Annotated in this window: 82 protein-coding genes, 1 rRNA gene and 1 pseudogene (1 of these 84 cut by a window edge); 54 read left to right on the top strand and 30 right to left on the bottom strand. The window is 69.3% G+C overall.

Annotation, left to right across the window (positions count from 1 at the left end; translation table 11 throughout):
- Positions 1-1,101: the 5' portion of a phosphotransferase gene (locus AB4Z14_RS03425; RefSeq protein WP_442273941.1), read on the bottom strand. Its footprint begins 42 nt before the window's first position; only the first 1,101 of its 1,143 coding nucleotides appear in the window; its start codon is at positions 1,099-1,101; its stop codon lies beyond the left edge, outside the window.
- A gap of 54 nt (positions 1,102-1,155) precedes the next feature.
- Here AB4Z14_RS03425 and AB4Z14_RS03430 point away from each other — a divergent pair, with 54 nt between their 5' ends.
- The 6 genes from AB4Z14_RS03430 (at position 1,156) to AB4Z14_RS03455 (ending at position 6,502) form a co-directional block, all read left to right on the top strand.
- The gene (locus tag AB4Z14_RS03430) at positions 1,156-1,632 is read left to right on the top strand and encodes a MarR family winged helix-turn-helix transcriptional regulator (RefSeq protein ID WP_442273942.1); all 477 of its coding nucleotides are present in this window, start codon (positions 1,156-1,158) and stop codon (positions 1,630-1,632) included.
- Between the two features lie 60 nt (positions 1,633-1,692).
- A complete protein-coding gene (locus tag AB4Z14_RS03435) occupies positions 1,693-2,952 on the top strand; it encodes an NAD(P)/FAD-dependent oxidoreductase (RefSeq protein WP_442273943.1) in 1,260 nt (419 codons plus the stop codon).
- Positions 2,953-3,128: 176 nt separating this feature from the next.
- Entirely contained in the window at positions 3,129-4,331 is a 1,203-nt protein-coding gene (locus AB4Z14_RS03440; protein WP_442273944.1) for a glycosyltransferase family 4 protein, read from the top strand.
- Between the two features lie 43 nt (positions 4,332-4,374).
- Positions 4,375-5,229 (top strand): bifunctional methylenetetrahydrofolate dehydrogenase/methenyltetrahydrofolate cyclohydrolase, encoded by an 855-nt coding sequence (locus AB4Z14_RS03445; RefSeq protein WP_056778412.1) that lies wholly within the window; start codon positions 4,375-4,377, stop codon positions 5,227-5,229.
- A 9-nt stretch (positions 5,230-5,238) separates the two neighbouring features.
- Positions 5,239-5,559, top strand: coding sequence for a DUF3017 domain-containing protein (locus AB4Z14_RS03450; RefSeq protein WP_442273945.1), 321 nt, complete (start codon positions 5,239-5,241; stop codon positions 5,557-5,559).
- A gap of 10 nt (positions 5,560-5,569) precedes the next feature.
- A complete protein-coding gene (locus AB4Z14_RS03455; protein ID WP_442273946.1) occupies positions 5,570-6,502 on the top strand; it encodes a glycosyltransferase in 933 nt (310 codons plus the stop codon).
- Between the two features lie 74 nt (positions 6,503-6,576).
- On the opposite strand, the gene AB4Z14_RS03460 is transcribed toward AB4Z14_RS03455, so the two are convergent.
- From AB4Z14_RS03460 to AB4Z14_RS03475, 4 genes and pseudogenes are all read right to left on the bottom strand, one after another.
- The gene (locus AB4Z14_RS03460; RefSeq protein ID WP_442273947.1) at positions 6,577-7,566 is read right to left on the bottom strand and encodes a malate dehydrogenase; all 990 of its coding nucleotides are present in this window, start codon (positions 7,564-7,566) and stop codon (positions 6,577-6,579) included.
- 178 nt (positions 7,567-7,744) lie between these two features.
- Positions 7,745-8,769 (bottom strand): annotated as a pseudogene (locus AB4Z14_RS03465) (rhamnan synthesis F family protein).
- A 41-nt stretch (positions 8,770-8,810) separates the two neighbouring features.
- Positions 8,811-9,653, bottom strand: coding sequence for a hypothetical protein (locus tag AB4Z14_RS03470; protein WP_442273948.1), 843 nt, complete (start codon positions 9,651-9,653; stop codon positions 8,811-8,813).
- On the bottom strand, positions 9,650-10,300 hold the full coding sequence (locus AB4Z14_RS03475; protein WP_442273949.1) for a SatD family protein: 651 nt from the start codon (positions 10,298-10,300) through the stop codon (positions 9,650-9,652). Before AB4Z14_RS03475 ends, AB4Z14_RS03470 begins: the two co-directional genes overlap by 4 nt.
- Positions 10,301-10,419: 119 nt before the next feature.
- Here AB4Z14_RS03475 and AB4Z14_RS03480 point away from each other — a divergent pair, with 119 nt between their 5' ends.
- Both AB4Z14_RS03480 and AB4Z14_RS03485 read left to right on the top strand, forming a co-directional pair.
- The gene (locus tag AB4Z14_RS03480) at positions 10,420-12,000 is read left to right on the top strand and encodes a DUF1800 domain-containing protein (protein WP_442273950.1); all 1,581 of its coding nucleotides are present in this window, start codon (positions 10,420-10,422) and stop codon (positions 11,998-12,000) included.
- Between the two features lie 133 nt (positions 12,001-12,133).
- Positions 12,134-13,315, top strand: a complete 1,182-nt coding sequence (locus AB4Z14_RS03485; RefSeq protein WP_442273951.1) for a DUF1501 domain-containing protein — start codon at positions 12,134-12,136, stop codon at positions 13,313-13,315.
- An 8-nt stretch (positions 13,316-13,323) separates the two neighbouring features.
- On the opposite strand, the gene aqpZ is transcribed toward AB4Z14_RS03485, so the two are convergent.
- Positions 13,324-14,136 (bottom strand): aquaporin Z, encoded by an 813-nt coding sequence (gene aqpZ / locus AB4Z14_RS03490; protein ID WP_442273952.1) that lies wholly within the window; start codon positions 14,134-14,136, stop codon positions 13,324-13,326.
- 559 nt (positions 14,137-14,695) lie between these two features.
- Here aqpZ and AB4Z14_RS03495 point away from each other — a divergent pair.
- The 9 genes from AB4Z14_RS03495 to AB4Z14_RS03535 all read left to right on the top strand — a co-directional run bounded on the left by AB4Z14_RS03495 (position 14,696) and on the right by AB4Z14_RS03535 (position 26,222).
- Positions 14,696-16,123 carry a sugar transferase gene (locus AB4Z14_RS03495; RefSeq protein ID WP_442273953.1) on the top strand — a complete coding sequence of 476 codons (1,428 nt, stop codon included), beginning with the start codon at positions 14,696-14,698 and terminating at the stop codon, positions 16,121-16,123.
- A gap of 729 nt (positions 16,124-16,852) precedes the next feature.
- A complete protein-coding gene (locus AB4Z14_RS03500) occupies positions 16,853-17,743 on the top strand; it encodes an HAD family hydrolase (RefSeq protein WP_442274022.1) in 891 nt (296 codons plus the stop codon).
- Positions 17,743-18,729: a glycosyltransferase gene (locus tag AB4Z14_RS03505; RefSeq protein ID WP_442273954.1), complete on the top strand. Its 987-nt coding sequence runs from the start codon at positions 17,743-17,745 to the stop codon at positions 18,727-18,729. Before AB4Z14_RS03500 ends, AB4Z14_RS03505 begins: the two co-directional genes overlap by 1 nt.
- Positions 18,730-19,049: 320 nt before the next feature.
- Positions 19,050-20,612, top strand: coding sequence for a glycosyltransferase (locus AB4Z14_RS03510; protein WP_442273955.1), 1,563 nt, complete (start codon positions 19,050-19,052; stop codon positions 20,610-20,612).
- 45 nt (positions 20,613-20,657) lie between these two features.
- On the top strand, positions 20,658-21,710 hold the full coding sequence (locus AB4Z14_RS03515; protein WP_442273956.1) for a hypothetical protein: 1,053 nt from the start codon (positions 20,658-20,660) through the stop codon (positions 21,708-21,710).
- Positions 21,697-22,644, top strand: coding sequence for a glycosyltransferase (locus tag AB4Z14_RS03520; protein WP_442273957.1), 948 nt, complete (start codon positions 21,697-21,699; stop codon positions 22,642-22,644). The genes AB4Z14_RS03515 and AB4Z14_RS03520 overlap by 14 nt, the downstream gene beginning before the upstream one ends.
- A gap of 220 nt (positions 22,645-22,864) precedes the next feature.
- Positions 22,865-23,707 carry a glycosyltransferase family 4 protein gene (locus AB4Z14_RS03525; protein ID WP_442273958.1) on the top strand — a complete coding sequence of 281 codons (843 nt, stop codon included), beginning with the start codon at positions 22,865-22,867 and terminating at the stop codon, positions 23,705-23,707.
- Between the two features lie 890 nt (positions 23,708-24,597).
- Complete coding sequence (locus AB4Z14_RS03530; RefSeq protein ID WP_442273959.1) at positions 24,598-24,912, top strand: hypothetical protein; 315 nt, start codon at positions 24,598-24,600, stop codon at positions 24,910-24,912.
- A complete protein-coding gene (locus AB4Z14_RS03535; RefSeq protein ID WP_442273960.1) occupies positions 24,885-26,222 on the top strand; it encodes an O-antigen ligase family protein in 1,338 nt (445 codons plus the stop codon). Before AB4Z14_RS03530 ends, AB4Z14_RS03535 begins: the two co-directional genes overlap by 28 nt.
- 1,137 nt (positions 26,223-27,359) lie before the next feature.
- Here the strand turns inward: AB4Z14_RS03535 and rfbD are convergent.
- Together rfbD and rfbB are read right to left on the bottom strand one after the other, a co-directional pair.
- Positions 27,360-28,223 (bottom strand): dTDP-4-dehydrorhamnose reductase, encoded by an 864-nt coding sequence (gene rfbD, locus AB4Z14_RS03540; RefSeq protein ID WP_442273961.1) that lies wholly within the window; start codon positions 28,221-28,223, stop codon positions 27,360-27,362.
- On the bottom strand, positions 28,220-29,233 hold the full coding sequence (gene rfbB / locus AB4Z14_RS03545) for a dTDP-glucose 4,6-dehydratase (RefSeq protein ID WP_442273962.1): 1,014 nt from the start codon (positions 29,231-29,233) through the stop codon (positions 28,220-28,222). Before rfbB ends, rfbD begins: the two co-directional genes overlap by 4 nt.
- 74 nt (positions 29,234-29,307) lie before the next feature.
- On the opposite strand from rfbB, the gene AB4Z14_RS03550 reads away from it, so the two are divergent.
- A complete protein-coding gene (locus AB4Z14_RS03550) occupies positions 29,308-30,651 on the top strand; it encodes a UDP-glucose dehydrogenase family protein (protein ID WP_442273963.1) in 1,344 nt (447 codons plus the stop codon).
- A gap of 122 nt (positions 30,652-30,773) precedes the next feature.
- Positions 30,774-31,379 (top strand): arsenate reductase/protein-tyrosine-phosphatase family protein, encoded by a 606-nt coding sequence (locus tag AB4Z14_RS03555; protein WP_442273964.1) that lies wholly within the window; start codon positions 30,774-30,776, stop codon positions 31,377-31,379.
- A gap of 79 nt (positions 31,380-31,458) precedes the next feature.
- On the opposite strand, the gene AB4Z14_RS03560 is transcribed toward AB4Z14_RS03555, so the two are convergent.
- A complete protein-coding gene (locus AB4Z14_RS03560) occupies positions 31,459-33,054 on the bottom strand; it encodes a polysaccharide biosynthesis tyrosine autokinase (RefSeq protein WP_442273965.1) in 1,596 nt (531 codons plus the stop codon).
- 147 nt (positions 33,055-33,201) lie between these two features.
- Here AB4Z14_RS03560 and AB4Z14_RS03565 point away from each other — a divergent pair, with 147 nt between their 5' ends.
- The 5 genes from AB4Z14_RS03565 (at position 33,202) to AB4Z14_RS03585 (ending at position 37,317) form a co-directional block, all read left to right on the top strand.
- On the top strand, positions 33,202-34,125 hold the full coding sequence (locus tag AB4Z14_RS03565) for a hypothetical protein (RefSeq protein ID WP_442273966.1): 924 nt from the start codon (positions 33,202-33,204) through the stop codon (positions 34,123-34,125).
- A 46-nt stretch (positions 34,126-34,171) separates the two neighbouring features.
- Positions 34,172-35,050 carry a glucose-1-phosphate thymidylyltransferase RfbA gene (gene rfbA / locus AB4Z14_RS03570; RefSeq protein WP_056778482.1) on the top strand — a complete coding sequence of 293 codons (879 nt, stop codon included), beginning with the start codon at positions 34,172-34,174 and terminating at the stop codon, positions 35,048-35,050.
- A gap of 13 nt (positions 35,051-35,063) precedes the next feature.
- Complete coding sequence (locus AB4Z14_RS03575) at positions 35,064-35,669, top strand: dTDP-4-dehydrorhamnose 3,5-epimerase family protein (protein WP_442273967.1); 606 nt, start codon at positions 35,064-35,066, stop codon at positions 35,667-35,669.
- Entirely contained in the window at positions 35,666-36,259 is a 594-nt protein-coding gene (locus tag AB4Z14_RS03580) for an arsenate reductase/protein-tyrosine-phosphatase family protein (protein WP_442273968.1), read from the top strand. The genes AB4Z14_RS03575 and AB4Z14_RS03580 overlap by 4 nt, the downstream gene beginning before the upstream one ends.
- A gap of 107 nt (positions 36,260-36,366) precedes the next feature.
- Positions 36,367-37,317 carry a hypothetical protein gene (locus AB4Z14_RS03585; protein WP_442273969.1) on the top strand — a complete coding sequence of 317 codons (951 nt, stop codon included), beginning with the start codon at positions 36,367-36,369 and terminating at the stop codon, positions 37,315-37,317.
- A 30-nt stretch (positions 37,318-37,347) separates the two neighbouring features.
- On the opposite strand, the gene AB4Z14_RS03590 is transcribed toward AB4Z14_RS03585, so the two are convergent.
- Positions 37,348-38,451 carry an LCP family protein gene (locus AB4Z14_RS03590; protein ID WP_442273970.1) on the bottom strand — a complete coding sequence of 368 codons (1,104 nt, stop codon included), beginning with the start codon at positions 38,449-38,451 and terminating at the stop codon, positions 37,348-37,350.
- 53 nt (positions 38,452-38,504) lie between these two features.
- Between AB4Z14_RS03590 and AB4Z14_RS03595 the strand changes: the two genes are divergently transcribed.
- Positions 38,505-39,098 carry a hypothetical protein gene (locus AB4Z14_RS03595; protein ID WP_442273971.1) on the top strand — a complete coding sequence of 198 codons (594 nt, stop codon included), beginning with the start codon at positions 38,505-38,507 and terminating at the stop codon, positions 39,096-39,098.
- Here AB4Z14_RS03595 and AB4Z14_RS03600 read toward each other — a convergent pair.
- From AB4Z14_RS03600 to AB4Z14_RS03610, 3 genes are all read right to left on the bottom strand, one after another.
- Positions 39,091-40,224, bottom strand: coding sequence for a glycosyltransferase (locus AB4Z14_RS03600; protein WP_442273972.1), 1,134 nt, complete (start codon positions 40,222-40,224; stop codon positions 39,091-39,093). The genes AB4Z14_RS03595 and AB4Z14_RS03600 overlap by 8 nt on opposite strands.
- Positions 40,221-41,405, bottom strand: coding sequence for a glycosyltransferase family 4 protein (locus tag AB4Z14_RS03605; protein WP_442273973.1), 1,185 nt, complete (start codon positions 41,403-41,405; stop codon positions 40,221-40,223). Before AB4Z14_RS03605 ends, AB4Z14_RS03600 begins: the two co-directional genes overlap by 4 nt.
- A gap of 86 nt (positions 41,406-41,491) precedes the next feature.
- Positions 41,492-42,592, bottom strand: coding sequence for a glycosyltransferase family 4 protein (locus AB4Z14_RS03610; RefSeq protein WP_442273974.1), 1,101 nt, complete (start codon positions 42,590-42,592; stop codon positions 41,492-41,494).
- Between the two features lie 181 nt (positions 42,593-42,773).
- On the opposite strand from AB4Z14_RS03610, the gene AB4Z14_RS03615 reads away from it, so the two are divergent.
- A complete protein-coding gene (locus tag AB4Z14_RS03615) occupies positions 42,774-43,835 on the top strand; it encodes a glycosyltransferase family 4 protein (RefSeq protein WP_442273975.1) in 1,062 nt (353 codons plus the stop codon).
- 1 nt (position 43,836) lies between these two features.
- On the opposite strand, the gene AB4Z14_RS03620 is transcribed toward AB4Z14_RS03615, so the two are convergent.
- On the bottom strand, positions 43,837-44,484 hold the full coding sequence (locus AB4Z14_RS03620) for a phosphatase PAP2 family protein (protein WP_442273976.1): 648 nt from the start codon (positions 44,482-44,484) through the stop codon (positions 43,837-43,839).
- 68 nt (positions 44,485-44,552) lie between these two features.
- Between AB4Z14_RS03620 and AB4Z14_RS03625 the strand changes: the two genes are divergently transcribed.
- Together AB4Z14_RS03625 and AB4Z14_RS03630 are read left to right on the top strand one after the other, a co-directional pair.
- Positions 44,553-45,446 (top strand): nucleotidyltransferase family protein, encoded by an 894-nt coding sequence (locus AB4Z14_RS03625; RefSeq protein ID WP_442273977.1) that lies wholly within the window; start codon positions 44,553-44,555, stop codon positions 45,444-45,446.
- Complete coding sequence (locus AB4Z14_RS03630) at positions 45,443-45,742, top strand: hypothetical protein (protein WP_442273978.1); 300 nt, start codon at positions 45,443-45,445, stop codon at positions 45,740-45,742. The genes AB4Z14_RS03625 and AB4Z14_RS03630 overlap by 4 nt, the downstream gene beginning before the upstream one ends.
- Positions 45,743-45,776: 34 nt before the next feature.
- On the opposite strand, the gene AB4Z14_RS03635 is transcribed toward AB4Z14_RS03630, so the two are convergent.
- Positions 45,777-47,129, bottom strand: coding sequence for a polysaccharide biosynthesis tyrosine autokinase (locus AB4Z14_RS03635; RefSeq protein WP_442273979.1), 1,353 nt, complete (start codon positions 47,127-47,129; stop codon positions 45,777-45,779).
- 182 nt (positions 47,130-47,311) lie between these two features.
- Between AB4Z14_RS03635 and AB4Z14_RS03640 the strand changes: the two genes are divergently transcribed.
- From AB4Z14_RS03640 to AB4Z14_RS03675, 8 genes are all read left to right on the top strand, one after another.
- A complete protein-coding gene (locus tag AB4Z14_RS03640; protein WP_442273980.1) occupies positions 47,312-49,315 on the top strand; it encodes a glycosyltransferase in 2,004 nt (667 codons plus the stop codon).
- Positions 49,312-50,682, top strand: coding sequence for an O-antigen ligase family protein (locus AB4Z14_RS03645; protein ID WP_442273981.1), 1,371 nt, complete (start codon positions 49,312-49,314; stop codon positions 50,680-50,682). The genes AB4Z14_RS03640 and AB4Z14_RS03645 overlap by 4 nt, the downstream gene beginning before the upstream one ends.
- A complete protein-coding gene (locus tag AB4Z14_RS03650; protein WP_442273982.1) occupies positions 50,679-51,821 on the top strand; it encodes a glycosyltransferase family 4 protein in 1,143 nt (380 codons plus the stop codon). The genes AB4Z14_RS03645 and AB4Z14_RS03650 overlap by 4 nt, the downstream gene beginning before the upstream one ends.
- Complete coding sequence (locus tag AB4Z14_RS03655) at positions 51,818-52,837, top strand: glycosyltransferase family 4 protein (protein WP_442273983.1); 1,020 nt, start codon at positions 51,818-51,820, stop codon at positions 52,835-52,837. The genes AB4Z14_RS03650 and AB4Z14_RS03655 overlap by 4 nt, the downstream gene beginning before the upstream one ends.
- The gene (locus AB4Z14_RS03660) at positions 52,837-53,964 is read left to right on the top strand and encodes a glycosyltransferase (protein WP_442273984.1); all 1,128 of its coding nucleotides are present in this window, start codon (positions 52,837-52,839) and stop codon (positions 53,962-53,964) included. The genes AB4Z14_RS03655 and AB4Z14_RS03660 overlap by 1 nt, the downstream gene beginning before the upstream one ends.
- An 11-nt stretch (positions 53,965-53,975) precedes the next feature.
- Positions 53,976-54,773 (top strand): hypothetical protein, encoded by a 798-nt coding sequence (locus AB4Z14_RS03665; protein WP_442273985.1) that lies wholly within the window; start codon positions 53,976-53,978, stop codon positions 54,771-54,773.
- The gene (locus AB4Z14_RS03670) at positions 54,770-55,048 is read left to right on the top strand and encodes a PqqD family protein (RefSeq protein WP_442273986.1); all 279 of its coding nucleotides are present in this window, start codon (positions 54,770-54,772) and stop codon (positions 55,046-55,048) included. The genes AB4Z14_RS03665 and AB4Z14_RS03670 overlap by 4 nt, the downstream gene beginning before the upstream one ends.
- Before the next feature lie 134 nt (positions 55,049-55,182).
- Positions 55,183-56,226, top strand: a complete 1,044-nt coding sequence (locus AB4Z14_RS03675) for a TlpA family protein disulfide reductase (RefSeq protein WP_442273987.1) — start codon at positions 55,183-55,185, stop codon at positions 56,224-56,226.
- 3 nt (positions 56,227-56,229) lie between these two features.
- On the opposite strand, the gene AB4Z14_RS03680 is transcribed toward AB4Z14_RS03675, so the two are convergent.
- Positions 56,230-56,709, bottom strand: coding sequence for a hypothetical protein (locus AB4Z14_RS03680; protein ID WP_442273988.1), 480 nt, complete (start codon positions 56,707-56,709; stop codon positions 56,230-56,232).
- A 322-nt stretch (positions 56,710-57,031) separates the two neighbouring features.
- Between AB4Z14_RS03680 and trpS the strand changes: the two genes are divergently transcribed.
- The 7 genes from trpS to AB4Z14_RS03715 all read left to right on the top strand — a co-directional run bounded on the left by trpS (position 57,032) and on the right by AB4Z14_RS03715 (position 64,389).
- Positions 57,032-58,087, top strand: a complete 1,056-nt coding sequence (gene trpS, locus AB4Z14_RS03685; protein ID WP_442273989.1) for a tryptophan--tRNA ligase — start codon at positions 57,032-57,034, stop codon at positions 58,085-58,087.
- Positions 58,088-58,389: 302 nt separating this feature from the next.
- Complete coding sequence (locus AB4Z14_RS03690; RefSeq protein WP_442273990.1) at positions 58,390-59,604, top strand: ABC transporter ATP-binding protein; 1,215 nt, start codon at positions 58,390-58,392, stop codon at positions 59,602-59,604.
- Entirely contained in the window at positions 59,601-60,419 is an 819-nt protein-coding gene (locus tag AB4Z14_RS03695) for an ABC transporter permease (RefSeq protein WP_442273991.1), read from the top strand. Before AB4Z14_RS03690 ends, AB4Z14_RS03695 begins: the two co-directional genes overlap by 4 nt.
- Before the next feature lie 127 nt (positions 60,420-60,546).
- Complete coding sequence (locus AB4Z14_RS03700) at positions 60,547-61,077, top strand: 2'-5' RNA ligase family protein (protein WP_056778550.1); 531 nt, start codon at positions 60,547-60,549, stop codon at positions 61,075-61,077.
- Between the two features lie 24 nt (positions 61,078-61,101).
- Entirely contained in the window at positions 61,102-62,196 is a 1,095-nt protein-coding gene (locus AB4Z14_RS03705; RefSeq protein WP_442273992.1) for a YihY/virulence factor BrkB family protein, read from the top strand.
- Between the two features lie 74 nt (positions 62,197-62,270).
- Positions 62,271-63,434 carry a glycosyltransferase family 4 protein gene (locus AB4Z14_RS03710; protein ID WP_442273993.1) on the top strand — a complete coding sequence of 388 codons (1,164 nt, stop codon included), beginning with the start codon at positions 62,271-62,273 and terminating at the stop codon, positions 63,432-63,434.
- Positions 63,427-64,389, top strand: coding sequence for a glycosyltransferase family 2 protein (locus AB4Z14_RS03715; RefSeq protein WP_442273994.1), 963 nt, complete (start codon positions 63,427-63,429; stop codon positions 64,387-64,389). Before AB4Z14_RS03710 ends, AB4Z14_RS03715 begins: the two co-directional genes overlap by 8 nt.
- Positions 64,390-64,461: 72 nt before the next feature.
- On the opposite strand, the gene AB4Z14_RS03720 is transcribed toward AB4Z14_RS03715, so the two are convergent.
- The 7 genes from AB4Z14_RS03720 to AB4Z14_RS03750 form a co-directional block, all read right to left on the bottom strand.
- The gene (locus AB4Z14_RS03720) at positions 64,462-66,003 is read right to left on the bottom strand and encodes a D-alanyl-D-alanine carboxypeptidase family protein (protein ID WP_442273995.1); all 1,542 of its coding nucleotides are present in this window, start codon (positions 66,001-66,003) and stop codon (positions 64,462-64,464) included.
- Between the two features lie 74 nt (positions 66,004-66,077).
- Positions 66,078-66,821 carry a succinate dehydrogenase/fumarate reductase iron-sulfur subunit gene (locus tag AB4Z14_RS03725; protein ID WP_056778567.1) on the bottom strand — a complete coding sequence of 248 codons (744 nt, stop codon included), beginning with the start codon at positions 66,819-66,821 and terminating at the stop codon, positions 66,078-66,080.
- Positions 66,818-68,785: a fumarate reductase/succinate dehydrogenase flavoprotein subunit gene (locus tag AB4Z14_RS03730; RefSeq protein WP_442274023.1), complete on the bottom strand. Its 1,968-nt coding sequence runs from the start codon at positions 68,783-68,785 to the stop codon at positions 66,818-66,820. Before AB4Z14_RS03730 ends, AB4Z14_RS03725 begins: the two co-directional genes overlap by 4 nt.
- 36 nt (positions 68,786-68,821) lie before the next feature.
- Positions 68,822-69,475, bottom strand: coding sequence for a succinate dehydrogenase cytochrome b subunit (locus AB4Z14_RS03735; RefSeq protein ID WP_200958672.1), 654 nt, complete (start codon positions 69,473-69,475; stop codon positions 68,822-68,824).
- Between the two features lie 185 nt (positions 69,476-69,660).
- Complete coding sequence (locus AB4Z14_RS03740) at positions 69,661-70,416, bottom strand: succinate dehydrogenase/fumarate reductase iron-sulfur subunit (protein WP_442273996.1); 756 nt, start codon at positions 70,414-70,416, stop codon at positions 69,661-69,663.
- A complete protein-coding gene (locus AB4Z14_RS03745; RefSeq protein ID WP_442273997.1) occupies positions 70,413-72,335 on the bottom strand; it encodes a fumarate reductase/succinate dehydrogenase flavoprotein subunit in 1,923 nt (640 codons plus the stop codon). The genes AB4Z14_RS03740 and AB4Z14_RS03745 overlap by 4 nt, the downstream gene beginning before the upstream one ends.
- Positions 72,335-73,180: a hypothetical protein gene (locus AB4Z14_RS03750; protein WP_442273998.1), complete on the bottom strand. Its 846-nt coding sequence runs from the start codon at positions 73,178-73,180 to the stop codon at positions 72,335-72,337. Before AB4Z14_RS03750 ends, AB4Z14_RS03745 begins: the two co-directional genes overlap by 1 nt.
- Before the next feature lie 117 nt (positions 73,181-73,297).
- Between AB4Z14_RS03750 and AB4Z14_RS03755 the strand changes: the two genes are divergently transcribed.
- Positions 73,298-74,266 carry an SDR family NAD(P)-dependent oxidoreductase gene (locus tag AB4Z14_RS03755; RefSeq protein ID WP_442273999.1) on the top strand — a complete coding sequence of 323 codons (969 nt, stop codon included), beginning with the start codon at positions 73,298-73,300 and terminating at the stop codon, positions 74,264-74,266.
- Positions 74,267-74,405: 139 nt separating this feature from the next.
- On the opposite strand, the gene AB4Z14_RS03760 is transcribed toward AB4Z14_RS03755, so the two are convergent.
- The 3 genes from AB4Z14_RS03760 to AB4Z14_RS03770 form a co-directional block, all read right to left on the bottom strand.
- Complete coding sequence (locus AB4Z14_RS03760; protein ID WP_442274000.1) at positions 74,406-75,494, bottom strand: mannose-1-phosphate guanylyltransferase; 1,089 nt, start codon at positions 75,492-75,494, stop codon at positions 74,406-74,408.
- Between the two features lie 111 nt (positions 75,495-75,605).
- On the bottom strand, positions 75,606-77,234 hold the full coding sequence (locus AB4Z14_RS03765; RefSeq protein WP_442274001.1) for an ABC transporter permease: 1,629 nt from the start codon (positions 77,232-77,234) through the stop codon (positions 75,606-75,608).
- Complete coding sequence (locus AB4Z14_RS03770) at positions 77,231-78,136, bottom strand: ATP-binding cassette domain-containing protein (protein WP_442274002.1); 906 nt, start codon at positions 78,134-78,136, stop codon at positions 77,231-77,233. The genes AB4Z14_RS03765 and AB4Z14_RS03770 overlap by 4 nt, the downstream gene beginning before the upstream one ends.
- 83 nt (positions 78,137-78,219) lie before the next feature.
- On the opposite strand from AB4Z14_RS03770, the gene AB4Z14_RS03775 reads away from it, so the two are divergent.
- Positions 78,220-78,738, top strand: a complete 519-nt coding sequence (locus AB4Z14_RS03775; protein WP_442274003.1) for a GbsR/MarR family transcriptional regulator — start codon at positions 78,220-78,222, stop codon at positions 78,736-78,738.
- A 194-nt stretch (positions 78,739-78,932) separates the two neighbouring features.
- A complete protein-coding gene (locus tag AB4Z14_RS03780; protein WP_442274004.1) occupies positions 78,933-80,525 on the top strand; it encodes an acyl-CoA mutase large subunit family protein in 1,593 nt (530 codons plus the stop codon).
- A gap of 112 nt (positions 80,526-80,637) precedes the next feature.
- On the opposite strand, the gene AB4Z14_RS03785 is transcribed toward AB4Z14_RS03780, so the two are convergent.
- The 4 genes from AB4Z14_RS03785 to AB4Z14_RS03800 form a co-directional block, all read right to left on the bottom strand.
- Positions 80,638-81,558, bottom strand: a complete 921-nt coding sequence (locus AB4Z14_RS03785; protein WP_442274005.1) for an endonuclease domain-containing protein — start codon at positions 81,556-81,558, stop codon at positions 80,638-80,640.
- A 159-nt stretch (positions 81,559-81,717) separates the two neighbouring features.
- Positions 81,718-82,599: a carbohydrate kinase family protein gene (locus AB4Z14_RS03790; protein ID WP_442274006.1), complete on the bottom strand. Its 882-nt coding sequence runs from the start codon at positions 82,597-82,599 to the stop codon at positions 81,718-81,720.
- Positions 82,596-83,546, bottom strand: coding sequence for a pseudouridine-5'-phosphate glycosidase (locus tag AB4Z14_RS03795; protein ID WP_442274007.1), 951 nt, complete (start codon positions 83,544-83,546; stop codon positions 82,596-82,598). Before AB4Z14_RS03795 ends, AB4Z14_RS03790 begins: the two co-directional genes overlap by 4 nt.
- Before the next feature lie 10 nt (positions 83,547-83,556).
- Positions 83,557-84,273 (bottom strand): (2Fe-2S)-binding protein, encoded by a 717-nt coding sequence (locus tag AB4Z14_RS03800; protein WP_442274008.1) that lies wholly within the window; start codon positions 84,271-84,273, stop codon positions 83,557-83,559.
- An 82-nt stretch (positions 84,274-84,355) separates the two neighbouring features.
- Between AB4Z14_RS03800 and AB4Z14_RS03805 the strand changes: the two genes are divergently transcribed.
- From AB4Z14_RS03805 to AB4Z14_RS03840, 8 genes are all read left to right on the top strand, one after another.
- Entirely contained in the window at positions 84,356-85,615 is a 1,260-nt protein-coding gene (locus tag AB4Z14_RS03805; protein WP_056778610.1) for an amidohydrolase, read from the top strand.
- Between the two features lie 112 nt (positions 85,616-85,727).
- Entirely contained in the window at positions 85,728-86,798 is a 1,071-nt protein-coding gene (locus tag AB4Z14_RS03810; protein ID WP_056778613.1) for a BMP family lipoprotein, read from the top strand.
- A gap of 103 nt (positions 86,799-86,901) precedes the next feature.
- A complete protein-coding gene (locus AB4Z14_RS03815) occupies positions 86,902-88,545 on the top strand; it encodes an ABC transporter ATP-binding protein (RefSeq protein WP_442274009.1) in 1,644 nt (547 codons plus the stop codon).
- Positions 88,542-89,660 carry an ABC transporter permease gene (locus AB4Z14_RS03820; RefSeq protein WP_442274010.1) on the top strand — a complete coding sequence of 373 codons (1,119 nt, stop codon included), beginning with the start codon at positions 88,542-88,544 and terminating at the stop codon, positions 89,658-89,660. Before AB4Z14_RS03815 ends, AB4Z14_RS03820 begins: the two co-directional genes overlap by 4 nt.
- Positions 89,657-90,925: an ABC transporter permease gene (locus tag AB4Z14_RS03825; RefSeq protein WP_056778621.1), complete on the top strand. Its 1,269-nt coding sequence runs from the start codon at positions 89,657-89,659 to the stop codon at positions 90,923-90,925. Before AB4Z14_RS03820 ends, AB4Z14_RS03825 begins: the two co-directional genes overlap by 4 nt.
- An 80-nt stretch (positions 90,926-91,005) precedes the next feature.
- Entirely contained in the window at positions 91,006-91,359 is a 354-nt protein-coding gene (locus AB4Z14_RS03830) for a cytidine deaminase (protein ID WP_235508742.1), read from the top strand.
- A gap of 56 nt (positions 91,360-91,415) precedes the next feature.
- On the top strand, positions 91,416-92,705 hold the full coding sequence (locus AB4Z14_RS03835) for a thymidine phosphorylase (protein ID WP_442274011.1): 1,290 nt from the start codon (positions 91,416-91,418) through the stop codon (positions 92,703-92,705).
- Between the two features lie 597 nt (positions 92,706-93,302).
- Positions 93,303-93,426: ribosomal RNA gene (locus AB4Z14_RS03840) — 16S ribosomal RNA — on the top strand; the annotation flags it as partial.

Below are 93,426 nucleotides of genomic sequence, written 5' to 3' on the forward strand. Positions count from 1 at the left end.
CGTGAGGTCGAGCATGGCCCGGGTCAGGACCACCCGCTCGCGCACCGTCCGACGCAGCGAGTCCGAGTCCGGGCCGCGCAGCTCGACGGTCGGCAGCGCCGTGAAGAGCGAGCGCGCGAAGAGTGACCCGAGGTAGCCGAAGCGCACGTCCTCCGGGTCGGCGGCGTAGCCCTCGTCAGCCAGGCCACCCAGGTAGGCGTCGAAGATCGCGGCGTCGATGCGCGCGATGTCGGACGCCGGGGTCAGCCCCGCATGCATGGGTCCGACGAGCAGCTGGCCGAGGTCGAAGCCGACGGCGAGCGGCGAGCCGAAGCCCCAGTCGATGACCACGAGGTCGTCCTCGCCGTTGCAGATGAGGATGTTCTGGATGCTCGCGTCACCGTGGGCATAGGTCTGGGGGAGGGCCTCGAGCTCGGCGAGGACGTCCAGGACCGGCGGGAGGAGCTCCCGCAGCTCGTCACGCAGACCTGGGTCCCCCTGGTCACGGAGGGCCTCGGTGAGAGCGGGCCGCGACCAGAGGTCGTCGTCGGCGAGGTCGGTGCCGGCCCCGATCAGCACCCGGCCCTCGACGAGGTAGCGCAGCGCCGCACCGTCGGGGAGCCGGCACGTCTCCGGGAGACGGTCGTTGACGGGTGCGCCCGACCGGCGACGCGCGGCTAGCCGCCCGAGGAGCCTTGCCGCACGGGCGAGCTCGTCGATCGTCCACGGGCCGCGGCGCTCGTCGACGAACTCCCACCAGAGCCCGATGTGGTCATCGTCGAAGACCTCGTGATGGTGCAGGGTGGGCATCCGCATGCCGGGTGGCAGCACCTCGTCGATCCCCGACAGCGTCATGTCGAGCTCGAAGCGCCACGGGAAGAAGTCGACGAACGAGTCGCGGAGGGGCCCCTCGGGCACGTGGACGAGACCGGGCCAGAGGCGCGGGTGTCGCAGCAGCTTGACGAACCACACCGCTTCGCCGCCGTCCGGACCCGCGGCCGAGGCGTGCCACAGCCCCGCCGTCGCGGGCGAGCCCCAGTCGTAGTCGATCGGCGAGAGGGTGACGGCGTCGACGGGGACGCGGGCGAGTCGTGCCGTGACACCGGTGATGTCGACTGCCATGCGTCCCCCTCAGAAAGTAAAGCGTCTTGACCATTTCGAGGATAGGGTCGGATCATGGCGCGAGGCAAGAGCGTAGGTATGCCGTCCGCACCCGCGGGTGCGGACGACGACCTCCCGGACCACCTCTTCCGCTGGTCGGATGCCCTGGGGCGCAGGCTGTCCCGGGAGATGCGGGCCATCGCGCCCCCGGACCTCGAGGCGATCGGGGGTCGCCGGGCGCGGCTGCTCCAGATCATCCCGGCCGACGGCATGCGGGTCACCGACCTCGCATCCCGCGCCGGCGTCACGAAGCAGGCCATCGGTCAGCTCGTCGACACCCTCGAGGAGCTGGGCCTCGTGCAGAGCAGCCCGAGCGAGTCGGACCGCCGCGTGCGCTGGGTGGCCCGGACCCTCGCCGGGGATGCCGTCGTCGACCAGACCCTCGCGCTCATCGCGGAGGCCGAGGACCGGCTCCGCGCCGAGGTCGGTCGGGCCCGCTACGACGCGATGCTCGTCACCATGCGGGAGCTGGGCCGCGACGTCACCTGGTGAAACGAGCGAACCGAGGGCGTGGGTCTCGACGCCCACGGGCGCGCGTGTGAAGGTGTGGACATGACCACTGACACGACCGGACAGCAGGGGCGCACGGCATACGTCATCGTCGGCGGAGGGCTCGCCGCGGCGAAGGCCATCGAGGGGATCCGCGAGAGCGACACGGACGGTGCCATCGTCCTCGTGACGGAGGAGGACCGGCTGCCCTACGAGCGGCCGCCGCTGTCCAAGGCCGTGCTCAAGGGCGAGGACGAGATGGAGACGGCCTTCACCCACGACCGCGACTGGTACGCCGAGCAGGGGGTCGAGCTGCGACTCGGCAGACCCGCCACGTCCCTCGACGCCGAGCAGCACGTGCTGACGCTCGCCGACGGCGACGCGCTCTCCTACGAGCGGCTGCTCATCGCGACGGGATCGTCGGCACGCGCGCTCGACGTGCCCGGCGCGGACCTCGACGGCGTGCTCTACCTCCGTGAGATGCAGGAGTCCGAGGCGCTCAAGGCGCGCTTGACCGACGGGGCCCGCATCGTCATCGTGGGCGCCGGGTGGATCGGCCTCGAGGTCGCCGCGGCGGCCCGCGACGCCGGCTGCAGCGTCACCGTCATCGAGCCCCAGGCCGCACCCCTCCTCGGCGTCATGGGTGAGCAGGTCGGGGGCTGGTTCGCGCAGCTGCACCGGGGGCACGGGGTCGAGTTCCGGTTCGGCGACGGCGTCGAGCGCATCGAGGGCGAGACCGCGGTGACGGGCGTCGTCACGACGTCCGGCGACACCCTCCCGGCCGATGCCGTCGTCGTCGGCGTCGGCATCACGCCCAACACCGGGCTCGCGGAGGGCGCCGGCATCGACACCGCCAACGGCATCACGACCGACGAGGCGCTGCGCACGTCGGCCGAGGGCGTGTGGGCGGCCGGTGACGTCGCGAGCTGGCGTTCCACGGCGCTCGACACGAACGTCCGCGTCGAGCACTGGGCCAACGCCCACGACGGCGGGCTCGCGGCGGGTCGCTCGATGGCGGGCCAGGACGTCACCTACGACCCGATCCCGTTCTTCTTCTCCGACCAGTACGACATCGGCCTCGAGTACGCCGGCTACGTCCCGCGTGGGTCCGACGCCGAGGTGCTGCTGCGCGGCGAGCCGTCGAGCAACGAGTTCATGGCGTTCTGGGTCGTGCCCGAGGGCGACGGCGTGCGCGTGCTCGCCGGCATGCACGTCAACGTCTGGGACACCATCGACGACGTACAGCGGCTCGTCCGCGACCGCACCGTCGTCGACCGGGACCGGCTCACCGATGCCGACGTCCCCCTCGCCGACCTGACCTGACCTGGCCTGACCTGGTCTCACCCAGCTGAGCCGCCGTCCCGGCCCCGACGTCGCCGACGTCGGGGCCGGTCCTGTTATGTCCGTTGTGCTCACGTGCGGCTCGTGCGTCTCGTAGGCTCTGACCGTGGCGCCGTGCCACGCGTTCTCGGGGCCCGCGCGAAGCAGGAGTGAGGACGATGGACCCCTCGAGGCAGCACGAGCACGCGTCCTCCGCGACGGTGCCGCTCGTCAGCCCATTGGCCCAGCTCGCCTACGTCTTCTCGGAGTACTCGACGGCGACGGGCAACGCCATGTCGACGAAGATCAACGCGCAGGCGCGCGCCCACGAGTCCCTCGGCGGCTGCACCTACGTCGTCGTCAGCGACCGTCGTCGGCACGACTACGACGACGGCACGCTCGTGCGCTACGCGTCGGCGCGCTCGACCCGGCGCGAGTGGTTCACCGACCTCGAGCGACGCGTCGATGCCGTATGCGGTGTCACCGTCGGGCGCCGACCGCTCGTCGCGCGGTTCCACCGGGAGGCGCTCGACGCCGTCCCCGCCGACGCGGAGGCTCTCGTCGTCTACAACTACGCCGGCGCCGTGACCGACCGGCTCGTCCGCCGGTTCGGCGGCAAGGTGGTGCTCCACCTCGGCAACGACGTCTTCCGCTCGTGGCGTGCCTCGGAGATCCGACGGGTCATCGCACGCACCCACGTCACCGTGGCCGTCAGCGACCACCTCGTCGCGACCATCGTCGACCGGATCGGCCACCGACCCGAGAACCTGCACGTCCTGCGCAACGGCGTCGACTCCGAGACCTTCCGGCCCGTCCCGCGCGTCCCCGGTGCGCCGGTGACGATCTTGTCCGTCGGCAACGTCATGCCGCACAAGGGGGTCCACCACCTCATCGCCGCAGCGGAGGTGTTGGCCAGGCGCACCCGCGACTTCCGGGTCCACGTCGTCGGCTCGGCCGGCCTCCGTCCTGCCGACGGCATCTCCGCCTACGAGCTCGAGCTGCGGCGCGCTGCCGCGCCGCTCGGCGAACTCGTGCGGTTCACCCCGTTCGTCGACCGGCGCGCGCTACCCGCCGTCTACGGTGCGGCCGACGTCTTCGCGATGCCCGTCGAGTGGCAGGAGCCGGCCGGTCAGGTGGTCACCGAGGCGATGGCCTCGGGGCTGCCGGTGGTCTCGGCCCGCAGCGGCGGCATACCGGAGTACCTCGGCCCCGACGGCGTCTACGTCGACCCGCGCGACACCGTGCACTTCGCCGACGCGCTCCACGCGCTCGTCACGTGCCCGACCGAGCGGGTCAGCCGCGGCCAGGCCCTGCGCACACGGGCCGAGTCCATGACGTGGGACCGCAACGTCGCCGAGCTGATGCGCCTGCTGGCCGACTGAGCCGCGAGCACGCCGCGCGGGCAGGGGTGGCAGGATGTCCACCGTGACGGCACAGATCCTCGACGGCAAGGCCACCCTCAAGGCGATCAAGGTCGAGCTGACCCAGCGGGTCGCTCGCCTCCGCGAGCAGGGGGTCGTGCCCGGCCTCGGCACGGTGCTCGTCGGCGACGACCCGGGCAGCCACTGGTACGTCAACGCCAAGCACAAGGACTGCGCCGAGATCGGCATCACGAGCCTGCGCCGTGACCTTCCGGCCACCGCCAGCCAGGCCGAGGTCGAGGCCGTCATCGACGAGCTCAACGCCGACCCCACGTGCACCGGCTTCCTCGTCCAGCAGCCGACCGGCCTCGACGAGATGGCGCTGCTCTCGCGGGTCGACCCGAGCAAGGACGTCGACGGCCTGCACCCGATGAACCTCGGCTGGCTCGCGCTCGGCAAGCCGGCCCCGCTGCCGTGCACGCCGATGGGCTGCATCGAGCTGCTCCGCCGTCACGACGTGCCGATCGCCGGCGCCAAGGTCGTCGTCATCGGGCGCGGTCTCACCGTGGGCCGCCCGCTCGGCCTCATCCTCACCCGCAAGAGCGAGAACGCCACCGTGACGCTCTGCCACACGGGCACCAAGGACCTCGCCGCCGAGGTGCGGCAGGCTGACATCGTCATCGCCGCGGCCGGCGTGCCGGGCATCGTCACCAAGGCCATGGTCAAGCCCGGAGCCGCGGTGCTCGACGTCGGCGTGAGTCGCGTCGACGGCAAGATCGCCGGCGACGTCGCCCTCGACGTCGCCGAGGTCGCCGGGTGGGTCAGCCCCAACCCGGGCGGCGTCGGCCCGATGACCCGGGCACTGCTGCTCACCAACATCGTCGAGGCGGCCGAGTCCTCGGTCGCGTCCGGCGCCTGAGCGGCCCCGATGCAGTGGCGGGGTAGTGGCTTCGTCGTCCTCGGCTGGTGGTACCTCGTCGCCGGCCTGGCCGCCGTCGGTGTCCTCGTCATCGCCTTCCTCGACGTCCGGTGGGGCGGACGCATCATGGCCGGGGCGTTCTTCCTCGGCGCGCTGATCCGGCTCGTGGCCCGACCCTCGCGCAAGGCGGGGGGGCTCACCGTCCGCTCCCGCACCCTCGACGTCGTCATCCTGCTGACGCTGGGCATCGGGGTGCTCATCGCGTCGGCCACCGTCAACGTCCGTGCCGACGTGCCCGCCCGCACCTCCGTCGGCCGCACCGCGCGCTGACCGGGCGACCGTGCCGAGCCCTGCGCCCCCGGCGTTCGAGCACTACCTCCTGACCCGCTTCAGCGCGGTCTTCTCGGCCGACGTCCCGGCGCAGGAGGAGTGGCTGCGCTACCGCCTCGGCTTCTTCGTCGACGCCTGCTGGTCCTCGGTGCGCAGCCAGCAGGGCGCGGACTTCACCTGGCTCGTCCTCTTCGACGACCGCTGCAGCGACGACTTCCGCGCCGATGTCGAGGCTCTCGCCGAGGGCACGTTCACCCCGGTCTGGAGCCACGAGCGGTGGACGCCGTCGATCTTCGGCCGCGCCATCGCCGAGCGCAGCCCGGCGGACAGCGCTTCGCCGTGGCTGCTGACGACCCGGCTCGACAGCGACGACGCTATCGCGCGCGACTTCATGGCGGCCGCGCAACACGAGTTCGCGCCGACCGAGGGCCTCTTCGTCGACTTCCCGCGCGGCATCCAGGTCGACCGGAGCGGCGCCACCTACCTCTACGACCAGCTCTCGAGCCCGTTCCTCACGCTCGTCGAGCGCCGCCGCGCCGAGACGACGCCGCGCACCGTGTATGCCGCCCGCCACGCCCGCGCACGCGAGTGGGGTCCTCTCCGGGAGGTGAGTGCGCCGCCGATGTGGGTGCAGGTCATCCACGGCACCAACCTGCTCAACATGACGGTCGGTGCCCGGATCTCACCCCGCGTCGTCAACGAGCGATTCGACCTCGAGCTCGTCTACGAACGGGACGTGCCGACGTGGGACCTATGGCGCCAGAAGGCAGTCCACCGGGTCCGGCTCGTTCGCCTGTGGGTGCGGCACCCCAGCGAGCTGACGAAGCTCGTCGAGGCGAAGTACTGGCGGGTGCGCGGCACGCACGTGCGGCCGCAGGGCATGTCGCCCTCGCTGACCGAGGCGGTCAAGGCGAGGGCCGGCCGGCTGGGCTGGCGTCGCTGACCCGGACACACGGCATACGCGAAGGGCGCCGCCCACCTCGTGGTGGACGGCGCCCTTCGACGTGAGCGGTCGGCTCAGATGAGGCCGAGACCCTTGACGGCGTCGCGCTCCTCGGCGAGCTCGGCGACCGAAGCGTCGATCTTGCCGCGCGAGAAGTCGTCGATGTCGAGGCCCTGGACGATGCTCCACGCGCCGTCCTTGACGGTGACGGGGAAGGAGGAGATGAGTCCCTCCTGCACGCCGTAGGAGCCGTCGGAGCGCACGGCCATCGAGACCCAGTCACCGTCGGGCGTGCCCTGCACCCACGTGCGGGCGTGGTCGATGGTCGCGGAGGCAGCCGATGCGGCCGAGCTGGCGCCGCGCGCCTCGATGATCGCCGCGCCGCGCTTGGCGACGGTCGGGATGAACGTGCCGGCCAGCCAGTCCTGGTCACCGACGGCCTCGGCGGCGTTGCGGCCACCGACCTCGGCGTGGAACAGGTCGGGGTACTGCGTCGCGGAGTGGTTGCCCCAGATCGTCATCTTCTTGATCTCGGTGACCGGCACGCCGAGCTTGGCCGCGAGCTGGCTGATCGCGCGGTTGTGGTCGAGGCGCGTCAGGGCCGAGAAGCGCTCGGTCGGGATGTCGGGGGCGTTGCTCATGGCGATGAGCGCGTTGGTGTTGGCCGGGTTGCCGGTCACCGTGATGCGGATGTCGTCGGCCGCGACCTCGTTGAGGGCCTTGCCCTGCGGGGCGAAGATGCCGCCGTTGGCCTCGAGGAGGTCACCGCGCTCCATGCCCGGGCCGCGGGGGCGCGCGCCGACGAGGAGGGCGTGGTTGACGCCGTCGAAGACCTTCGTCGCGTCGTCGCCGATCTGGACGCCGGCGAGGGTCGGGAAGGCGCAGTCGTCGAGCTCCATGACGACACCCTCGAGCGCCTTGAGCGCGGGGGTGATCTCGAGCAGGCGCAGCTCCACCGGGGTGTCGGGCCCGAGCAGGGCACCGCTCGCGATGCGGAACAGGAGGCTGTAGCCGATCTGGCCGGCGGCGCCGGTGACGGCGACCTTGACGGGGGTAGTGCTCACAGGTAGGCCCTTCACATCGGTGTGGCGCTGGACGTTCCGACGCTATCAGTGGCCACGTGCTCGCCCGGACGGGCGCCCGTGCTCAGCGCGCGCCCGCCGCATGCGAACGCAACGGTCGTGACGACCATCACGCCAGCCCGGTGAGTGCTCCCCACGGCTCACCCGGGGGCGTATGCCGTCACGCCGGGTCGGTGCCCGCTGCGCGGTCGCGGTTGCGGCGGGCCTTCGCTGCCTTGTCGGCTTCCTCCGTCTTGGCCGCCTGAGTCGCGTCGCGGTACCACTGGGGCAGCGGGTCGGCGCGGACCGCTCGGGGCGCAATCACGGTGCCGTCGCAGTCGTACTGTCGGCGACCCAGCAGCTCGGGCAGCACGGTCATCGCGCGCTCGAGGGCGTGGGCAAGCGTGCCGTCCTTCGGGGTCGGCTCGCGAACGAAGCCGAGGGTGTCCGGGCGCAGCAGCGGACGGATCGCGTCGAGGCGGGTCCAGAACATCGTCCCGGCGAAGAAGCCGAGCTCCCTCGGGTCGTCGAGCCGGGACAACGCCTCGGGCGTCACCGCGGGCTCGACGAGGCGGCGGACGGTGTCGGCGTTGCCGGCCCAGTAGGTGGAGAGGGCGAAGTAGCTGCCGCGAGGGCCGATGACCCCGGTGTCGGGGCGGTGCAGCACCTCGACGAGCTCAGCCAGGACCGCCGGGTCGGTGGGGACGAGCTGCTCGATCATCTGGTCGCGCCAGACGTCGCCGGCGCCGAAGTGCGCGACTTCTTGGCGTGGACCTTGAGGGCTGAGACGTAGCCGCGGTCGGCAAGGTGCTCGGCCACCACGAGGAAGGGCAGGACGTCGCGGCCCCGGTTGGGCACGGTGACGCACCGTGTGCCCGGCAGGGCCATCTCGATGTCGCCGGCGAGGTGGGCGTGCTGTCGGGGGAGCGTGACGTAGAGGTCGACTCCCGCGGCGGCGAGGCGTTCGAGTGACGGCACGAGGGCGGGCCACACCTCGGCGTAGTAGAGGTGCAGGACGGCGGCCGTGTCGCCGGTCCGGGGTCGGCCCCGAGGGCCGAGGCGGTCGAGGCGGCCGAGGCGGTCGAGGCGACGACGGGCGGCGCGCACCGCCAGCACGTCCCGCAGGTCGGTGCGCTGCCCGCGGAGGCGAGCGCGCACCGGACGGAGGCGTCGACGGATCCGACGGGCGAGCGTGGGGCGGGGCATGTCTCTCCTGCGCAGGCGTGGTGGGAGGGCGGCGGGACGGCTCAGACGGTGAGCGCGAGCGACCCGAGGGCGATGATCCAGCTGACGAAGCTGCCGACGAGGAAGTACTCGGTGACGTCGTCGATGCCGGCGGGGCCGCCCGGGTAGGAGCCCGTCCCGGTGGGGTCGCCGCTCGCCGAGCGGGCGGCCGCCTGGATCTCGGGGAAACGGAGCAGTCCCTTGGCGGCGATGACGAGACCGGCGGCGCCGAACTCCCCGGCCACGCCGAGGCCGAGGATGACGAGCCGCTCCATGGGCCCAAGCAGGCGCCCGCCCTTGAGGCGGTCGGCGGGCTGGGCGCTGGTCGGGGGAGCAGCACGCCCCGTGAGGGAGGCGGCGGCCGCGGCGGCTGCGTTGGCGTTGGTGACGTCGGACGGGCGCAGGGCCCCGATGGTGAGCAGGACGAGGCGCACGATGACGTTGGCCGTCGCGACGTTGAAGAGGACGAGCCCGGCGAGGAGCAGGACCCGTCCGACAGGGAGCGGATCGGTGCCCGGGAGGTCGGCCCAGCCGAGCCACGTCGCGAGCGCGCCGCCCGCCGGCGACGCTGCCCCGGAGAAGGCGAGGAGACCGACGACGAGGGCCGCGAAGACGGCCAGCGGCGCGAGGGCGCCGCGACCCGTCATCTGGGTGCGACGCGACAGCTCGGCCCATCCGGCCCCGGCGACGGCGGCGAGGGCGAGGGCGAGCAGGTCGGCCCAACCGTGCATCCCGGCCACGAGGGCGAGGCCGAGGATGACGACCGGGGCGGCCACGTGCCCGACGGCCCGGCCGGGTCGCCATGACGTCGACCGGACGATGTCGCCGACGCCGATGCCGGCGAGGACGATCGACAGCCACGTCACGGCAGGTCGCCGAGCGTCGTCATCGCCTCGAGCGCGACCCCGATGCCGTCACGGCGCACGCGCTGCGAGACCGCGGACGGGCTGATGCCGACCCGGTCGGCGACGTCGTGCTGCGCGTGGCCGTGCATGAGTCCTCCGAGGATCTCGCGTGAGGTGGTCGACATGGAGCCAACCATGAAGTCCAGACAGTCGAGCGCAGCCCGCACCGCTGCGACGGTGGCCGGAGCCTCGTCGGGGGCGACGTAGGCCGTCCGGGACGTGCGCGTCTGCGCGCGTTGCGCCCGGTCCTCCGCCACGGTGATGGCCTCGCGGGCGGCCCAGTAGGCGGGCCCGTCGTGGATGCCGCGCACCGGGTCGAGGGTCGTGACGGCGCCGCGGCCGAGGCCGAAGCGGACGTCCGCCCGGGGGAAGAGCTCGGTGCGGACGACGAAGCTGGCCCGCAGCGCCGCGCCCAGGGTGGGATAGACGCCCTGGAACTCGTCACCGACGGTGATGACGGCTGGGTCGTCGATCGGCACCTCGGCGTTGGCCCGGGCGACGGCGGCCTCGAAGGCGTCGTGCAGGGCTTGGCGCTCGCGGTGGGTGCGGGACTCGACGATGTCGCCGATGAGTGCCACCGGTGAAGGTTCGACCTTCAGATCTGCCATGTGAAGATCATATCTTCATATTCAGGAAATAGAGCCTTGACCTTCACAAGGTCCTCTTCAATGACCGGAATGTCCGATAACGCAGTCAACGGCTGATCTGATATGTACCGTCCTGCAGCATGACCGTTCACTTCCCCCAGTCGCCCTCGGGCGCAGCGCCGGCACGGCGACGCGTGCTCTCCGGGCTCGGAGGCGGAGCCGCCCTCGCCATGGCGACCGCGACCGCCGCGTCGGCGGCCTCACCAACGGTGGCTCCCAGCGCGATGGTCGCGGCCACTACCACGACCGACCCGGTCCTGCATCTTTTGCGCCGCGCCACGTTTGGCCCGACACCTGCGCTGGTCGCCGAGGTCCGCACGACGGGCACGACGGCATGGCTCGACGCACAGCTCGCGCCGCTCACCAAGGTCCCCGACACCGCTATGGACGGCATCCTCAAGCGCTGGCCGCGACTGGGCTGGAAGACGTGGGAGGTGCGCGAGCGCCTATCTGTCGCTGACCGGGCCTTGGTCATGTATGACCTGCTCGAATCCCACCTTGCCAGAGCGCTCTTCTCGCGTCGCCAGCTTCTCGAGACCGCTATCGATTTCTGGACCAATCACCTCGTCATCCCGGTTCCCAGTGATGAGGTCTGGGATAATGCACATCTCTTCCAACGTGACGTCATCCGTAGGTATGCGCTGGGCAAGTACTCTGACATGCTCAATGCGGCGGCCCGGAGTCCAGCATTGCTTAAGGTTCTGGATAATGCCGACAGCGCAAAGAGGATGCCGAACGAGAACTACGGCCGGGAGCTGCTTGAACTGCATACCGTCGGGATCGGCAACTACACGGAGGCGGACGTCAAGATGTCCGCTCTCGCCTTAACAGGCCTCAGTGTTGACGCCGAGCAAGGTCTCTACTACTACAAGCCAGCGCGCCGGTATGTCGGTAAGGTTCAAGTCCTCGGATGGTCCCATGCGAATGCGTCCTCGGAGGGTGGAGAAGCGGTTGCGACCTCTTATCTCAACTACCTGGCCACCCATCCGGCCACGGCCAACCGGATCGCGACCAAGCTGGCCATCCGCTACGTGTCGGACGCGCCGCCCGCCACCCTGGTGACCAAGCTCGCGCAGGCCTACCTCGCCAACGGCACCGCCATCGCGCCGGTCCTCCGTGTCCTCTTCCTCTCTCCGGAGTTCGCTGCCTCGATCGGTCAGAAGCTGAGGACTCCTTACGAGGACGCGCTCGCCAGCATCCGCATCATGGAGCTCACGCCGGAGCCCGTTCCGGCCCCCGGGCAGAGCGAGCTCCGGAGCCTCCTGTGGCTGACCGGCACCTTCGGGCAGGCACCGATGGGCTGGCCGGCGCCGAACGGCTACCCGGACGTAGCAGCCGCCTGGGGTGGCGCCTCGGGAATGGTCAACCGCTGGAGCTTCCATCTCGGGCTGGCCGGCAACTGGTCTTTGTTGAAGACGATGTCGCGACCTGACCTGGCCACGTGGGTCCCTTCGCCGCTCCCGACGACGTATGCCGCCCTCATCGACGCGCTCGCTGCGAAGCTGCTCATCACGCTGACCACCGCTCAACGCGATGCCCTCTGCCGTTTCGTCGACCACGCGCCCACCGACGTGCTCAAGGCCGGTGTGGCCGCGGTGACCTGGCGGCTGCCGTATCTCGTGGCGCTCCTGCTCGACTCTCCGAACTTCGCAACCCGTTGAGGACCCCATGACAACGTCGTTCATCCCAGCCGCGGGGACCAGCATGCCGGAGTGCAGTTGCCCCCAAGGGCGGGCCTCAGCGTCAGCGCTGTCGCGGCGCACCCTCCTCGCGGGCGCCGGGGCTCTCGGAGCCGTGGTCGGCGTCGCTGGCCCGAGCGCAGCAACACAGCTCGCCTTGGCGGCCGACTCGTACACGGGTGACACCGTCGTAGTTCTGAGCCTGCGCGGTGGCTTCGACGGCCTGTCTGCGGTTGCGCCGATCGGTGACCCCGCGTACTTCGCCGCCAGGCCGTCGATCGCGATCCCAGCGTCGCGTGCCATCAATCTCGATGCGATGTTCGGCCTTCACCCGGCGCTTGCTCCGCTCAAGCCGATCTGGGACTCAGGCGGGCTCGCAGCCGTGCATGCCGTCGGTCAGCTGAACCCGACACGTTCGCACTTCGAGGCGATGGCCACCATGGAGAACGCTGCGCCCGGCTCGACCATCCGCACCGGCTGGCTCGATCGGATGATCGGCCTCACCGGCTCTGTGGCCACGGTCGCCTCGACGGCGGTCGGTGCCGCGACGACGCCACCATCGATGATCGGACCCAGCCCGGAACTGGCGGTTCGTTCCGTCGACAGCTTCGTGCTTTCCGGTGCCGGCACGCCCGCCGAGGAGGCCCGCTGGGCCACGGCCATCAATGCCTTGTATGCCGGTGCGCCGCAGGCGTTGGCAGCCCCCGCGAAGGCGGCCATGGAGGCTGTGTCCACCATGTCCGGCCTCAAGGCGGCGGGCTACGTGCCTGCTAAGGGTGCGGCCTACCCCAAGGGGGCCGTCGGCGATGCCTTGCGTGACCTGGCACGGCTCATCAAGGCAGGGGTCGGGCTGCGCGCGGCCACGATCGACGTCGGCAACTGGGACATGCACACGGGGCTCGGCGCCAGCGACTCTGGCTGGATGTTCCGGCAGCTGACTGAACTCGGCCTAGCGCTCGCTGCCTTCAACCAGGACCTCGGGCCCAAGATGTCCGACGTTACGCTGGTGACGCTGAGCGAGTTCGGGCGCAGGGTCGCCGAGAACGCCTCTGGCGGCCTGGACCACGGGCACGGCAACGTCTCCCTCGTTCTCGGTGGAGGCGTCCGAGGCGGCAAGGTCTACGGTCGCTGGCCGGGGCTGGCGCCGGCCAACCTCGTCGATGGCGACCTCGCCGGAACGACCGACTACCGCACCGTGCTTGCGGAAGTCCTCGAGCAGCGCGCCAAGCTGTCGTCCACCACAGTGTTTCCGGGCCTCGCGAGCGGGCGGCTGGGTATGTTCGCCGCCAAGGTCTGATTCTCAGCTCAGTCGTCGAGGATGGGGCGTCCCTGTTCGTCGACGGCGGCGTTGGAGATGGTGTCGGTCGAACCGCTGATTTCGAGGTGCTCTCGCTGTTCGCCGGTGATCCAGGCGTAGGTCGTGCCGGCGATGAGGCCACCGATGATAGGCGCCACCCAGAACGCCCACAGCTGTCCCACGGCGCCGTTGCCGTTGAAGAAGGCGACCGCAGTGGAGCGGGCCGGGTTGATCGAGGCGTTGCTGATCGGGATCGCGACGAGGTGGGCGATCAGCAAGCCGAAGCCGATCGCGAGCGGGGCAAAGCCCTTGGGCGCATCGTCCTTGGTGGCGCCGAGGATTATGTAGACGAAGTAGGCCGTGACAAGGGCCTCGACAACGAGCACGCCACCGAGCCCGAAACCGCCGGGTGAGTGCGTGCCATAGCCGTTCGCAGCGAGGTTTCCGGTCGTCGGCAGGCCCTTCGAGGAGACGAGCCCAGCGAGCGCTCCACCGGCGAGCAGACCCCCGACGAGTTGTGCTCCGACGTAGGCCGGCACCTCGCGCCATTCGAAACGCTTGGCGACGGCGATGCCGATGGTCACCGCAGGGTTGAAGTGTGCCCCGGAGACGTGCCCGACGGCATACGCCATCGTCGCCACGGCGAGCCCGAAGGCGATCGCGACGCCGAGGTGCCCGATGCCGAGCTGGACCGGCTGCCCGTCGAGGGCCTGCACCGCGAACTTGCCGTTGAAGATCGCGGATCCGCAGCCGATGAACACCAACCAGAACGTCCCGAGGGCCTCAACCGCCAGTCGCGAGCTCAACTTGGGGGTGTACATCGGGCTCCTCACCAAGACGTCGACGCCTGCCGTCGGAGACTCCGGCGGTGGTCGCAGCGTAGTCGAAGGGCCCTGCGACTACGGCGGTCTGCGGGGCGCGCTCCTTTCCAGGACGTGTTGTGGGTAGAGGCGCGTGTCGCCTTGCTGAGTGCCGACCCACAGCGCGGCAAGCCTCGCTGCCTGAACGGCCATGGGCCCTGGAGGTCAGTCACCGGCGCTTTGGCGGAATGACGAGTTGGCGCCATCGACGGGGCCGGGCTAGCGGGCTGCGCCTCCCAGTCTCGATCACCGAGCATCGCCGCTGCGCCATTCTGCCCGATTCGTCCCATTTTCCGGACCATTTCTAACCCGCAGGGCCGGTCTGCGGAGAGGATCCCGGCATGTCGGAGATGCGGCAACACGGGCTTAAAGTATCTATGGGAGACTTGACCCGGATACCCCCAATCGCACAGTTCAGAGGCGTGCTGCCGCGCAGGTCAGGGTGGGTTTGCGCTGTGCTCCGAGGGACGGGGTCAGACGACAGGGAGCCAGGGGAATGACTCAGTTGAGCAGCCGCACCGTGGATCACACGACGCTTCTTCTGCCCGGTACGCGCCATCGATGGGCCACGCAGGAGCGGATCAAGCTCACCCTCTCGGACCTCGCGACAGCCTTTACCACCGCCGCGGTAGCACAGGTCGTCAGCCTGCCAGACGTGGGCATGGACGTAGCCGCGAGCCCGGCGACGTCCATGGTTGCTCCGTCGTACTGGCTGCTCAGCGCCATCATTGCCCTCGCATGGACCCTGGTGCTCGGCCTGAATGGCTCGCGGGACAAGCGTGTTTTGGGGTCTGGTGCTGAGGAATATCGTCGAATTTTCTCTGGCCTCGTGTGGATGCTTGGGGGATTGGGTTTCACCGCCTACTTCCTGCAGTATGCAGTGAGTCGCAACTACGTCGTGATCGCGCTACCGCTTGCAGCCATGGCGTTGTTGTCGAGCCGCTGGTTCTGGCGTAATCGACTCTTGGCCATGCGCGCTAAGGGAGCTTCTACGTCTCGGGTGCTCACCGTTGAGGCGGTCGATGACGTCGGTGGCGTGGCCGCCCACATTGGCGGGTCACCAAGGGCCGGCCTGCGTGTCGTCGGCCAGGTTTCAGTCCAGGACAAGGACACCCTGGCGGAGGACGTGGTCCGCCTTGCCCGCCAACTCGACATTGACGCAGTGGTGGTCTCTGCGTCTGCTCATCTTTCTCCTGCACATCTGAGCCAGCTCATGTGGGCGCTAGAGTCTGTTGGCGCTGACCTGATTCTGGCGCCGTCGCTGAGCGGAATTGCTGGCCCGCGTGTTCACACGAGACCCCTTGCGGGGCTGCCTCTGCTGTATGTGGAAGGGCCCCGCTACGCAGGCGCTATGCGAACGGTCAAGGATGTCTTCGACAAGCTCATCGCCTCTTGCGCGCTTATTGCTTTGGCCCCGGTCTTCGCCGTGATTGCTCTCGCAGTCAAGGTCACCAGCCCAGGGCCGGTTTTCTTCCGCCAGATCCGCGTGGGCCTGAATGGGCAAGAGTTCGAGATCTGGAAGTTTCGCTCGATGACTGACGGCGCGGACGCTCATCTAATCCAGATGGCCGAAGAGAACGGCTTTTTGCCACCACTGGTCAAGATCAAGAACGACATGCGGGTTACCTCGATTGGGCAGTTCCTACGCACGTGGTCCTTGGACGAGCTTCCCCAGTTGCTCAATGTGCTTCAAGGCACCATGAGTCTGGTCGGGCCGCGCCCCCAGCGCCCGCAGGAGGTCAGTACGTACACGGCGATGCACGCGCGCCGCCTGAAGACCAAGCCAGGGATGACTGGCCTTTGGCAGGTTAGTGGGCGCAACGATATCGAGTGGGATGAAGCTGTGCGCATGGACCTGTACTATGTCGAGAATTGGTCCTTGTCGCTCGACTTGGTCCTGATTTGGCGAACGGTCTTCACCGTCCTGCAAGGCAAGGGTGCGTATTGAGTAGACCCTGACTTAGGACCATGACACGCCGAGCAGTACTCGGCGGTCGCTGCTCTCGGGCGAATTCGCCCGGTCGACACGTGATCGAGATAGTTTGCTGCACTACAAGCCCATCCTGACCATCACCCCTTCGCGCCTCCGCGTACTTGGGAAACGCCTCCTGCAAGAGATGTCTGCGGCCGGATTTGCACCGGAGGTCGCGGTTGCCATCGCTCGCGGCGGCGTGTGGGTGGCGGACGAGATCCCGTTTGATCCCTCAGTACGTCGCTACCAGTGCAACCAGCAAAGACCGGGCACGGCAAGAAAGCAAGGAGAGCGACGCGGGCGTGCGCTGCGTCGGATGCCCCTTGGTGCGCTTAACACTCTGAGGAGGCTCGAGGACCTGCTCGGTGAACGGAGAAGTCTCTCAGTTGCGGAGCCGTCACCAGAGCTCACAGCCCAGCTGAAGGAGATCGCTGCGGACATCCGGGTCAAGCGCTTGCGGAAGGTGGTTGTGATCGACGACGCCGTGGATAGCGGTAAGACGATGCAGTGTGTTCTGCGAATCTTGACTGCCGAACTGGGGGACGACGTCTCTATCATGACTGCCGCTCTCGTCGCGACGCGACCCCCGCGGCGCAGCCTTCTAGAACCGGATTTTGCACTATATAGAGACGTCTTGCTCAGATTTCCTTGGTCCACCGATTATGTGGGCGCCAAGCCGTGAGTGTCCTACGGCAGATATTGATAGTGGATCTTGACGGAACCCTGATCCTAGATAACTCGTTTCACGCATTCCTGCGCTCCGGGTGGAGATTCGGCGGGATGACTATGCGACGCGCAATGCTGCGGGAGTCCGTGAGACGCGCGGCGGGCATGTCCAATAGGGTTGAGATGAAGCGCCAGCTCTTGAGGGCCTTTGGCAAACTCCCCGAGCCCCGCCGGCGACTGATTGTCGAGGCCACTGTGGAGATGGTCGCTCCTGTCATTTCCGGCCCCGTGATGAAGTTGATCGCTGAGTGGACGCTGACTTCCCGCCCAGTGGTCTTGGCCACTGCCGCACCGCATGTTTATGCATCTGTTCTCGCAGAACGCGTGGGCATATCCGAATGTGTGGGCACGCTGTTGCCCGCGGAGGGTGAGTACTGCGAGTTGATGGGAGAAAACAAGCGGCGCGCGCTGGAAGAATGGCTGGTCTCAAAGCGCCTGGATAGATCAGGAGCGAGATTGGTGGTTGCGTCTGACAGTGTCGATGATCTCCCAGTGATGAGATTAGCGGACGAAGTTTACATACAGTCGTCGAAGGCCGTCCTTCACGAGATCGACAGTCAGTTGCCTGCTCACGTGAGGAGGCAGCACATCGATACCGACAGCCCGCAGCCAGAGGGCGGCATCTGGCTGTGGTTCGACGACAAACCGCTGGGCCCGTTGAGCAGCTACGAGGTGCATATTGTCCTGAGCAAGCACAGATACTGTCTGCTGTACGAAGGGGCATCGCGCTGGTCGAGGATCGCCCCTGGTGGGAGCTTGGGCAGAGCCGTCCGTCGCGTTGAGTGCCCGTCGCCGCCGCCCACCGCTCAGAGAGTTCTTCTCCTGGTAAAGAGACGCGTAGTTCGAGACAAGCTGGGGATCTTCCATTGATGAAAAAGAACGTGCTCGTGGTTGGAGAGCTCCGGGACGCGCCAACCGAGGGCGCCCAGGTCGTCACGAAGGCACTCGTGGCAAAGCTGGCTGACAGTCACGTGGTCAGGGTGGCCGAGCCGTCCCGGCTGGCCTCATGGCTACCTCGAGCTCTGAGCCACCCTGCCGACCATGTCATCTTCACACACGGTCCCGGTCGGGGGGTTGTCTCGACTTCGCTTCTTCTCCGCAACTTGACGAGGTCGAGGATTACCTGGATCGCGACCCGACCCGACTTGGGTGCCCTGCCGCCTTGGCTGAAGGGGAGGCGGACGGCCCACTCCGTCATCTGCAATGTCTCTCGTAAGGAGATTGCAATTGCCGCCCGCGGGGCGGACACTATTCAGCAGTTCATCGGAATCGATCCAGAACGGCTTCGTGGCTCCTCAGCCGGAGGTCAGAGCGACCTGATCGCTGCAGCGCGTGCTCAAGGCAAGAAGATCGCACTTCACGTGGGCCACCTGCGACCGAACCGCGGACTTCAGCAACTCGCGGAGGCGAAAAATCGACTCGGTGGACGGGCCGAGGTCTTCGTTCAGAGCAGCCCGAGTTTTCCCAGCGACCCCGAGGTGCTCGACGTCCTCGCGAGCGCGGGCGTACACGTTCTGAAGGGAACCGTGAGCGACTTGGGGCGGCTGTACCAGTCCGCCGACGTGTACGTGTTTCCGACGCGCCCGAGTGACGGTGGAGCCATTGACCTGCCACTCAGCGTTCTGGAGGCTGTGGCGAGTGGCGTGCCTGTGGTGACAACGGACTTCGGGTCTATCTCGGCTGCCCTCGCTGGGGTCCGAGGCGTTCACGTGGCCCCGAGGGACGGCTTCGTCGACCTGTTGGAGGCGATTCTGACCGATCCACAGGCGCTGTCGATCCGGCCCGCAGGCCTCCCAAGTCAGCTGCACATCGACGCTCTCGCTGGAAGGGTGTCGGAGGTGATCGAGGCCCGATGAAACCTCGGATCATCAGCATCATCGGCACGGACGGAAGCGGCAAGACGACGCTGAGCGGCCTCGTGGTCGCGCGACTTGCCGAACAAGGCCGTCGGGCCTCTCATACGTGGTTGGGGGCCGAGAGCATCCTCATGGGCCCTCTGCGGCGAATCGCACGGGGGCGTTGGGACAAGAGAGGGGAAACTTCGCCCGCCACGCGCGCTGCCACCGTCGCGAGGTCTGATAGCTACTCGCACGAAGTCAAGCAGAAGCACAGTTTCCTTAACAGGCATCGTGGCGTGGCGAGGGCGTATGTGCGACTCGCTTGGGCTGACTACAGGATGCAGTTGGGCTGGAAGCTTTTTCGCTCGCGAAGTGACGAGTTGATAATCGCCGACCGATACATGTATGACGTTGCAGTCAACATCGGCTTGACCTTGGACTGGTCTCCGGACGAGGTGGTGGCATTTGCGGCGTCCAAGTTAGCCCATATACCGATCCCAGTCGCCAGGGTGTTCGTGCGCGTCACGCCGGAGACTTCCCTCGCTAGGAAGGACGACATTCCGGACCGTTCATACCTAGACTTGCGCCTCCGCTACTATGATGCCATCGCTTCCGCCTTTGGCTTTACCATCGTGGACGGAACCGCAGACCTAGCCGAGAACGCTGAGCGCATCTGCGCCCTCGTGCGTCGCGAGATTGCTCTGCCGTATGTCCATTACGTCCACTCCAACAATGACGATGTAGGCGGCGCCGATCGGGTGCTTGTGGCAATGGCCTCGCACGCCGCCAACCCTGGAATGCGTGAGCAGAGCGCCTACCGTGTTGCGGTGAGTTTGCGACGCGAGACGACGGCTGCCCAACTGCACCGAGAGCAAGGCACGCCGGTCATTATTCATTCCTTCTGCCGACCAAATGTCAGCGATGGTCTGTCAGGAGTGTTGAGAACGGGAGCGAGCGCACTCCCTACCGCCTTGCACTTCCTTCGTCTCTTCCGGCGCGAGCAGCCACAGGTCGTGCACGTGAACGACCTGTACGACTTCATTCCTGCGGCATGCGCACGCCTGATGGGAATTGAGGTCGTCTATCACATCCGGATGTTCAAGCACGGGTGGAGCGCGGGACTGCTCTCGCGCATCGTCGCTGGCGTGAGTAGTAGGTCCATTTCGGTCTCCAACGCTGTGCGCACGCACTATTTCGGAACAGATCCGGCGTCCAAACACCTGGTCATCCACGACCTGGCGAGGGCCGAATTGATGTCAGAGGGCAATGTCACCGTGCTAGCCGCTCAAGGCGCGCCTTTCGACACTCACGGGCGTTGCGTGGTGGCGATCGGCCGAATCGAGCCGTGGAAGGGTCAAATGGCATTTCTGGATGCGATTGCGCTCTTACCGTTGTCGGCGCGCGAGTCGAACACATTCGTCATCGTTGGAGGGAGCGTTCCGGGAAAACACGCGTACTTCGCGCAGGTCAAGGAACGCGCGGAATCCCTAGGGGTGCTGTTTCTTGGCGAGCGCAGCGACGTTCCGCGCATTCTTGCAAATGCAGCCGTGTCAGTTCATTGCGCCACGGAACCAGACCCCTTCCCGGGAGTTGTAGTGGAGAGTCTGTTGGCGGGGACGCCAACCGTCGCTACAGGCGCGGGGGGAGTCCCGGAAATGATCATCGACGGAGTGACGGGCTTCCTGTATGTCCCGGGCGACGTGTCTGGCCTGGCGGGTGTAATCGAGACCCTTCTGGCTGAGCCGCAGGACCGGCTGGATGATGCTGCGGCTCGTGGGCGTGAACGGGCACTTCATTTGGTCGATCCCACAGTGGTCGATGCCCAGATAATCGCAGTGTATGAAGAGTTGACTTCCGGTGTTGGGGTCCCCAGCTCACCTATAAAGACGGTCAAGGAATAGGGCCAAATGTTTTCTGCAAGAGATAAGTCGCGGATCTTGTTCGACGTGATCGGAATGCCCATCGGCTCAGGTTCGGCAACTCCGACTCAGCAACAAGTCGAGGCCTTGACCGACTACGCCTTCAAAAGCCGAGTGGGTCTACTGTTCCTCGACGAGTGCTTGGGCAAGGGCGTTCACCTAGGTGCCGAAGCGCAGGAGCTACACAACACGCTGGTGCACCGTCGATTCGAGACAGACCGCGTAGTGAAGAAGTTGGCCCAGCGGCTCGATGAGGTGGCTCAAGGCGAGTGGGTGCTTTTCAAGTCCATTAAGCCCTTTGCGTCCACACCCAACGACACGGACTGGTTCCCGCTGGACCCCGGGCGCCACAAGGAACTATGTGACCACCTCCTGGCAACTGGAGATTTCAAGTTGCTGGAGACCGCCCCTCGGCAGACGACTCTCATCGAAACATCTGGTGAAGGTATGACAGACACAACCAAGCGTGGAGGCATCTACTACATCGACTGCTACGTCGTCCCGTCCACTGACTATTTCGTGTACTTCGACACGACTCGAATGCGTCGGTACGTGCGGAGCACCGACGTCGCGGGGTATCCCGTTCCCGTGCTGGCGCCCGAAGCGGAACTTGCTTCAATCCTCTTTCACAACGTCTTCCCAGAACGTTCGTTCTCGCATGAGAGCTACTACCTAGTCAAGTCCTACTTGGACCAAATGGAGCGGGCTGAATCGCTTGAGCACTTCGTTGAGGTCTGTGTGGATCAGAAGATGGAGTATGCGATCTGCGCAAATCTCTCGCTCGTCCGAGAAATCGATACAGTCATTTTCGACATTCGAGACGAGCGTGTGGACCGAGTCATGACGGCGCTGGGGCACGCCGGCCTCGTTGTGAAAGGATTCGACCCTAACGGAGTGCTTCCCTTCGAGTTCCCGAATAGGGTCTATTGGCGGGCCTTCGCCTCGAAGAACCGCGATCGAACGTCCGCTAGGTCTTCCTTGACCCAACTCCGGCACATGGCGAATCCGGTCTTCTTCGCAGATGTGGTGAAGATTATATGGCGGAGATCGGTCCGAGGCGGCGTGTATGAGCAGAACTAGCCCCGCCAGGGTTACGATCCTACTTCCTGTATACAACGGTGAGAAGTTTCTGGGCGAACAAATTGATAGTCTTCTCAATCAATCGTTCACCGATTTCATTCTTTTACTTTGGGATGACTCGTCAAGCGACTCGTCGCTTGAGATATGTAAGCACTATGCCGCCCGGGATCCGAGGATTCGCGTCGGCGCTAACGTCGGAAATCTTGGCCTTGTATCAACCATGGGCATGCTGATGTCAACGGTTGAGACAGATCTATTTGCGTTGTGTGATCAGGATGATGTTTGGGACGCGCACAAGTTGGAAACTTCGATTGATGCCTTGGAGGGAACTGGCAGCGTTTTGGTATACAGCAATGTTCGTACTTTCAATTCGTCCTCTGCAGAGGGGTCCCAAGATTATTGGGCTTCGCGACAGATCACGCCTCTGCCGATGGAGGGAAGCCCGTTGTTGTGCATCTTCCGTAATCCTGTTCTGGGACACACCATAGTCGCGCGGCGCGAAGTAGCGACTCAACTTGGAAATGTCCCTAGTCGGTTAACGTATTACGAGCCGTGGGTCCTGGCCAGTGCGCATTCGCTAGGTAGGTCGTATCCCATTGAGCATCCGTTGGGAAGTTATCGAGTCCATGAGAGGAACGTTGTTGGCCCCGCGCCCGCTTCAGTGAGAAAGCGCCTGGTAAGAGTTGCATCATTAGGGATAGGTCAGCGAGAGAGAACCCGTTACAACGCACTGGTGGTGCTTGGTCGCTTCGATTCCAACATACGCAACGTCGTTGAGGGCCTGGTGGGTTCCAAACGACAAAGCTTTCGAGCTGCGACTTCCTTGAATCGGCAACTGCGAGTATCGGCCAGGTCGTTATCATCTCCCCGGCGAATAGTGGAGTGTCTTCTCCTGCTCCTGTTCGCCTGGATGCGGGTTTTAGACAATGCATGAGGTGCCGGTTGACGTTTGCTTCGTGCTGCCGGGTATGGCGCGTCTGCCGAACGGCGGGTACCGCGTAGCCTACGAATACGCGAACGCGCTCTCAAGGCGGGGTTATCGCGTCACGGTGACTCATATGCGAATGTCGCCTACGGGCCGTCTGTCACCAAAGTCGCGTGAGCTGCTAGTTCGTGTCGCATACAGGCTCTGGCGGACACGACGCCCAACTTGGATGAGCCTCGACGTGGGCATACATGTTCGCAACCTCTTTACTCCCCAGTTCACGCACCTCCCATCGGCTCAAGTTTACATAGCCACTTCGGTAACTACGGCTCCCATAGTTTCTGCCCGTGTCACTAAAGATAATGTAGCAGGCGTTTACCTAATACAGGGGGTCGAGGATTTCACTGTCTCGCTTGAGGAGGTCGAGCGATCGTGGAATCTTCCGCTCGAGAGGGTCGTGGTCTCGCCCTGGCTTCAGGAACGCTTGGCCCAGGTCGGTCTTAGTTCACATCTCATTGAGAACGGTGTTGACACGAACCTCTTCTCCCCCGTTGGTGACGGTGATGGCTGGGGGGTTCTGGCCATGGTTTCAGAGCAGGTGAATAAGAGGTCTGACCTTGTTGTGGACGTGTTCAACCGCCTAGCCGAGAGTCGTCCAGACCTGCCACTCCGCACCTTCGGTGCCTGTGCTGTTCCTCAGGGGATGCCTCCGAGCGTTCGTCATCTTCAGAACCCCGGCCGTTCGGATCTTGCCGAGATGTACCGGAGCTCGGCTGTCTATGTATGTGCGAGCGACTCCGAGGGTTTCGGATTGCCTGTCCTCGAGGCCATGGCGAGTGGGTGTGCAGTCGTGACGACCGATAACGGTGGCGTTCCCGCCTTCGCCGGAGACGCCGTTTACGTTGCTCCCAGAGGGGATTCCGATGCTATTTTTGATGGGGTCGTGCGGCTGGTCTCGGGAGCTGAAGAGCGGCAAGAGTATGTCCGCCGCGGGTTGAAGAAGGCACACCGTATGAGTAGCACTGGGTCGTCACAGAGGTTTGAGAGGGTCGTATGCAGCCTGCTTCGGTGACAGCGTCACCAAGTCTATTGCGGCGGGTGACCGCTTTTGGTGGTTTGTCGCTGCTAGCCAGTGTCGCCCCCTTGCTGGTCCTTCCATTTGTCGCGCGTGCCGTTGAACCAACTTCGTGGGGCACGCTGCTGACCAGCCAAACTCTAGGCCAGTTGATGGGTCTAGTTCTGCTCGCAGGCTGGGGGATCGACGGGCAGGCAAGAGTTGCGGCCACGCTGTCGGAGGAAGGGCGCAACCGACTGTACGCCCAGTCCCTTCAGCACCGAGCTAAGCTTGGCGTCGCAATTTTGCCCCTGGCGGCCATTTGTGGGATCTTGCTTGCTCGAGGAGAAGACCCCTTAACTCATGGACTCATGGCTACCTACGGTTGCTGGTCTGGCTTCGGGTTGAGCTGGTTTGCGGTTGGTAGTGGCCGAGCAAGGTGGATTGCGCGTTACGAGGCCATCCCAAGACTCGGTGCAAGCGTCGGGGCGGCGGCATTAGTGGCATTAACGGGTCAAGTTTGGACTTATCCATTATTGATGATCACTACGGCGACCACTGGTCTAGCCTTCTTTCAGCGGCGCGTTCTGGGCACCTGGATACCGCGCGCTGCGCCCGGGCACCATGCGGACAGTGGGGGGGTGGTGGCGAGTTCGTTATCGTTGGTCGGCGCCGGGTACGCATCTATGCCTTTGGCCATTTCTCAGGCCTTCAGCTTGGCGGACTCGCCGCAATTAGTATCCGCCGACCGGTTGTACCGGTACGCCCTCTTTTCTGTCACGAGTTTAGCGAATGGTCTGCAACAGTGGGTTCTCGGTCGACGCCCGGAAGAGCGCAGGTCTTCCGAGATGCAGGCTCTGCGTCTCCACCTATTGCTCGGAGCGGTTGGAGGTCTTACCTTCCTGTTCATGGCGCCGCTTGTCGGTGCATGGCTCTTCGGTTCGCCCGTCGCCCCCAACTTGAACTTGGTCGCAGGGTATTCGGTGGCCTTCTTTTGTGTTTCAGCGGCGACCCCTCTGACCCGTAATATTCTCGTTCCAGCGGGAAAGACACGCCGTGTCTTGGGAGCCACCGTGCTCTCAGCATTGGTGGGTGCGGCCAGCATGCTGGCTTTTGGGGCGAATCTTGGCGCGGCTGGATTGTCGTGGTCCTTGGCGGGTGCGGATGCTGTGTTTTTGGTTTGTGTGATTCTGGAATGTCTGCGGTTGAAGGTGGTGCGGTGAAAAGGGTGCAGACCCCATTGGGTGTAGAGCAACCTGACTTAAATGGCCTTCGCGACAGCGGTTCGGCCCAGTTTCAAAAGCCTCGATCCTCGAAGTTGTTCGGTGTTCTGTTTACCCTCAGCCTTCTCAAAGCAGTGATGCCTGGTCTGGTCAATTTCACCGAGCAGGCTCATCCACTGCCCGGCGCTGAACGTTTCTATCACTTTACGCCGACTGCTGAAGCTGTCTCATGGCTGCTCAGTGTGGTCCTTGCGGCGGCGTGTATCGGGGTGTTGCTCAAAACGCGTAAGCTGAAAATCGGGTATAGGACGGTGCTGCTTCTCGTGCTAGCCGCCTTAACGCTGGAGCGTGGGTCGGCGCAGGGTTTGTTCTCAGTTGGCGGCATCTCGAACGTTATCGAGTTTGCCTTGCTAGCATTCGCTTTGAGTAGTTTGGTGCTAAGGCCGTCAGACTTCAGAATAGTTGCGATTGGGGGATTTGTAGTAGCTCTTGGATCGATACTATTCGGACTGGTTGCGGCGGGACAAGCTCGTTTCATAATAGGTGGATCTGGTGTGGACGAGTCGAAGGCCTTCTTCGGTGGAGACTTCGTCTTGGCGGGACCTTTCACTCATTCCAATACCCTGGGCGTATTCGTAGCGCTTTCGCTGCCTTTTGTCCGATTGTTCAATGGTATCGTCATTCGGGCGATTCTTTGGTCGGGGTGTATCGCCGCAGTCATCCTTTCGGCCTCACGTACCGCGGTCTTGGCCCTTATTGCTTGGATTCTGTTTTGGATGTTCGGGCGCCTTCTAAGAAACTTGGAGGGCAGCATTTCCCGCGGACTCCTTCTGGTTTTCGCGCTCGGATTGATTGCGGCGCTACCGCTGGTCTCCGGTGATGACCCTGACGGGTTTTCCGGGCGTTCGGCGGTGTGGCGAGACAGTCTTGCCGCGTACTGGGATTCGGGGTTGTTAGTGGGTGTCGGACCCTACTGGGATATGCCTGCATCTGCTCTAAGTTCAGCAAGCCGAACTTCTGGACACAACCTCTACGTCCAGTGGTTGGTCACCGGCGGACTGCTTTTGATCATTGTCGGCATAACGGTGGTCGTCTTATTTGCGCGGCGCGCCAACCAGGCAGACGCTGGGCCTCGTAGGCCGGTCTTCACATCGTACGCGTTTATACTGCTGGTCATCTCTAGCACAGAGTTCTTGCTGCCTATGTCCATGTCGTCACAGTTGCTTCCCGTTACGTTCTTCATCATCATCGCAGTCATCTTTATGGTGACCCATCCCCGGCAAGCGTCTTGGGATGCGGCTGGGGTCTAGCGCTCTTGAAGCGGTCTATTCATGGAGGTCTTCCCGCCGTTAGCGAACTCGACGTCGCTAATGCAGCTCTTCGTACCTGAAGGTGGGATGAGGAGGGTGGCCCGACAGTTGGGCTGAGCGGGGTTGGGGTCGAGGTCTCCGATGATCAGGGGACTCGCACACCCTGTTTTTTACAGGACCCTAACGATGCCCGAGCCTTAAGTCGTGCAGCGTGCCTGCGCCTGCCACTGCGACCTTCTCGTCGGCTTGGAGGGTTTCACGTGACCGCTGTGGAGCGTGTGGGGGCGGCGCGTTGGCGGTCACGGTGGAGTCTGCCGTGGAACGGGTGGGCTGCCCGCCCGTGGTGTCCCCGCGCGCAGGGTCCACGGCCGGCACGAGGTGAGGCTTGTAGACGCGGCGGCGTTCGGAGGCCGACCATGTTGGTGTGCCGAAAGCATCGCTGGAGGTGCCCGGAGCCGGCGTGCCCGGTCGGGGTCTTCTCCGGGCAGGACGAGACTGTCGCCCGTCTCCGGGGCCTGGTGACGGTGCGGGCCTGCCGGTGGGCCATCACCGAACTGCGCCGTGAGCAAGCTTCGGTGCAGAACCTGTAGCGCCGGCTCGGCACGACGTGGTGAACCGGTGGCCACTGCTCCAGTCGGCTGATGCCGCCCCGTCCCGCTTCGACAGGTCACCCTCCTTGGCGTGGATGAGCGCGTGCGGCACCACGTCTCGACCAAGCCCATCACCGAGGGTGGGCCGCGGCCACAGGACCTGACGGCAATGGTCGACCCACCCGCGACGAGCACGGTCGCACCCGCGCTCGGCTGTTGGACTTGGTCCTGGGGCGCTCCGTCGGACCGACGTAACTTGGATGGGCGAGTGCGGCGCAGAAGTCGAGATCGCCACCCTGGACGACTTCCCAGGTACAAGAACGCAGTCGAAGGAAGCTCGCTCGGTGCTCGACGCCTTCCACGTCGTCAAGCTTGGCACCCACGTGGTGGACGACGTCCAGCGCCGGGTGCAACAGCCACCGGCCACCGCGGCCGGCGCAACGACCCGATGTGCTCCTGCTGCCAGCATCCGGAACGCGGCCCTATCGTCGAGGTCCAGCCCATACCTTACTTCCGAGAAACCCGTTCGACGGGGTGCGCTAGGGCGTCAGGCCCGCGTTTGCCTTAAGTATTTGCGCACGCCCTCGCGCCAGTCCCCAATCGGCATAACGCCGCGGTCCGGCAGGGGTTCGTGCGCCAGCACACTCCAGGCAGGGCGCGGTGCGGGCCGGGGGTATTGGGAGGTCGTTGTCTTCTGCACGCGTTCTGGGTCAAGACCAACTTCCTGGAACACGGCTTGGGCGAGCCCGTGCCAGCTCGTGTAGCCGGAGGCGGTGCCGTGGTAAACGCCGGGCGCGGCATCCGCGGCAGCCAGCCGAGTCACCAGGGCGGACAGATCGCTAGTCCATGTCGGCTGACCTATCTGATCGGCTACGACAGTCACTAACTCGCGCTCGACGGCGAGCTCTAGCATCGTAGAGACGAAGTTCGGACCGCCTGCACCATAAAGCCACGCTGTGCGGACGACCCACGATCTTGGGTGCAAGGCGCGTACTGCCCACTCTCCGGATGCTTTGGTGCGGCCGTATGCCGAGCTGGGTGCCATCGGATGGTCCACGGCATATGGATCGGTCGCCAAGCCGTCAAAGACGTAGTCGGTTGAGATGTGCACGAGTCGCGCTCCGGCTGAAGCGCAAGCTCGCGCCACGTTCGCGGCCCCGACAGCGTTGACGGCGAAGGCGGCCGCCTCGTCTGTTTCCGCGGCGTCCACCGCGGTGTAGGCGGCCGTGTTGACGACGAGGTCGTGCCCCTCGACCCCGGCAACGCACTGCGCCGGGTCAGTGATGTCGAGGTCGGATCGGCCCAAGGCGGTGACGACCCAGTCAGCCGCCCGCAGCGCAGGCACGAGGTCATGAGCAAGCATTCCTCCGGCCCCGGTCACAAGGACACGACCGGCGCCCGTGTCCATCATCGGCCCAGCCGTCCGTAGGTGCGCTCGGCCTCGACCTTGGCGGCGGACCACCAGTCAGCGTTCTCGCGGTACCAGTCCACGGTTGCCGCCAGGCCGGCGCGCAGGTCGCCGTAGAGGGGCCGCCAGTCGGTCTCGGCGCGCAGCTTCGATGAGTCGATCGCGTAGCGCAGGTCGTGCCCGGGACGGTCGTCGACGTGGTCGAACCAGTCGGCGGGCTTTCCCATGATCTCGAGCAGAAGGCGCACGATGTCGAGGTTGCTGCGCTCACCGTCGGCGCCGATGAGGTAGGTCTCGCCGAGCCGGCCCTGCTCGAGGATCGCGATGACGGCGTCGTTGTGGTCGTCGACGTGGATCCAGTCGCGCACGTTGAGCCCCGACCCGTAGACCTTGGGCCGGATGCCGTCCAGGACGTTCGTGACCTGGCGCGGGATGAACTTCTCGACGTGCTGGCGCGGGCCGTAGTTGTTCGAGCAGTTCGACACCGTCGCCCTGATGCCGAACGACCGGATCCACGCCCGCACGAGCAGGTCGGCTCCGGCCTTGGTGGCCGAGTAGGGAGAGGAGGGGTTGACGGGCGTCTTCTCGGTGAACCGCTCGTGGTCGTCGAGCTCGAGGTCGCCGTAGACCTCGTCGGTCGAGATGTGGTGCAGGCGCTTCTCGCGCCTGCGGATCGCCTCGAGGAGGGTGAAGGTGCCGACGACGTTGGACTCGACGAACGGCCACGGCGAGTCGAGGCTGTTGTCGTTGTGCGACTCGGCGGCGAAGTGCACGACGACGTCGTGGTCGGCGACGAGCCGGTCGACGAGCGGCGCGTCGGCGACCGAGCCCTCGACGAGCTCGACCGAGCCGTCTCCGCCCAGGTCGGCGAGGACCGGCGCGAGCGAACGGCGGTTGGCGGCATACGTCATCGAGTCGATGACGGTCAGGCCCCAGTCGGGCCGCACCTCGCGGGCGCGCAGGACGAAGTTCGATCCGATGAAGCCGGCTCCGCCGGTCACGAGCACGCGCATGGAGCCGAGAGTAACGAAGCGCCGGCAACGTCACGGCCACCAGCCGTTCTCCGGCGCTCGATATGCTGCCCGGCGTGAAGATCTCGGTCATCGGATGCGGTTATCTCGGAGCGGTGCATGCCGCGTGCATGGCCGACTTCGGCCACGACGTCGTCGGCCTCGACATCGACGAGCGCAAGGTGGCCAAGCTCGCCGCCGGCGTGCCGTCGTTCCACGAGCCCGGCCTCGAGCCGCTCCTGCGGCAGGGCGTCGCGGACGGCTCCCTACGCTTCACGACCGACAAGACCGCCCTTGCCGACGCCCGCGTCCACTTCATCGCCGTGGGGACGCCGCAGCGCGGCGGCAGCTACGCCGCGGACATGAGCTACGTGTGGACCGCCGTCGAGGACATCATCGCCAACGCGACCCCGTCGCCCGACGGCCCGATCGTCGTCGTCGGCAAGTCGACCGTCCCCGTCGGGACGGCCCAGGCCGTCGCCGACCGGCTCGCCGAGGCCGGCGTGGACGCCGTCGTCGTCTGGAACCCGGAGTTCCTCCGGGAGGGGTATGCCGTCCAGGACACGCAGCGTCCCGACCGCGTCGTCTACGGACTGCCCGACGACCGCGATCGCGGCGAGATCGGCCGCGCCGTCGTCGACGAGGTCTACGCCCCGATCATCGAGGCCGGCATCCCGCGGCTGCTCGTCAACTACCCGACGGCCGAGCTCGTCAAGGTCGCCGCCAACTCCTTCCTCGCCACGAAGATCTCCTTCATCAACTCGATGGCCGAGCTGTGCGACGCGTCCGGAGCGGACGTCTCGCGTCTCGCCGAGGCCATCGGCCACGACGACCGCATCGGCTCGAAGTTCCTCCAGGCCGGCATCGGGTTCGGCGGTGGCTGCCTGCCCAAGGACATCCGCGCCTTCATGGCCCGGGCCGGCGAGCTCGGCGTCGACCAGTCGCTGACGTTCCTCCGCGAGGTCGACTCGATCAACATGCGCCGCCGCGACCACGCCGTCGACCTCGCCTCCGAGATGGCCGGCGGCCGCCTCGTCGGCGTCAAGGTGGCCGTGCTCGGCCTGACCTTCAAGCCCGACAGCGACGACGTGCGCGACTCGCCCGCCCTCGACATCGCCGGCCGCCTCTGGGGGCGCGGTGCCAACGTCGTGGCGACCGACCCGGCGGGGGCCGACGCCGTGCGCCTGGCGCGGCCCGACCTCCAGATCGTCGACTCGGCGGAGGAGGCCCTCACCGGCGCCGACCTCGTCATGCTGCTCACGGCGTGGAAGGACTACGTCGAGCTCGACCCCGCCCAGGCCAAGTCGCTCGTCGCGACCCCGCGGATCATCGACGGGCGCAACGTGCTCGACCCGCGCGCCTGGACCGACGCCGGCTGGGACTACCGGGGCATGGGACGCAGGTCCAGCTCGATCTGGTGAGGCGTGCCCCTGGTTGGGGGATTCGTGAGACAACCGCCTCAATACCGCCATTTTGCCGATGGCGCCACCCGAGAGCCGCCTAGGATCGAACCTCCACGAACACCAGAACCACAGGGGGCAAGATGCTCGGGGATTCTCCTCGCGCCCGCGGCATCCTTTTCGTCTGCACCGGCAACATCTGCCGGTCGCCCTACGCCGAGAGGCGGCTGCGGCAGCTGTTGCCTGAGGCGGGGGTGCCGATCGAGAGTGCCGGGACCGGTGCCGTGGTCGGCTCCGGCATCGAGACCGAGACGAGCGAGGCGCTGCGTCGACTCGGCGCCGACGTCACGGGCTACGCAGCGCGAGCGGTCACGCCACGGCTCGTCGAGGGGGCCGAGCTGGTCCTGACGATGACGCGGGCCCATCGCGGTGACGTCGCGCGCGTGCGCCCGTCCGCCATGCGCCGGATCTTCGCCCTGGGCGACTTCGCCGAACTGTGCCGGTCCTCCCAGACGTGGCGGCCGATCGTGCCGACCCAGCCCTGGCTGCCACAGGTCGTCGCCGAAGCTGCCGCCGCGCGCGGCACGATCGCCCCGCGGGACGTGGGGGAGATCGATGTCGTGGACCCCTATGGACGGTCCGCTCGCGTCCACACGGAGGCCTTCGACCGCATCGAGGAGTTCCTCGAGGTCATCGTCGCCGCGCTGGGTAGCGTGGCCGGGTCGTCGAGGGCGCAGTCGGTCCGCTGAACGCAGACGAAGGACCCCGTCACCACGGTGACGGGGTCCTTCGTGCGTGCGTCCGGTGCCGCGAGTTTCCGGTGTCTCCTCAGCGGAAGATCGAGTCGTCCGTGGGGAAGGTGGGCTTGGTCCCGTTCTGCTGCTGGGGCACGGGTGCGCCTCCGGGCGTGTCGCCCGGTGCTGCGCTCGACTCGTGCGCGTGGGGCCCGGGCTCGGGCGGCCTACGGTCACCGACGGCCGACGACCTGGGGTTCACCGGCCCGACCTGGTCGGGCCCTGCGGCGGGGCGCCTGCGCCCCCGGCCCAGACCCTTGGCGCGCTGGCGCTCGCTCTCGGGGCGGTAGTCGTACGCGTAGGTGCCGTAGCCCGCCCCGAGCTCCTTGGTCTTGACCCGGTTGAGGATGAGGCCGAGCAGGGAGCCGTTGACCGCCTCGAGGGACTCGAGGGCGCGACGCACGTGCTCGCGCTGGGCCACCCCGGCGCCGACGACGACGAGGGCACCGTCGACGATCGTGCTGAGCACGGCCGCATCGGTGACGGGCAGCAGCGGCGGGGCGTCGATGAGGACGTAGTCGAAGCGCTCGCCGAGGTCGGCGACGAGCTGCTCCATGTTCGCGGAGCCGAGCAGCTCGCTCGGGTTGGGCGGTATCGGACCGGCGCCGAGCAGGCGCAGGCCGGTGCGGCCGAAGGGCTGGAGCACGTCGTCGACCTCGACCCGGCCGACGAGCACGTCGGTGAGGCCGACAGAGCCCTCGAAGCCGAGGTAGTCGAGCAGCCGCGGTCGGCGCAGGTYGCCCTCGATGACGACGACCTTGAGGCCCGTCTCGGCGAGGCTGAGGGCGAGGTTGGCCGTCGTCGTCGACTTGCCCTCACCGGGCAGCGACGAGGTGACAACGATCGACTTCGGCGGGTTGGCGACGTCGATGAACTGGAGGTTGGTGCGCAGCGAGCGGAACGCCTCGGCGCGCTGTGAGTGGGGGTCGACCTGGACAATGAGGGGGTGCGTCGACGCGTCGGTGTCGAAGGCGATGGCGCCGAGGATCGTACGGTCGGTGACCGCCTCGAGGTCGCGCTGGGACTTCACCGACTTGTCGAGCACGTCGCGCAGCAGGGCGACGCCGAAGCCGAGGAGCAGTCCGAGCACGAGGCCGAGGGCGAGGTTGCGCGCCGGCTTCGGGCTCACCGGAGCGAGCTCCAGGGTGGCAGGTCGCGTCACCGACAGCTGAACTGGTGACTGTTTGCCGGCACGAGTCTCGATCTGGGCGATATATGGGGGGAAGACCTTGCCGATGGCGGCCGCGACCTGTTGTGCCTGCTGGGGGCTCGGAGCCGTGACCGTGACGTCGATGAGACCTGTCTCGAGCGGGATGGACGCCGTGATGCGATCGCCGAGCTTGTCCGTGGTGCTGTCGATACCGACGGCGTCGATGACCGGCTGCAGCACGGTCGGGTCCGTGAGGACCTGCGCATAGGTCTTGACGCGGGACTGGGTGAAGGTGTTGCCCTGCTGCAGCGAGGAGGTCGTGTCATCACTCGTTGTCTGCACGAAGAACCGCGTCGACGACGAGTAGCTCCGTGGCGCGAGGGCCGTGTACGCGGCCGCCAGGCCGAGGGTCACGAGAGCCACGGCGGCGATGATCATCCATCGCTTCCTGATGACGTTCAGGTAGTCCTGCAGCTCCACAGTGGTGTCTTCCTCGTCGGCCGCGCCTGGTCACACGACTCCAGTCGGGCAATTCCGACAGTTCACTCTCGCGCATCCTAGTGGGCCTGCCCTAGATGCGGCGATTCCGTCCAGATGGTCCGTAGAGTGTCGCCCGTGATGCGATGGATGTCGGACAGATCGATGGGGCGGGTGGCGCTCGCGGGCCTGCTCGCCCTGCTCGTCGTCGACGTGCTCCTCGTCGCGCTCGCCTTCCGTCCCGACGCCGCGGGAGCCTCCACTCCGGCGTCAGCTGTCATTGCCCCCGTCCCCACCGCGTCCCCCACGACGACCGCCCCACCTGACCTCAAGGCGACCCCCGTGACGGAGGTCGTCGCGGCTCTCGACGGCAAGCGGGCCTGGCGTGCAGCGCTCGGCACCTGCCCGGACGGCGGGGCGAGCCTTCGCGTCACCGACGACGGTGGGCGCACGTGGACCAAGCGCGCCGTTCCCGCCCGCGCTCTGGGGCGCGTGCAGCCGGTCGCCGGCGACCGCGGCTTCGTCATCGGCGCCAAGGGGAGCGGGTGCACGGTGGGGGAGTACGCCACCGACGACGACGCCACGACGTGGCGCGGACCACGCGACGTCGAGGGCGGCTGGTCACGCGTCCCCGGTGGAGCGTCGACCACGCTGATCACCCCGAAGCGTCCCGACGCCCGCCCGTGCGGCGGCACCACCGTGGTGGACCTCGCCCGCGTCAGCGCCAAGCGCGCCGTCGTCGTCTGCGCGGACGGGCGACTCGTCCGGTCCACCGACGGCGGCTCGACCTGGACAACCCTCGCGACCGTCGACGGCGCGCTCGCCGTCGGAGCCCGCGAGGTGGACGGCACCCCGGAGGTCCACGTCGCCCGCGTGGCCGACGGCTGCGCCGGCGTCGAGGTCGCGAAGGTGTCAGACGGCAAGGCTGCCGGCGGCGCCTGTGTCGAGACCTCCCTCGACGGTGCCGAGGGCCGGGTCTCGCTCAGCGTCGTCGACGAGGCCGGCTGGCTCGCCGTCGGCGACACGGTCTGGCGGGCCGACGCGAAGCTCGAGACCTGGCGCCCGGCCGCGTGACGGCCCCGTCCTCGACGACGTCGCACACGGCATACGCTGGCCGACCATGAAGGGGATCATCCTCGCGGGGGGCACGGGCAGCCGGCTGCACCCGATCACGCGCGGCATCAGCAAGCAGCTGATGCCCGTCTACGACAAGCCGATGGTCTACTACCCGCTGTCGACGCTCATGATGGCCGGCATCCGCGAGGTCCTCGTCATCACGACCCCCGTCGACGTCGAGCAGTTCCAGCGCCTCCTCGGCGACGGCTCCCAGTGGGGCATGACGATCACGTATGCCGTCCAGCCGCGTCCCGAGGGCCTGGCCCAGGCGTTCGTGCTCGGTGCCGACTTCATCGGCGACGACCGGGTGGCGCTCGTCCTCGGCGACAACATCTTCTTCGGCCCGGGGCTCGGCACCCGCCTCGCCGACCACACCGACGTCGAGGGTGGCCACGTCTTCGCCTACCGCGTCGCCGACCCCACGGCCTACGGCGTCGTCGAGTTCGACCCTGACGGCCACGTCATCTCCATCGAGGAGAAGCCCGAGCACCCGAAGTCGAGCTACGCCGTGCCCGGCCTCTACTTCTACGACAACGACGTCGTCGCCATCGCCCGCGGCCTGACTCCGAGCGCGCGCGGCGAGCTCGAGATCACCGCCGTCAACGACGAGTACCTCCGCCGCGGCACCCTGTCGGTCAGCGTCCTGCCGCGCGGGACCGCGTGGTTCGACACCGGCACGTTCGAGGGCCTCATCGAGGCCAGCCAGTACGTCCACGTCGTCGAGGCCCGGCAGGGCCAGAAGATCGGCTGCGTCGAGGAGATCGCCTGGCGCAACGGGTGGCTCGACGACGACGGCATGCGACGGCACGCCGACGACCAGGCCAAGAGCGGTTACGGTCTCTACCTGCACGCCCTCCTCGCCGAGGGCAAGGACACCCCGTGAAGGCAAGGACCTGATGGACATCCGCCCGCTCCGCATCGATGGAGCCTTCGAGATCACGCCGCGCCAGTTCCCCGACGACCGAGGCGTCTTTGCCGAGGGCTTCCGCGCCGACCGCCTCGCCGAGGCCATCGGCCACGAGATGCAGGTCCGGCAGACCAACATCTCCGTCTCGTCGGCCGGAGCCCTCCGCGGCATCCACTTCGCCGACGTGCCGCCCTCACAGGCCAAGTACGTCACGGCCACGAGCGGGGTCTTCGTCGACTTCGTCGTCGACGTCCGGGTCGGATCGCCGACCTTCGGGCAGTGGGACTCCGTCGTGCTCGACACCGTCGACCGTCGCGCGGTCTACCTCGCGGAAGGCCTCGGCCACGCGCTCGCCTGCGTCGAGGACGGCACGGCCGTCTACCTGTGCTCCGAGGTCTTCACGCCGTCGGTCGAGCGCGGCATCAACCCGCTCGACCCGACCGTCGGGCTCGAGCTGCCCGACGGCTTCGTCCCGGTGCTCTCGCCGAAGGACGCCGCCGCCCCGACCCTTGCGGCTGCCGCGGACGCCGGGCTGCTGCCGACGCTCGAGGCCTGCCTCGCCCACACCTCCTCGCTCGCCGGGGCGCGCCGATGAGGCCGGTGGGTCGGGTCCTCGTCATCTGCACGGGCAACGTGTGCCGCTCGCCCTACCTCGAGCGGCGGCTGCGTCAGCTCCTCGTCGGGCAGGACGTCCACGTCGAGAGCGCCGGCACGCGCGCCCTCGTCGGCGCCGACATCGAGCCCGGGTCGGTCGCCGCCCTCGAGGCCGTGGGCTCCGACACGGCAGGCTTCGCCTCGCGCCAGCTCACCCCCGCGATGCTCGACGCCGCCGACATCGTCGTCACCGCGACGCAGAAGCACCGGGCCGACGCCGTCGCCCTGCACCCGCGGGCCCTGCGCAAGACCTTCACCCTGGGCGAGCTCGCCGACCTCGTCCGCGACGCCGACCTCGCCGAGGCCGCGGCCGCGCCCGACGTGTCGGCGGCCGACCACGACACGCCGTGGGCCGCGATCGTGGCCGAGGTCGCTCGTGGTCGTCGAGGACTCCACCCGGCGCGCACCGCGGCCGAATCGGACATACCCGACCCATACGGGCGGGGTTCTGCGGCATATGACCTGATGTCGACCGAGATCGAGGCGCAGCTGCCCGTCGTCGTCGCAGCCCTGACGCCGCCCGCCGGCTGACCCGAGAGCCGATCCGAACGCGGACTGCCGCGTACGACAGGCGGATTCGCCCCTAGCATGTCCCCCGGGGGAAGGGCCATCAGCCGTGTCGAGGGGGATCTGGAGCAATGAACAAGCGAGTGGCGACGGCAGGTCTCGTCGCCTTCCTGGCGGTCGACGTGGCGCTCGTCGCGTTCGCGCTGCGGTCGGGCCACAACGCCTCGCAGGCGCTGCCCGCGGTCTCGACGACGCGGACCGCGGCGCTGACCACGAGCCCGCCCGCGACGGCCGCGCCGGCCGCGACGGGCACCATCGCCCCCACCAGCGGCACGACGCCGGCGGCCAAGGCCGTCCCCGTCACCCGGCTCGTCTCTGCGCTCGACGCAGCGCGGGCCTGGCGAGCCACGACCGGCGCCTGCGTCGCCGGGGGTGCGACCGTCGAGGTCACCGCCGACGGCGGCCGGTCGTGGACGAAGCTGCGGTCGCCGGCCCGCGCCGTCGCGCGCGTGCAGCCGCTCGACGAGGCCCGCGTCTTCGTCATCGGGGCCGGCCCAGACTGCGCCCTCGAGCAGTACGCCTCGCGTGACGCGGGTCGGACGTGGCAGACCCCGACCGCCGTCAGCGGGGGCTGGGCGCGCCGTCTCGACGAGCCGACCCAGGTGCTCGCGCCCAAGGAGGCCGCGGCGACGCCCTGCGGCGACGCCGTCGTCGTCGACCTCTCGCGCACGTCCGCGGCCCAGGCGCAGGCGCTGTGCGCCGACGGGTCGGTCGTCGTCACGGACGACGGTGGGACGACGTGGTCCGACTCCGGTGACGCACCGGGCGGGGTTGCCCTGAGCAACCTGCTCGTCGACAACACCCTGACGACGTATGCCGTCCGCATCGTCGGGGCGTGCAAGGGGGTCCAGCTCGTCGAGGTCGTCAAGGGCCGCACGGCCACCGTCGTCGCGTGCGTGCCGGTCGCGACCCCCGAGCGGGGGAGCATCGGCCTGTCGGTGACCGACCGTGCCGGCTGGATCGTCTCCGGCAACCAGACGTGGGTCTCGCAGGGCGACCTGAACTCGTGGAAGCGGGTCTGACCGCGGCCGACGGGGTCACCGGGCCGGCTCCTACTTGTAGGCGTTGAGCTCGTCGTTGCGGATGGCGTCGCCGAGGTCGGCCATCTTCACCTCGTCGACGATGTCGATCGACGCACCGGCCGGGCTCGTGCCGAAGCCCGTGAAGGGCGCCGTGATGAAGCGGATGTCGCCGCCGCGGAGGTCGCGCAGGGCCAGGGCCTCGGAGCGCATGGTGCCGACGTCGAGCTTCTGGTCGACCGTGAGGTTGGTCGTGGCCGCCTCGGTGAAGTCCTTGAGCTTGATCGGGTTGGTCAGCACGTCCTTGCTCAGGGACTTGAGCATGAGCGCCTTGATGAAGGCGAGCTGGCGCCGCCCACGGGAGATGTCGCCCTCGCTCAGCTGCTTGCGCTCGCGCACGAAGGCCAGGGCCATCGCGCCGTCCATGTGCTGGACGCCCTGGGTGAAGACGTAGGGCGGCTGGTTGCTCGACTCCTCGACGTTGACGTCGACGCCGCCGACAGCATCGGTCATCGACTTGAACCCCTCGAACCCGACGAGCGCGACGTGGTCGATGCGGACGCCGAGCATGTCCTGCATCGTCTTGACGAGCAGCGGCGGCCCGCCGAACGCATACGCCGCATTGAGCTTGTTCTTGCCCTTGCCCGGGATCGAGACGTAGAGGTCGCGGGGGAAGTGGATCAGGGTGACGGCCGAGTGGTCGGCCGGCACGTGCACGAGCACCATGACGTCGGACCGGCCGCCGACGCGACCCGGACCGGCGTCGCTGCCGACGACGAGGTAGTTCGTGCCGTTGCCCGCCGGCTGCACGACGACGTTGCCGTTCTTGTCGGTCGGCTGGCTGCCCGCCGAGCCGTCGTCGGGCAGGAGCAGCTCCTGCTTCACGTTGTTGGTGACGATGTGGTTGAGCCACGCGAGGTAGCCACCCACGGCGAGCACGGGCACGAGCAGCAGCACGAGCGCGGCCACGAGCACCTTGCGGTTGCGCTTCTTCTCCCGGCGGCCCGAACCGCCGTCGGCGGGCGACCCGCCGTCCCAGTCGTCGCCGGACCCGCCGGAGCCCCCGGAGGAGCCGTCGCCGGCAGCGACCTGCTCGGACTCGAACAGGTCGGTGTCGCGCTCACGGGTGCTGTCCACGGCGCAAGTGTAGGTGTCGGGAGTCGATCGCACTGCTGCTTACACTGTCCGCCATGCCCGAAGCCCGAGGAGTGAGCCGACGTGTGAGCGCCGACCTCCCCGTGGCCGTCGGCGCTGCTATGGCCTTCGTCGCCTACGTCTGGGTGCTCGTGCACGCGACGGTGCCGCTCGTCACCGTCTTCGGCTTCGCCTCCGACGGGCGCCCCAAACTGTACGCGGCCTTCCTGGCCGGTCTCGCCGGCCTGCCCGGTCTGCTGCTGACACTGCCTCGCGCGTTCACGCCGCCCCCGTCGGCCGTGCAGCCGTCGGTCCGCAGCCGCCGTCAGGCCTCGGCGCTGAGGCGTTCGTACGTACGCACCGACGTGCTCGGCCTCGCGGCCCTGCTCCTCGCCCAGGTGCCGCTGCCGGCGCCGTGGGGTCCCGCGGGCAAGGCGGCGACGATCGCCAACATCACGAAGTCCCCCGAGATCGTCGAGCTGAGCGCGACGTTCGCGAACTACTCGATCGCCGTCTTCGCCATCGGCATCCTCGGCGCGGTCGTCGCCAAGGTCTACGGCCACGCGGCGGCGTTGCGGGTGCTCGCGATCATCCTCGTCGTCGGTGCGCCCGTCGTGGCCTGGCTCCTCGTGGTGCGCGCCGTCAGCTGACCGACAGGAGGTTGTCGACCTCCGCCCGGATACGTGCGTGGAATCTCGCCTCCGAGAAGTGCTCCGCATGGGCGCGGATCGCGGCCTCGTCCCAGACCCGCTCTCGGGCGGCGACGACGGCGGCGCGGACGGCTGGCACGGTCGGCTCCTCGAAGAACGTCCCGTTGACGCTCTCGTCGATGGTGTCGAGATAGCCGCCGGCGTGCAGGGCCAGGGTGGGCACCCCGAACGCCGCCGCCTCGAGGGGGGTGAGCCCGAAGTCCTCGAGGCTCGGCGCGAGCAGGGTGCGGGCGTGGGCGTAGGTCCAGCGCAGCTCGGCGTCCGTCAGGCCCGAGACGATCCGGACGTTGTCCGGTGCCTCGGCGCGCAGCCGCGCCTCGAGCGGTCCCGCACCGACGACGACGAGCCGCTCGGGGAGGTCGCGCACGGCGTCGACCGCGACGTCGACGTTCTTGTAGGGCAGCAGCCGCGACACGAGGAGCAGGTAGCCGTCGTCGGTCCAGTCCGCCAGGGAGGCCACCGCCTCCTGCGGGTCGGCGGGGTCGATGCCGTAGGGCGGGGCGAGCACCTGGGCGTCGATGCCGTATGCCGCCGAGATGCGCTCCCGGACCACCGTCGAGTTCGCGAGGTAGCGGTCCGCGGACGCCGCTGCGCGACGGTCCCAGCGGCGCAGCCACCCGCTGAGCAGACCCAGCGCCCGCGCCTTCGCGGACCGGCCGGCCTCGTCCCCGAGGTAGGCGTCGGCCTGGTAGAGCCAGCGCGCCGGGGCGTGGCAGTAGACGAGCTTGAGCCCGGTCGTCGGCACGCCGTGCGCCCAGCCCGAGCTCGACACCACGACGACGTCGGCGTCCACGGGAAGGTGGGACACGGCATACGGGAGCAGGGGGAGCGCGGCCCGGTGGTCGCGGCGCAGCGCCCCGATGCGGTTGATGGGGGAGACGACGACGCGCGCATTGCGGAACTCCGGGTAGGTGCCGGCCGGGTCGTAGAGCGTCGTGTGGATCGTCGCGTCGGGAAAGGCCCGGTGCAGCGCCAGGACGACCCGCTCCGCACCGCCGCGCTGGGTCAGGTAGTCGTGCGCGATGGCGACGCGCGGTCGCCCGTCCGGGAGGTCCTGGGTGCTCACGAGGCGGCCTCCTCCCAGACCCGGGTCACGGTCTCGGCGGCCCGTTCGATCCCGAATCGGTCGGCGACGTCGGCGAGTGCGCGAGAGGCGCGTGCCAGCGCTTCCGCTGGACGGTCGATGACGTCGAGGACCGCTAGAGCCAGGGCCTGCTCGTCTCCGGCGTCGACGAGGAGCCCCGTCTCGGAGCCCCTCGGCGACGTGCGCACGATCTCGTCGACCCCACCGCCGCGGGTGGCGACGACCGGCACGCCCCATCCCATCGCCTCCGTGACCACCTGGCCGAAGGGCTCGGGCACCGTTGACGCGTGCACGCAGACGGACATGGCCTCGAGCTCGCCCCGCGGGTCGTCGACGAAGCCGACGAGGTCGATGTCGGCCTCGAGCCCGAGTCGACCGATCTCGGAGCGCAGCTCGCGTTCGTAGTCCGCGGCGCCGAAGGCAGCGGAACCGACCAGCCTGAAGCGGGTCGTCGGCCGTACGTCCACGACGTGTCGCGCGGCCCGAACGAGGACGAGCTGGCCCTTGGTGGGGCTGAGCCGTCCCACCATGCCAACGACGGGGCCACCCTCCGGCTGGAGACGTCGGCTGGTGTGCGCCACCTGCTCCGAGGACAGCCCCGGGTAGGCGACCGTCGGACAGCGCGCGCCGGGCAGGGTGGCGGCCGTGGCCTCGGAGTTGACGACGACGGCGTGCGGCACGCGGCGGGCGAGGAACCGCAGCAGGCGCACCGTCCGAAACGGCAGGTAGTCCTCGGCGATGCGGTCGTGGACGTGCCACACGAGGGGCTTGCGCAGCAGGAGAGCCACGGGGATCGCGAGGAGGTCCGCCTTGAGCGAGGTCGTGTGGACGACGTCGACGTCGAGAGCACGGAGGGAGGCGGCGAGGCGGTGCAGGAAGGCCGCGCCGGTCGCAGCGCGACGCAGTGCGCTGAGCGGGCCGACGGCACGGCCCATGTCCCGGACCCTCGGGTCCAGGGGCACGACGACGACCCGCTGGCCGACCGCTTGGAGCCGTTCCTCGAGAGGGCCCGAGGAGAAGAGGACGACGACGGGCTCGACGCGCCCCCGGTCGACGACCTCCAACAGCCTCAGCAGTGCGAGCTCGGCGCCACCCAGCTCGGCCGTGTGGTCGAGGATCGCCACACGCACGGGAGGGCGCGGAGGCGGCGCGGCTGGAGGCACGCCCCGAGGCTACCCACGGGCGCAGCAGACCGGCCCGATGATGCGCGTTCCCGCGCGTCGTCTCGTCAGGGCAAGCCCACCGCGGATCACGAACTGGCGAGACCTTGAAAGAGGTGGGAGTACTGCAGCGCAATCGCGGACCACGTGTATCGGCGCGCGGAGGCCTGCCCGGCCGCCCCGAGGGCCGCCCGCCTCTCGGGGTCGTGCAACAGCGACTCGACGGCATGGGCCAGCGCCCCGGTGTTGACCGGGTCGACGACGACGCCGTCGACCCCGTCGGTGACGAACGACGCGGGCCCGCCGAGGCTCGTGGCGACGAGGGGTGTGCCGGCGCGCCACGCCTCGAGCGCGACGATGCCGAAGGCCTCGCGGCGGCTGGGCATGACGACGACGTCGGCCCGACGCATCCAGGTGTCGACGCCGGCTTCATCGAGCGGTCCGACCAGTCGGAGCCGGTCGCCGAGGCCGACCTGCTCACCGAGCGCCCGCAGGGCTTCGCGCTGGGACCCGTCGCCGCCGATGACCAGCGTCGGGGAGAGCTCGCGGTCGATGCCCGCGACGGCCTCGACGAGCAGGTCGAAGCCCTTCGTCGTCTCGAGCCTGCCGACCCCCAGGACGACGGGGCCGTCTGACAGGCCGAGCGCGTCGGGCATCGTGCCAGTCGGAGGCGTCGTCGGCACGGGACCAACGCCGTTGGGCACGACGGTCCCGCCCTCGAGGCCGAACCGGTCCCGCAGGTCGTCGAGCACCTGCTCGGAGCACCCCGTCGTCACCGCGGCGGCCGCGATGGTCCGGCGCAGTCCCTCGCGCATCAGCGCCGAGGTGCCGAAGGCGTCGTGGTCGTCCATGAACGTCTCGCCGTGGCTCGACAGCACAAGCGGGGTGCCGGTGCGACGAGCCAGCGCGGCGGCATACACCCCGTTGGGTCCGAAGCACTGGACGTGGAGCAGGTCGGGGCGGAAGGCGCGGAAGGCCGACCGCCACGCGTGCCACGCCCGCGGGGCGGCGAGCCCGAAGCTCATGAGGGCGCGCCCCGAGCGGGCCGGTAGTGGAGTCGGCAGGTGGCGCACGACGGTGCCGTCGAGCTCGGTGACGCCGAGGTGCTCGCCGCGGTCGACGGTCCACACCTCGACCTCCGTGCCCCTGCTGCGCAGCTCGCGCGCGACGTGGCGGACATGCCCCTCCACCCCACCGAGGTGCGGATGGTACGACGAGGTCACGAGCGCGACGCGCGGCCGACCGGCACCCTCCACCGCGGCTCCTCTCGATCGGGCCCGCGAGGTCACCGGCTCGCGGGCGGTCTCACCCTACGATGCGAGGGCGGACCCGTCCCGCAGTTGACCACAGCCCCGACAGCGAGGATGCCGCGTGCACCGGCTCACGATCGCCACGACCGCGACGGCGGTGCCGATGGGTGCGCAGGCCTACGAGCGACACATCGTCTCGCGCGCTCCCGCTGCCCTCGCCGCGCTGGCCGCACCGGGCGAGGAGTGGCGGGTCCGGCACGTCGTGGCGCGCTCGCTCCGGTCGCCCCTGCCCGGCACCCTCCGCCTGCCGATGGGCTGGCTCGGTGGCGCGTCACCGAGCGCCCGTGCGGCGGCCGGCCGTCTCGCGTACGCCCGTGGCGGGCTCGTGCACCGGATGAACCTCGAGCTGCCGCCGGCGCCCCGTGAGGTCGTGACGCTGCACGACGTCGTGGCCTGGCGCTACGCCGACGAGTCCGCACCCGTGGCCGCCGCGGCGGAGGAGCTGCGCCGCGCAGCGGCCGTCGTCTGCGTGTCGGCCTTCACGGCATCCGAGGCGGTCGACCTGCTCGGGCTCCTCGACCCCGTCGTCGTCCCGAACGGGGTCGAGGAGCGCTACTTCGGCGCGGAGCCGCTCGGCGCCGACCGGCTGTCCGCGCTCGGCGTCGACGGACCCTACGTCCTCACCGCCGGTGGCGCGTCCGAGCGCAAGAACCTCGCGGCGCTCGCCGACGCCTGGCCCCGGATCCGGGCAGCCCGGCCCGACGTGACGCTGGTGCTCGCCGGCCCGCCCCACCCCCGTCGCACCGAGCTCTTCGGCGCGCTGCCCGGCGTCCGACTCGTCGGGCGCGTCGCCGACGAGGTGCTGCCGAGGCTGTATGCCGCAGCGTCCGTCGTCGTCGTGCCCTCCCTCGTCGAGGGCTTCGGCCTTCCGGCGCTCGAGGGCATGGCCACGGGCGTGCCCGTCGTCGCAGCCGACCGGTCGTCCCTGCCCGAGGTCGTCGGCGACGGCGGCCTCCTCGTCGACCCCACCGGCCCGGGTATCGCCGCCGGCGTCCTCGACGTCCTCGCCGGCGGTGCCCAGGTCGAGGCGACGGCCCGCCGCGGCTTCGAGCGGTCGCGCCGGTTCACCTGGGAGGCGAGCGCCGAGGGGCACGCGCGGGTGTGGCGCTCCGTCACCGGCTGACTCAGCCGACGGGCCCTGCACCCTCCCGCGCCGTGCGACGCGAGGCCCGGACCTCCGTGGCGAGGTTGGGGGAGTCACCGCCGACGACGGCGAAGGTCGCCGCGGCAACCGCGACCACGAGCAGCGCGCTGCCGACGACGTCACGGGGCTGGTGCGCGTACCACGACACGTTGCCGAGGCCGATGCAGAACGCCGCCACGCCCAGTCCGACGAGCCCTCGTCGCGTCACAGGTCGCGGCCACACGACCGCGACCCCGACGAGCAGGCCGAGGCCGGCGGCCGCGTGGTTGGACGGGAAGGCGTCCCCGCCGATGCCGAAGACGTCGCGTGTGCGCAGCTCGAGAGCCACGAACGTCGCCGCTGCCGGGATGACGACGCCCGCGAGGGCGCGCCGCCAGCCGCGACGGACGAGTGCGAGGAGCGCGAGAACGACGACCGCCGGAGCGAGCACGACGATGACCAACGGCCGGGCCAGGCGGTCGAGACCCTGGCGAAGGGCTCCCGGCAGCCCGTTGAGGATCCAGCCGCGGACGGTCCCGTCGACCGTCACACCGACCCCGGTTCGGGTCGAGAGGAGCGCGGTGAGCGCGAAGGCCGTGGCGGCGGCGACGGCCACGGTGGCCCAGCGGAGGCGATCGCGATGCGACACGTGCACCTCCTGGCGGGCTGTTATGGTGCGATCGACCAGTCCGCTTGCAGTCTATGGGGGTTCGCTCGATGGCAACCCAGGAGGCGACGGGAGCCCCCTCTGCGGGTGCCACTGTGCCCCTCGAGGTACGCATCGGCTTCGCCCACGCATCAGTTCAGTGGATCGCCGACCGGTGCGGAGCGGACCTGCTGCACGTCAAGGGTGCGGCACTCGATCCGACCCTGGTGCCGGGGCGTGGCTACTCCGATGCCGACGTGCTGGCCCGTCCGGCGCACGTGCGTCGTTTGCTCGACGAGCTGCCTCGCCACGGCTGGGAGCTCATCAACACCTTCGTCTACGGATCGTCCTTCGAGCATTCGGCGACCTTGCGACACCAGGACTTCGGACTGCTCGACCTGCACCGCATCTATCCTGGGACCGGGCCCACGCCCGAGCGGGCCTTCGACACCCTGTGGTCCCAGCGGACCACGAAGGTTCTGGGCGGCATCGACTGCCCGGTGCCGTCGCGCGATGCGCAAGCCGTCGTCCTACTCCTGCACGCCGCCCGCGGAGGCAGCGATGCCAAGGCCGCCAACGACGTCGAGTGGCTCTGGACATCGGCCGACGACGCTGCTCGCGACCGTGTTCTCGACTGGGTGGGGCGGCTCGATGCCGGTCTGGCCTTCTCGGTCATCACCGGCACCCTCGACGAGCATCGGGACGACCCGGCATACGACCTCTGGCGCGTCGCGGCGCGCGGGGGCACCCGGATGGAGGAGTGGCGCGCCAGGGTGCGGGCGGCCCGGGGCCTGCGCGCCAAGCTGACCGTCGCGTCGCGCTCGGTGCTCGTCAACGTCGAGCACCTGACGATCGTGCGTGGACGCCCGGTGTCGCGCGCAGAGATCGTGGCCGAGTTCTTCGGCCGACCGGCGCGCGGCCTGAGGGAGCAGGTCTCCCGCCTCGCCCGTCGGAGCCGGCGGTGAGCGCCGCCTACCGTCCCGGACCCGACGCCGGGGTCACCGTGAGCGACGACGGGATGTCCGTCTACGTCGCACGCCTGCCCGGCGGCCCGCTCCTCGTCCTCGATGGTGCCGCGGCCCTGATCTGGGCCGAGGCCACGACGGCTCCCGCGACCGGATGGGTGGCCCGTGTCGCCGAGCTCGTCGGACAGCCCGAGGACGCGATCACGGCTGACGTCCGGGCCTTCGTCGGCGACCTGAGCGCGCGAGAGCTGCTCGTGCCGCTGGGTGGCGCCTCCGACCCGCCGGCCGAGGCCTGAGCCCCACCTGACCTGAGCGGTCGGGCGCGGTGGATCAGGAGTGGTGCTTGGCCTGCGAGCGCTTGGCCCGACGGCTCGGCTTGACGTCGGCGTCGCGGGTGTAGCCGTAGTAGCCGTAGCGATGAGCGGTCGAGGACCCCGCCGACACCATGTTGAGGGCGAAACCGGCGACGGGGGCGTCCACGGTCTCGAGCGACTGGACCGCGCTGGCGAGGTCGCGCTTCTTCGTCCGCTCGGCGCCGACGACCATGATCAGGCCGTGCGTCAGCTTGTTGATGAGCACGGCGTCGATGACCGGGACGACGGGCGGGCTGTCCACGAGGATGAAGTCGTAGTCGTGGGACAGCTTGCCGAAGAGGACCTCCATCGGCTCGGAGCCGAGCAGCTCGCTCGGGTTGGGCGGCACGGGGCCGGCGGGCAGCACGTGGAGGGTGGTCTCGCGCCAGCGCTGGATGACGTCGTCGGCGTCCGCCTGACCGAGCAGGAGGGTGGTCAGGCCGAACGAGCCGTCGAGACCCATGGTGCTCGCGACCGAGGGGTTGCGCAGGTCGCCGTCGATGAGCAGCACCTTGGATCCGGCGTCCGCCATCGCGAGGGCGAGGTTGATCGTCGTCGTCGTCTTGCCCTCACCGGGCACCGACGAGGTGACGACGAAAGAGTGCCCACCGGTCGTGACATCGACGAAGAGGATGTTGGTGCGGAGGCGGCGGATCGACTCCGCGTGCCGTCCGTGCGGGTCGCTCTCGAGCGAGAGCAGGCCGTTCTTGACCGACTTCACCATCGGGATGTCGCCGAGGATCGGCCGCTTCGACAGGGCCTTGATGTCCTCCTCCGTGCGCACCTTGGTGTCCAGGGTGTGTCGGAGCAGCGCGAGGCCGACGCCCAGCGCGAGGCCGAGGAGCGCGCCGAGCATGAGGTTTCGCTTGGCGTTGGGTGACGTGGGGTCAGCCGGAACAGAGGCCGGCACGATGGTGTCGGCCTCGACGGCCTGACCATTCGAGGCGAGAAGCGGGGAGAACTTCTTGGCGACGTCGGCCAGCACGGGGCCCGCCTCGGTGGCGACTCGCGCGACGAGCTGGGGGTCCCCACCGGTCGCAGTGATCGTCATCATGTTGGACGTCTGAGAGACCTCGCCCGAGACCGACAGCGGGAATCCCGCAGGCAGACCGAGCCGGGTCCGTAGGGGATCCATGACCGACGGTGAGGTCAGGACCTCGAGGTAGGTTCCGAGGTCGCCTGCCGAGATGGCGTAGGTCGCGACCTGGTTGTTGTTGGTGGCGCTCGCCGGGGTGGTCGCCCGCAGGTAGATCTTCGAGCTGGACGTGTAGACGGCAGGGGTCAGCATCGTCTGGACAGCGGTCGCCGCGACCACCGCGAGCAGACTCACCGCGATGATCCGCCACCGTGCCCCCAGAACGCCCAGGAACTCCCGGAACGTCACATTGCCCCCCTGGCCCAACTCGACAGTACGTGCGGCGATCCTCCCATATCATCCAAGGGGTTGTGCCGAGTCGGAGACATCCGGGGACGGCACGGGGAGAGGGGTGAGTGGTCATGTGGGCACTGCGCGTGTCCCACAGCGCCGTCGTCGACGCGTGGCGTGGGCGGGAGCGCGCCCTGCGACGCCTCGGCCACCGGGTCGACATCGTGTCGGCTGCGGCGTGGTCCGAGGGCGGCCGCCGCGTCGCCCTGTCCGTGCTCCCCGACGAGCCGGTCGTGCCGGCGCGCACTGTCGGCTCGCACCCGGCCCTCTTCCTCTACGACCCGCGCCCGCTGTGGCGGGCCCTCGGTCGCCCGGTCGACGTCATCGACATCCACGAGGAGCCCTTCGCCCTCGCGACCGCCGAGGTCCTGCTGCTCCGGTGGCTGCGTCGCCAGCGCGCCCCCTACCTGCTCTACTCGGCCCAGAACATCGACAAGCGCTATCCGGTCCCGTTCCGGTGGCTCGAGCGAGCCGCGCTGCGCCACGCGAGCGGCGTCAACGTGTGCAACGACGCGGCCGGCCGCATCGCCGAGCGCAAGGGCTTCCCGGGTCGCGCCCGCACCGTCGACCTCGGCACCGACCTGACCGCCTTCACCCCGGCGGCGTATGCCGACACGCCCCGTGAGGTGCCCGTCGTGGGGTTCGCCGGTCGCCTCGACGCCGCCAAGGGGGCGGACGTGCTGCTCCGCGCCGTCGCTCTCGAGCCCGCCGTGCGCCTACGCCTCGCCGGCGACGGACCCGAGAGGCACGCCCTCGTGGACCTCGCGGAGCGGCTCGGCATCGCCGACCGCGTCGAGCTCCTCGGCGCGCTGGCGCCTGAGGCGCTGACCGACTTCTACCGCTCGCTCGACGTCCTGGTCGTCCCGTCGCTCACGACCCCCTCGTGGGTCGAGCAGTTCGGCCGGGTCGCGCTCGAGGCGATGGCCTGCGGCATCCCGGTCGTCGTCAGCGACAGCGGCGCACTGCCCGAGGTCGTCGGCGACGCCGCTCTCGTCGTCGCCGAGGGCGACGTCGCCGAGCTCGCCAAGGCGATCAGCGAGGTCGTGCACGACGGCGACGTGTCCGGGCGGCTCAGAGCAGCCGGCCTCGCCCGCGCGGCGGCGACGTCGTGGGACCGCATCGCGGTGGAGCACGATGCGATGTACCGCGCCGCGACGAAGCAGTGGACGCCGCCAGGACCGGACGACCGGCCGCTCGAGGTCGTCGTCGTCGCGTACGGCCAGCCCGACCTTCTCGCCGACGCGCTGGCTCCGCTGAGCACGCTGTCGGTGACGGTCGTCGACAACTCCTCCTCGCCTGCGGTGCGCTCCGTGGTGGAGGCCGCGGGCGCCCGCTACGTGGACCCGGGTCGAAACGGGGGTTTCGGGGCCGGTGTCAACGAGGGGCTGCGACGGGTCGACCCCCGCGCCGACGTCCTGCTCGTCAACCCCGACGCGGTGGTCGCCCCGGGCGACGTCGAGGTCCTGCGCGCAGCCCTGCTCGCCGAGCCCGACCTCGCGAGCGTCGGGCCGTCGCAGGTCGACGCCACGGGCACGCACTCCCGGGTCGAGTGGCCCTTCCCGTCGCCGCTCGCGACGTGGGTCGAGGCCGCCGGACTCGGCCGCCTGCGACGCAACCGCTACGTCATCGGGTCGGTGCTGCTGCTGCGCCGCGAGGCCCTCGACCACGTCGGTCCCTTCGACGACGAGCGCTTCTTCCTCTATGCGGAGGAGACCGACTGGGCGCGCCGCGCGGTCCTGCTCGGCTGGCGTCACGCGCTCGTGCCCGCAGCGCGTGCCACCCACGTGGGTGCCGCGACGAGCACCGACCCCGACCGGCGTGAGGGCCACTTCCACGCCGCGCAGGAGATCTATCTCCGAAAGCACTTCGGCAGCGTGGGCTGGCAGGTCGGGCGTGCCGGGCAGGTCGTCGGCTCTGCCGCGCGAGGGGTCGTGCTGCGGGGAGACCGGCGTCGCGCGGCACGTGCACGCCTACACCTCTACCTCGCAGGGCCTGCACGGTTGGAGGAACGGCCCCGCGACGCCCGCGCCACACGCAGCGACCGTCCGTCCGTGCCTCTCGACGAGCTGGGACGGGTGGCCACGTCGTGAGCATCATCCCGGAACGTCTCCTCCGCACCGGCACGACCGACCTGCTCACCCGCATCGGTCTGGTGCTCGCCGGCGTCGCCCTCATCGCCGTCGTCGGACGTCTCGCCGTGACGACGCCCGACGCAGCGATCATCCTCGCCGTCGCCGTGCTCGCGATGGGTGTGACGGCAGTGCAACCCGGTCTCATCCCGCTCGCTGTGCTACCCCTGCTCCTCGTCGTCCTCCGCGTCGGCGGCGGAGGGGTCGACCTCTCGCTCTCGGACTTCGCCCTCGCAGCGGCCGCCGTCCCAGCTCTTCTTCTCGCCAGGCGGCCCTTCTCCGCCGGCCTGCGTGCGGTCCTCTGGGCCTCGGCGGTGTACCAGTTCGCCACGCTGATCACGGTCGTCAACAACCCGTACACGGCGAACGCCGTCGAGTGGGCGCACGCCTGGATGCTCGTGTCCGGATCGCTTCTCGTCGGATGGGCCGTCGGCGCCAACGGTCACGCCCGCACCGGTCTCCGCCTGCTCATCGGCACCATCGCCGTCCTGGCGACCATCACCGTCGTAGAAGGTCTGATACACATCGCGCACGGCGACCTGAGCCCGGTCTACCCGAGCTTCCCGTATGGCATGCACAAGAACTTCGCGGGCACGGTCTGCGCGATGGGGGCGGTCATGGTCTATGCGCGGCCCGCGTGGGCCGGGATCAATCGGAGGTGGTCCTTCGTCCTCATGGGCATGATGCTGACGGCTGTCCTGCTCACCCAGTCGAGGCAGGCGGTCATCGGTCTGGTCGCGGCAGTCTTCGTCCTGGTCCTGCGCTCGCGGACCGATCGACGACGGTCCAAGCTCGTGCTGCTGCTCGTCGCCCCGCTCGTCCTCTTCGTGACGAACCTCGTGCAGGACCAGGTGCAGTCCGGGAACCAGTTCAACTCGGTCTTCCAGCGCCTCACGTGGTTCCAGGACTCCATGACCGTCTGGTCCTCCGACCCGTGGTTCGGCGTCGGGCTGCGCTGGTGGTACACCGACCGGTTCCCGTTCCAGTTCCAGCCGCCCAACGCCGAGATCGAGGTGCTGACATCGGCCGGGGCAGTGGGCCTCGCCGCCTTCGTCCTCCTCATGGTCGTGGCACTGCGGGTCGCGTGGCGGATGGACCCGGCCTACGGGTCCCTGGCGGTGGCCGTTCTGGTGTCACGGATCGTCCAGGGCCAGTTCGACCTCTTCTGGTCTGCCGTGCAGGGGTCGCTCCCGTTCCTCGTCCTCGGCCTGTGCCTCGGGGCGAAATGGTGTTCCGAGCAGCGCGAGTCGTCCGAGGCCCGAGCGCCCGAGCCGGCTGGGGCTCCGCACCCCGCCGGACTGCTGCAGACCCCTGGGGCCGCTCGGTGACCACGATCGTGCAGATCGCGCCCGAGATCGGGCCCGGCACCGGGGTGGGTTCCGTGGCTCACCACCTCGAGCAGGAGTGGCGGCGGATGGGTGTCACCGTCGAGCGCTTCACCCTCACGGAGTCGGGCGGGGCCTGGTTGCCGACACCTCGAGGCGGTCTGCAGGGCCGGCTCGCGGTCCTGGCCAGGGTGGTGTGGTTCTCGTCCGTCGGGACCCGCCGCGCGCGGCGCTATCTCGCCGACCACCCCGAAACCGTCTCCGTGTGCCACAACGACGTCCTCGCCGGGGACATCTACGTCAACCACGGACTCGTCCAGGCCGCGATGCGGTCGAGAGGGGCGTACTGGTACCGGATCCTGCGCAACCCCGTGCACCTGTTCACCACGGTGCGGGACAAGCGTCGCTACACCTCCGCCACGCACCGGCTCGTCGTGAACCTCTCCGACCAGGACCAGCGGCTCCTGCGTGAGCTGCACCCGTCCTTGCGGCCGGGCACCGCTGTCGTCACCAACGGCGTGGACACGTCCGAGTTCGTCCCGCCGTCCGCTGACGCGCGGCGAGCAGAGCGGGAGTCGTTGGGGCTGACCGAGACCGACGTGCTGGCCGTCTTCATCGGGCACGAGTACGCGCGCAAGGGACTGGACCTCGTCGTGGACGCGCTGGACCAGTGCCCTGACCACGTGCGGCTCCTCGTCGTGGGCGGGTCACCGGATCTCGTAGCCGGCATGGAGTCGCGGGCCGCCGCCGTGCGCAACCGGGCCCGCATCACCTTCGTCGGTCCGAGCCGTGACCCGAGGCCCTGGCTGCGCGCGGCCGATGTGCTGTGCCTGCCCAGCGCCTATGAGGCGTCGCCGCTCGTCGTCCTCGAGGCGTTGTCCATGGGGGTTCCCGTCATCGGCACCCGCACCGGCTCCATCCCCGATGTCGTCGAGCACGGGGTCAACGGCTACCTCGTCGAACGGTCGGCGACCAGCGTGGCCGAGGCGCTCGACCTGCTCTCCGAGGCCGACCGTCCCTCCCTGCGTCAGGCGGCTCGCCGGACTGCCGAACAGCACACGTGGGGCCATGTCGCCGCCCGCTACGTCGAGCTGCTCGACGGCCTGCGTGACGCGCCGGGACGAGGCCGAGAGGCCTCATGAGAATTCTGCACGCGATCCGCTCGGACGGGTTCGCCGGCGTCGAGAGCCATGTCGCTCTGCTCTCCCGCGCCCAGGTCGCAGCGGGTGACGAGGTCGTGGTCATCGGAGGCGACACCCACCGTATGCCGGCTGCCGCAGGTCCGGGCGTACGCACCCTTCCGGCCGCGACCGTCAGCGACGTCCTCATCGCCGTGCGGCGCTGGGCGGTCGATGCCGACGTGGTGCACGCTCACATGACGGCCGCCGAGATCGCTTGCGCCACAGCGCTGCTGGGCGTGAACGTTCCGCTGGTGGTGACCCGGCACTTCGCCAGGAGTCGGGGGAGCAACCCCGTCTCGAGCGTGGCGGCCGCCCTGGCCGCACGCCGAGTCGACGCTCAGATCGCGATCAGCCGCTACGTGGCGGACAGCATCGCGGGGGCGAGCGTCGTGATCCACCCGGGCGTCGAGAGCAGTCCGGAGACGCCCCCGGCCGCGGCGCGCGAGAGGGTGGTGCTGCTCGTCCAGCGGCTCGAGCTCGAGAAGGACTCCGACGTCGCGCTGCGGGCCTTCGCCGCGTCCGGGGTCGCCTCGCAGGGCTGGCGTCTCGACGTCGCCGGGGACGGTGCCGAGCGATGGCGTCTGGCCTCCCTAGCGGCCGACCTCGGCCTGGCCGACTCAACCCGCTTCCTCGGTCACCGGAGCGATGTGCCGGACCTGATGGCGCGCGCAGGTGTGCTCCTGGCCCCCTGTCGCATCGAGGGGCTCGGCCTCACGGTTCTCGAGGCGATGGGAGCGGCCCTTCCCGTCGTCGCGGTCGGCGCCGGAGGGCACCTCGAGACCGTCGGGGCCGTCGACGGTGCGGCGCTGCACGCACCGGGAGACCATGAGAGTGCGGGACGGCAGCTGGCCGCTCTCGTCGCTGATCCTCGCCGTCGGGACGCTTATGCCTCCGACCTCCAACGCGCCCAGCGCACCTGCTTCACGCCCGAACACCAGGCACGAGAGACCCGGGCCGTCTATCGAGGGGTGCTGTGATGGATCTGGTCGTGACCTCCCTCGAGGCGTGGGACCGTGTGTGGCGACGCAACCAGCATCTCGTCGCCGGCCTGTTGCGCGGCGACCCGACCCTCCGGGTGCTCTTCGTCGAGCCGGCGACCGACCCGCTTCACGCAGCCCTCGGCGCCAGCCAGCCGAGGCTCGGCCGTGGGCTGCGTCCCGGGCCGTCGCTCGACGGCATCCGACCCGAGGCGTTGTGGCTGCTCGAGCCCACCAAATGGCTGCCCCGGCGAGTCGACCGCCGCGTCGACGAGCGTTGGGCTCGGCAGGTGCTCCGGACCGCCCGTTCGCTCGACATGGCCGACCCGGTCCTCTGGGTCAACGACCCGAGCGGCGCGCTGCTGGTCGAGGCGACGACATGGCGCTCGCTCTACGACGTCACCGACGACTGGACGCTCGCCGAGCGGTCGACCGCCGAGACCGAGCGGGTCATCGCGCAGGAACAGGTGCTCTTGGCTCGGTGCGACGAGGTCGTCGTCTGCTCCCCGGCCCTCGCGGCGAGCAAGGGGCAGCGCCGGAAGGTGACTCTCGTGCCCAACGGGGTCGACACGGCGGCCTACCTCGTCGCGCACGACCGACCTGCGGACCTCCCCGACGCGCCCGTGGTGCTGTATGCCGGCACGCTCCACAGTGACCGCCTGGACGTCGCTCTCTGCGCTCGCGTGGCGGACGCACTGGCAGGCCGGGGCAGCCTTGTGATGCTCGGGCCTGACGCCCTCAAACCCAGCGAACGTCGCACGCTCGAGCAGTCAGGGGTCGTTCTGCTCGGCGCGCGGCCAAGTGGCGACGTGCCGGCCTACCTCCAGCACTCGGATATGCTCATCGTGCCGCACGTCGTGACTTCCTTCACGGACAGCCTCGACCCGATCAAGCTTTACGAGTACCGAGCCGCCGGCAGACCCGTGGTGTCGACGCCTGTTGCGGGCTTCCGCGACGTGGACGAGGACCGGATCGAGGTCGCCGACGAGGGTGGTTTCGTCGACGTTGTCCTCGGAATGCTGTCAGGTCACCCTCCTGGGGGCACCTCAAGCCGCGGCGGAGCCCCGGTCGACTGGAGTGACCGCGTCGACCGGATGGCTGCTGTCATCGCGCGTCTGGCTCGTTAGAGTCGGGCACGATGACAGCCAGCAGTGACTCACTGGACAACCGCGACCGGGTCAAGATGGTGCACGTCCCCTTGCGGGCACTCGGAGTCCCACTCGACGTTGTGGTTCCCGCTTCCCTCGAGCAACCCGTGCGCGACATCTGGCGGCTCTGCCTTGACGATCGGCCTCGATGCAGCGAGGTGAAGCAGGTGCGCCCTCCCGCGGCTTCTGACGACGAAGGCTCTCGGGCGTCGGCGCTGCAGTCACTCACCCAGTCCGTGACGCGCGCGGCCATTGATTCGCGGGCTGGCACGGCCTTGATGCTCCACGCGGGGGGGCTGTGCGACCCAACGAGCGGGGCGTCGATTGTCTACGTCGCCCCCGGAGGTACGGGTAAGACGACCCTGACGCGGGTGCTTGGGCGCGGCCGCGGCTACCTCTCCGACGAAACCATAGCGATCAGGGAGGACCTCGGAATCGACGTTTATCCCAAGCCCTTGTCTCTGAGGCGGTCGGGGTCCTCGATCAAGGACGAGACTGATCCTTGCACTCTCGGACTGAGCTTGGCTCCAGTCGACCCGTGGTTGGCGGGGCTTGTCGTGCTGGTTAGGGACTCACCTCCCGGAAGGTCTGTTGAGGTTGAGAACGTGCCGCTTCTCGACGCTATCGCGCTTCTGGCACCCGAGAGCTCGTCGCTTGCGCAGCTGCCCAGCCCCCTACGCCGTCTAGCCGCGGCGATCGAAAGCGTTGGTGGGCTCCGACGCGTGCACTACGGCAACGCCGACGATCTCGAACCAATCGTCGCCACGGTGCTGGAGCGGCAGCGGTGAGCATGGTGTGGGCCGTTGAGGCGCTGGATGAGCTGATCGGGGAGGACGGCTCCGTTGTGCTGATCCCCGTGAACGGGGCGTATCGGGTCGTCCGGCTTTCGACACTCGGACAAGCTGTCCGCGAACTGACCGCGGGTGGCACGTCGATCGAGCAGCTCGCCTCGGGGCTCGTAGCCCGCTTCGGGACGCCTCCTGAGCGAGCGGACTCCCGTGACGCCGTCCGGGCGGTGCTGGCCAGCCTCGAGTCAGAAGGAGTCGTCCGCCTTGACGGCTGACGAGGTCACTCGACACATGCGCATGAACAGCCGTTTGAAACGGTGGGGGTGTGGGCCTCGACGACGAGGCGCATGGCTCCGCGCGGTTGGCGAAGATGCGTGAGCGCCACCGTCGGGTCGCCTAACCTTGGCACATGGTCCCAACCGCCCTCACTGTTGCGCCTCTCCTTCTCGCGGCGGTGCTGGCAGTTGCAGGTCTCGCAAAGCTGCGAAGCCCTGGCACTGGTGCGTCGAGCCTCCGGTCGCTGGGGGTGCCGAGGGCACTCGCTATTCCGACTGTCGCAGCGGCGCACCCGTGGGTGGAGGTCACCCTGGCGCTGCTACTCACGCTCGGGACTGGTGTGCTCGGCGTGCTCAGTGCTGGCGCTTCCTTGGCGCTCGTGCTGACCTACCTGTGGTTGGTGATCCAGGTGCTGCGCCGAGGAGATGATGTCGACTGCGACTGTTTCGGCGCATTCGGACCGGCCCGTGTGACTGCTGCGACGGCAGTACGTAATGGTTGGTACGTCGTGCTCGCGTGCCTGAGCATCTGGGCGTACCGCGCGGATGTGGGTCCACGGAACGCCCTGCAGCGAATGGACGGCAACGAATGGTGGTGGCTCGCGGCGACAGCGGCCGCAGGCTTGACCGTGATTCTCACAGTCGGCGGGCCGGATCCTGGCCGAGCTTCTTCACCCGGTTTCGTCGACGAGGCGGAACTCGAAGATTACCTTCGCACGCCGACCCCGGCGGTGCCCGTCACGCTCAGCGACGGATCCGTGCGCAGTCTTCGTGACCTCAGCGCGACACGGCCCCAAGTGCTCCTGTTTGTCTCCACCACGTGCGGCCTGTGCACGACCGTCATCGATCAGACACCTGCGTGGCGCGCCGCCTTGCCCATGCTGGACGTGCGACTCGCCTACATCGTGCCGCCCCCCAGCGGCGCTGACGGGGACGAGTGGACGATCTACGACCCGGAGCGTTGGGCCTACGACACCTTGGGAATCGAGGGCACCCCCAGCGCGGTGGCGCTCGGGGCAGACGGACAGTTGGCGGGCGGCCCTGTCGCCGGCCCAGACAACGTCACGCGGTTCATCGCCGACCTCGTCGCGGAGCTGGGACACCTGGTCGTCAATCTCGACAGGGACAGTGACGGCCCCTTGGACGCTCTTCCAAGGGGCCATCGCCAAACGTACTGATCGTCAGCAGGGGTGTGCGCCGCCAGAGGTGCTGGCGTGCTCCAGCTGCACACAGGCCCCAGCGGTGCTGCACCTGTACAGGAAGTAGTCCAGGGTGATCGTCGTGTTCCGGCTGTTGGGGAAACCGCACACCTGGATGTCGTACTGCAGGGGCGCGGTGCTGGCGGGGATGCAGATCTTCTGGTATCCCGCGGGAACGGTGACGGTACATGTGCACGCCGCGCTACAGGTGACGGTCTGGCCGCTCGTCGGAGTGATCTGCAGCAGCAAATCGGCATTGTCAGCGGGCGAGAGACCCTGCGCGGTGACGCTCGCCACGAGAATGCGCTCGAACGACGCGGCCTGGATCGTGGCCGGGGCTCGGTAGCCCTTGTCGCATGGCCCGGAGTGGCCCGGAAGCTTGCAGAAGTCGCTCGTCAGGCAGAAGGTGCCTGTACACAGGACGCTGGCAGCCGCGCTCGGCGCGGCAGCGGCGATGGTCACTGCGGGCACCGCCCAAGCAGCCCCCTTCACCAACGTGCGTCTCGTTGGGCTCACATTGTGGCCCGCCTCGGTACTGCTCATGTCGGAATGCCCCCTCTAGTGGCTTGATCTGATTACAGGTCTAGACCGTCCCCGGTCTCGGCCCCTTCCCCAAGCGTCACGATAACGTAGTAAGGCAGCCACTTAGAGAGTTCCCCAGATCTGTCTCGCTGGCCGCGCGACCATCGTGATCCGGGGTTGCAGGCCCACATAGAGCCAGGAGATGCACGGCGGGCGCACGACGGGCGCACGACGGGCGCACGTGGTTGGGGGACGCGCGCCCATGGGCCAGAATGCACCCATGTCCTCGACGCCCTCCCTCCCGACCACGACCCCGCGCAGCCTCTCGGGCATGCAGCCGACGAGCGACTCGCTCCACCTCGGCAACTACATCGGTGCGCTGGTCGAGTGGGTGCGCCTGCAGGAGACGCACGACGCCTTCTACTTCGTCGCCGACCTGCACGCCCTGACGGTCGCCCCGGACCCCGAGGTGCTCCGCGAGCGCACCCGCATCACCGCCGCTCAGTTCATCGCCGGCGGCGTCGACTCGGCGCGCTCGACGCTGTTCGTCCAGAGCCACATCGCGCAGCACACCGAGCTCTACTGGGTGCTCGGGACGCTCACCGGCTTCGGTGAGGCGAGCCGGATGACGCAGTTCAAGGACAAGTCCGCCAAGGGCACCAACACCAACGTCGGCCTCTTCGCCTACCCCGTGCTCCAGGCCGCCGACATCCTCATCTACGACGCGAACGTCGTCCCCGTCGGCGAGGACCAGCGCCAGCACCTCGAGCTCTCGCGTGACCTCGCGGGCCGCTTCAACCAGCGCTTCGGCGACACGCTCGTCGTGCCCGAGCCGCACATCATGAAGGCGACGGCCAAGATCCAGGACCTCCAGGAGCCGACGGCCAAGATGAGCAAGTCGGCCGCCTCCGACACCGGGCTCGTCAGCCTCCTCGACGAGCCCGCGCGCATCGCGAAGAAGATCCGCTCGGCCGTCACGGACGCCGAGCGCGAGATCCGCTTCGACGAGGAGAACAAGCCGGGCATCTCCAACCTGCTCTCGATCCACTCGGCCCTGTCGGGCACTCCGGTGGCGATCCTCGAGGAGCAGTACGCCGGCAAGGGCTACGGCGACCTCAAGAAGGACGTCGCCGAGGTCGTCGTCGAGGCGGTGACGCCGTTCCGCACCCGCACCCTCGAGCTCATGGCCGACCCCGGCGAGCTCGACCGCATCCTCGCCGACGGCGCCGAGCGGGCCCGCGCCGTCGCAGAGGCGACGGTCCGCCGCGTGTACGACAAGGTCGGCCTTCTCCCCGTCCTCGGTCGGAACCTGGGATAACGACGCTGTGCCCGCCCGCGCTGGGTAGGGTGCCACCGTGATGCAGACAGGGGAGCTCAAGCCGCGAGCCGACCTCCCGCACGGCACGTCAGGGCTCGGGGCGCTGCGCCGAGGCCTCCTCCAGTGACTCGTCCCACCGGGTGCGACAGGATCTCCGACCACCTGCTCACTGGGTCGATTGTCGGCATTGGCCACCGGGTGTGCGAGGTCGCCACCGCGCAGATGGGGTCGCGGGAAGATCGCGCGAGCACGCCTGATGTCGACGGACGTCGACATCACAGACAGAACATCGGGGGCGCAGCGTGAGCACGGACATGGCGATTCGTGCGGTAGGACTGTCGAAGTCCTACCGCATCGCTCATCGAGCAGCACCGGTCACCCGCGTGACCGAGGCCGTAGCCCAGCGACTGCGTCACCCGTTTCGTCGCAGGGACTACGAGGACTTCACCGCCCTGTCGGACGTGTCCTTCGAGATCCCGTGGGGAGAGGCCGTCGGCATCGTCGGGCGAAACGGCGCCGGCAAGTCCACACTGCTCAAGCTCCTGACGCGGATCACGGCGCCGACGGCTGGAAGGATCGAGCTGTCCGGTCGCATGGGCAGCCTGCTCGAGGTGGGCACGGGCTTCCACCCGGAACTGACGGGTCGCGAGAACATCTTCCTCAACGGCGCGCTGCTCGGGATGCGGCGCAACGAGATCCGACGGCGTTTCGACGAGATCGTCGACTTCTCGGGGGTGGAGCGCTTCCTCGACACGCCGGTCAAGCGATACTCCTCCGGCATGTACGTCCGGCTGGCGTTCTCGGTGGCTGCGCACCTGGACACGGAGCTCCTGGCGATCGACGAGGTGCTGGCCGTGGGAGACGCGGAGTTCCAACGGAAGTCTCTCGCCAAGATGCGGGACGTCGCCAACGACGGACGAACCGTGCTCTACGTCAGTCACCAGATGCAGACGGTTGAGTCGCTGTGCACTTCGGCGATCTTCCTCCAGCACGGCACGCTCCAGCTGCAGGGCGGTGTCGCCGACGTCATCGAGCGCTATCGCGGCAGCTACGAGGAGTATGCCGCTCGTGAGACGCAGGCGCGGAAGGGGCTGAGTGACGACGTGCCTCGCATCCTCGAGGTCGTGCCGACGAGTCAGACCTTCTCCGTCGACGATGACAAGTCGGTCGACATTCGCATCGGTCCGACCGACGACTTCATCGGCACCTACTTCGTCTCGGCGCACCTGACGGACGCGAACGGGAACGTCGTGGGTCAGTGCGACTCTCGCCTCGTCGGCCGCTACCTGGACGCGGACCGTGAGCAGCGTCTTCGGCTGTCGATCCGCCATCTGTGGATGAAGCCTGGCCGCTACTCGATCGACGTCTTCGTGTGTGCGTCAGGCATCTTGGATTCATGGGAAGGCTCGGCCACGTTCGACATCCTGCCGTCGTTGCCCTACCCGGAGCTGACCTCACCCGAGGCCACCGGCCACGGTGCGGTCCTGCTTGACTTCGACTACGAGGTGCACGCATGAGCAAGGTCGTCATCACACCACCCGGGCGCCTGAGTCTCCCGCACTGGCAGGAGCTCTGGGGTGCTCGAGAGGTCTTCCTTCGCTTCGGCCAGCGCGACGTTCTCCTCCGGTACCGGCAGACGGCCGTGGGCGTCACCTGGGTGATCCTGCAACCCTTGGTTGCGGCCGGGATCTTCTCCATCATCTTCGGCCGGATCGCAGGTCTCTCGACCGACGGGGTGCCGTACTTCCTCTTCTCCTACATCAGCATGCTGGGCTGGAATCTCTTCTCCGGCGTGCTGAACCGGGCCGCCCCTTCGCTGGTCGCCAACCAGGCGCTCGTGTCCAAGGTGTTCTTTCCACGCATCCTCGTCCCGGCGTCGACGATCCTGTCGGTCATCCTCGACTTCGTCGTGGCCCTCGTCCTCGGCGTCGTTCTGCTGGTCGCCTTCCGGGTCAACCCGGGCATCGCGGCGCTCGCCCTTCCCTTCTGGGTCCTGTGCACCCTCTGCCTGAGTCTGGGGTTGGGACTGGCCGCCTCCGCGATCATGGTGCGCTACCGGGACGTGGCGTACGTCCTGCCCTGGCTGGTCCAGATCGGGCTGTATGCGACGCCCGTGGCGTATTCGCTCGAAGCCGTTCCCGAGCAGTACCGCATCTTCTTCGATCTCAACCCGATGAGCTGGCTGCTGACTGGGATCCGCTGGTCCTTGCTCGGCACGTCGCCGCCGCCGGTGTGGCAGCTGGCCGCGGCGGTCATCGTCAGCGCAGGGGCTCTTTTCGCCGGGTTGCTCGTCTTCCAGCGGTTCGAGCGGTCGTTCGCGGACGTGATCTGAGGCCAGCCCCGCTCTCGGGGTGACGATCGGTGAGGGTGCGACCGTCGCGGCCGGTGCGATCGGAGCGGGCGCACGTCCGGCAGGCCCGCGGCCGCACTGGTCGAGGAGATTGGGTACGGTCGGGTGCGTGAGTGTTGCGCGCCCCACGACGATCGGCGTCTCGATCCCGATCCCGGCCCCGCACGGTGACTACCTCCAGCGTCGCCGGGCCGACTTCGGGGACCCCCAGGCCTGGCAGATCCCCGCGCACATCACCCTGCTGCCGCCGACCGAGGTCGACGCGGAGGCGTATGCCGCCTTCCGGAGCCACTGCGCGGAGGTGGCCGCCGCGCACGCCGCGTTCGACGTCGTCCTGCGTGGCACGGGCACGTTCCGTCCGCTGTCCGACGTCGTCTTCATCCAGGTGGCCCAAGGCGTCTCGAACTGCGAGGCGCTCGAGGTGTCGCTGCGCTCGGGGCCGGTGAGCCGCGCCCTCGAGTTCTACTACCACCCGCACGTCACCGTGGCGCACAACGTGCCGGCCGAGTCGCTCGACCTCGCCTTCACCGACCTCGCCGACTACTCCGTCGCCTTCACTGTCGGCGCCTACCACCTCTACGAGCTGGGCGAGGACGACGTGTGGCGTCCCGTGCACGAGTTCACCCTCACCGGGGGCTGACGGGTGCCGGCGCTGGGGCCCCTCATGGATCGGCTCAAGGCCCTGTCTCCGTACCGGGCGTGGACCCGATTCAGCACGTCGAGCGGCAACCTGCTCGCGGCGGGGGTCAGCTACTACGCCTTCTTCTCCATCTTCCCGGCGCTCGCGCTCGCCTTCGCGATCTTCGGCTTCGTCCTGCAGGACCGCCCCGATCTCGTCCTCGCGATCGCCGACTCGCTCAACAAGGCCCTCCCCGGGATGGTCAAGACGCCGAGCAACCCCGACGGCATCATCAGCATCGAGGCGCCGGCGAGCCTGACGCTGACCCTGACCGGCATCATCTCGTTCGTGACCCTGCTGTTCGCCGGCATGGGATGGGTCCGGGCCCTGCGCACCGGCATCCGCGGCGTCTTCGGCCTCGAGGTCGCGCCACACGCCATGGTGCGGACGATGGCCCGTGACCTGCTGGTCCTCGTGACCGTCGGCACGGCCGTCGCGGTCTCGGCGATCCTCACGAGCAGCATCGGGGGGCTGGCCGAGCAGGTGGCCGGGTGGGTCGGTCTCGAGGGCAACGGACTCCTCGTCGGCCTGCTGGGACTTCTCATCGGCATCGTCTTCGACACCTTCATCCTCGTCGTCCTGCTGCGGACCCTCTCTGGAGCACCGCTGCCGCTGCGCGACATCCGTCAGGGAGCGGTGATCGGCGCCGTCATCCTCACGCTGCTCAAGCTGTTCGGCGGCTTCCTCGTCAGCCATGCCACGGCGAACCCGCTGCTCGGGGCCGTCGCGCTCTCCGTCGGACTGCTCTTCTGGCTCGACCTCATGTCCAAGGTCATCCTCCTCTCGGCCGCGTGGGCCGCGAACGACGTCGACCTCGACGCCCTGGGCGATGACACCGGCCGCTCGACGCTGTCCAGGGCCGCCCGCCCCGTGTTCATCGCCCCGCTCGCCTCCGGCGCCGACACCAGCCTCGTGCCGTATGCGGCAGCCCCCCTCGAGGTGGCGCCCGGGCACGCCGACGTGGCTGGGCGGGACGTCGCCGGTTCCCGCGCGGTCGACCGGGTCAGCCTCGCCGCGGGCGCGGTCGTCGGTGCCGCCTCGGCCGCGCTGGTCGCTGTGCTTCGCCGGCAGCACCGCTGAGGGACCCGGGGCACTGCGCCTGTCAGTACCGCTGTTCGCCGTGCGGGCAGACACGTGCTGGGTACATTCGACCCGTGATAGCCCATGTGCCGACGCCGGGTGACCACTTCTCGCCGATGACAGGATCGGCCGTGATGACGGTGATCGACGGGCTGGCCCGTCCGACGGCCGAGAGCGCCAGGCATCAGGTTCTGGTGGCTGAGGGAACGTATGCCGAGCGATACAACTCAGCAGACGTGATCTCCTACCCGCCTGCCCCACCGCGGAGCCGCTCGGTCCGTCTCGTCGATACAGCCCTCGCCCGCATGGGCGCCGGCCGGCCCTTCGCCTCCCGTGAGTACCGTGCTGCCTTCAAGGTCCTGAGCGACGCACCGCACACCGTGCTGCTCCACAACGCGCCTAACGTGGCCGCTCTCCTTCCCGCCCAGTCAGCGCCAGTGCTCTACGCACACAACGAGATCCTGCACGGAGCCCCGTGGGCAGCTCACAGCTCCGTCCGCGGTTTGGAGGGGATCATCACCGTCAGCGAGTGGTTGGCTGAAAGGACGCGCCACCGCGTTCCTCGCTCGATGCGCTCCCGGGTCGTCTCCCTGGTCAACGGTGTCGATACCGATTCCTTCGGGCCCGTGGACCGGACCGACCGAGACGGACTGAGAATCCTGTACGTGGGCCGGGTCGTGCCGGAGAAGGGCCCCGACGTGCTGTTGGATGCGGTGGAGCGAGCCGGGATCCACGGACTCACCGTCAGGATCGTGGGCAGTGAGGGCTTCGCCATCGATGGCCCACTTTCCAGCTACGAGCGCGCCCTGCGCAGACGCGCCTCAACCCTGTCCTGTGGGGTCGAGTTCGTGCCGTTCACACCGCGGGCAAAGCTTCCTGCCCACTACGACTGGGCAGATGTCGTGACGCTCCCGTCTCGATGGGAGGAGCCGTGCGGTCTCACGCTGCTGGAGTCGCTCGCCAGCGGCGTGGCAACCGTGGTCACGGAGTCCGGTGGCATGCCGGAGGTCGCCGGGGACGCTGCGATAGTCATCAGGCGCAACGACCCAGGCGCCTTGATCGATGTCTTGCGACAGCTTGCTGACGCCCCGACGGCACGCAGCGATCTCGGTCGACGTGCTCGTGAACGGTCGATGGAATTCACATGGGCCGGCCGCGCTGAACGTTTGCACGAGATCCTCGAGGAGTGGGGCCTCCCGACAGCGGGCCCTGGCCGAGAGGTGGCCGCGAATGGTTGAGCCGAACAGCGAGCGTGTCTTGGTGGTGATACCGCTCTACAACGGTGCTCGGTTCATCGATGAGACGTTGCAGAGCGTCATCTCACAGACTCACCCCCATTACGAGGTCGTCGTGGTCGACGACGGTTCCAGCGATGACAGCGTTGAAAGAGTGCGCCGGTGGTCGCAAGCCGACGCTCGGGTGCGTCTGCGCACCAAGGGCTCGTCGGGCATCGCGTCCACCCGGAACCACGCGATGGCAGCCAGCACGCCTGGTGCGTCATACGTCGTCTTCCTGGACCAGGACGACGTATTGCCATCCGACTTCTTCAGTCGCGCGGTCTCCTGCTTGAGTCAACGGTCGGACGCCGTGGGCGCCGCTGCGCTGGTCGACCTCGTGGATGCTGACGGAAGACCATTCGACGATGGTGCGTTCGCGGCCGCGATGGTGGGTGGCGACGGCTCGTCCTCGCTCGAGGCAAGCGATGGGCGCGAGGTCCGTTTCGAGGATGTGTTCGTCCACAACCGGCTCTGCCCCCCGAGCTGCGTCATGCTCAAGCTGGACATCGTGACCGAGGTGGGTGGACCCGACACGAGCTACGTCGTCGCGGACGACTGGGACTTGATGCTCCGGGTACTCAGGCACGGACCGGTGCTGTTCCTGCCTGGGGCTCGCGTCGGCTACCGGCGGCACGGATTCAACGCCTCCGACTCCGCGGGGGATCAGAACATCCAGGAAACGCGTCGGGTCTGGGCCCGGACCTACTTCTCGCGGGCGAACTCCGACGCGCAGCGCCGAGCGCTCCGACAGAAGTGGCGGACACGCCAGCGTCGAACAGCTCGCGCCAAAGCGCACTCCGCTGTGACTGCCCTCGGGCGTGGCGAGCTGCTGATCGCCGCTTCGGGCCTGCTGGACGCCCTCGCGCACGCTGTATCGCTCCGTCCCCTGCGGTATTGGGCCAGGCCGGCGAGGTGACCTGGGTGGGAGTTCTCGTGAGTCCTGTGCGGTGAGTCCGGGCCCCTGCGACCATCGCGCCGCAAGGATGTTTCACGCCGCGCGGCGCCGGCGCCGGGCGATCGCGAGCAGCACGACGCCGGTGGTGACGACGACACCGGCCGCGGCGAGCACGACGAGCGACCTGGTGCGGTCGGATGCCGTCTCGCTCGCCGGGGCCGCGACCGGGGACGGAGTGCCGGTCTCCGAGGTCCCCGAGAGGGCCCCCGCGCCGGCGCCGGCGCCGGTCGCGCCGCCAGTGGGCAGCTCCGGCAGCTCGGGTGCGGCGGCGGGCGCCGCGGCCTCGCCGGGCTCGACGAGCCGCCCGACGGGCGTGACCCGGTCGGCGTTGGCGAAGCCCCAGTCGAGCAGGGCCGCCGTCGGCTTCCACGAGCCGGTGATGCTGCCCATCTGTGTCACGACGAGGGTGCGACCACCGCGGGTCGCGGCCCCCATGAAGGTGTGCTGTGCCCGGTCGGTGCGGCCGGGCTTGATGCCCACGGCGCCGGGGTAGTGCTGCAGCAGCTCGTTGATGTTGTAGACGTGGAAGGCCGGCCACACCTTCCCCCGCTTGTCCTTCCCGCCGGGGAAGACGCTGTCGCGCTTGGTGATCGTGGCGCGGAAGGCCGGCAGGCGCATGGCGTCGCGCCCGATGAGCGCCAGGTCGTAGGCGCTCGACCGCTGGGCGCCGTCGTCGAGGCCGCTCGGGTCGACGGTGAGGGTGTCGTGGGCCCCGACCTCACGGGCCTTGACGTTCATCAGCTCCACCGTGGCCTCGTAGCCACCGGCGGCGTCGGCGAGCGCGTAGACGGCGTCGTTGGCCGAGAACATCAGCATGGCGTCGAAGAGGCTCGAGACGGGGTAGCGGTTGCCGGCGAGGATGCCGACGCGCGACCCGGCCGCGTCCTGCGCGTCCTGGCCGGCGACGACGACCCGTCGCGGGTCGAGACGCGGCATCAACGTCAGGGCGGTCAGGGTCTTGAGGGTGCTGGCCGGGCGCAGCCACGCGTGCGGCGACTTGGCGGCGAGGACCTCACCGGTGTCGAGGTCGGCCACGACGTACGAGACGTCGTAGACCTCGGGCGGCGCGGGCACGGAGGCCGGGCGGTCGACGACGACACCGGACTCGGCCAGGCGCGAGCCACCGACGACCGTCTCGGGCTTCCACGCGGGATGGGCGAAGGGGGTGGGTGGCGCGTTGCGGCAGACGACGCGGACCTTCGGCGGCTTCGCCGGTGTCGCCGCGACCGTCGGGCGCGGGACTGGTACGGGGGCCTGCGCCGACGCGGAGGTCGTCGCGGAGGTGGTCGCGGAGGGTCGCGCGCTCGACGTCCGGGCCGCGGGCTCGTCGGTGGGGAAGACCCGCGGTGTCAGCGTGACCCCGACCGGGACGGCCTGGCGGGTCTGCCACGCCGCACAGGTCGGTGCGGCGACGGGTGCTGCTGCCGCGGGTGCGGCGCGGGGGAGGGGCGTACCGGAGGCCGGCGGGACGGCATACGTCGTCGTCAGGGCGAGCCCGAGCCCGAGCGCGCTGAGCGCCGCGCCCGCGACGGTGAGCGTCCACGGGCGACGTCGGGCCGGGTCTCGAGGCTTCATCGCCGGGAAAGACTAACCCGCCCCGGATGCTCCGGGGCGGGTCGTCGGGGGTGCTGCGGTGGGCGCGTCGCGCCTCACTCGCCGCGCATCAGGGCGCCGCGCAGGTCCTTGTTGAGCTGGTTGATGACGTCGAGCGGGATCTCCTTGGGGCAGGCCGAGGAGCACTCGCCGATGTTCGTGCAGCCGCCGAAGCCCTCGTGGTCGTGCTGGGTCACCATGTTGACGACGCGGGCGTCACGCTCCGGCTGGCCCTGGGGGAGCTCGCCGAGGTGAGTGATCTTCGCGCCCATGAAGAGCATGCCGGACGCGTTCGGGCAGGCCGCGACGCAGGCACCGCAGCCGATGCAGGCCGCCGCCATGAAGGCGCGGTCGGCCTTGGGCTTGGGCACCGGCACCGAGTGGGCCTCGGGGGCCGAGCCGGTGTTGGCGCTGATGAAGCCGCCCGCCTGGATGATGCGGTCGAAGCTGCCGCGGTCGACGACGAGGTCCTTGATGACCGGGAACGCGTCGGCGCGCCAAGGCTCGATGGTGATCTCGTCCCCGTCGGAGAAGCTGCGCATGTGCAGCTGGCACGTCGTCGTGACCTCGGGGCCGTGTGCCTTGCCGGAGATCATGAGGCCGCACATGCCGCAGATGCCCTCGCGACAGTCGGAGTCGAAGGCGATCGGCTCCTCACCGCGGGCATTGAGCTGCTCGTTGAGCACGTCGAGCATCTCGAGGAACGACATGTCCTCGGAGATGTCGGTGACCGGGTAGGTCACCATCTCGCCCTTGGCCTTGGGCCCGGACTGGCGCCAGATCTTGAGAGTCAGATTCACTTGTAGCTCCGCTGCTTCATCTCGACGAATTCGTAGACCAGGTCTTCCTTGTGCAGGACCGGCGCGCCGTCCTGACCGCCCCACTCCCACGCGGCGACGTAGGCGTACTCGTCGTCGTGACGCAGCGCCTCGCCGTCCTCGGTCTGGGACTCGGCGCGGAAGTGACCACCGCACGACTCGCGACGGTGCAGCGCGTCGATGCACATCAGCTCTCCGAGCTCGAGGAAGTCGGCGACGCGGCCGGCCTTCTCGAGGCTCTGGTTGAGCGTGTCGGCACTGCCGAGCACCTTGACGTTGCGCCAGAACTCGTCGCGCAGGCCGCGGATGAGGTCGATGGCCTTGAGCAGCCCCTCCTCGGAGCGCTCCATGCCGCAGAACTCCCACATGATGTTGCCGAGCTCCTTGTGGAAGGAGTCGACCGAGCGGTCGCCGTTGATCGACAGGAACTTGGCGACACGCGCGTCGACCGAGGCGCGGGCCTCGACGACGGCCTCGTGGGACTCCTCGAGCTTGGGGAAGGGGCCCTTGGCGAGGTAGTCGCGGATCGTGTGCGGGAGCACGAAGTATCCGTCGGCCAGGCCCTGCATGAGTGCCGAGGCGCCGAGACGGTTGGCGCCGTGGTCGGAGAAGTTCGCCTCGCCCGTGACGAACAGGCCCGGGATGCTCGACTGGAGGTCGTAGTCGACCCAGAGGCCGCCCATCGTGTAGTGCACCGCGGGGTAGATGCGCATCGGCACCTCGTAGGGGTTCTCACCCGTGATCCGCTGGTACATGTCGAGCAGGTTGCCGTACTTCTCCGCGACGGCCTCGGCGCTCATGCGCTTCAGGGCGTCGGTGAAGTCGAGGTAGACCCCGCGGCGGAAGTCGCCGACCTTGGGACCGACGCCGCGGCCCTCGTCGCAGACGTTCTTGGCCTGGCGGCTCGCGATGTCACGCGGGACGAGGTTGCCGAACGAGGGGTAGATCCGCTCGAGGTAGTAGTCGCGGTCCTCCTCGGGGATCTGGCGCGGGTCCTTCTCGCAGTCCGCAGCGTTCTTCGGCACCCAGATGCGGCCGTCGTTGCGCAGCGACTCCGACATGAGCGTCAGCTTGCTCTGGTGCTCACCGGCCACCGGGATGCACGTCGGGTGGATCTGCGTGTAGCAGGGGTTGGCGAAGTGTGCGCCCTTGCGGTGCGCGCGCCACGTCGCGGTGACGTTGCTGCCCATCGCGTTGGTCGAGAGGTAGAAGACGTTGCCGTAGCCGCCCGACGCGAGCACGACGGCGTCGGCGAGGTGCGTCTCGATCTCGCCCGTGACGAGGTCGCGGGCGATGATGCCGCGGGCCTTGCCGTCGACGACCACGACCTCGAGCATCTCGTGGCGGCTGAACATCTCCACCGTGCCGGCCGCGACCTGGCGCTCGAGGGCCTGGTAGGCGCCGATGAGCAGCTGCTGGCCGGTCTGGCCGCGGGCGTAGAAGGTGCGCGAGACCTGGACCCCGCCGAAGGAGCGGTTGTCGAGGAGGCCGCCGTACTCGCGGGCGAAGGGCACGCCCTGCGCGACGCACTGGTCGATGATGTTGGTGCTGACCTCGGCGAGGCGGTAGACGTTCGACTCGCGCGAGCGGTAGTCGCCGCCCTTGACGGTGTCGTAGAAGAGGCGGTAGACGGAGTCGCCGTCCTCCTTGTAGTTCTTGGCGGCGTTGATCCCGCCCTGCGCGGCGATCGAGTGCGCGCGACGCGGGGAGTCCTGGTAGCAGAAGGACTTGACCTGGTAGCCGGCCTCGCCGAGTGTCGCGGCGGCCGCGCCACCGGCCAGTCCGGTGCCGACGATGATGACGGACAGCTTGCGCCGGTTGGCGGGGTTGACGAGGGAGGCCTCGAACTTGCGGGTGTTCCAGCGGCGGTCGATCGGGCCGGCCGGGGCCTTCGTGTCGCGGATCGGCTCACCCTCGGCGTATACGCCGTGGATGAGACCGGGCACGGGCGAGGAGGGCGACGTGGATGTCGTGGTCACTGGTCAGCTTCCCTTGACGAGTCCGAAGAGGATGGCGAGCGGGGGGAGGGCGAACCCCACGCTCGTGACGAGCGCGATGACCGTCCCGAGCGTCTTGGCGCGGCGGCGTGCGGCGGCATTGCCGGCCCAGCCAAGGGTCTGGGTGGCGCTCCAGACCCCGTGGTAGAGGTGCAGGCCCAGGGCGACGAGGGCGAGCAGGTAGATCAGGACGACCCACCACACCTGGAAGCTGCTGATGACGAGCAGGCCCGGGTTGCCCTCGGCCGGAAGCGAGCCGACGTTGAACTTGACGATCGTGAACTGGAGCAGGTGCCAGACGAGGAAGAGGAGCAGCGCGACGCCGCCCCAGCGCATCATCTTGCTCTTGACCGTGGCACGGGCCGCGGCCTTGGCCACGTAGCGCGTCGTCCGGGCACCGCGAGCACGGCTCCACAGGTAGAACGCGGACCACGCGTGAGCCACCAGCGCCGCGATGAGGAGGACCCGGAAGAGCCAGAGGAAGCCGGCATACGGCAGGAAGGGCGTGAACAACGTCCGGAGGTGCTCGGCGTACTCGTTGAACGCGTCGACGCCGGCGAAGATCTTGAGGTTGCCGTACATGTGCACGAGGACGTAGAACACGAACAAGGCGCCCGAGCCGGCCATGAGCATCTTCATGAACACGGTGTTCCGGCGGGCCGATGCAGGTCGATTCGATCCCGTCACCGGGAGAGTATTAGTGGCCACGGTCGAAACCCTATCCCCGAGGCTTCGCGCGGTCCGACGGCTACCGTCCGGTAGACGCCGAGTGTGACCATTTCCACTGTCACGCGCCAGTCAGCGGGTCAGCGCTGTCCGGGCGCTCAGCGCTTGCGGAGACCGATCTTCGTGCCCAGCCACACGAGCGGGTCGTAGTGACGGCCGACCACGCGCTCCTTCATCGGGATGATCGCGTTGTCGGTGATCTTGATGTGCTCGGGGCAGACCTCGGTGCAGCACTTCGTGATGTTGCACATCCCGATGCCCTGTTCGTCGCGGGCGAAGTCCGCACGGTCTTCGCGCGCGTCGAGCGGGTGCATGTCGAGCTCGGCCGCACGGATGAGGAAACGGGGTCCGGCGAACGCCTCCTTGTTGTTCTCGTGGTCACGCACGACGTGGCAGGTGTCCTGGCAGAGGAAGCACTCGATGCACTTGCGGAACTCCTGCGAGCGCTCGACGTCGACCTGCTGCATCCGGTAGTCGCCGGGCGCCACCCCCTCGGGCGGCGCGAACGCCGGGATCTGGCGGGCCTTCGCGTAGTTGAAGGACACGTCGGTCACGAGGTCGCGGATGACCGGGAAGGCACGCATCGGCGTCACGGTGACCACCTCGGTCTCGGTGAACGTCGACATCCGGGTCATGCACAGCAGCCGCGGCATGCCGTTGACCTCGGCGCTGCACGATCCGCACTTGCCGGCCTTGCAGTTCCAACGCACCGCGAGGTCACCCGACTGGGTGGCCTGGATGCGGTGGATGATGTCGAGCACGACCTCGCCCTCGTTGACCTCGACGGTGTAGTCGACGAGCTCGCCGCCGTCGGCGTCGCCGCGCCAGACCCGGAACCTCGCGTCGTAGCTCATGACCCGCTCCCGTCGGTGGGCGTCGCCGGTGCCGGCACGTCGGCCAGCTCGTCCGGCGTGAGGTACTTGGCCAGCTCGCTCGTGTCGAAGAGGGCCAGCAGGTCGCCGCGCATGGCCGGCATCGGCTGCTCGCGCACCACGATCCCGTCGCGGTCCGCCGAGCAGATGAGGTTGCGGCCCCGCCAGCGCGGGTCCATCGTCGGGTAGTCGTCGCGGGTGTGGCCACCGCGGCTCTCCTGGCGCAGCAGCGCGGCCCGGGCCACGCACTCGCTGACGGCGAGCATGTTGCGCAGGTCGAGGGCGAGGTGCCAGCCCGGGTTGAACTGCCGGTGGCCCTCGACGGTCAGGTGCGCGGCGCGGGCCTTGAGGTCCTCGAGCCGTTCGAGTGCGCGTTCGATCTCCGCGGCCGTGCGGATGATGCCGACGAGGTCGTTCATCGTCTGCTGCATCGCCTGGTGGAGGGTGTACGGGTTCTCGCCGCCCTCCTCCTCGAACGGCGCGAGCGCAGCGGCTGCGGCGGCGTCGACGACCGCCTGGTCGACGTCCGGCCGACGGTCGCCCAGTGACAGGACGTATGCCGCCGCGCCGGTTCCGGCGCGGGCGCCGAAGACGAGCAGGTCCGAGAGGGAGTTGCCGCCCAGGCGGTTGGACCCGTGCATGCCGCCGGACACCTCTCCGGCGGCGAAGAGGCCAGGCACCCCGGCGGCGGCGGCGCTGTCCGGGTCGACCTCGACACCACCCATGACGTAGTGACAGGTGGGGCCGACCTCCATCGCCTCCTTCGTGATGTCGACGTCGGCCAGCTCCTTGAACTGGTGGTGCATCGACGGCAGCTTCTTGAGGATCTCCTCCGGGGGGCGCCGCGAGGCGATGTCGAGGAAGACCCCGCCGTGCGGTGACCCCCGGCCGGCCTTGACCTCCGAGTTGATGGCGCGTGCCACCTCGTCGCGGGGGAGCAGCTCCGGGGGGCGCTTGTTGTTGTCGGGGTCGGTGTACCAGCGGTCGCCCTCCTCCTCGGTCTCGGCGTACTGGCCGCGGAAGACGTCGGGCACGTAGTCGAACATGAAGCGCTTGCCCTCGGAGTTCTTCAGCACGCCGCCGTCTCCGCGCACCGACTCGGTGACGAGGATGCCCTTGACCGAGGGCGGCCACACCATGCCCGTCGGGTGGAACTGGATGAACTCCATGTTGACGAGGGTCGACCCCGCCCGCAGGGCCAGGGCGTGTCCGTCCCCGGTGTACTCCCATGAGTTCGAGGTGACCTTGAACGACTTGCCGATACCACCGGTGGCCAGGACGACGGCGGGGGCGTTGAAGCGGACGAACCGACCCGACTCGCGCCAGTAGCCGAAGGCGCCGGCGATGGCCCCGCTCGGGTCCTGGAGCAGGTCGGTGATCGTCACCTCGGCGAAGACCTTCAGCCGGCTCTCCGGGTCGCCGGACTCACGTTCGTCGTCTTGCTGGAGGGAGACGATCTTCTGCTGCAGGGTGCGGATCAGCTCGAGCCCGGTGCGGTCGCCGACGTGGGCGAGGCGGGGGTACTCGTGGCCCCCGAAGTTGCGCTGGCTGATCCGTCCGTCCGGAGTGCGATCGAAGAGGGCGCCGTACGTCTCGAGCTCCCACACGCGGTCAGGGGCCTCCTTGGCGTGCAGCTCGGCCATCCGCCACGAGTTGAGGAACTTGCCGCCGCGCATCGTGTCGCGGAAGTGCACCTGCCAGCTGTCCTTGCTGTTGACGTTGCCCATGCTCGCGGCGATGCCGCCCTCGGCCATGACCGTGTGCGCCTTGCCGAAGAGCGACTTGCAGATGATGGCCGTGCGAAGTCCCGCCTCGCGCGCGGCGATCGCGGCCCGCAGGCCCGCCCCACCGGCCCCGACGATGACGACGTCGTACTCGAAGTGCTCCAGCTCGGCGGCCATCAGTTGAAGAACCTCAGATCCGTGACGACCCCGGACGCGACCAGGGCGATGTAGGCGTCGGTCACCATGAGGGTGCCGAGCGTGGTCCAGGCCAGCTGCATGTGCCGGGTGTTGAGGCGCGAGACGACGGTCCAGGCCCGGTAGCGCACCGGGTGCTTCGAGAAGTGCTTGAGCCGGCCACCGATGAGGTGTCGGCACGAATGGCAGGACGCCGTGTAGAGCCAGAGGAAGGCGACGTTGACGAGCATGATGAGCGTGCCCAGGCCCATGCCGATGCCGCCGTCTTTGCCGTGGAAGCCGTCGAAGGCGTCCAGCGTGTTCATCCCGGAGACGACGACCGCGGCGTAGAAGAAGTAGCGGTGGACGTTCTGCAGGATGAGCGGGAAGCGCGTCTCGCCCGTGTACGTCGCGTGCGGCTCGGCCACCGCGCAGGCGGGCGGCGAGAGCCAGAACGACCGGTAGTACGCCTTGCGGTAGTAGTAGCAGGTGAGCCGGAAGCCCAGCAGGATCGGCAGCAGGAAGAACGCATACGGGACGAGCGGTGGGAGCTCACCCATCCAGGTGCCGAGGTGGCGGGCTCCCGGGACGCAGGAGGCGGTGACGCACGGCGAGTAGAACGGCGTGAGGTAGTGGTACGTCTCGACGAAGTAGTACCGCTGCATGGAGGTCCGCACCAGCGCGTAGAGCAGCCAGAGGACGAGCAGCGTGACGATGATGACCGGCTGGACCCACCACCGGTCGCCGCGCAGGGTGCGCCCGGGGATCTGGGCCCGCCCCGGAGCGCCGACGCCACCGGCGACGGAACCTCCTGCGCGGGAAGCCGGGTCGAGCCTCGTCTCACTCATCCTGCGAACCTCCACCGTCGTTGGTCGGGCGCCGTCGCACACTCTAGTGTGACGCGCGCCACAAGGGGGTGAAGCGCGGATCCTGCACGCCCTCGTGCGCACACCTAGGGTGGGGCCATGGTGCTCCACGCAGCGGCCGCGGCCCTCGACTGGGCCATGGACAAGTCCCTGGTCCTCGGCTACACGAAGATCGGGCCTGCCGTGCGCCGCGCCTGGTGGCCGCACGACCCGGTGCCCGGGGCGCTCGTCGGGCGCCACGTGCTCGTGACCGGCGCGAGTGGTGGCCTCGGCCTGGCGACCGCTCGCGGTCTCGCACACCTCGGCGCCGTCGTGCACCTCACCGGCCGCGACGCCTCCCGTCTCGACGACGCCCGCTCCCGGCTACTCGACGAGCAGCCCCTCGCGGAGGTGACGGTCCACGTCGCCGACGTCAGTGACCTCGCCGCGACTGCGGAGTTCGCGCGCCGGTTCGTCGCGGACGTGCCGCGGCTGCACGCCGTCGTCCACAACGCCGGGGTCATGCCCCCGAGGCGCACGGTCACGCCGGAGGGCCACGAGCTGACCCTCGCCACCCACGTGCTCGGCCCCCACGTGCTCACCTACGGGCTCCGCGAGGCGCTCGCGGGCGGAAGGGTCGTGCTCGTGGCGTCCGGCGGCGCCTACGGCCAGCGGCTCGACGTCGACGACTGGGAGTACACGTCGGGCGACTACTCGGGTGTCACGGCCTACGCCCGCACGAAGCGCATGCAGCTGGTCCTCACCGAGCTGTGGGCGCGGGATCTCGCGTCCGACGACATCCGGGTCCACTCGATGCACCCCGGCTGGGCCGACACCCCGGGTGTCACCGACTCACTGCCTCGCTTCGCCGCGCTCACCGGGCCGCTGCTGCGGGACGCCGACTCGGGCGCCGACACCGCGGTGTGGCTCACGGCCACGGCCGACGCGACCGGCACCGGCGGCTTCTGGCACGACCGGCGACGGCGCGCGACGCACTACGCACCTGTCGGCGTCGAGACGCCGGAGCAGGTCGAGCGGCTCTGGGCCCTCGTCCGCGAGGCGACCCGGGTGCCCGCGGCGGACGACTGAGCCCGCCGGACGGCATACGTCCGCGGTCGACGGTCAGGCGCGCAGCCAGCAGGTCCACCGCTCGAGGCGCAGGTAGCGCCTGGCGCACGAGCGAGTCGGTCGGTGGGACGTCGTCCTCCGAGCCGGTAGCCGGTCGATCTCAGAGGAGCTCGGTACGGCCCCGGGCGACCAGGGTCTCGACGACCTTCTTGACCTCCTGGGCGCGGTCGGGTCGCGTGATGAGCAGGGCGTCCTGCGTGTCGATGACGACGATGTCGTCGATGCCGATGAGCGCGACGAGCCGTCCCCCTGCCGACACCGTGGCGGTCGAGTCGATGCTGATGATGTCGTCGGCCGGGCCGATGGCAGTGATGCCCGGCAGCTCGCTCGACTCGGCGACGAGCTTGGTGAGCGAGTTGAAGTCGCCCACGTCGTCCCAGCCGAGGGCTGCGGGCACGACGGCGACGCGGCCGGCGGCGGCAGCGGGCTCGGCGACGGCGTGGTCGATGGCGATCTTCTGGAGCGACGGCCACAGGTCCCGCATGCGGCGGGGGTCGGCGGCGATGGTGCGCAGGTGGTCGACCATCTCGGCGTGGTTCTCGGCGAGCAGCTCGAGCAGGGTGGTCGCGCCGACGACGAACATGCCTGCGTTCCAGCGGTACTCGCCGCTCTCGAGGTATTTGGTCGCGGTCTCGAGGTCCGGCTTCTCGACGAAGTCGTCGACGCGGTGCGCGCTCGGGGCACCGACGACGTCCAGCGGTGCGCCGAGCCGGATGTAGCCGAAGCCGGTGGCCGGCTCGGTCGGCTCGATGCCGATGGTGACGAGCTCGCCGCGCCGGGCGAGGACGACGGCCTCGGCGACGGCCCGTTGGAAGTTGTCGGGCTCGGTGATGACATGGTCGGCGGCGAACGAGCCGAGCACCGCCTCGGGGTCGCGTCGCTCGAGGACGGCGGCGGCGAGCCCGATGGCGGGCATCGAGTCGCGGGGCGACGGCTCGCCGATGACGGCGTCGTAGCCGAGCATCGGCAGCTGGCGGCGCACCGCCTCCTCGTGGGCGACCCCGGTGACGACGAGGATCCGGTCGTCGACGAGCGGCTCGAGGCGGTCCCACGTGGCGCGCAGCAGCGACTGCCCCGACCCGGTCAGGTCGTGCAGGAACTTCGGCGAGCTGCGGCGCGAGATGGGCCACAGCCGGGTGCCCGAGCCGCCGGCGGGGATCACGGCCCAGAAGCCGGGGATGCCTGTCATGGGGGACACCGTACCGACCCGTCCGGCGATGCCCGAACCCGTCCGGAGGCGCCGACGCCCCGTCGGCGGTCGGTGGCGACCGGGGCGACCTGCCGACCACCGGTGGTGAGGTCAGCCGATGTCGCGACGCCCCAGGGCCGCGACCCCCGCCGCGCTGAGGGCGGCGGCGACGAGGGTGAGCCCGACGAGGGGGGCCGCTCCGAACGTGCCGCCCGGCAGCGCCGGCAGGTGCGTGAACGGCGAGAGGTCGACGAGCCAGCCCGGCAGGTCGAGCAGGTCGCCGAACTCACCGAGCAGGAGGAAGACGATGAGCGCGGCCCAGGCCAGGCCGGTGAAACGGGGGAGCGCGCCGTAGAGCAGGACGGCGACGGCCAGCACCACCCACACGGCGGGGAGGGTCGAGAGGGCGGCTCCGACGAGGCGCCCCACGGTCCCGCCGACGTCGCCCACGTCGGCTCCGTGGACGAGGCCGGCCACGACGACGCTGACGAGCATGACGACGGCCGAGGCGACGACGGCGATGACGATGTGTCCGAGGGCCCATCCGGTGCGCCGCACCGGCGTCGCGAGGAGGGACTCGAGGCGCGTCGTCGTCTCCTCGGTGTGCATCCTCGTGACGAGGGCGATGGCCAGGGCCGACGCGCCGATGGCCGCGAAGTGCAGCTCGGTGGAGAAGTAGATGTCGGTGATGGAGCCGGCGTCGCCGCCCATGGCCCGCAGCATGTCGGCGACCTGGGGCGAGTCGACGAACGTCTCGACGCTGCCGGCGATCGACCCGAGGACGACGCCGAGGACGGCGTACGCCACGACCCAGCCGACGAGCGTGCCGCGGGCCAGGCGCCGGGTCAGGGCTCCGGCGGTGCGGACGGGGCTGCGGTCGTGCCCGGCTCGGCTCGGCAGCACCCCGGACCCGAGGTCCCGCCGGTCGAGCAGCGCGAAGGCTGTGGCCACGAGTGCGGCGTAGAGCGCGAGCCCGAGCACCGCGACCCAGTAGCGATTCTCCCCGTAGGGCGACGCCTTGACGCCCCAGCCGAGCGGCGACAGCCACGACAGGACGCGGGCCGGACTGTCGCCGCCGGCGGTGTCACCCACGGCCCGGACGAGGAAGGCGACGGCCAGCGCGCCGAGCGACCACGCAGCCGTGCCACGGGTGCTCGAGGTGAGCTGGGCGGCGACCGCGGTGACGCCGACCCACGACAGCCCCATGACGAGCCAGGAGACACCGAGGGCGACCGATCCAGCGGGGTCGAGCCCGACGGCGATCGACCAGACGACCGTGAGGACGACGGTGAGCAGCACGGCGCCCGTGCCGAGCAGCACGGCGGCCGTCAGCGCGGCCCGGCGCCCGACGACGCCGGCGCCGAGCAGCTCGAGCCGCCCGGCCTCCTCCTCCGTCCGCGTGTGGCGCCGGACGACGACGTAGGCGAGCAGGGCGAGGAAGACGCCGCCGAGCAGCACCGACTTGAGCGTCGCGATCGAGTCGATGCTGAGGCTCGAGATCGGCCCGTACATCGCGACGAGCGCCGGGTTGGCGAGCGTCGAGGCCATCCCCTGCTGCGCCGACTCGAGATCGGGGAAGAGCGCGAACGTCGCCTTCGCCGACAGGGCGACGAAGGCGGCGAGGCCGAACGCGCTCACCGGCACGAGCACCCGGTCGCGTCGGGCGGCGAGCCGCAGCAACGAGGTGGTCCCGGTCAGGCCGGCGCGGGCCTGACGTGCGGGGACGGCCAGGGCGGTCACGACGTCGCCGTCGACGTCGTGCGGTACTGGTCCATGAAGAGCTCCTCGAGCGTCGGCGGGGCGCTCGTCAGGGCCGTGATGCCGTGGGTCCCGAGCACCTCGAGCAGGCGCCCGAGGTCGTCGCCGCCGACGGTGCAGGTCACCCGGTCACCGGACACGAGGACGTCGCCGACGCCCGGGAGCCCGGCGAGCAGGGCCGGGTCGACCGGGCGTGCGAGGGTCGCCCGGACGGTCGTGCGGGACAGGTGGCGCAGGTCGGTCAGGGTGCCGGACTCGACGTTGACCCCGGCGCGGATGATGCTGACGCGGTCGCACACCTGCTCCACCTCGGACAGGATGTGGCTCGACAGGAGCACCGTGCCACCGCCCGCCCGGAACTCTCGGACGACGTCGCGGAACACCGCCTCCATGAGCGGGTCGAGACCGGAGGTGGGCTCGTCGAGCAGCAGCAGCTCGACGTCGGAGCTCAGAGCCGCGACGAGGGCCACCTTCTGCCGGTTGCCCTTCGAGTAGGAGCGACCCTTCTTGGTGGGGTCGAGGTCGAACCGTTCGAGCATCGACGCGCGCCGCTTCTCGTCCACGCCCCCTCGGAGCCGGGCGAGGATGTCGATGACCTCACCCCCGGTGAGGTTGGGCCAGAGGGCGACGTCGCCGGGGACGTAGGCGAGGCGGCGGTGCAGCGTCTCGACCTCGCGCCACGGGTCGCCGCCGAGCAGCGTCGCGCTGCCGCCGTCGGCGCGCAGCAGGCCGAGCAGGATGCGGATCGTCGTGGACTTGCCGGCGCCGTTGGGGCCGAGGAAGCCGTGGATCTCACCGGTCGCCACGTCGAGGTCGAGCCCGTCGAGAGCGACGGTGTGCCCGAAGGTCTTGCGCAGGTCGTGGACCTGGATGGCGGAGGTCATGAATCGACGGTACACAACTTTCACGGTTTACTGAATGCCATGAGAGTTGGGTTAGGGTCGGTCCACACGACGGAGGAGGACTGGTGACGTCAGTGCGACAGCGGTCGAGCCGCGACGAACGGGCCGTCTCGACCTACGTCGAGCGTCTCGGCGACAGCCTCACCGACGCCGGTATGCCGCGCCTGGCCGCACGCGTCTTCGCCCAGCTGCTCGCCGACGACGACGGGCGGATGACCGCCGCGGAGCTGACGGAGTCGCTCGACGTGAGCCCGGCCGCGGTGTCCGGTGCCGTGCGCTACCTGACCCAGACCTACCTCATCGGCAAGGAGCGCGAGCGCGGGTCGCGCCGCGACGTCTACGTCGTGCAGGCCGACGCCTGGCACGGCGCGATGCTCTCACGCGACCGGATGCTGGCCCAGATCGAGACGAGCCTGCGTGCGGGGGTGCCCGCCGTCGGTGGCCTCGACACCGAGGCCGGTCGGCGCCTGCAGCTCTCGGTGGCCTTCCTCGAGTTCCTCGGCGACCGGCTCGGCGAGCTCGAGGGGGAGTGGGCCGCCCACAAGGCCGAGATCACCCGCACCTGGCCGTCCGCCACCCCCTGACCCCACCCGTCGAGAGGCCACGTTCTGCGGGTCCCAACCCCTCGAGAGGCCACGTTCTGCGGGTCCCAACCCCGTCGAGAGGCCACGTTCCGTCGGGACCCGGGGTGACGGCATACGCCCTCGGTGACGTGAGATCGGCAACGTTCGACCGGCAGGCGGCGGCGGTGGACCGCCACGCCGATACGCTCGGCAGCATGGCTGACAGCACTGGTGCGCGCTCCGAGTCCGACCTGCCCATCGAGCCCGTCTACGACGCGTCGGCCCTCGCCGGCTTCGACGCCGACAGCAAGCTCGGCGCGCCCGGCAGCTACCCCTTCACGCGCGGTGTCTACCCGTCGATGTACACCGGACGTCCGTGGACGATGCGCCAGTACGCCGGCTTCGGCACCGCGAAGGAGAGCAACCAGCGCTACCACCAGCTCGTCAAGGCGGGCACCGGCGGCCTGTCCGTCGCCTTCGACCTGCCGACGCAGATGGGCTACGACTCCGACGAGTCCATCGCGCACGGCGAGGTCGGCAAGGTCGGCGTCGCCATCGACAGCCTCGACGACATGCGCACGCTCTTCGACGGCCTGCCGCTCGACAAGATCTCGACGTCGATGACGATCAACGCGCCCGGCTCGACCTTGCTCCTGCTCTACCAGCTCGTCGCCGAGGAGCAGGGCGTCGCCGGTGACCAGCTGACCGGCACGATCCAGAACGACGTGCTCAAGGAGTACATCGCGCGCGGCACCTACATCTACCCGCCGCGCGAGTCCCTGCGCCTCATCGCCGACATCTTCGCCTACTGCCACAAGGAGATGCCGCGCTGGAACACCATCTCCATCTCCGGCTACCACATGGCCGAGGCCGGCGCGACCCCCGTGCAGGAGATCGCCTTCACCATCGCCAACGCCGTCGAGTACGTCCGCGCCGCGCAGGCCGCGGGCCTCCACGTCGACGACTTCGCGCCGCGCCTCTCCTTCTTCTTCGTCGCGCGCACGACCCTCATCGAGGAGGTCGCGAAGTTCCGCGCGGCCCGCCGCATCTGGGCTCGGATCATGAAGGAGGAGTTCGGTGCCCAGAACCCGAAGTCGATGATGCTGCGCTTCCACACCCAGACCGCCGGCGTGCAGCTGACCGCTCAGCAGCCCGAGGTCAACCTCGTTCGTGTCGCGCTCCAGGGTCTCGGCGCGGTGCTCGGCGGCACGCAGTCGCTGCACACCAACTCCTTCGACGAGGCCATCGCCCTGCCGACCGAGAAGGCCGCGCGGCTCGCGCTGCGCACCCAGCAGGTCATCGCCTACGAGACCGACGTGACGAAAACCGTTGACCCGTTTGCCGGTTCGTACGTCGTCGAGTCGATGACCGACGAGATCGAGGAGGCGGCGCTCGCGCTCATCCAGGCCGTCGAGGACAAGGGCGGTGCGGTCGCGGCCATCGAGCAGGGCTTCCAGAAGGGCGAGATCGAGCGATCGGCGTACCGCGTCCAGCTCGAGATCGACAACGCTGAGCGCACCGTGGTCGGCGTGAACCGCTTCGTCCTCGACCAGGAGGACCACTACGAGCCGCTCCGCGTCGACCCGACGATCGAGGCCGACCAGCGCGCCCGGCTCGAGGCCCTGCGCGCCGATCGCGACAACGACGCGGTGGCAGCGGCGCTCGCGCAGCTCCAGGACGCAGCCCGCGGCACCGACAACGTCCTCTACCCGATGAAGGAGGCGCTCGCGGCGCGCGCCACGGGCGGCGAGGTCGCCCACGCCCTCCGCGCGGTCTGGGGCACCTACCAGCCCCGCAAGACCTTCTGAGCCACCCGGCATACGCCAGCCGTATGCCGTCTGGATCGTCCGCGAGGCCCGTCCCACCGCCCCCGTCCCAGCCTGCGGTTCGGCCGGCCGGATCGAGCTCCAGAACGCCGCCCTACGACGCCTTTTCGGACCTCGTTCCGGTCACCCGGCCCGTGCGGAGGCGACGAATCCCCTGAGAACGACGCAGCACGACGACGTCCTCGATGGCTCGCCGCACGACCTCGGGCTCGAACATCACCTGCTCCCACGTGAACCGGAGCACGAGCCAATCGCGGGTGATGAGCCCGTTGTAGCGGCGGCAGTCCCGGTCGAAGGCACGACGCTCGGTGTGGAACTCGTGACTGTCAGCCTCGAGGACGATCCGCAGCGCCTCGTCCGCGAGGTCGACCCGCGCATAGAAGTCGTCGTAGCGGATCCGGGTCTGCGGCTCGGCGACGAGGCCGGCCACCTCCTGGGCGATGGCGCGCAGCACGCTCTCGAAGGGGTTGGCCGCACGACGGTCCGCTGCCCCCATGACCCGAGCCACCCGACTGCGCTGTCGCGGACCCAGCCACGCCGCGCGCTCCACGACGGCCCCTCGTCCGAGGCCGGAACGCAGAGCCGAGTCGGCCACGGCGAGCGCCTCGTCGAACGGCAGGTCGAGGCAGCAGTCGATGACGGTTCGCACGGGCGTGGTCACCCATCCGTCGGTGACGTCGTCGGGATCGAGGTCGCGCCAGTGCACGATGACCCCGTCCGAGGCGCCGGTCGGCAGGCTGCGCTTGGACCGGACCGTCACGTGTGGCTCGGTCGACGGCAGCCGTACCTTCCAGCCCCAGTGCTGTGCGGCGGTCGTGTGCGACGCCGCAGCGCTGAGCCGGTGCGCTGCCGCGCGGGCGGCGTCCGTTCCGGCGAGGCAGTAGTGGCCGTGAGACGTCCGCACGACGAGACCCGCCCCGAGCGCTGCGTCGATGTGCCGCCAGTGCACGGCGAGGCGCAGCTGTCGTCGTGTGGCGGTGCCTCCGAGCCGGACCAGGGCGGTGACTGCGCGCATCATCCGATGGTGCCCCGGGGAGGCCGGCACTCGCCGACGTCCTCCACAGGGGCCGGTCGGCCGGAACGAACCCCGGAAACAGGTCGTCCGCGGCCTCAGCCCGGTTCGATCCGGCCGGTCGGCCCGTTGTGGCGCGGCACGACCTGGGGCATGTGCCGTTCAGCCGGGCCGGGCGCCCACGCGGGCTGCCGCGGCGCTGCCGGCCGCGACCCCGGCACGCAAAGCGCTGGTCCGGTCCTGGCCGCCGAGCCAGGCCGACAGGAGACCGGCGTTGAAGGCGTCACCGCACCCGGTGGCGTCGACGTTCTCGACGACCGGCGCCTCCGCCGACTCGTCCACGCCGCCGGCACCGACCCACCGGGCCCCGGCCGCGCCGTACGTCGCGACGACCTCGCTCGTGTGCCCCAGGATCGCGGCCAGTCCTCCGAGCGCGGCGACCTCGTTCTCGTTGGGCAGCAGCAGGTCCACGCCGGTGACCCAACCGAGGAAGGTGTCGACGCCCTCCCGCTCGATGAGGGCCGGCGACTGCGGGTCGACCGAGGTCGTCCACCCGAGCGACCGCGCCTGGCGCAGCGACTCGAGACCGGCCGCACGCGATCCGGCGTCGAAGAGCACGTAGCCCGACAGGTGCAGGTGCGGCCGCGGGTCGGCCGCGAGCCCCAGGGAGGCGAGGTCGACGTCCGGGACCGCGAAGGCCTTGTTGGCGCCACGGTCGGGAAACATCGTCCGGTCACCGTGGGCGTCGAGCAGGATGACGACCATGCACGTCGGCAGCGTGCCGTCGACCGCGAACACGCAGGTGACGCCGGCGGACTCGAGCTCGCGACGGCAGGTCGTCCCCGCCGCGTCGTCGCCGATGCGGGCCACGAGGGTCACGTCGGCCCCGAGGCCGGCGAGCCACGAGGCGGAGTTGGCACCGGCCCCGCCCGGCACGAGGGCGACGGCCGACGGGGTGTCGGAGTGCCACCGGATGTCGCCCGAGGGGCGGGTGATGACGTCGAGCCCGACGTCACCGACGACGACGACCGGCCGCGTCGTCATGCCGACCGGGTCGCGAGCTGGGACGCGACCTCGGCCGCCACCTCTCCCGCGAGGCGCGCGTTCGACAGGACGAGCTCGACGTTGGCGCGGAGCGACTCGCCGCCGGAGTGGTCGTGGAAGTACTCGAGCAGCCGCGGCGTGACGTCCTTGCCGTGCACGCCCTCGCGCTCGAGGAGCGCGAGCCCCTCCTCGACGAGCCGGTCGTGCAGTCCGCGCTCGACCTGACGGTCGGCGGGCAGCGGGTTCGCGAGGACCACACCGGCGGCGTCGGTCCCGAGGCGACCCCGGGCGACGACGACCCGTGCGGCCTCGGCCGCGGACTCGACCCGCCACGGCACCGGCTGCCCGGAGTCCGAGCGGTAGAAGCCGGGGAACGCGTCGGTCCGGTAGCCGAGCACCGGCACCGACAGCGTCTCGAGCGTCTCGAGCGTGCCGGCCACGTCGAGGATCGACTTGACCCCGGCGCACACGACGAGCACCGGCGTGGTCGCGATGACCCCGAGGTCGGCGGAGACGTCGAAGGTCTCGGACGCCCCGCGGTGCACGCCGCCGAGCCCACCGGTCGCGAACACCCGGATGCCCGCGAGGTGCGCGAGCGCGGACGTCGAAGCGACCGTTGTCGCTCCCGAAAATCGCAGTGCCGCAGCGACGCCCACGTCACGGACCGACAGCTTGGCGATGTCCGGGTCGGTGCACACGCGCTCGACCTCGGCAGCCCCGAGGCCGATGTGCACGACGCCGTCGAGCACGGCGATCGTCGCGGGCACCGACCCGCCCGCGCGCACGGAGCCCTCGATCTGCCCACCGATCTCGATGTTGTCGGGGTGGGGGAGGCCGTGGGCGAGGATGGTGCTCTCGAGGGCGACGACACCGACCCCGGCATCGAGCGCCTCGCGCACCTCCTCGTGGACGACGAGCAGGTCGGACTCCGGAAGGCGCTGCGGCATGGCGCCGAGCCTAGTTCGGCGCGCTACCGGGGACCCGCGTGGCCCGCCCGCTGCGGGGGCACGCGGCGCACTCGCGCATCCCGGGGATCGCGTAGATGAAGCAGCACGAGACCCGGGTCGGCTCGGGGCCGACGCTCTCGCCGGCAGCGCCGCGCGCGAGCCGCACCGCCGTGTCCCACGTGTCGCCCACGACACCCCACCGCTGCCGCGAGCCCATCCGCACGTCGGGGGCGTATGCCGTCACGACCTCCGAGACGAGCGCGAGGTATGCGGTCCGGGCCCGTTCCAGACGCCGCGCCGGGTCGTCGTCGACGGCCAGCGAGGTCCGCTCGGGGGTGATGACGATGCGGAACGGGTCGAGGCCCGGCGCGAGCTCGAAACCGAGCCCGGCGCCCGACGGCACGAGGAGCCAGGGACCGAGCACGGCGGCATACGCCATCGGGGAGGCGGCCACCTCGCACCACCACTGGAGCACGAAGGCGGCGGGCACGTGCGGCCGCACCGTCGCCGCGTTGCGCTGCTCCATCTGCGCGTGGAGCGCCGAGCGCCACGGCGCGAGCGGGTCCGCACCCGCCCGCACGTGCGCCACCACGTCCGCGGTCCAGACGGTCGCGGGGGAGACCCGGGTCGTCACGGTGGTGAAGGGCATCGCCCGGTCGACGAGCCCGACGACGTGCCGGACGGCGTCCGTCCCGAGGGACGTCCCCGTAGGTGCCTCCGACTCCACGCGTGACCTCTCCCTCCGTGCTCCGACCGGTCCCGGTGACCCCGGCCTGCGAGGGTTGACCCCATCCTCTCGCTAGACTCCCGTGCTCGTGACCGACCGCTCCGCTTCGCTGCCCTTCGAGGCCATCGCCCGAACCGTCGAGCAGCATGCCGCGGAGCTGGTCGCGATCCGTCGCGACCTGCACACGCACCCGGAGCTCGGACGTGGCGAGGTGCGGACGACGGCACTCGTCGCCGAGCGTCTCGAGCGCGCCGGCATCGGCGTCCGGCGGCTGCGCGGCACGGGCCTCGTCGCCGACCTCGGCGCCACGAACCCCTCGCACCGGATCGCGCTGCGCGCCGACATCGACGCCCTGCCGATCCGTGAGCAGACCGGCCTCGAGTTCGCGTCCCGGACCGACGGCGTCAGCCACTCGTGTGGCCACGACGTGCACACGACCGCGCTCATCGGCGCGGCGCTCGCCCTCAAGGAGGTCGAGGAGCGGCTCGCCTCGGCCGGCGTCGGCGCGCGGCTGATCTTCCAGCCCGCCGAGGAGCTCATGCCGGGCGGCGCCGAGGACGTCGTGGCCCAGGACGGCCTCGTCGGGGTCGACCGGATCTTCGCGCTCCACTGCGACCCCAACCTCGACGCGGGCCAGGTGGGCCTGCGCGTCGGCGCCATCACCGCGGCCGCCGACCAGATCGAGGTCACGCTCTCCGGTCGGGGCGGCCACACGTCGCGTCCGCACCTCACCCAGGACCTCACGTACGCCCTCGCCAAGGTCGTCACCGACGTGCCGGCCGTCCTGTCACGCCGACTCGACCCGCGCGCGGGCGCGGCTCTCGTGTGGGGCTCGATCCACTCCGGCGGCGCGCACAACGTCATCCCGTCGTCGGGCAAGGTCGGCGGCACGCTGCGCATGCTCGACGCCGGCATCTGGGAGGGCGTCGAGCGCCTCCTCGAGGCCGTCGTCCACGAGGTCGTCAAGCCGTATGCCGTCCAGGCTGACGTGCTCATCACCAAGGGCGTGCCACCGGTCGTCAACGACGCCGGCTGCATCGACGCCCTCACGGCCGCCGTGACCGGCACCGGGTCGTTCGTCGCGCCGACGCCGCAGTCGCTCGGCGGCGAGGACTTCGCGTGGTACCTCACCCACGTGCCCGGCGCCATGGCCCGGCTCGGGACCCGCTCTCCCGGCGGCCCGACCTACGACCTGCACCGGGGGGACCTCGTCGTCGACGAGGGCGCGATCGTCGTCGGGGCCCGGACGCTGGCCGGTGTCGTCTTCGCGGCGGCCGCCCGACTGGCCGGCACACCGGCCCTCGGGGGCGTCTCTCCTCTGAGCGCGGTCGCGGATCGGTAACACTTCCTGCGACTTCCCCCGAGCCGAACAGATCTTGTCGTGCCGGGGTCTACAGTTCCGTGCTATCTGGGCCGATGTCGTCGTCGGCCCCGCGGAATCTAAGGAGCACCTCTTGCGTCACGCAACCAAGGTCGCGGCCGTTGTCGCCGCCGCCGCGCTGGGCCTCGCGGCCTGCGGCAGCAGCAGCGACAACACGCCCGCGGGCAGCAACACCTCGGCCGGCAGCACCGGCACGCAGGCCGCCGGCAAGAAGATCGTCGTCGGTATCGCCTACGGCGTCGGCGGTCGTGGTGACCAGTCCTTCAACGCGTCGGCGGCCGTGGGCCTCGACAAGGCGAAGGCCGACCTCGGTGTCGAGTTCAAGGAGGCCACGCAGGTCAACGGTGAGAGCGAGGCTGCCACCGAGGAGCGTCTGCAGCAGTTCATCGACGCGGGCGCGACCCACGTCATCGGTGTCGGCTTCGCCTACGCCAAGGCCATCGGCACGGTCGCCAAGGCCAACCCCGACGTCAAGTTCGCGATCATCGACGACGCGTCCCCCGACTCGGCCGGCGCCAACGTCGCCCAGCTGACCTTCGCCGAGGAGCAGGGCTCCTTCCTCGTCGGTGCGGCCGCCGCGCTGAAGTCCAAGACCAACACGGTCGGCTTCGTCGGGGGCGTCGCCACCGACCTCATCAAGAAGTTCGAGGCGGGCTACATCGCCGGCGCCAAGGCGGCCAACCCGTCGATCGTCGTCAAGAGCCAGTACCTCTCGCAGCCGCCGGACTTCTCCGGCTTCAACGACCCCGCCAAGGGCAAGACGGCCGCTGAGGGCCTCTACCAGGGCGGCGCCGACGTGGTCTACCACGCCGCGGGCGGCTCGGGCAGCGGTGTCTTCACGGCCGCCAAGGCTGCTGGCAAGCTCGCCATCGGTGTCGACTCCGACCAGGCCCTGACGGCCACGCCGGACGTCCGCGACGTCATCCTCACCTCGATGATCAAGAAGGTCGACGTGGCGGTCTACGACTTCCTCAAGTCGGGTGCCGCGGGCACCGACATCACGGGCAACAAGGTCTACGACCTCAAGGCCGGTGGCGTCGACTACGCCACGACCGGTGGCAAGGTCGACGACATCAAGTCGAAGCTCGACGACTACAAGCAGAAGATCATCGCGGGCGAGATCAAGGTCCCGACCGCACCCTGATCCTCGAGAGCCTCGAGATCCACTCTGAATGATCCCCGAGCGGGGCGACACGGCCCGGGCGGCGCGGTAGCGTCGTCGCGGGCCGTGTCCGTCCCCGGCTCCGGTGGTCGGTCGGGACGTCCTCCGACCCGGCCCCACGAACCACCCGCCCGGACTCCTCTCCGGGCCCGGACGAGGAGTTGTCGCCATCACCGCAGCACCTGCGCGACCCGACGGGACGTCGGACGCCCACCCCGCCGTTCAACTCGAGGGGATCACCAAGCGGTTCCCCGGAGTCGTCGCCAACAAGGACATCGGTTTCTCGGTCGCGCGTGGCACGGTCCACGCGATCGTCGGTGAGAACGGCGCCGGCAAGTCGACGCTGATGAAGATCCTCTACGGCGTCCAGCGCCCGGACGAGGGGTCCATCAGCATCGACGGTCGAGTCGTCGACCTGCACTCGCCGGCCGACGCCATCGCCGCCGGCATCGGCATGGTCTTCCAGCACTTCCAGCTGGCAGACAACTTCACGGTCCTCGAGAACGTCGTCCTCGGCGCCGAGAAGCTGCACGGCATCGGCGACGCAGCCCGACGCGAGATCACGCGCATCTCGGACGAGTACGGCCTCGACGTCGACCCCGACGCCCTCGTGGACGACCTGGGGGTCGGTGCGCGCCAGCGCATCGAGATCCTCAAGGTCCTCTACCGCGGTGCCAAGATCATCATCCTCGACGAGCCCACCGCGGTCCTCGTGCCGCAGGAGGTCGACGAGCTCTTCGACAACCTCCGCGAGCTCAAGTCCGAGGGCCTGACCGTCCTGTTCATCTCGCACAAGCTCGACGAGGTGCTCTCGGTCGCCGACTCCATCACGGTGATCCGACGCGGCACGACCGTCGACACCGTCGACCCGTCGTCGGTCAACGCGCGCCAGCTCGCCGAGCTCATGGTCGGCGCCGAGCTCCCCACCCCGCAGACGGAGGAGTCCACGGTCACCGACCGCGTCGTGCTGCGCATCGAGGACATCGTCCTCGCGGGCGCCGGTGCCGGCCGCAACGTGCTCGACGGCATCTCGCTGACCATCCACGCGGGTGAGGTCCTCGGCATCGCCGGCGTCGAGGGCAACGGCCAGGCCGAGCTCGTCGAGGTCATCATGGGGATGCGCGAGCCAACGTCCGGGCTCGTCTTCCTCGGCGACACCGACATCTCCGACTGGCGCACGCGGGAGATCCGGGAGGCCGGCGTCGCCTACATCCCCGAGGACCGCCAGCGGCACGCCCTGCTCCTCGAGGCCCCGCTCTGGGAGAACCGCATCCTCGGCCACCAGACCGAGGAGCCGAACGTCCGCGGCTTCATCATCAACGCCGCGGGGGCCAAGGCCGACACCGAGCGGATCGTCAAGGAGTACGACGTCCGCACACCCTCGATCAACGTCAAGGCGGGGTCGCTCTCCGGCGGCAACCAGCAGAAGCTCATCGTCGGCCGCGAGATGAGCCACCAGCCCAAGGTGCTCGTCGCCGCACACCCGACGCGCGGTGTCGACGTCGGCGCCCAGTCGAGCATCTGGGACATCATCCGCCAGGCGCGGCGCGACGGCCTCGCCGTCCTGCTCATCTCGGCCGACCTCGAGGAGCTGATCGGACTCTCCGACACCATCGAGGTGATCCTGCGCGGGCGGCTCACCGGCACGTTCGACCCCGACACCGTCACCGCCGAGGACCTCGGTGCGGCCATGACCGGAGCTGCTGCCAGCCCGGAGGAGACCCGATGAGCACGTTCAGCCCCCGCAAGCTCCTCCTCGCCGTCGCGGCGCCCGTACTCGCGCTCGTCGTCGCGTTCCTCGTGACCTCGGCCATCCTGCTGCTCCTCGGCGACCCGGTGGTCGAGGTCTGGCAGACGATCCTCAGCTGGCCCAAGCCGCGCCAGCTCGTCCAGATCGTCAACGGTGCCACGGTCTACTACCTCTCGGCCGTCGCGGTCGCGGTCGGCTTCCGGATGAACCTCTTCAACATCGGCGTCGACGGTCAGTACCGCGTCGCGGTCTTCGCCGGAGCGGCCTTCGCCGGCCAGGCCTGGTTCCCCGGCCCGCTCAACGTCCTCCTGACGATCGTCGTGGCGATGGTCGCCGGAGGCCTCTGGGCGAGCATCGCCGCCTACCTCAAGGTCCGCCGCGGCATCTCCGAGGTGATCAGCACGATCATGCTCAACGCGATCGCGACCGGCGTCGTGCAGTGGCTGCTGCTCAAGGTCGCGGTCAAGCAGCAGGGCAGCAACAGCATCTCGACGAAGCCGATCCCCGAGTCCTCGCAGCTCGACGGTCTCGGCCTCATCCCGGGCGCGACCAACAAGGTCTACACGCTCATCCTGCTCGCCGTCCTCGTCGGCGCCCTCTACTGGTTCGTCATCAACAAGACCCGGTTCGGCTTCGACCTGCGCGCGACGGGCCGCTCCGAGAGCGCCGCGGTCGCCAGCGGCGTCAAGGTGCCGCGCATGGTCGTCACGACGATGATCGCCTCCGGTGCTCTGGCGGGCCTCATCGGCATGCCGCTGCTCTTCGGCCAGGACCACAGCTACGGCACGACGTTCCAGGCCGGACTCGGCTTCGCCGGCATCGGCATCGCGCTGCTCGGTCGCAACCACCCGCTCGGCATCGCGGCCGCGGCCCTGCTGTGGTCGTTCCTCGACGTGCAGAGCAACGCGCTGCAGATCCGCGCCGGGGTCGCCTCCGAGGTCGTCTTCATCATCCAGGGCGTGATCCTGTTCGCCGTCGTCATCGCCTACGAGCTGATCCGTCGCGCCGACGTGCGCCTCGAGCAGCAGCGGGTGGCGAGGGAGCTGGCCGCGACGAGATCCGATGCCTCTACCCCGGAAGGAGCGACGGCATGAGTGTCACTGGTCTGGACGCCGGCGTCGAGAAGGTCACCGCCACCCCGCGCCGGCTCCGCCTGAGCCCGCTCCAGTGGGTCGGGGTCGGCCTCGGTGCCGTGCTCGTGCTCTCGATCCTCCGTGTCGTCACCGGCGCCAACGACGTCGACTCGTCCGGGCTGCTCATCGCGGCGTTCGGACTCGCCGTGCCCATCGCCCTCGCCGGTCTCGGCGGTCTCTGGTCCGAGCGCGCCGGTGTCGTCAACATCGGCCTCGAGGGCATGATGATCCTCGGCACCTGGGGTGCCGGTTTCCTCGGCTACCACCTCGGCCCGTGGTGGGGTCTCGTCGGAGCGGTCATCGGCGGCGCGGTCGGTGGACTCATCCACGCCATCGCGACGGTGACCTTCGGCGTCGACCACATCGTCTCGGGTGTGGCGCTCAACATCGTGGCGCTCGGCTTCGCGAAGTACCTCTCGGTGCGCTTCTTCAGCACCCTCCCGGGTGGCGGCCCGACGCAGTCGCCGCCGCTCGAGGAGCTGCCGACGATCAGCATCCCGGGTCTGTCCGACGCCCTCGGTGAGCTGGAGCAGAAGCACATCTTCTTCATCTCCGACCTCGCCGGCGTGCTCCGTGCCTTCTGCACCAACGTGTCGGTCGTGACGATCCTCGCCGTCCTGCTCTTCATCGCGACGGCCTACATCCTCTGGCGCTCGACCTTCGGCCTGCGTCTGCGCTCCGTCGGCGAGTCCCCGGTCGCGGCCGAGTCGCTCGGTGTCAACGTCCTGCGCTACAAGTTCCTGGCCGTCCTCGTCTCGGGTGGCCTGGCGGGTCTCGGCGGTGGCTTCCTCGCCCTCGTCGCGGCCAACGTCTTCCGGGACGGGCAGACGGGTGGTCGTGGCTACATCGGCCTCGCAGCCATGATCTTCGGCAACTGGCGTCCCGGCGGTCTGATGGCCGGTTCGGTGCTCTTCGGCTACACCGACGCGGCCCAGCTGCGCGGTGGCGGTACGACGGTGCACGCCTTCCTCCTGCTGCTCGCGGTGCTGCTCGTCGGCATCGGGATCTGGCAGATCGTCCGCAAGGGCCGCGTGGTGCAGGGCGTCATCGCCCTCGTCGTCGGTGTGATCGTCGGTGCCTGGTACGCCCTGACCGACATCGTGCCGCCGGAGCTGTCGAGCACGCTGCCCTACGTCACGACCCTGCTCGTGCTGGCGTTCGCCTCGCAACGCCTGCGCATGCCGGCGGCCGACGGGCAGATCTACCGCAAGGGCGAGGGGCACTAGTGGCCGACGCGACGAGTCCGCAGCCCGGGACCACCGACGCGGTCGACTGGGAGTCGCTGCGCCTGCGCGCGGTCGAGCTCATGGAGCGGGCGTACGCGCCCTACTCCCGGTTCCGCGTCGGTGTCGCCGGCCTCGTCGACGACGGGCGGGTCGTCGCCGGCTGCAACGTCGAGAACGCCGCCTACGGCGTGGCTCTCTGTGCCGAGTGCGGCATGGTGTCCGAGCTGCACGCCACGGGTGGCGGACGCCTCACCGCGGTCTTCTGCGTGGGGGGCGACGGCCAGGCCCTCATGCCGTGCGGTCGCTGCAGGCAGCTCCTCTGGGAGAACGGCGGGCCCCGGTGCCTGCTCATGACCCCCGAGGGCGTGCTCCCGATGTCGGCGGTCCTGCCGCAGGCGTTCGGGGCCGAGGACCTGCGTCACGCCGAGGGCTGAGCACCTCCGCACCCGGTCGTGCTCCGGCACCGACGGCGCTGGGACATGATGGTCCCGTGAGTGAAGCCTTCGATGCCGTAGACGTCATTTCCGCCAAGCGCGACCGGGCCGAGCTGTCCGACGCCCAGATCGACTGGGTCATCGACGCGTACACGAGGGGCGCCGTCGCCGAGGAGCAGATGTCGGCGCTCGCGATGGCGATCTACCTCAACGGGATGAACCCGCGCGAGATCGCCCGCTGGACCGACGCGATGATCCGCTCGGGTGAGCGGCTCGACTTCTCGGGACTGTCCCGCCCCACGAGCGACAAGCACTCGACCGGGGGGGTGGGCGACAAGATCACCCTTCCCCTCGCGCCGATCGTCGCCGCCTGCGGCGTCGCGGTCCCGCAGCTCTCGGGCCGCGGCCTCGGGCACACGGGCGGCACGCTCGACAAGCTCGAGTCGATCCCCGGGTGGAGGGCCGACGTGACCAACGAGCAGATGATGGCCCAGCTCGAGGACGTCGGCGCCGTGATCTGCGCCGCCGGCACGGGCCTCGCCCCGGCCGACAAGAAGCTGTATGCGTTGCGCGACGTCACGGGGACCGTCTCCTGCGTGCCCCTCATCGCGACCTCCATCATGAGCAAGAAGATCGCCGAGGGCACCGGGTCGCTCGTCCTCGACGTCAAGGTCGGGTCGGGCGCGTTCATGAAGGAGCTCGGGCAGGCCCGCGAGCTCGCGGAGACCATGGTCCGCCTCGGCACCGACGCCGGCGTGCACACGGTCGCCCTGCTGACGAACATGGAGACTCCGCTCGGACTCACGGCGGGCAACGCGCTCGAGGTGCGGGAGTCCGTCGAGGTGCTCGCCGGCGGGGGCCCGGGTGACGTCGTCGAGCTCACGCTCGCCCTCGCGCGGGAGATGGTCGCGGGTGCGGGCCGCTCCGACATCGACCCGGCGGACGTGCTCGCGGACGGCCGGGCGATGGACGTCTGGCGTCGGATGATCCGCGCCCAGGGGGGAGACCCCGACGCGGAGCTGCCGACGGCCAAGGAGACCCACCACGTGCTCGCGCCGGCCGACGGGGTGCTCGTCCAGCTGGACGCCCTCGCGGTCGGGGTCGCCGCGTGGCGCCTCGGCGCCGGGCGGGCCCGCAAGGAGGACCCGGTCCAGGCCGGGGCGGGTGTCGAGCTGCACCACAAGCCCGGCGCGACCGTCCGTGGGGGAGAGCCGCTCATGACGCTGCACACCGACGAGCCGGAGCGGTTCGCCCGGGCGCTCGAGGCGCTCGAGGGCGGCTTCACGATCGCCCCCGAGGGGTCGCGGCCGGACCTGCCCCCGATCGTCATCGACCGGGTCTCCTGACTCTCGCGTGCCCGTCCGTGGTGGCCCGCCGATGCTCCGACAGACCGGCCACCACGGGTCTGTGGCGCTGTGTCGGGAGCGATTTGGGGAATCCCGGGGGACCGGGCTACTGTTCTCTTCGTCAGCCCGACTGGGAGGAACGGACGCCACCGCGTCGGTGAGAGATCACCGAGCGAAGCTGGCCGGTCCCGGGGTCTGACGAGTGTCCGGAGTGTCCGACCGAGTCGGGTCCGCGCCGGAGAGCAGGTTCCGCCCGCATCACCGTGGTTTGACTCGGTGGGGTGCGGCGGGTAAGTTTGAAGGGTTGCCCCGGAGGCCTCCTCGTTGAGGTGGTTGATGGTGTGTGTCCGATTCTTGAGAACTCAACAGCGTGTCAAAAATCGATGCCAATTACCTCGTCCCGGGGCCTGGCCGGTTGATCTTCGTCCTCTAGTGGCGGGGTGACGGTCTTGGTTTTGGGCGAATTATCCTTTGGTTGAATTGAACTTCTAGCTTTTGAGCTGGTGGTTCGACTTCAGTCAGGTTTTCGAGCCCTTCATGGGTTCAAAGTTTGCTCACTGTTCTGGCCTTTCGGGTTGGGGGGTGGGTGTTTGAACATCAACGGAGAGTTTGATCCTGGCTCAGGACGAACGCTGGCGGCGTGCTTAACACATGCAAGTCGAACGGTGATGACGAGAGCTTGCTCTTGTTTGATCAGTGGCGAACGGGTGAGTAACACGTG

It is taken from the genome of Terrabacter sp. 2TAF16 (assembly GCF_052115065.1).
GTDB lineage: Bacteria > Actinomycetota > Actinomycetes > Actinomycetales > Dermatophilaceae > Terrabacter.

Bases quoted from the DNA above. Each gene is read 5' to 3' on its own strand.
- AB4Z14_RS03430 (WP_442273942.1), top strand. From the start codon at position 1,156: ATGGCGCGAGGCAAGAGCGTAGGTATGCCGTCCGCACCCGCGGGTGCG.
- AB4Z14_RS03435 (WP_442273943.1), top strand. From the start codon at position 1,693: ATGACCACTGACACGACCGGACAGCAGGGGCGCACGGCATACGTCATC.
- AB4Z14_RS03440 (WP_442273944.1), top strand. From the start codon at position 3,129: ATGGACCCCTCGAGGCAGCACGAGCACGCGTCCTCCGCGACGGTGCCG.
- AB4Z14_RS03450 (WP_442273945.1), top strand. From the start codon at position 5,239: ATGCAGTGGCGGGGTAGTGGCTTCGTCGTCCTCGGCTGGTGGTACCTC.
- AB4Z14_RS03475 (WP_442273949.1), bottom strand. From the start codon at position 10,300: ATGGCAGATCTGAAGGTCGAACCTTCACCGGTGGCACTCATCGGCGAC.
- AB4Z14_RS03480 (WP_442273950.1), top strand. From the start codon at position 10,420: ATGACCGTTCACTTCCCCCAGTCGCCCTCGGGCGCAGCGCCGGCACGG.
- aqpZ (WP_442273952.1), bottom strand. From the start codon at position 14,136: ATGTACACCCCCAAGTTGAGCTCGCGACTGGCGGTTGAGGCCCTCGGG.
- AB4Z14_RS03505 (WP_442273954.1), top strand. From the start codon at position 17,743: ATGAAAAAGAACGTGCTCGTGGTTGGAGAGCTCCGGGACGCGCCAACC.
- AB4Z14_RS03510 (WP_442273955.1), top strand. From the start codon at position 19,050: ATGCAGTTGGGCTGGAAGCTTTTTCGCTCGCGAAGTGACGAGTTGATA.
- AB4Z14_RS03520 (WP_442273957.1), top strand. From the start codon at position 21,697: ATGAGCAGAACTAGCCCCGCCAGGGTTACGATCCTACTTCCTGTATAC.
- AB4Z14_RS03525 (WP_442273958.1), top strand. From the start codon at position 22,865: ATGAGCCTCGACGTGGGCATACATGTTCGCAACCTCTTTACTCCCCAG.
- AB4Z14_RS03530 (WP_442273959.1), top strand. From the start codon at position 24,598: ATGGCGCCGCTTGTCGGTGCATGGCTCTTCGGTTCGCCCGTCGCCCCC.
- AB4Z14_RS03535 (WP_442273960.1), top strand. From the start codon at position 24,885: ATGTCTGCGGTTGAAGGTGGTGCGGTGAAAAGGGTGCAGACCCCATTG.
- rfbD (WP_442273961.1), bottom strand. From the start codon at position 28,223: ATGATGGACACGGGCGCCGGTCGTGTCCTTGTGACCGGGGCCGGAGGA.
- rfbB (WP_442273962.1), bottom strand. From the start codon at position 29,233: ATGCGCGTGCTCGTGACCGGCGGAGCCGGCTTCATCGGATCGAACTTC.
- AB4Z14_RS03555 (WP_442273964.1), top strand. From the start codon at position 30,774: ATGCTCGGGGATTCTCCTCGCGCCCGCGGCATCCTTTTCGTCTGCACC.
- AB4Z14_RS03565 (WP_442273966.1), top strand. From the start codon at position 33,202: ATGTCGGACAGATCGATGGGGCGGGTGGCGCTCGCGGGCCTGCTCGCC.
- rfbA (WP_056778482.1), top strand. From the start codon at position 34,172: ATGAAGGGGATCATCCTCGCGGGGGGCACGGGCAGCCGGCTGCACCCG.
- AB4Z14_RS03575 (WP_442273967.1), top strand. From the start codon at position 35,064: ATGGACATCCGCCCGCTCCGCATCGATGGAGCCTTCGAGATCACGCCG.
- AB4Z14_RS03580 (WP_442273968.1), top strand. From the start codon at position 35,666: ATGAGGCCGGTGGGTCGGGTCCTCGTCATCTGCACGGGCAACGTGTGC.
- AB4Z14_RS03585 (WP_442273969.1), top strand. From the start codon at position 36,367: ATGAACAAGCGAGTGGCGACGGCAGGTCTCGTCGCCTTCCTGGCGGTC.
- AB4Z14_RS03595 (WP_442273971.1), top strand. From the start codon at position 38,505: ATGCCCGAAGCCCGAGGAGTGAGCCGACGTGTGAGCGCCGACCTCCCC.
- AB4Z14_RS03625 (WP_442273977.1), top strand. From the start codon at position 44,553: ATGGCAACCCAGGAGGCGACGGGAGCCCCCTCTGCGGGTGCCACTGTG.
- AB4Z14_RS03655 (WP_442273983.1), top strand. From the start codon at position 51,818: ATGAGAATTCTGCACGCGATCCGCTCGGACGGGTTCGCCGGCGTCGAG.
- AB4Z14_RS03660 (WP_442273984.1), top strand. From the start codon at position 52,837: ATGGATCTGGTCGTGACCTCCCTCGAGGCGTGGGACCGTGTGTGGCGA.
- AB4Z14_RS03665 (WP_442273985.1), top strand. From the start codon at position 53,976: ATGACAGCCAGCAGTGACTCACTGGACAACCGCGACCGGGTCAAGATG.
- AB4Z14_RS03675 (WP_442273987.1), top strand. From the start codon at position 55,183: ATGGTCCCAACCGCCCTCACTGTTGCGCCTCTCCTTCTCGCGGCGGTG.
- trpS (WP_442273989.1), top strand. From the start codon at position 57,032: ATGGGCCAGAATGCACCCATGTCCTCGACGCCCTCCCTCCCGACCACG.
- AB4Z14_RS03695 (WP_442273991.1), top strand. From the start codon at position 59,601: ATGAGCAAGGTCGTCATCACACCACCCGGGCGCCTGAGTCTCCCGCAC.
- AB4Z14_RS03705 (WP_442273992.1), top strand. From the start codon at position 61,102: ATGGATCGGCTCAAGGCCCTGTCTCCGTACCGGGCGTGGACCCGATTC.
- AB4Z14_RS03715 (WP_442273994.1), top strand. From the start codon at position 63,427: ATGGTTGAGCCGAACAGCGAGCGTGTCTTGGTGGTGATACCGCTCTAC.
- AB4Z14_RS03720 (WP_442273995.1), bottom strand. From the start codon at position 66,003: ATGAAGCCTCGAGACCCGGCCCGACGTCGCCCGTGGACGCTCACCGTC.
- AB4Z14_RS03735 (WP_200958672.1), bottom strand. From the start codon at position 69,475: ATGAAGATGCTCATGGCCGGCTCGGGCGCCTTGTTCGTGTTCTACGTC.
- AB4Z14_RS03740 (WP_442273996.1), bottom strand. From the start codon at position 70,416: ATGAGCTACGACGCGAGGTTCCGGGTCTGGCGCGGCGACGCCGACGGC.
- AB4Z14_RS03745 (WP_442273997.1), bottom strand. From the start codon at position 72,335: ATGGCCGCCGAGCTGGAGCACTTCGAGTACGACGTCGTCATCGTCGGG.
- AB4Z14_RS03750 (WP_442273998.1), bottom strand. From the start codon at position 73,180: ATGAGTGAGACGAGGCTCGACCCGGCTTCCCGCGCAGGAGGTTCCGTC.
- AB4Z14_RS03755 (WP_442273999.1), top strand. From the start codon at position 73,298: ATGGTGCTCCACGCAGCGGCCGCGGCCCTCGACTGGGCCATGGACAAG.
- AB4Z14_RS03760 (WP_442274000.1), bottom strand. From the start codon at position 75,494: ATGACAGGCATCCCCGGCTTCTGGGCCGTGATCCCCGCCGGCGGCTCG.
- AB4Z14_RS03770 (WP_442274002.1), bottom strand. From the start codon at position 78,136: ATGACCTCCGCCATCCAGGTCCACGACCTGCGCAAGACCTTCGGGCAC.
- AB4Z14_RS03780 (WP_442274004.1), top strand. From the start codon at position 78,933: ATGGCTGACAGCACTGGTGCGCGCTCCGAGTCCGACCTGCCCATCGAG.
- AB4Z14_RS03785 (WP_442274005.1), bottom strand. From the start codon at position 81,558: ATGCGCGCAGTCACCGCCCTGGTCCGGCTCGGAGGCACCGCCACACGA.
- AB4Z14_RS03790 (WP_442274006.1), bottom strand. From the start codon at position 82,599: ATGACGACGCGGCCGGTCGTCGTCGTCGGTGACGTCGGGCTCGACGTC.
- AB4Z14_RS03795 (WP_442274007.1), bottom strand. From the start codon at position 83,546: ATGCCGCAGCGCCTTCCGGAGTCCGACCTGCTCGTCGTCCACGAGGAG.
- AB4Z14_RS03820 (WP_442274010.1), top strand. From the start codon at position 88,542: ATGAGCACGTTCAGCCCCCGCAAGCTCCTCCTCGCCGTCGCGGCGCCC.
- AB4Z14_RS03825 (WP_056778621.1), top strand. From the start codon at position 89,657: ATGAGTGTCACTGGTCTGGACGCCGGCGTCGAGAAGGTCACCGCCACC.
- AB4Z14_RS03830 (WP_235508742.1), top strand. From the start codon at position 91,006: ATGGAGCGGGCGTACGCGCCCTACTCCCGGTTCCGCGTCGGTGTCGCC.